The following is a 111,553-nucleotide window of genomic DNA, read 5'->3' as shown; positions in this document are numbered from 1 at the left end:
GCGGCGCCATGCGAGCAGGTAGCGGGTCCACAGCGGTGTGCCGGTCAGCGGTTTGACGATCACGCCCTGGTCCGGCCGGGTCGTAGCCTGCACGATGGAGACGCCGAGTCCCTCGGCGATCATGTCCTGGAGCTGGAGCCGGTCACCGAGGTACTCGTGGACGGCCGCGGGCGTGAACCCGGCTGCCGCGCAGGCCGCGTAGAACACGCCCGGCCAGCCGGCACCGTCGTCGGGGGTCAGGAACCAGGCCTCGTCGGCGAGTTCGGCGAGGGGGACCTCCATGCGGTGCTTGAGCCGGTGACCGGCGGGCAGGGCTACGAAGGCGGGTTCGTTGACGATCTCGCGATGCGCCACGGCCGCGGAGTGCCGCAGCTCCATTCCGGGGTAGTCCGCGGCGATCGCGGCGTCCAGCTCGCCCTTCTCCAAGTGCTCGACTATCTCCGACGACGGGTAGACGCTGCTCACCGTCAGCGTGAGATCGGGCCTCCGGCTGCGTATACGGACGACCATGCCGGACAGGACGGGCGAGTTGGTCGCCGCAAGGCGCAGGACCCGGGGTGCTTTGACGCCGCCCGCCGCCGGACGGCGCCTGATGGCATCCGCACGGGCCAGAATGTCGCGCGCCTGGGTCAGGACCTCAAGGCCGTACTGGGTCGGTTCGACTCCCGACGCGGTACGCACGAACAAGTCCTCGCCGAAGAGGCGCTCGATCCGGCGCAGTTGGGTGCTCATCGCCGGCTGCGAGTACTTCAGGAGTGCCGCGGCGCGCCCCAGACTCCCGGCGTCGGCGATCGCACACAAGGTCCGCAGATGCCGAAGCTCCAGGTCCATCGTCCGGGCTCCTCGTCTCGACGCCCCTGCCGTCCGCGGTCACCGGGCGACTCTAGCGGTGGTTCGTCAGGGGGTCAGCAGGCGGAGGGTGGAGCCGGACACGTCGATGCCGGACGGACACACAGGCACGTGGAGGAGTTCGGCCGGCCGGGGGTGAACTGCGAGGCCGTCGTCGCCTGTCCGGGGACCCGCGTGTGCGGGGACTTCTGGTCCTCCGGTTCTGGCCGGGGCTGCGTCTCCCCCGGTTCACCGGCGTCGCCGCGTGAGGGGCGTGGTGGTGGGGCCGTGCCGTCCGTGGTGCGCGTCGGCGGTGATCGCAGAGGGGGCGGGCGCAGAGGAAGCGGTCGCGTTGCCGTGTTCGTCGCCGTCCGGGGTGCGGGGCCCGGCGGGCTGCGCCGGGACCGTTCTGCGGCCGGGGTGGACGGCCCCGGTGGAGATAGGCAGGCTGCCTGTTAATATTTGTCAGGTGGCCTGCTCATCTCCGCCGGGATCTCCCCAGCAGGCCTGCCCCGTAGCGGAAGGTCCCGGAGGAAGGAGCCGCGCCGTGCCGTCTGCCGGTGACACCCGCACTCCGGAGCGGATATCCGAGGCCGGAGCGCCCCGTGGCAATCCCTTCGGTGCGCGCTTTGTGGCGCCGCTGTACCTGGGGGCCTCGCTCAACCCGGTCAACAGCTCGATCATCGCGACGGCGCTGGTCGCCATCGCCGCGGCCCTGCACATCCCCGTCGGGGACACCGCGATCCTGATCTCCAGCCTCTATCTCACCAGCGCGCTGGCCCAGCCCGCCGCCGGGCGTCTCGCCGAGGAGTTCGGGCCCCGGCGGATCTTCGTGGCCGGTATCACGCTGGTGCTCGCGGCCGGGATCGTCGGCTCGCTGGCCCACTCGCTGACGGCACTGATCGTGGCGCGGGTACTGATCGGCGCGGGCACCTCGGCGGGCTACCCGGCGGCGATGCTGCTGATCCGCCGCCGCGCCGAACAGGCCGGCCACGCGGCCCCGCCGCGCGAGGTGCTCGGCGGTCTGTCGATCACCGGTGCCGCCACCGTCGCCGTCGGCCCCGCCATCGGCGGACTGCTGATCGGCTGGGCGGGCTGGCGCGCCGCCTTCTGGATCAACATCCCGGTCGCCGCCGTCGCCCTGGTCCTGGCGCTGGCCGGGGTCGCCCGGGACCCCGAACCGGTGCGCTTCGGCTCGCCCCGCGCGCTCGCCTCCCGCATCGACCTGCTCGGCATGCTGGGCTTCGGCGGCTCGCTCACCGCGCTGATGGTCTTCCTCGACGCGCTGCCGCGCCTGGAGTGGCCCGCGCTCGCCGCCGCCCTGGTCCTCGCCGCCGCCCTGGTCGGCTGGGAACTGCGCGCCGCCCAGCCCTTCCTCGACGTACGGCTGCTCGTCGCCAACGGCGCCCTGACCCGCACCTACCTGCGCAACGGCCTGACCCTGATGGGCACCTACGTGATCCTGTACGGGCTCACCCAGTGGCTGGAGGTGGCCCGCGGCCTGTCCGCCTACCAGGCCGGGCTGATGCTGATGCCGATGGGTGTGCTGACCGCCCTGGCCGCCCGGGTGGTGTCGCGGCGGGCGGTGGTGCGGTGGCCGCTGATCGCCTGCGCGGTCCTGCTGCTCGTCGGCGCGGTGGCCACGCTGTTCGTGGGCAGCGGCACCCCGATCGCGGCGGTCATCTGTGTCACCGCGGTCTTCGGCCTGACCTCCGGCGCCGGGACGGTCGCCAACCAGACCGTCCTCTACCAGGAGGCCCCCGCCGCCGCGCTGGGCACCGCTTCCGGACTGCTGCGCACCTTCGGCTACATCGGGTCCATCGCCTCGGCGGCGATCACCGGCACCGCCTTCCACCGCGGCGTGAGCGACAGCGGCCTGCACTCCATAGCGTGGGTGCTGGTCGCGATCTCCGCTCTCGTCCTCGTCATGACCGTCCTCGACCGGCAGTTGGCCCGCGCCGACCGGCACCACACGAACCAGCCCCCGGCCGGGGCCCGGAATCCGGGCCCCGCGCCCAGCACAGAACCCACTCACACAGAACCCCCTCGCACAGAAAGCCGATCCGCCGACATGACCACTGGTACGCACACCGCCCCCGCCCTCGACCCGGCCCGCACCGCGCTGCTGCTGATGGACTTCCAGCCCGTCGTGCTCGGCGCCGTGCCCGACCCGCAGGGCGTGCTCGCCCGCGCGGGCGAGGCACTGGCCTGGGCCCGCGCCCACGGGGCGCACGTCGTCTTCGTACGCGTCGCGCTCGCGGAGAAGGACGCCGCCGCCGTGCCCGCCCACAACAAGACGTTCTCCCAGGCCGTCGCGGCCGGGTACCTCACCGACGGCACCGCGGCGACGGCCGTGCACGAGTCCCTGAAGGCCGGGGAGGACGATCTGACCGTGCGCAAGACACGCATCAGCGCCTTCGCCAGCGACACCGACCTGCGCGCCGAACTCCGCGCCCGCGGCGTGGACACCCTGGTCCTCGCCGGGCTGTCCACCAGCGGCGTGGTGCTGACCACCCTGCGGCAGGCGGCCGATGAGGACTACCGCCTGTTCCTCCTGGCCGACGCCACCGCCGACCCCGATCCGGAGGTGCACCGGGTGCTCATGGAGAAGGTCTTCCCCCACCAGGCCGAGATCATCAGCACCGCGGACCTCGCCGCCCTGAGCACGGCAGCGGCGTAACCGGCACGACGCCGGGCGGCCCTCGGTACTGGTGGGGTCTCGTATTCAACTGCCGCCAGATCTCTGCGGGGCTCAGTCTCGGCTGTCACCGTCAGTGATATCGGGCAACAGTGTGGTTCGAGCCGCGCCCGGGTGTCTCAGCAGTTGGCGCTGTAGCGGATACACCCGGGCGAGGGGGCGTGGTCGGTATCCCACTGGTGCTGTGTGGCCCCCAGTATCAGGCCAGCCAGGAGAGCCACCAGCAGGTGTGCGATCGCCGTCCAGGGGGCACGGAACAGTCCCGCGAGTACTGCCACGATGAGTACGGCGACCAACAGCACCCACACCCGATTGATGTGCGCGAGGGTTGCCGCGTCGACCTGCGCCTTGTCGCCTTGCGCCGCCCATACCTCCATGCCGAGGCCGAACATCCAGTCCAGCACCAGCCACGCGGTCTCCAGTAGGGACAGCGGTACCGCGAGGGCAAGGTCCGCGCCCCGGCGTGTTCGGTGCGCCCAGGGGCGCCAGCGATTCGGCGCTGGAAGGGGATTCGTCATGGCTGCAGGGTGCCGAGCCTGGTGTTGACACGCATGAGTACGCGTACCCAATTCCGCGTCGACGGCGGCGAGCGGCAGGAGCGCCGATCACGCGAGGGAAGGGCTGTGCGGATGGCTGCCTTCGCGAAGGCCGCAGCCGGATGGCGACGGCATTTTCTGGCGGCCCTGGTATGACCGCGCATCGCGCGGTCCGACGCTTCACGGGATGAACTTCACCTCTGGGAAGGCCGTACTCGGGCCGTCGAGCAGACGCTCCCTGCGGTGCCGCAGGTGCAGGTCGAAGAACGCGAGCGGGTAGGCCTGTTGGATCCGTACCGCCCGGGCCGGATCGAGGGTGCCGATCATGTCCTGGATCTGCTGGTCGGTCATGCCGAGGATCTTGCCCGCTTGCGGGATCAGCGTCACGTTGTCGCCGTATGAGGGGTGGATGGCCCCGCCGGCCTGGATGTCGAGCCGCCAGCCGCGAAGGTGTGTCCAGAACTCGGCGACGTCCGGCATGGCGTCCCGGGTGAACACGGCGGTCATCATCATGAACGGCCGGTCCAGGTCGGCGGTGATGGTCGGCTGCATCGGGCCGTCGAGGCTGAGCCCGGCACGGACGCGCTGGTCGGCGAGCATGGTGAGCGCGGTGGCGGTGCCGCCCTTCGACCAGCCGAACGCGCCGATGCGCTTCGGGTCGAGGGCGCCGAGAAGGCCCTGGGGCAGCGGCTTGCCGTCGGCGTCGGGGTTGCGCCCGGCGGCGAGCCCCTCCACGCAGTCGAGCAGGAACCGGAGGTCTGCGGCGAAGTCCCTCGGGTACATCGGGACGTCGTCCGGGGTGAGCACCCGGCCGTCGGGGAATTCGGTGAACGTGTCGTGGGTGTGGTCGACGGTGACCACGGCGTAGCCGCGGCTGGCGAGTTCCTGGACCATGATGGTGTGGTCGCCGCGGTGGCTGCCCGAGCCGTGCGAGTACACGATGACGGGCAGGCGGTGGCCGGCATGGTGCACGGGTGCGCCCACGTGTGCGGCGGTGAGCGGGCCGAGGGCGGGGTCGAGGGAGAAGCCGGCGTCCGTGAGGAGCGCCCGCAACGCGCCCTCGGTCATCCAGGGGGCGCGCGGCAGGCCCTCCGCCCTGCGGGCGGGGTACCAGACGCCGGCCATCAACTCGCGGTGATGCCCGGGGCCGGCCACGGGATCGGGACGTGAGGTGTCGACGAGGTGGAGCGGCACCGTGCCCACGGGGTGCGGCCCGGTGGGCCTGGGCAGCGTGAGTCGAGACGAGCCGGGGGCGGTGGGAGCTGCCCACGCCTGGCGCGCTGCGCTGATCGGCACGGCGGCCCCGACCCCCGCCGCCAGCGCGGCTGCGAACATGCGACGGCGCGTCAAGTCCGTCTTGGTGACCGATGTGATGCTCACGTGTCCTCCCCAGGTTTCTTGGACGGTGTTCGGCGTGCTGTCCGGGTCCGCCGGACGTCGGCGGGAGCCGCTCACGGCTCACCACGGCTTGCAGGAGCCCAGATCAGGACTCCGGGGCTGAACTGCCTTGCTCGATCTGATGGATGAGCCGCTTGAGCTGGGTGACCTCGTCCTGCAGGGCGCGGTAGCCGGCCGGGGTGAGGGAGAGCCAGGTGCGGGCACGTTTGCCCTCGTAGCCCTTCTCGATCTCGACCAGTCCGGCCTTCTCCAGGACGGCCAGGTGCTGGCTGAGATTTCCGGCGGTGAGTCCGAGCGCCGTGCGCAGGAAGCCGAACTCGACCCGGCGCGCCTGGTGGGCGACGGTGAGGATGCCGAGGCGGACACGCTGGTGGACCACGTCGTCCAGGCCGGTGACGGGGTGCGGGGCGGGCTGATCGGTCATGAGACGTCGCGCTGACGGGACAGCTCGGCCAGAGCGAACCCGAGCGCGCCGAGCAGGAGCAGCACACCGGGTACGCCGTAGCGGGGCACGGCGGACCAGGGTGAGGTGAACGGGATCCCCGCCCAGCCGGTGGTGAGCGGCACCAGCTCGATGGCCAGGTACACCACTGTGAGTAGCAGTAGGGTGCGGCTGCGTTCCACCCAGGCCAGCACCAGCAGCGGCAGCCCGACGGCTGTGGCGTTCCCGGTGAGTCGGTGGAGGAACGCCGTCACCCCGGAGGCGGGGTCGAGGTGCAGGCCCCAGAAGTCGATCGGGGCGCCGGGCTGCGGCATCCCCTGACGGATGCTCCAGATCTCGGTGGCGGTCACCAGACCGACCAGGGCGGTCCCGGTGAGGATGTACGGCCGGACCGGGGTTCCGACACCGCGGTTGCGGGAGCGGCGGATGTAGAAGAACGCCGTCGCGGCGTAGGCGAGGGCGAGCCCGATGGGCCAGTAGACCGGCGAGCCCTGCGTGACCTGCGTGACCTGGGTGCAGCCGGTGCCTGCCGCGGGTGCGGTCGCCGGGCAGGGCACGGTCTCGACCTTGAAGGTGAAGCGGCTGACCAGGATCCCGCCCAGCGTGAGCACGCCCAGCAGCAGGAGGGGAAACCAGGCGCCGCGCTGCGCGGCACGGACCCGGCGGGTCAAGTCACCAAGGCCGGCGAGGACTTCGTGAGGAGTGCCCGGAGAGGGCATCGATGCATCTGCCATGGCATCAGCTTTGCATCACAAACCCGTTGGGGCAAGAAATCCGTGTGCGCTCCAAGATCAGGCCGGGAGAATCCGGCGGTCCGTGGTCGGCCCCGCCGGCTTGCGGTGATGCCCGGGTGATGCCTGTGGGCTGCCAAGTCCTCGTTCCGGCACCTGCAGACGCACGTCGGCAGAGACATCGGCTTCAACAAGCCATCGTTTCCTGAAGGCCGGCTGCCGACCTGCCTGAGCACCCCTCAGGGCCTTCACCGAGATCCACATCGGCTACGCGCGGGTGAAGCAGCTCACTACCGGCTGACCGCTACCGTCAAAATCCGGTCCGCTCCTCCCCGCGGGCCTAGACGGTCTCGGAGTCCGCCAGGCGATTCATGATCTCGGCGGCCTTGTCGAGCGTCCGACGCTCGGGGGCTCGAAGCGCGGACCCGATCACCTCGGCCAGCCACGCCTCACGGGCCGCCGGGATCCGCTCGGTCAGCGTCCGCCCGGCCGGGGTCGCACTCACCAGGACCTTGCGCCCGTCGTTGGGGTCCTTCGCGGTGGTGATCAGCTCGCCGGCGCGCAGCGCGGCCACGGTCTCCGCCATCGACTGCCGCCGCACGTGCTCGGCCTGCGCGAGCTCGCTCACGGTCATCGGGCCGTCCGTGACGATCCGGTGCAGCGTGGTCAGATGCGACCAGTTCCACGGCAGGTCGTCGATCGGCGCCTCGGTGCGCAGCCGCGCGCGCAGCCGCGTCATCGCCCGCATCAGCTCGACGGCGGTGCCCTCTGGCGGTACCGGTTCGCTACTCACCGAGTCAGCATATTGCAGGGCGAAGACGCCCTGACCAGGGACGGGAACCGGGAGAGGTGGATCCCCGGGCAGGCGGACCCGATGTCCCGTCAGCGGCCCGTCGGACAGGCCCGGTTGCCCGTACGGAGCTCACCTGTTCCGTGGCGGGCCTACCGCGGCCCGCACATCCTCCTCGGGGGCTTTGACCAGCCGGGCCCTGAAGACCGGGTCGGACGTGTAGTCGGCAAGGCAGTGGCCGCGCAGCTGCGGGAAGTTGCCGGTTGCCAGGTCGCGGGGGCGCCATCCGGTGATCCAGGTGTCCAGCGTCACCACGATGCCCTTGAAGCCCGCCGTTTCGGCCCGGCGCACCAGGCTCTGGGCCAGCTCCCGGTCGGTGGGGGTGTACAGCGAGAAGAATCCCGGGGTGTCCCCGAACTCGGCCGCGACCTCCTCCAGCGGATCGACGCTGAGGGTGGAGGCCATCATCGGCACGCCCGTACGGGCGGCTGCGCGGGCCGTGGCCAGGTCGCCGCGGCCGTCCTGCGCGCACAGCCCGATCACCCCGACGGGTGCCATGAACAGCGGGGACGGCAGACGCGTCCCGAACAGGTTCACCGACATGTCGCGCCGGGCCGCACCGGCCATCATCCGCGGCACCAGCCCCCACCGCAGGAACGCCGAGACGTTGGCCCGCTGGGTGGACTCGTCTCCTGCGCCACCGGCGACATACGACAGCAGCGACAGCAGCGACAGCGCCGCCCGCGCTCGCGCCTCCAGCTCCTGGAACTCCATCGGCAGGGCGGGCAGCACGCCGGACAGCCCGCCGGTGTAGATCTCGTTCTGGTAGTCACCGAACTGCCCGTCGAGCTCCCGGTTCACCCGCGGGGTCACCGCCCTCGCCTCACCTGCCCCGGCCATCGGGGGCCAGTGGCTTTTCATCGTGCGGCCGGGACGGGACGGCGGCCAGGCCACAGCGGTACGGACCGCGCTGAAGGGGTTGTGGCCGGCGTACATTGATCCGCCGCGGCCCCCGGTCACGTCCCGCGCGCGCGGTCCGCCGATGAGCAGCCGGTGATCTCGTTTTGTACGATCGGGGCATGGCTGCGGAGTATCCCGAGGCCGCAAAGCAGCTGTCCGTGGTCGCGGAGCGCGTGGGGGCACATCTTTCGGACGTCAGCCGTGACATCGGGGAGCAGCTGCTCGCGGAGATCCCGGAGCTCCGGGGTGACGGGACCGTCATCAAGATCCTCGAGGCGAGCGTCGCGGAGAACGTCGCCACGCTGCTGCACATTTTCGAGAACGACATACCGCTGGACAACGTCGAGGGGCTCCCGGTCGCCTCGGAGTACGCCAGGAGACTGGCCCAGCACCGCTGGGGGCACCCCCTGCTCGAAGAGCTTGGGGGAGGGCGTGCCGGGCCCCCGCGTCTGCGGCATGACCGGCCGGGCAGGCCCTAGAAGCTCCTGCGCACACCCCCGTCGACCGACAGCATCACGCCCGTGAGGTAGGACGCGGCGGGCGACAGCAGGAAGGCGGCGCTGCGGCCGAACTCCTCGGGGGTTCCGTAGCGGCGCAGGGGGACGCCGGCGGTCGCACGGGCGCGGGCGGCGTCGGCGTGGCCGGTGTGCGCGTCGAGTTCGCGGACCCGGTCGGTCTCGATGTGGGCGGGCACGAGACCGACGACGCGGATACCCCGGGGACCCAGCTCGTTCGCCAGGTTCTTCGCGTAACCGGCCAGGCCCGGCCGGAAGGCGTTGGAGAGCGCGAGGCCGGGAATCGGCTCGTACACGGAGCTGGAGAGGACGAAGCCGATGACCCCTCCCCCGTCCAGCTCCGCCGCGACGGCGCGCGACAGCCGCACCGCACCGAGGAAGACCGACTCGAAGGCGGCGCGCCACAGGTCGTCGTCGATGGTGTCCGACGTACCTGGCGGCGGGCCGCCGACGCTGATGAGCACCCCGTCCAGCCGCTTGAAGGCATCGCGTGCCGCGCCGATGAGCCGGTCCGGGGCAGCGGGGTCGGCGTTGTCGGCCACGACACCGACCGCCTGCCCCCGGCCGCCGAGCTCCGCCTCGGCGGCGGCCACCGACTTCTCGCCGCGGCCGCTGACGACCACCCTCGCCCCGTCCGCCACCAGTTCGCGCGCGGCGGCCCTGCCCAGACCGCGGGTGCCGCCGGTGACGATGTACACCCGGTCCTTCAGTCCAAGGTCCATGACCGCTGTCTCCTGTCCCGCCGTGCCGGTCGCACGGCCTACAGCATCGCCTTCTGGGGCTGGGTGGGCACCACGATGACGGTGGCGGTGCCGGCGCTCAGGGCCGCCTTGAACTCCCGCTCCAGGTCCCCCGTGGTCTCCACGTCGACCGCACGGCATCCGAATCCGCGGGCCACCGAGGCGATGTCGAGCCCGGGCAGGTCAAGTCCCGGAACGCCCGGCGTCTCCTCCAGTACCGCGAACGACTTGAGGATGGAGTACTCCTGGTTGCGCATGACCACATACACGATGGGGAGGTTGTGCCGGGCCGCCGTCCAGATGGCCTGCACGGAGTACTGGAAGGAACCGTCGCCGATCAGGCCGACCACCGGCCGGTCGACGCCCCGGTCCCGGTCGCCCAGCGCGACGCCCACCGCGGCCGGGGTGGCCCAGCCGATCCCTCCGCTGGCCGTGGCGAAGAACGATCCGCTCCTGACCGTCGGAAGCCACTCGACCTGCTGCGCCATCGTGGAGGTCGATTCGTTGACGATGACCGCGTCCGGCGGCCGGACCCTGCTCAGGGCGGCGTACACCTCCGGCGGGGTGAGCGGGCTGCCCGGCACCTGCGGCAGCTCACGGGGCCGCGCCATCGGCTCCGGAGCGGTCCGCGCAGACCCCTCGGCGACCATGTCCAGGAGCAGCTCGGTCGCCGTCGCGGGATCGCCCAGGAGGCTGTCGCCCACCCGCGCCGCCGCGGCAACCCCCGGATTGCCGGTGATCTGCAGGAGCTCGGTGCCGTCGGGGAGGTAGTCGCCGGGCACGTAGGGGTAGTAGCGGAACGCCTCCGCGCCGATCACGACCACCAGGTCGTGCCCGGCCAGCCGGTCGCTGATGGTCTTCACCGACATGCCGAGCGGGCCGCGGAAGAGGGGGTGGTCCTCGGGGAAGGAGGCGCGGTCCAGCAGCGGGGCGCCGTAGACGGAAGCGCGCAGCTTCTCCGCCAGGGCCACCGCCGCGTCCCAGCCGCCGGCCCGGTCCACCTCCGGCCCGAAGACCAGCGCGGGACGGCGGCTTGCGGAGATGCGGTCGGCGAACAGCCGCAGGCGCTGCGCATCGGGGACGACCCGGTCGCTGACGGTCCGGACCCGGGTGAATCCGGACAGCGGCCGCTTCCAGTCGTCCATGGGAATCGACAGGTAGACCGGTCCCGCCGGCGGCTGCAGTGCCTCCGCATAGGCCCGCATGAAAGCCTCGGGGACGTCTTCGGCGCGGGCCGGCTCGTAGGACCATTTCACCCACGGCTTCGGCAGCGTGGTGGCCTCGCGGTTGCCGAGATACGGCTCCCCGATCACGAGTTCACGGTGCTGCTGTCCCGAGGTGATGATCAGCGGCGTGTTTCCGTGGTAGGCCGCCACCAGGTTGCCCATCGCGTTTCCCACCCCGGCCGAGGAGTGCACGTTGACCAGTGCCGGGCGGCGCGTGACCTGGGCGAAGGCGTCGGCCATCGCGATGACGGACGCCTCCTGCAGCGCCAGGACGTAGGTGAAGTCCTCGGGGAAATCCTGCAGGAAGGTCTGCTCGGTCGAGCCGGGATTGCCGAAGACCGTGGTGAGTTTCAGGGTCCGCAGCAGGTCGTAGGTCACGCTGTGGACGGTGGATCGCTCGGTCATTGTTGCCACCGACTTTCGTGCTGGAGCCGGGCGCCGGGTCAGCGGCCCTGCCCGTGGGGTGCGCGCTTCTCGGTGAAGGCCCGGGCGCCTTCCCTCGCGTCGTGGGACGCCGGAACCAAGCGCCGATCCGATCCTGCTCGACACCGGCGCCCTCGTCGCGAAATGCGGTCCGTTCGGTGACGGCACGTCCGGCGGCCGCCACGGCCGGCGGGGCGACGCCGCAGCGGACCTCCGTCCGGCCGAAGCCCGGCGCTCCGCGGGGCCACGCTCATGCCGCGGGCGGGCGCCGTCCCGGGGCCCGCGACGGGCCGGCCGCCGTGCCGTCTGCCGCGTTCATGCACCGCTCCTTTGCCGCGCTCATGTACCGGTCCTTCCGGTCCTTCCGGTCCTTCCGGTCCGGGGACCGGAAGGAGCGTTTCCGTGAGGACGACGCTAGAAGCGTGCACGGATGGAGCCATTGGGCGACGAACACCACATTTGCCGGGAAATTGGTTTCTTGGCACCAATATGCGCGGCACTCACCGGTATTTCCTTGCTTGACAAAGCAGATGAATGCCTAAGCATACTCGGTCGGTCGGTCCGGCACACGGGAGCCCGCATGAACCTCGGCATGGCCATCGCTGACTTCACCCAGCCCCAGGGCCCGGCAGGCATCGCACGTCACGTGGGCCGGCTCGCCCGCACCGCGGAGGAGTACGGGTTCACACGCATCGCCGTCATGGACCATCTCTTCCAGATCGGGATCGTGGGGACGTCCGAACAGGAAATGCTGGAGGCGTACACCACGCTGGGCTACCTGGCGGCGAGCACCGAACGCGTGGAGCTTCTCGCCCTGGTGACCTCGGCCGGCTACCGCGAGCCCGGCCTGCTGGCCAAGATGGTCACCACGCTCGACGTGCTGTCCGAGGGCCGGGCGGCCCTGGGCATCGGTGTCGGCGCGGGGTTCAACGTCGCCGAGGCGCGCGGACTGGGCCTGCCCTTCCCGCCCGTCGCCGAGCGGTTCGAACGCCTCGAGGAGACGCTGCGGATCTGCCTGCAGATGTGGAGCGACGACGAAGGGCCCTTCAACGGCCGCCACTACCGGCTCGAGCGCACCCTCAACTCCCCCGCCACGGTACGGCGCCCCCACCCGCCGATCCTGATCGGCGGGTCCGGCGAGCAGAAGACGCTGCGGCTCGTCGCGGAGTACGGCAACGCCTGCAACCTCTTCCACGGACCGGACCTCCGGCACAAACTCGACGTGCTGCGCGGACACTGCGACCGGGCCGGGCGGGACTACGACACGATCGAGAAGACCGTCCTCCTCCCCCTCGACCCCGGGCCGCGGGGCAAGCACGTGCCGGGCCTGCTCGCCGAACTGCGCCGGCTGCACCGGATCGGCATCGACCACGTCATCGGCCCGGTACGGGGAGCCGACCAGCAGGCGGCCCTCCAGCTGCTCGGAGAACGCGTCGTTCCCGAGGCAGCGCATTTCTGAGATACCGCACCTCTGAGGCACCGCATCCCCGACCTCAGTACGTGGCAGGAACCTGACCAACCCCGCAGTATCAATTTGCTTGAAGAAGCATTCAAAGAGCATCCACTGACAAGTCCTCGGAGGAAAGTCCGTGAAGTGACAGCAACGACCGGCCGGGCAAGGACGCCGATGTCATCGTCGTCGGAGGCGGATCCGCGGGCGCCGTGCTCGCTGCCCGGCTCAGCGAGGACCCGCAGCGCGAGGTCCTGCTGATCGAGGCAGGCCCGGACTACCCCGCGGGGCAGTTCCCCCACGGGCTGCGGACCCCGCATCTGCTGGCCGATCCGGACCACGACTGGGGCTACACCGCGCGGGGCACCGACCGGGCCCCGGGCATCCCCGCTCCGCGCGGCCGGACCATGGGGGGCAGTTCCGCCGTCAACGCGGGGGTGGCCATCCGGGCGCGTCCCGGGGACTTCGCCGCCTGGGCGGACCGTTACGGCATCAAGGGCTGGTCCTACGAGGACGTCCTCCCCACGTTCAGGCGCATGGAGAACACACCGGCCGGCGACGACGCCTACCACGGGCGCCTGGGCCCCTTCCCCGTCCGCCAGTGGTCCTACGAGCAACTCACGTCGCCTCTGCGGGCGTTCGTCGACGGCTCGGCGGACCGCGGGTTCCGGCGTGTCGAGGACTTCAACGGGGCCGAGCAGGAGGGCGTCGGCGGCTATCCCGTCAACATCGTCGGCGGGGTGCGGCAGAACACCGCCCTGGCCTATCTGACGCCACCGGTGCGCCAGCGCCCCAATCTCCGGGTGCTGAGCGAGGTCACCGCCGACACCGTACTCATCAAGGACGGCACGGCGCGCGGCGTGGTGAGTGCCTCCGGCACCGTGTACCGGGCCGCCGAGGTGATACTCGCCGCCGGCAGCTACGGCAGTCCGGCCATCCTGCTGCGCTCCGGCGTCGGACCGGCGAAGGACCTGCGGGCACTGGGCATCGGTGTGGTCGCCGACCTGCCGGTCGGCCGGCGGTTGCAGGACCATCCCTTCTTCCACTCGCTGTTCGCCCTGGCGCCCGGGCACCAGACGATGACGGACGCCTTCTCGGCGGGTCTGTGGTGCGCCTCGACCGAGGCTCAGGCCGGCGAACTGGACCTCGGCATCGTGGCCGTGCACCTGCTGGACGGCTCCTTCAGTCCGACCGGCGGAGCCCTGCTCCTGGCGACGGCCGTCACCCGGCCGGAGTCACGAGGCTCCCTCCGCCTGGCCGGCCGGGACCCCTACGCCGCTCCGGTCATCGACGACAACTACCTCGCCACCGCCAGGGACCGCCGCCGCATGCTGGAGGGCGTGAAGCTCGTGCGCGGCCTCGTGGGCACGCCGCGGTTCGCACGGGTACTGGCCGGCGAACTCGTTCCCGGCGACGCGGTCCGGGGCGACGAGGAACTGCTGGACACGATCGAGGCCGGGATCTCCACTTACGGTCACCCCACCTCGACCGTGCCCATGGGAGGGCCCGAGGACGAATGGTCCGTGGTCGACGAGTCGGGCGCGGTCAAGGGGGTCGAGCGGCTGCGCGTCGTGGACGCCTCCATCATGCCGGAGGTCCCGTCCACCGTGACCAACGCGACCACCATCATGATCGCGGAGCACATCGCCCGCCGCGTGTACCGGGCCTGACGGAACGTCGCGTGTACCGGGCCTGACGGGGCGTGGGGAACCCCCGGCGCCGGGGAGCGCGGCGCGGACCGCCCGGCGCTGGTGCGGTCCGCGTCGGCTCCACCGCGCGGGCGGCGACGAAATTTGTCGAACAGGACGGCGGGTGGCTCTTCGCCGAGCGCGGACTGATGGCCGACCGGACCGGGACACGGCCGTCCGTGGCCTGGTTCAGTCCAGCTTTTTCACAACGGCCTCGAACTGCCTCACCAGAGCGGGCAGGGAGCGTCCGTCGAGCTGGTCGACGACCCGCTTACGGGCACTCGCCAGATGAACGGGGTAGGCGGCCTGAAGACGCTTCAGCCCCTCGGGGGTCAAAGAGGCCACATTGCCCCGCCCGTCGCCTTCGTGGCGCCGCTTGGTCACCTGGCCCCGGGCCTGGAGCGTGTCCACGATCCGGGTGATCCGGCTTGCCGACAGGGCGCTGGCCGCGGCGAGATCCGTCATCCGCAGCTCCTGGTTCTCCGCTTCGGAGAGACTCATGAGGACGACGTACTCGGTGAGCGTCAGACCCGTGGCCCGCAGCAGATCGTCGTCCAGCGAGCGCGGGAGCGCGATGATGACGCGCATCAGGGCACGCCAGAATCGCTCTTCCTCGGCGGCCAGCGGATCAACGTCACTCATCCGTGCAGCTTACATGCTCAAGCAAGCAAGCTCAAGCGGTGATCGGATCCCGGGCCCCGCGCAGCCTGCGGCGCCGACAGGGCCGGCCGACGGCCGACCGCACCTGCGCCTGCGCCTGCGCCTGCGCGGCGAACGGGCTGGCGGTCGCGGGATCCAGTCGACCATGGCACGCCTGCGGGCACTGGCCCGACAAGCCTCAATTTACTTGCTCGACAAAGCATCACCACCCTAGAGATGCTTGCTTACGCAAGGAACAATCTGCCGGGGATCGCCGTGTGCGACGACGAGTGAGAGGCCAGAAGGGCATGAGTGTCCAGTTGCCGCCCGCCGGGACCTACCAGGTCGATCCGGCGCGATCGTCCATCACCTTCACCACCCGGCACCTGTTCGGCCTCGGCAGGGTGAACGGCACTTTCACGCTGGAGTCGGCGAGCATCTCCGTCGCCGAGCCGGTGCCCGGGTCGGCCGTGCACGCGGTCGTCGCGGCGGGCAGTTTCCACACCGGTGCGGCTCGCCGACGATCACGTGCGCTCGCCCGCGTTCCTGGACGCGGACCGGCACCCGGCCATCCGCTTCGAGTCGAGCGGGGCGGTCCGCGGCGACGACGGCATCTGGACGGTGGAGGGATCGCTCACGGTCCGTGGGCACCGGGCTCCCCTCCGGCTGACGATCGACTCACTGACCGTCAGGGACGGATCGCTGCGGCTCTCGGCCTCGGCGACCGTCGACCGGCACCGCCACGGCCTGACAGCCGCCCGCGGGATGGCGGCGCGCCGGCTGCGGCTCTCCCTGACCGCCACCGCTCACCCCACCACCAGTCCCACCGCCGGCCCCATCACGAACGCGACCACGCGCCCGGCCCTCAGCACGGCGACTCGCGCCGTCGCGCCGGCAGAAGAAGAAAGGGACCTTCTGATGTCTCCCAAGTCGCAGTGATCTACTACTCCTCCACCGGGACGGTCCACGAGCTGGCGGAGTCGGTGGCCGAGGGCGCCCGCAAGGAAGGCGCGGAGGTACGGCTTCTGCGCGTCGCCGAACTGGCCCCCAAGGAGGCCATCGCCACCAACGAGGCCTGGGCGGCGCACATGGTGGCCACCGAGGACATCCCCATGGCGACCCCGGACGACATCGAGTGGGCGGACGCCGTCATCTTCGGCTCCCCCACCCGGTTCGGCAACATCGCCAGCCAGCTCAAGCAGTTCATCGACACCCTCGGCGGCCTGTGGGCCCAGGGCAAGCTGGCCGACAAGATCTACAGCGGCTTCACCGCCACCGCCACCGCGCACGGCGGGCAGGAGTCCACGCTGCTGGCCCTGTACAACTCCGTCCACCACTTCGGCGGCATCATCGTCACGCCCGGGTACACCGACCCCGTGAAGTTCGCCGACGGCAACCCCTACGGCACCAGCCACGTCAACGGCCAGGGAGCGGTCCCCGTCGACGACACCGCCCGTGCCGCCGCCGTCTACCAGGGCAAGCGCGTGGCCGCCGTCACCGCGCAGTTCAAGAACGCCTGACAGGACGTTCCGGGCCGCGTCACGGCGCGCGGGCCGGGGCCGGGCTCGACCGCTCGGTCGGCGGGGGTCAGTGCTGGGCAAACTGAACGCGCGTCGGCTGCACGGCGTCCGGCCGCAGGGCGATCCCGTTGAGCACCAGCGGTTCTCCGTAGATGTCGGTGATCCTGATCGCGCCCCCGCACCCGCTGCCCTGGTCGGAGAGGAAGTAGTTGTAGTCGGGGGCGATCCGGTCTGTACCCCGCTGCCGGGTCGGGGCTGCGGCGGAGGGGGTGAAGTTCCCTGCGCGGGGCCGAACATCAGGTCAGCGGAGGGCTGAAGGGCCCCGCGGCCCTCTCGAAGACTTCGAGGGTGATCTCCGGGACGAAAACAGCATCGCTCTCCAGGCCCTCGGGAAGGTGTCCCCGCATGTCCTCACGGCACAAGAGCGTGCCGTCGGGAATGAGGATCCCCGCGCCGAGCCGGTCCGCCAGCTCGATGATGATCTTCCACACGTCGCCGGTCTGCGGGCGTTCGACGCCGATGCCGCCGCCAAAGACGAACACCTCGGCCTCGCTGCCGTCGGCGGCACGGATCCAGAACTCCGTATCGCCCTCGGCCGCCTTCTCGGGCGCGGCGTCGCAGGGCGAAAGGACCGCCCGGACCACGTCCATGTCCGGCTCGGCCGGCTCACCGTCCAAGAACCGGTAGAGGCTCAGGTTGTAGCTCATTGCGGCGGCCCCGGTCTGCACACGAGCCCGATTGCCCTGACGTCGTCGCCGAGGGGCCCGATGTCCCCGCTGCCCAAGAGGGGCCTCCTTCGCTGTCGTGTGCGGGGATCATCGCATCGGCGACTGACAGCAGGCGCCAGAACTCCCGAACCAGCCGGACCGCTTCGGCCTTGACCGGCACGGCCGTCGCGGCGAGCGCTTCGCGGCGCCCTGCGACGTCCGGGGAACGGGGAACGGGTGCCGGACGTCCTGGCGGCCCGACGGCATGAGCACTCTCGACAGCCGGGGTCCGGACCGCTCCCCGGTCCGGGGAGGAACGCGCCTCGCACTAGCGTGGCCGCATGCGTTTTGCTTTCAAGACGTCACCGCAGAGTACGACTTGGGACGCCATGCTCCAGGTGTGGCGGGCCGCCAACGACACATGGCGGCAACGCTCGACATCGTGTCCGGCGGCCGGCTGGAGCTCGGCCTCGGGACCGGCTGGAACCAGGAGGAGTCCAGTGCCTACGGCATCGAGCTGGGCACCCCGAAAGAGCGCAGCGACCGGTTCGAGGAGGCGTGCGAGGTCATCACCGGTCTGCTCAGCCGGGAGAGCACGACGTTCAAAGGCAGCTCCTACGAGCTGACCGGCGCCCGCTGCAACCCCAAGCCCGTGCAGCGGCCGTACCCGTCGCTGTGCATCGGCGGCAGCGGCGAGAAGCGCACCCTGCGCACCGCCGCCCGCTTCGCACAGCACTGGAACTTCGACAGCGGCACGGTCGGGCGGTTCATCCGCGCGCGACGTACTCCACCAGTACTGCGCCGACGTCCGCCGGGGCCCGGCGGAGATCCTGCTGTCGAGCCAGGTGCGGTTCAGCGGCGATCCGGCCGCGACGGCGGCCAGCGCCGCCGAGCTCGGCGAGGCCGGTGCGGAGCTTGCCATCGTCTATCTGCCGCCGCCCTGCACCGCCGCCGTGCTGGAACCGCTGGCAACAGCGCTGGGCCGGCCGGCCTGAGCCCAGGACCGGCGCCCTCCGCAGCCCTGCGCCGACCTGGATGACGGGAGCTGTACCAGTCACGGCTGCAGCGCTGTCACAAAACCAACCACTATCCGGTCATTAGGGGAGAAAAGGGGCACATCGCTGGAGCCCCGCACCGCCGGCTTTCCCAGACTCCCGAGGACAGCACTTGACGACTACGACCAGCCTCGACGCAGTGACACTCGGTAAGCAGTTGAACGCGTCCGACATATCCGACACGGCCATCGCGCTGCTCGACGAGCAGGGGATGGTCGCCGCATGGACACACACCGCCGAGCGGCTCGTCGGATTCTGTGCCGGGGACGTCGTGGGCCGGTCCGCCGCACTCGTGCTGCCGTCTTTCAAGGAAGCGACGACGACATCAGCGTTTGTCGAGCGGTGCCGTGCCGAGAACGGGTGGTCAGGGGCGACGGCAGTGCGCCACGGGGACGGCCGCGTACTCGACGCCAGCGTACGGCTCACGATGCTGCACGGTCAGGACGGGACAGCGCGATGGCTCGCGTCCGTGACCGACGCCGTCCCGCAGTCCGGGGACGCGATCGACAGATCGGTGCGGGGACCGCTTCTCGCCCGCGCGCCGATCGGTGTCGGCATTCGCGACCGGCAACTGCGGTCCACCTACGTGAACGACGTTGCCGAGAACCACGACGGCCTTTCCCGTGACCGACGTCTCGGACGTCGATTCACCGAGGTACTGCCCGGTGTCAATGCCGAAACCATCGAGGCGGTGATGCGGCAGGTTCTCCAGAACGGTGCGACCAAGATCCACGAGTACCGGACGTGGCTGCCGACGAGTCAGGGCCCGGAGCACCAGTTCGCGGTTTCGTTCCAGTGCCTCCAGGGCGCCGACGGCCGAGCGCTGGGGGTGTGCATCATCGGCGCTGACGTCACCGCGAGCCGGCGGACGCGTGAGCGCCTCGCCGTCCTCAGCCAGGCCAGTACGCGTCTGGGCAGCACCCTGGATGTGACGCAGGCCAGCCAGGAACTGGCCGACCTGGCCGTGCCGTTGCTCGCCGACCACGTCGCCGTGGACCTGGAGCAGTCGATCTCGTTCGGGGAGGGGCCCCCGGTCCGCATCGGCGCGACGGGCAAGCATCTCCCCGGTCTCCGGCGTGCCGGTCTGGCCTCGATCCACCAGGGGGTCCCGGAATCCCCCTGGGCGTGCGGCGAGCCGGTGTTCGTGCCGCCGGTCTCACCCTTCACCGACGTCCTGCGTGCCGGGAAGTCCTTCCTGGAGCCGGTCCTGGACACCGCCTCGGGCGCATGGATCGACGAGATGCCGGAACTGGCGCGCAGCGTCCGTGAGCACGGCGCGCACTCGATCATGATCGTACCCATCCGTGTACGGCGCTCCCTGCTGGGCGTGGCGCTGTTCGTCCGCACGAAGGATCCCGTGCCGTTCCATGAGGTCGATCTCCTCCTGGCCGAAGAACTCGTCGGCCGCGCCGCGCAGTCGTTGCACAACGCCCGTCAGTACGCCCGCAAACACACCGCCGCCCTCACGCTGCAACGCCATCTGCTGCCCCGCCGGTTGACAGGCGGCACAGCGGTCGAGGCGGCGTCGCGCTACCTGCCCGCGGACCTGGACCACGGTGTCGGCGGCGACTGGTTCGACGTGATCCCGCTGTCCGGCGCACGGGTGGCGCTCGTCGTCGGCGACGTGATCGGACACGGCCTCCACGCCGCCGCGACCATGGGCAGGCTCCGCACCGCCGTCCACACCCTCGCCGCCATGGAGCTGCCTCCCGACGAACTGCTGGCCCAGCTCGACGACACGGTCCAACGGCTGGGCGAGGAAGACGCCGACACCCCGGACCAGCCCCCCGCGGTGGTGGGCGCCACCTGCCTGTACGCCGTCTACGACCCGGCCACCCGCCGGTGCACCATGGCGAGCGCCGGGCATCCCCCGCCCGCGATCATCGACCCGCAGGGGCAGGTCACGTACCTCGGCCTTCCCCCCGGAGCCCCCCTGGGTGTCGGCCTGGGGGACCCTCCCGAATCCGTGGAACTGGAACTGGCCGAGGGAAGCATCCTCGCCCTGTACACCGACGGCCTGATCGAGACCCGCGACCACGACATCGAAGAGGGAATGCGCCGGCTGGGCAGCGTCCTCGCACAACCGGGCCGGTCTCTTGAAGACCTCTGCGACATCGCAACGCAGTCCCTTCCGGACCAGGCACCGTGCGACGACGTCACACTCCTGCTCGTCCGCACCCGCTCCCTCGGCCCGGCCCGGGTCGCCTCCTGGACACTGCCCGGTGACCGGTCCGCCGTCAGCAGCGCCCGCACCCTGGCCGCACGACAGCTGACGGAATGGGGCCTGCAAGGTCTTCAGGACGCCACGAAACTGATCGTCAGCGAACTCGTCACCAACGCCATCCGCCACGGCACCGGACAGATCGAGCTACGGCTCGTCCGGCACCAAGTCCTGACCTGCGAAGTGTCCGACACCGGTCCCTGCACCCCGCGTCCGCGTCGCGCACGCACCATGGACGAGAACGGCCGCGGCCTCTTCCTCGTCACCAACCTGTCCCGCAGGTGGGGCTCCCGCCCGATACCGGGCGGCAAGGTCGTCTGGGCCGAACAGAACCTCCCCCACACATCCGGCCTCCGATCGGCCGCCTGAGGCGAACCCACCCGCCCCCCACACACGATCGATGCGCAGATCAGCGCAGCGAAGGAGTGAACCCGTGATCCGCAGACGAGTACTCGTCACGGGCGCGTCCAAAGGCATCGGCCGCGCCCTCGCCGAGCAGCTGGCAGGAGAAGGCCACACCCTCGTGGGCATCGCCCGCAGCGCACCGCAGTCCTTTCCCGGCGAGTTCCACGAAGCCGACCTTGCCGACCGTGCGGCCACCGATCAGGTCCTGGGCGAAGTGATGGGCGCGGGGCCGGTCGACGCCGTGGTCAACAATGTGGGGATGGTGCGGCCCGCGCCCGTCGGGGAGGTCGCTCTGTCCGACCTCGACGCGGTTCTCGACATGAACGTGCGCACCGCGGTCCAGATCGTCCAGGCCGTCCTGCCCGGCATGCTGGAGCGGTCCTGGGGCCGCGTGGTGAACGTCACCAGCCTGGTCACCCTGGGGCTGCCCGATCGAACGTCCTACGGTGCGGCCAAGGCCGCCCTGGAGTTCTTGACGCGAGGCTGGGCCGGAGAGCTTGCCGCACACGGGATCACCGTCAACGCGGTCGCCCCGGGCCCCACCGAGACCGAGTTGTTCCGGGAGAACAACCCGCCCGGGTCGGCCTCAGCCGCCCGCTACCTGGCGACCGTTCCCATGGGAAGGTTCGGGCGCCCGGACGAGCTCGCAGCCGCCATCGCCTTCCTGCTCTCCGAGAAGGCGGGTTTCATCACCGGCCAGATCCTGCGCGTCGACGGCGGTGCGAGCATCGGCCGCAACAGCGTCTGAAAACGGCACAGCGGTGCGGGGTACGCGGCTCACCGCGCACCCCGCACCGCCCGGACGACGTTCTTCAGCCCGGTCCTAGCGGCTGCTATTCATTATTGTTGTTGCCGTTGTTTCCAGCGATTTTGATGAACTTGACATTCTTGGTCGTCGTGACGACCTTCTTGATCACGACACCCTTGGAATTCTTGGTTATTTTGGTCGTCTTGGTGATCTTGGTGATCTTGAGGCCGTTGGTGGTCAGTTCCTTCTTGACCGTCGTCTTGGTGATGGTGGTCGTACTGTTCTTGACCAGCCCCGTGATCTCGGCGGCCTGGTGGCCCTGGTGGCTTGCCGTGACCGCGGCCACGGGCCCGGTGTGCGGCGTCGCCGGGGCGGCGAAAGCGCTGGAGGGTACCAGCGCGCCTCCCGCCGCCAGGGCGGTCGAGGCGGCAAGCATCACAAGGCGCTGAGTACGGGAAGTGCGGGTCATGGGAATTCTCCTCCGTGAGAAATAATCAGGGTTTCCGAACAGTCCTGGAAATTCGCGGCCATTCGGTGAGGGCCAGCTGCTGTTGAACGGGCCCGCATCTCCATTAGGCACCGGCGGACGAAAGGAGTCATGCCCCTGGAATGCGTGGCAGGAGAACTCGGGACTTGACGGACGACGGCAGCTCTGCTGCGGACGCGCGGCACATCAAGCGGCACATCAAGGGGCCCGGAGCCGGGGCGGGACGGGTGCGGGTTAGCCTGGCAGATCCGGGCTGGATCATCACCGGCACCTGACCGCCCGATGCCGGCGGAGCACCCCGCCGCTGTCCGCCCGGGACGGACGAGAACGGAGCAGCCTGCGTGAGCGACGCCCAAGCCAGCACCCAGGAAAAAGCCGCGGCACCGGCGGCCGCGGCCGATCTGCCCGAGCGGATACGCCGGCACCGGCGCCACACGCTGGAGCTGCTCACCGTCTGCGCCCTCGGCCTTGTCCCCTGGACGGTCCTGCTGGCGATGACGCTGCCGTCCGTGTACGAGGTCCGCCAGTGGCGCGTGACATGGGTCGGGTTCGACGCCCTGCTCATGGTCGCGATGGCGGCCACGGCGCTGCTCGGGTGGCTGCGGCACCGCGCTGTGATCGTGTCGGCGACCACGACGGCGGTGCTGTTGATCTGCGACGCGTGGTTCGACGTGTCGCTCGCTTTCGGCACCTCGGGGGTGTGGCTGTCGGCGGTGCTCGCGGCGTGTGTCGAACTGCCGCTGGCCTTCTACCTCATCCGCCGGGTGATGGGGATGCTCTCGCTGGCGCAGTGGCCCACCGCCAAGGCCGCCGCCGACAACAGCACCCAGCCGGCCCGCCCGGACGCCTGAACCCGCCCTGCCTTCCCGCGGCGGAGACGACCGGCGACGGTTCCTGGCTGCGCTCACCGGGCGCACCCCAGACGCTGCCGACGGAGCCGGCCCCTGGGAACGCAGCGCTTCCCGCCCGCCGGACGCCCAAGCGCGGCGCCACTGGTCGACCGACTTCTCGCCCACCCGCAACTCCCGGGCGACGCACGGGACTTTTACGTCCTCCTCGAAGAGGTCAGCGGCCCGCATACACACCTCTTCGCGGCGCTTGCGCTGCCCGGCGGTCAGGCCGCCCTCCTCCGGATACCGCATACTTCCGGGCTGCCAGCCAAGACGGACCCTGCCACCAGGCCCGACAAAGACCCAGCCGCTATAACGCCAAGGTCAGTAACAGCGCTGCGAGAATGAGCGAGGAGACTTCATGCCAGACACCAGCAGGTTCGCCCCGGGTCTACGAGCACGGCTGGCGGGAGCGGTCCGGCAACACCCCATCCTCTCGATCGCCCTCGCACTCAAACTGACAACAGCCGTGGCGCTGGGCGCTGTGTGGCAAACCAAGATCCGCCACTCCGGAGACCTCAACGACTACCGCGACCTTCTCGTGGACGACCCCGGCGGACCAAGTGGAGCCACGGTCAAGGTGACCTCATTCGGCACCACCATGATGCTCGTCGACGACGGCACCACCCAGATCCTCATCGACGCTTTCATCACCCCGGCCGGCCTTCTCGATGCCGCGCTCGGCCGACCGGTCTCCACCGACCCCGACGCAGTGGACACCGCACTCGACAAGGTGGGCGCGGACCGCGTACGCGCCATCTTCATCTCTCACTCCCACCACGACCACGCGCTGGACGTCGCCTACATCGCCAACCGCACAGAAGCCACCGTCTACGGCTCACCGTCCACGTTGAACATCGCCAGGGGCGGCAACGTCCCCGAGGACCGCTTGGCACTTCTGGACCCGGAGAAATCCGTCACGGTGGGCAGCTTCACGGTGCGCACCATCGCCTCCAAACACTCCCCCAACCCGATGGGCGGTGAGGGCGCGACCATTGACAAGCCCCTCCTGCAGCCCGCGCCCATCAGCGCATACAAGGAGGGCGGCACCTACGACTTCCTCGTGGCGGCACCAGAGACGAGCATGCTGTTCAAAGGTTCAGCCAACTGGATCCCCGGCGCGCTCGCCGGAGTTCACGCTGACGCCCTGTTCCTCGGCATCGGCGGTCTCGGACGCGCCGAACAAAGTTTCAGCAAGAACTTCCTCGACGCGACCATCGGCACCGTTCAGCCTGCCATGGTCATCCCCACCCACTGGAACGACTTCTTCTGCCCGGTTCACGAGGGCCTTTTGCTGCAACGCAAACTAGTCGACAACACTCCCGCCGCGTTCGACACCGTGCTCGCCCGCACCAAAGCCGACGGCGTCGACATAGCCCTGCTAGAAGCATTCGCCAGCATCACGATCCACTGATCGATTCTCATGACGGAGGTCTGAATGAGGTCAGTGCAGTGGGTTGTACTGCGCCGACGGCGGCCGAGCCGAGCAGTAGCTCGGTCAGGCTATGCGGCTGTGCCTGTTCACTGGTCGGAGCCGCTGCTGCGATCCGGTCCAGCCGGAAACCCCGGCCCGCCCGGCGTGTACGGCACCAGGCGATGAGGTACCAGCGGCCGTCGGCGGTGAGCAATCCGGCCGGTTCCACGACGCGGTCGCTTTCGTGTCCGGCCGCGTCGGTATAGGACAGCCGCAACACCAGGTTGTTGGCGAGGGCCTGCTCCACCGCGGTACGGACCGCGCAGTCGCTGCGCGTCGGCAGGGTAACGATCCGTGCGGCGAGTTCCTGCGCCGCCGCCGAGGCGGGGCCGGTCATCGAGGCCGCAATCTTCTGGGCCGCCGTGCGGGCCGCACCGACGTAGGGGGTGGAGGCGTCAACCGCGGCGAGCGCAGTAATCAGTGCCGCGGCTTCGTCGGCGGTGAGGCGGACCGGGGGCAGGGTCATCTCCGGGTCGATCGACCAACCGCCGCCTCGCCCCGGTATGGAGCGCACCGGGACACCGGTCTCCAACAGGGATTGCAGGTCACGCTGCACCGTGCGTGTGCTGATCTCGAACCGCGTGGCGAGCACCGCGACCGTCAGCGGCCGCGGCGCCACCGCGCGCAAGTCCTCCACCAGCGCGTACAGCCGGGCAGTTCGGTTCATGCCGCCGACGCTACCGTCACGCAGCGGCCAGGAAATCCCGCTCGCGCCGCAGTTCCCGCTCGGTGATGGTCAGGGGGAACAGAGTGAAGCCGTGCATCGCGCCGGCGACGACGCCGAGCTGCACAGGCGCGCCCGCCGCCTGCCACCGTTGGGCCAGGAACAGCGAGTCGTCCAGCAGCGGATCCTCGGTGCCGACGACGATCCGGGCAGGCGGCAACCTGGTCAGGTTCGCGAACAGGGGCGACACCTCGGGAGCGCGGCGCTGCTCCTGCCCCATCCCTGGCGTGAACAGCTCATAGCTGCCCCGGATCGCGTCGGTGTTGCTCAGCAGTTGTCGGGAGCCAAACGACCGCTGGCTTGGTGTCATCGACAGGTCATAGGGGCCGAAGAGCAGGTGGGCCGCCCGAAACGCGCCGGTGATGCCGTACCGGTCACGAAGGCGCAGCAGCGTCACGACGCTGAGATGGGCACCGGCCGATTCACCGCCGATCAGCAGCCGTTCGGTACCGAACTCGGCCGCGGCGTGTTTCGCCAGCCATCGGGCAGCCGCTTCGCAGTCGTCGGGCCCGGCGGGGAACGGGTGTTCCGGCGCGAGGCGGTACTCCACGCTCACCACGGCCAGCCGCGCCTGCTCGGCGAGCCGCCAGAGCCGCTCGTCCTGTCCGTCCGCGGACCCGAACGCCCAGCCGCCTCCGTGGATGTGCAGGTACACGCCGTCGGCATGGTCCGGCACGAAGACCCGTACCTTCACTCCGCCCTCAACAACGCGGTCCCGCCCGTGCGGCAGTCTTACCGGTGGCGTGTCACCGCCGAGCCGGTTGCGCCGCAGGAGCGCCAGCACGGCTGGGCTCGGCACCTGCCCTCGAGCCGGACGGCTCACGGCGGCAGCCTCAAAGTGCTCGTTGAACGCCAGGGTCTCGGGGAGACAGTCCTCATCTGTGATCGTCATGCCGCCGACAGTCGCAGCCGCCCGCGACAACACCCTGTCACCCTTTCTTTGTGAACCACGTCACAACCTTGCCGCGCTCCTGGTGTGATCGGGCGCGAACACCGGGTCGTACGTTCAGGCGGCGAGTGGTCGTCCGCCCCAGCGGATGCATTCCTCGCCGCGGACGCGGGCGCTCTCGCATCGCTGGGCGGCCGGGACGTCGGGGTGCCGAGCATTCCGGCTGCGCCGGCGCAGGTAGCGGTGCAACTCCCGCGTCTGGGGGACAGCGACGGGCATCCCTCAGGCACTTCGAGGTGGTCGGCGCGGCGCCCTCGGTCCTGTCCCCTGGACGGTCCTGCTGGCGATGACGCTGCCGTCCGTGTACGTCACGAACCGTCCGGCCGCATACCGAGAGCGCACCCGCCCCCAACACGCCCGCCCCTCTACCGGTACTTTCGCCACCGGTTCGGGTCCTCTTCCAGGGCCGCCCGGTCCCAGCCGCCGTGCTCCGCGGCCGCCTCGTAGGTCGTGTGCAGGAAACCGGCCAGTGCCCGGTCCGGGTCGGCCGCGGTGCGCACCGCCTCGTACGGCAGAAGGAACTGGCTGAAGTCAGAGCTGTAGAACGCGTCGGCCGGGGTGACCGGGTGGCCGGCGAAGCCACCCGGCTCGGGATAGGCGTACGAGTAGAAGGCTCCCTCTTCACCGCCGCCGGGCCAGAAACCACAGCTGCTCAACTCGCGGGAGTAGCCCTCCACCATCACCCAGTCACCGCAGTTCGGGGCGCTGCCGGGATACGGCGGCGCCACCCGTCCGGAGAACCTCGTGCAGGCCATGTCCATGCCGCCCCAGAAGAAGTGCACCGGGCTCACCTTGCCGACGAAGTACGAGCGGAACTCCCCCAGCGCCCGGTTGGCCTGCAGCAACTGCCGCCAGAAGAGCTGCGCGGCCCTCGGGTCGTAGGAAGTGTGCCGCTGGTCCTCGTCGAAGGGGATCGCCGGCTCCACCTCGTTGGGAGACGCCTGGATCTTCGTCTCGATTCCCAGCTCACTCAGGGCCCGCATCGTCTCGCGGTAGAAGTCGGCCACCGGCCTCGGCTCCAGGGCCACGCTGCGGTGGGCGCCGTCGCTGCCACGGATACGCAGCTGATGGTCGAGGAAGTCGAACTCGATGTCGAAGACCCCTGAGCGGTAGGGGATCGCCGACGTGGTGAGGCCGCACGGGCTGACATAGAAGGTGACCTGCCACCAGTGATTGACCAGGGGCGCGTGGGCCAGCCGGATCTTGCCGACGATCTGGGCCCACATGTGCAGTGTGTCCCGGGTCTCGGTCCAGTCGGCGACGCGCAGCCGCGGCCACGTCGCCTGCGACGCCCCATCGGAGATCACGGCCACAGCACACTCCTCCCGGGACAACCGGCCGACACCGACCACGCTGCCCTCAGCCGAGGAATCAGGCAACCCGGCAGGCCCCCGGCGCGCCTCACCGGCCACCGGACCGGGACGCTTGCATGCTCCACGAGCAGCCGTGCGCCCGCATCGCAAGCAGTGATCCAGCGGCTCAGTCCCACCCGCGGCGAGGCCCTCCGGGGCCGACCGAAAGGAGCCTTCCCCATGAATGTCGACCAGTCGGTACTGGTTCTCGGAGCGACCGGAGGACAGGGCGGCGCCGTCGTCAGCGCGTTGCTGTCCCGCGGCGCCGCCGTCCGTGGCCTGGTCCGCAACCCTCGATCCACTGCGGCCCGCGCCCTGGCCGCCCGCGGCGTCGAGGTGGTGGGCGGGGATCTCATGGACCGCGAGTCCCTGGCCTCAGCCATGCGGGGCGTAGCCGGTGTGTTCGCGATGACCACGCCCTTCGAGTCAGGACCGGCCGCCGAGATCGCACAGGGCCGGACCATTCTCGCCGCCGCCCGTCATGCTCGTGTGCCACACCTGGTCTTCAGTTCCGTGGCAGGTGCCGACCAGGACACGGGCGTACCGCACTTCGAGACCAAGGCCGTCATCGAGCGGGAACTGGCCGCAGGCGAGGTGCCCTACACGATCCTGGGGCCCACCTACTTCTTCGACAACGCCCTCGGCGGCGAGGACCGGATCCGCCAGGGGGTGCTCGATCTGCCCCTGCCACCGGACCGTCCGCTGCAGCAACTGGCACGCCCCGATCTGGGCGAGTTCGCTGCCGCCGTCTTCGCCGCGCCCGACGCGTTCGCCGGGCAGCGCATCGAGCTGGCCGGCGACGCCCCCACGCCCGATGACATGGCAGCCGCGTTGAGCACGGCAGTCGGTGCGACCGTCCGCCACCACGAAGTACAGCTCGACGAGATCGGCAACGACGACATGCGGGCGATGTGGACGTTCCTGCGTGGCCCCGGCTACCGCGTCGACCTGCCGGCGCTGCACGCCGCCCCTCCCCGTCTGCGCTGGACGTCGTTCGCCGACTGGGCCGAAAACACCTTCTCAACGACACCATGACAACGGCCCTGCCGGTCCGCTGAAAGGCGGCGCCACCGTGTGCCGAGCTGGCGGCGTCGAGCCCTCAGCGCCTCGAACGCCCCGGCCCGGGGTGATCCACGCTCTGCCCGAGGCATGCGGCCGAGTGTGCCCGGGAAGTCCGCCGTGTTGGAGGTGCGCGGTTCCGGGCGCGCACAGCGGGCCTCCCGGCCACACCGTTCTCCTGCCCCGCTCCCCGCCACCCGCGCACCGGCGCCGGCATTTTTACACAAGAGTCACATGCGGGCGGGGCGGCCCCGGACGTTGACGTCCGGGGCCGCCCCGCACCAGGGGGTGGAATTGCTGTTCGCTACCAGCGGTACCAACGGCCACGGCCGCCGCCGGTTCCGGCGGAACGCATGACGAAACCGAGCAGCCACACGGCCAGCACGATCACGGCCACGATCCACAGAGCCTTCAGCGCGAAACCGGCACCGAAGAGAACCAGCGCAAGCAGAAGAACGAGAAGCAGGGGAACCATAGTTATCAACCTCCGATGCAGCGAGTTCCCCGGCAACACACCGCCATGCACCCGAAATTTATGGGTTTCTTATCCTTCGGTGCGGGAATGCGGTACCGCTCCTGGCACTTCACCCGTCCGGCAGGCAGGCCTGTGGACCTGCGGGTCAGGCTGCGAAGCCGATGGTGTTGACGCCTCCCCCGGCTAAAGCAGGGGGATTCCTAGCTCACGTCGCCTGCCCCCCGGCGGGGGTGCAGGTCTTGCACGATCAGCACTAGCCGGGTTGCAGACCAGCCCGGACCAGCATCACGCGGGCGGAGTTCTTGTCCCGAGGGCTCACGACTCCGCACGCGGTGCAGGTATACGTCCTTTCGGAAAGAGGCAGTGCGTGCTTGGTTCTCGCTCCGCACTGCGCACAGTCCATCGTGGTGCGCGCGGGGTGTACCAGATGCACGGTCCGGCCGTGCTTGCGGGCCATCTCGACCAACGCGGCCTTCGTCGCTCCGATCGCGGCGTCAGCGGCCTTGCGGGCCATGGTCGACTTCGCGAGGAACTTGGGGCGGAAGTCCTCGACCGCCACAGCGTCATGGTCGCGGACGACCTTCTTGGCCCACTTGCGGGCAGCGTCCTGACGCTGCCGTGCCACCTTCTTGTGCAGCTTCGCGGCCTGGGCCTGCGCGGTGCGGTAGCCCTTCGAGGCAGCCCTGCCCTCCGGGGGACGACGGCGGGACATCATCCGCTGGTAGCGGGCGAGGCGCTGGGCGGCGTTCTTCCCGTGCTGGGGGTGGGGAAGGTCGTGCTCGTCGCTGGTGGTGGTCGCGGTCTCCTTGACACCCCAGTCGATACCGATCACTGCGCCGGTCTCCGGCAGGGCCCCGGTCACGGCCGGGACGACAAAGGACGCGTACCACGCTCCGGTGCCCTCGCGGTACACGCGGACGCTGGACGGAGGTTCGGGCAGGTCCCGCGACCACACCACCGTCACCGCGATGCCCCCGGCCAGGTGCAGACGACCGTTTTTGAGACGGAAGCCACGCCGGGTGTAATTCAGGCTGGGGGCGTCCTGGTGCTTTTTCTTGTACCGGGGCATACCGGCCCGCTGCCGCATCGGCAACCGGGCCTTGATGTCCTTGAGTGCTTTGGCCCGGGACTTCGCGAAGTCGCGTATCAACTGCTGCTGAGGAACCGAGGAGCCTTCACGCAGCCACAACATTGCGGTGCGGGCCTGCGTCAGCATCTTGTCCAGCCGTGCCGGACCGCACTTCTCCCCGTCCCGGTGGGCTTTCTTCGACCAGGCGGAGCATTCGTTCCACAACCACCTACAGCGCGACCACTCCGCCTCCAGAGCCGTGCGGGCGCCAGAAGAGACACGCAGGCGATAGGTGGAGCGGGCGTGCCCGTCACCTTCCGATTCCTGCGTAATCGCCGTCATGACGTCAACCTATCCGGGACGACTGACAGTTGAGAGCTCCCGACCGGTGAGGACAGCCTCACCGCCGTTGCGGGTGGGCACCGAATCGCCCTGCCGGCGATTCGGCCACCTCTGCCCTGCCCCGCAGGAGCCCGATTCCTCCCCGCCCTAAAAGACGGAGCACCCTCGGAGCAACTCGGTGAGCCGAGGACAATCGTCGCCATGAGTGACGGTACGGGTGATGCCGAGAGCCGCCTGGCGCGGATCGAGCGGCTGCTGGAGAGCGGTGAGCGTGAGGTGGTGCCCGCGTGGCGGCGGGCGACGCGGGGTGAGCCGCGCTGGGCGGTGACCGCGGTGATCCTGGTGGCGGTCGCTCTGCAGTGGATGCTGCCGCACCGGCTCGCCTTCCATCCGTACTGGGCTTTGCCGGCCCTGGAGTTGGTGCTGCTGGCCGGTCTGATCGCGGCCAATCCCCGGCGGGTCGAACCCCGCACCCGGTGGCTGCGGTGGTGGGGGCTGGCTCTGACCGGTGTGATCAGTCTGGCCAACGGCTGGTCGGCGGTCCGGCTGGTGGCGGGTCTGGTCAACGGCACCGCGGCGACGGAGGCCGGGCCGCTGCTGCTGAGCGGCGGCGGTATCTGGCTGACGAACGTCATCGTGTTCGCCCTGTGGTACTGGGAGTGGGACCGCGGCGGGCCGATGGCGCGGGTCCGCGGCCAGAGTCAGTACGCCGACTTCCTCTTCGTACAGATGCAGAGCCCGCAGACCGCGCCGCCGGACTGGGAGCCGGCGTTTCTGGACTACCTGTATCTGTCGTTCACCAACTCCACCGCCTTCAGCCCGACCGATGTGATGCCGCTGTCGCGGTGGGCCAAGATGCTGATGATGCTGCAGTCCTCGGTCTCCTTGGTGACGGTGGTGCTGGTGGTCGCCCGGGCCGTCAACATTCTCAAATGACCAGGCCGCGTGGCCGCGTGCGGGCGGGTGATGGCGGGTGTGTGTGCCGTGCGGGGGCAGGCGCGCCGTGGTTCGGGTCGATCCGGGCACGCCACGGGTGACCGCTTTAGGCGGATAAGCGGAACAGCCGCCGATTCAGCGTCGGCAACACCGGCCTGGAGCGGTCCCCCGTCACGATCACGTTCGTCCGCATCGGCCAGGGCCTGCCGTCACCTTCCCGCCGTGCGCCCGCACAGGGCGGACGGGGACCGCCCTGTGGCCGCTGACATGAGCTGCCGGCGGACGAGCCGGTCCGCGCCACGCACCGGGGTCAGTTCATCTGTCGGCGGGCCTGCTTCACCTCGCGGTCGACGGCCCAGGCGTCGGCGACCGGCCCGAGGTGGCCGAGCTTGTCGGGATTGATCACCGTGCGGATGGTCTGGATCTGCCCGTCGAGCACGTCGAGGGCCAGGGTGTGGAGCACCTTGCCGTCCCGGTCCCGGAAGATCGCGCCGGGCTGGCCGTTGACCTCGTGCGGCTCGAACGTCACGTCGATCCGGCTCATCAAGGGGAAGACCGTGCCCAGCACCCGGGCCACGTTCTGCGCGCCCATGACGGCCTTGGCCAGCTGCGGGGCCTTGCCGCCACCGTCCCCGACCAGTTGTACGTCGGCGGCCAGCAGATCCCGCAGCCCGTCCACATCGCCGCTCTTCAGCGCGTCGAAGAACCGCGTCGCCAGCTCGTGCCGCTCCTGCCGGTCCGCTTCGAACCGCGGCCGCCCGGCCTCCATGTGTCGCCGCGCCCGCACCAGCAGCTGCCGGCACGCCACCGCCGAACGCCCCACCGCCGCGGCGACCTCGTCGAACTCGAAGGCGAAGACCTCCCGCAGCACGAACACCGCCCGCTCCAGCGGGCTGAGCCGCTCCAGCAGCAACAGCGCCGCCATCGACACCGAGTCGGCCAGCTCCACCGCCCGTGCCGGATCCTGGTACGGATCGCTCAGCAGCGGCTCGGGAAACCACGGGCCCACGTACTCCTCCCGCCGCACCCGTGCGGAACGCAGCACATCGATGGAGATCCGTGTCACCGCGGCCGACAGGAAAGCCTTGGTCGACGTGGGCCGGGTCGACGAGCCGTCAAAACGCAGCCATGTCTCCTGCACCGCGTCCTCGGCCTCGCCCACGCTGCCCAGAATCCGGTAGGCGATCGAAAACAGCAGCGGCCGCAGCTCCTCGAACTCCTCGACCTTGCTCACGCCGAGCCCCCTTCCCTCGAACGCCCGCCCCCGACATCTCCCCTCCACCTCTCAATGGAACTGCCCCGCCTCGTAGTTGCCGGCCGGCTGCCGGGTGATGATGTTCAGCCGGTTCACCGCGTTCATGAAGGAGACCAGGACCACCAGGGCGGTGAGCTGGTCCTCGTCATAGTGCTTGGCAGCATGCGCCCACACCTCGTCGCCGACCCCACGGGCCGCGTCCGCGATGCGGGTCCCCTCCTCCGCCAGCTCCAGCGCGGCACGCTCGGCCTCGGTGAAGACCGTGGCCTCACGCCACACCGCGACCAGGTTGAGGCGCACCGAGGTCTCGCCGGCAGCGGCGGCCTCCTTGGTGTGCATGTCGATGCAGGCGGCGCATCCGTTGATCTGGCTCACGCGCAGTGCCACCAGCTCCTGCGTCGCGGCCGGCAGCGGCGAGTCCTTGAGCGCCTTGCCTGCCGACATGAAGTATTTGAGGGCCTTTCCGGCGGTCGGGTCGGCGAAGTAGTTCAGTCGCGCGTCCATGCTGTGCTCCTCTGGGGCCGTCCGTGGCTACATCCCCTGAGACGAGGTAGCCCGGCCTCCTGTGACGCGGCGCGATGTGACCCGCGTCTCCTCTCCGCCGGCCGCCCGTCAACCGCCGGAACGCTCGCCATCCGCAGGGGTTCCGGGTGGGGGCGCCCGGTCTTTCAGGGCCGGGGTGAATGCCCGCTCCCGCGTATCGGGGCAGAGGCAGTCGCTACGCCCCCTGGGCGGAGGGGCGTTCATCATCCGCGACAGCGCGGCGTACGAGCGATACAAGCCATGAGTTCAGGGAGCGGTCGTCAGCGTCGGCGGCGGCCTTGGCCTGCTCGTGCAGATCGTCAGGGAGTCTCAGGTTCACATGCTTCATGGGACCATTATTGAGCTAAAATGGTCCCATGTCACGTTTCCGTATGTACCCGACGCCGCAGCAGGAGCAGCAGATGCTCCTGCACTGCGCGCATGCCCGGTACGTGTGGAACCTCGCCGTCGAACAGCACTCGCACTGGTACCGGGGCCGCAAGGCCGCGCCGGGCTTCGCCGGGCAGTGCAGGCAACTCACCGAAGCCCGGCGCGACAACGAGTGGCTCGGCAGCGGGAACGCGGACGTTCAGCAGCAAGCGCTGAAAGACTTCGCCCAGGCCAAGAACGCCAGGTTCACCTCCGGGTTCGGTGAGCCGACCTGGCGTAAGAAGTACCGGCACGAGGGATTCCGCGTCATCGGCACCGACCGGGTCCCGGAGTTCGCCACTGACGGTGGCCCGAAGCTGAGCGCGAAGACCGGCAGGCAGGTCATGGGCCGGTCCGTGGTGGTGCACAAGCTCAACCGCCGGTGGGCTCAGGTCAAGGTGCCCGGCTGCGGCTGGGTCCGCTTCCGGCTCACCCGGTCCGAACTGCCCGCGGCGAAGACTTTCCGTGTCACCTTGCGCAACGGCCAGTGGCACGTGGCGTTCGCGGTCATCCCCGCACCGGCCGAGGCACCCGGTACGGACGAGGTCATCGGTATCGACCGGGGCGTGAAGATCACGGCCGCCCTTTCGGACGGGCGGAAGCTGAACTGCCCGCAGCTCACCGTGAAGGAGCGCGCTCAGGTCCGCAAACACCCGCGACGTGCCGCACGCGCCCCGAAGGGAAGCGAGCAGAAGACCGCCGAGTACGCCAAGGTGGCCAGGCTCAAAGCCCGTGAAGCCGGCCGGCGCAAGGACTGGTGCGAGAAGACCAGCACGATGCTGGCCCGCACCTACGGCCTGGTGCGGTTCGAGAAGCTGAACATCAAGAACATGACCCGCTCGGCCAGGGGAACCGCCGGGCAGCCCGGCAGGCAGGTCAAGCAGAAAGCCGGACTGAACCGGGCGATCCTCGCGCAGGGCTGGGGCCTGCTGCGGCAGCGCACCGAACACAAGGCCCCCCGGCCGGGTCGAAGACGTCCCCGCCCCCTACACCTCCCTGCGTTGCTCCGCCTGCGGATGGATCGACAAGAACTCGCGCAAGAGCCAAGCCGAGTTCGTCTGCTCCTTCTGCGGCTTCACCTGCAACGCAGATACCAACGCAGCAACCAACGTCGCGGCAGGACAGGGCGGGATTCCCCGCCCCCGGCGATCAGCCGGTGCCGGAGGGATGACAACGGCCACCAGCCGTTCGAGCATCCGTGAACCTCAACCCACCCGGGTTGGAATCCCCCTCTTTTAATAATAAGAGGGGGAGGATGTCAACACGACCTTGATGTTGCGGGCGGTCCGGTGTTCCCGGGCACGACGGCGACCGGCAGGACGAAGGCGCCGTTCTCGGCCTTCGCGCCCTCGTCGGCGTTGTACATGACGAACGTCCCGGGGGCCTCGAACCGCAGCCCGGTCTCACCGGACCCGGCGGCGACGGCGAACCCGGCGGGTGTGGCGGCCGTGAGGAGAAGTGCGGCGAGGAGTGCGACGAGGGCTCCCCGCCACCTGCCCTTTTGTGGGCGCGCGGTCCGTATCGGCATGCGGGGCACTATGCCATCGGCCTCCGGCGTCCCCTCAACACGGCCCGGGGCGCATGGACTTGGCGAACCTGCTTGGCAAACGGGCCCGGCGGACGGGCCTGGCGGGGGCAAAGGCGCTGGACAGGAGCGGGCGGGGTCTGGTCCCGGCCGCGTGGTTCAGGGGCTTGTCGCTGCCCCTGTCACCTGGTCTTCTGTACGCCGGGTGATCCGTGACGCGTGTTCGCCCGCCGGCTGCAGGCGGAACCGGGCACCGGGCACCGGGCACCGGGCACCGGGACGGGAACGAAAAGTGGGGATGAGGCGGCGTGGAACCAGTGGCGGGACCGGACGTACGGGGTGCGGTGCCCGAGGGGCTCGGTGCGGCGATACGGGATACGGCCGAGGAGATCGCCGCACTGCTGCGGGCGGGCGCCGGCATGGAACGCCGGGTGCCGCAGTCGCAGTGGAGCGTCGGGGAGGCGGCCGCGCATCTGGCACTGGCCAACGAGCTGATGGCGGACATCGCGGCGGGCCGTGCGCGCAGCTACGGGGACGGCACGGCGCAGAGTCTCGCCGCGGCCAACGAGCAGGCGCTCGCCGCGTTCGGTGAGCGCGGGGCCGAGCCGCTGGCCGGGATGATCGTGGAGCAGGCCGGTGCGTGTCTGAAGGCGCTGGAGGAGCGGAGCGCGGAGGGGACGGTGGTCACTCCGCTGGGCCCGATGGGACCGGATGTGCTGGGGTCGTATCTGCTCACGCACATGCTGGGACACGGTTACGATCTCGCCCGTGCGCTGGGGCGTGCGCACATGATCGACCGGGAGCGGGTACGGCTGACGCTGCCGTTCTTGATGACGGTGATGCCACGGGTGACCGACACGGCCCGCACGGCCGGGCTGAGCGCCTGCTATGCGATCCGCCTGTGGGGTGGCGGCCGGTTCGGTGTGCGGGTGGCCGGCGGTGCGGTGTCGGTCGGTGAGCGGCTGCCGGGGCGTACGGACTGCACCATCCTCATCGAGCCGGTCACGTTTCTCCTGATGGCGCTCGGGCGCCAAGGCCAGTGGGGTCCCCTCGCTCAGGGCCGCATCCTGGTCGGGGGGCGCAAGCCCTGGCTCGCTCCGCGTTTCCCGGCTCTGTTCAAGGCGCCCTGAGCGCGACGGGCCGCGGCGGCCGGACGGTGGCCGGCTGCCTGTGGTCGTACGGGCTCGGTGGTCACCTGGGTTCGGGGGCGGTGACGGCCGGGGCGGCGCCGAGGAGGCTGAGGAGGGTCTCGCGGTGGAGGTCCGCGATCGGGCCGAGGAAGTCCGGGTGGCGCAGCAGGGGGGCCGCGCGGTGGTCGCGCGGGCTGGGGATGGTCAGCCGGCGCGCGTCGCCCACGCTGTCGGGGCCGTGGTGGGTGGCGGCCAGGCAGGCGGCGGCCAGGGCGGCGAGGTCGGCGTCGGCCAGCAGGCAGGCCGCCCAGCTGACGACGGTCTCGTCGACCTGGGTGCGCCAGGCGTGGGTGGCGTCCGTCAGCGGGGGTGCGTCGGCGCCGGTGACGAAGTCCAGCCGGCCGGAGCCGCCGGGGCCGAGCAGGTCCAGCAGTTCGGCGTCCAGCGCGGTGGGGTAGCGCAGGGCGGCGGCGATGGTGGCCGCATGGCCTGCCTGGGCCTCGGCCAGGGCCTGGTTCAGCGGGCCGGTGGCCGGGGGGAAGGCCGCCAGCAGCCAGCGTGCGGAGGCGGCGATGACGGGCGAGAGAGCGGTGAGCATGGTGGACCGTCCTGTGCGTGTGCCCGCCTGTCCTGGGTGTTCCGGTGTGGGTGATCCGGTCGCGGGCACGGCGCGCCCGGGCGGAGAGGTGCGGGGCGGACAACGGTACGGCGGCCTCCCGCGGGGGCGACAGGAGCTGCGTCACAGCCGGGGCGGTGGGGCGGCGCGGGCGGGGGCTGCGGCAGGGAGACGCGCGTCACCGATCCCTGATCGCCTACGACCAGTGATCACCATGGCAAGCAGCGCCTCGAGAGCCTTGTACGCGGCGATGGTCTTCTCGAAGCGGTCCGGCGCGGGCCGCAGGATCAGCAGGTCGATCTGCTCGACGCCGAGTTTGCGGAAGACGCCGCGCCCCGGAAGACGCCGCGCCCCGGGAGAGGCGGTGGCTCCGACCGCGGTGGTCAACGCTTTTCGCGTCGGCTGCGGATGCTCAGGGCGATGACGGAGACAAGGAACCACAAGGCACCGAAGGCTGAGTATCCGGCGACGGAGGAGAGGCTGCTCGTCGCCGAGGCGGACATGGCAGCGAAGGAGGCACCGGCGAGGACGGACAGTCCGCCGCTGATGACCATGGGCCACTGGGCGCCGACGGTGCGTCGGCGCCGGATCGCCACGACGAGCTGGATCGCTCCGGAAAGGAGGGCCCAGATGCCGAACACGAGCAGGGCCGTCCCGATGGTGGAGAAGACGGCAACGGTCATCCCGGCGGTGGTGGCGAGGCCGAGAGCCATGTTGGTGGTACCGAGGCGGTCCGTGGAGCCGGTGCCAGCCATGCGGCGCTCGAGGAGTGTGGCGATGACGTCCCACAGGGGGTAGGTGACGAGCAGCACGGCCGCGATCACGGTGGGTTTGTCCGCCGGCACGAGCGAGGTGGAGGTCGCGGCGACGAGTGCCACCCAGATCAGGGAGAAGGCGACTCGGATCAGATAGAGCGATCGGAGCCCGGAGGACGTCGTCGTGGTCGTGTGCGTGCTCGAAGTCATGGTGGTCTGAGTCATCGGGTGTCCCGTTTTGTGATCGTGATGGTGTGAGACGGTCGCCTCGGTGAGGAGTCTCAGCGGCCTCGGGAGGAGCCGTGTACTTCGAACGAAGTAGTTCTGCCATCCACTTCGAATCGAATGAGTTCTGCCGTCCCCATCGCCCGGACCGGGCTCGCCGTCTACTTCATTCGAAGTACACGGCCGCAGCGCACGTGGACGAGAATCGGACCATGGTCGAGGCGCAGAGCAATCAGGACGGGCCCGTGGCACCCCTGTGGGTTCGCCGCCCCAAGTCGCTGCACCTCATCGCCTATTCGGTGGCCGCGCTGGTGTTCACCGGCCAGATCGCGGCAGTGATCCTGCGAGGGTCGGATTGGCCGACGGCCCTCTCCGTGCTCCTCGCCGGTGGCGGTGTCGCCCTCTCGTGGTGGAGGCCGTGGGCAGGACTGGTCGTGACGAGCGCGGCGTCCTTCGCCGTCACAGCGGTGGGCCACGACCCCCTGTCGGTGTGGATGATGGCAGTGCTCGTGCTGTTCTCGGTCACCCTCAGGGGAAAGCAGCCGCTGGCCGGAACCGGCATCGTGGCGGCGTTCTTCCTGGGGGCGTTCATGACGCTGGGAGGATTCCGCGGCGGCGCGATCGTGGGAGCCGCCGCACTCTTCTCGGCCATAGCTGGAGGTGCGACAGGGGCCGCGCTGCGCATCCATCGAGAGCACTGGCGCACCCTGGAGGAACGGGCCGAAAGCGCCATCGCCACCCGCGAGATCGAAGCCACCCGACGGGTGACCGAGGAACGGCTCCGCATCGCCCGGGACCTCCACGACGTCATCGGCCACCAGGTCGCGATGCTGAGCCTGCATCTCGGTGCCGCGGAGATCGGGCTGCCTGCAGACGCCGAGTCCTCCCGGCAGGCCCTGGTCTCAGCCAGGTCCAGCGCCCGCGCCGTCGTCGTCGAAACGCAACGGATTCTCGCGCTCCTCCGCCTCGCAGACGACATCTCCGAGGACGAGGCGCTCCGGCCGACCCCGGCGCTCAGCGGCCTGGAAGGCCTTGTCGCCTCTTTCGAGAGCATCGGCCTCGACGTCCATCCCTCCATCGACATCCCCGCCGGTTTCGTGGAGCCCAGCGTCGGCGTGACGGTCTACCGGGTCGTTCAGGAAGCGCTCACGAATGCTTACCGGCATGGAGAGGGGGCGGCAACGGTGGATGTGGGCCAGCGCGACGGCAGGATCTGCGTCACCGTGGAGAACCGCGTCGGTCACTCACTGCGCGGCTCCGGCTCGGGCAGCGGACTCGGGCTCGTGGGGATGCGCGAACGCGTCGAGTCCTCCAGCGGGCGGCTGACGATCGACAGTGACGACGGGCGATTCCGGGTCCATGCGGAGTTCAGCCCCCTGGGAGCCGTCGTCCGATGACGCGGATTCTGATCGTCGACGACCAGGACGAGATAAGGGCCGGCATCAAAGCGATGCTCCGGCTCGACCCAAGTCTCGTTGTTGCGGGTGATCTCTCCGATGGGCTCCAGGTCGTCCCCTTCCTCCGGGACCACCCCGTCGACCTGGTCCTGATGGACATCCGGATGCCCGGCATCGACGGTGTCGAAGCCACCCGCCGGATCCGCAAAGAGCACCCGCCCGAAAAGATGCGGGTGATCGTGCTGACCACCTTTGACCAGGACGACATCGTTCTCGCCGCCCTTCGCGCGGGCGCCAACGGCTTCCTGAGCAAGACCGTGAGCCCCGCTGAACTCGTCGCCGGAATCACCGAGGTCGTTGGCGGTGGCGGTGCGCTGTCGGCCGCCGCGACGGCCGCGCTCATCGGTCACATGACCGGCAGTCTGCCCCCGGTGATCGACCAGGAACTGCTGCGACGCTTCGACGCTCTGACACCCAAGGAGCGGGACGTGGTCGTTCTCGTCGCGAGCGGTCTCGGCAACGACGAGATCGCGGCCCAGATGTCCGTGTCGCCGTTCACCGTGAAGACGCATGCGGTGCGGGCCATGACGAAGGTCGGCGCACGTGATCGAGCGCAACTCGTCTCGTTCGTCTTCCGGGCCGGCCTCTACTCCTGAACCTGCCGGGCAGAACCCCGAAGCAGGTGGCCGCCGTGGCGATGCCGAGCAGTCCGGCGGGCGGGACGGCGTGGGCACGTACCTGGAAGACCTCGCCGTCGCGCTGCGCGAGCGGCGTGCCCGGACCTGTGCCTGCGGGGCAGGGCTTGCGCCAGGGCAAGGCAGACGGGTTGCGTCACAACATGGTCTTGAGCGTCCTCTCTTACGCTCGCGCACCGGCCCCGGCATCGGCATCGGACTCATTCGTCTAGCCGAGCATGCGGTCGAGGTTGAAGGCGGCGCTGATCAGGGCGAGGTGGGTGAAGGCCTGGGGGAAGTTTCCGCGCTGTTCGCCGGTGTGGCCGATCTCCTCCGCGTAGAGGCCGAGGTGGTTGGCGTAGGTGAGCATCTTCTCGAAGGCGAGGCGGGCCTCGTCCAGGCGGCCGGCGCGGGTGAGTGCCTCGACGTACCAGAAGGAGCAGATCGAGAAGGTGCCTTCCTCGCCCTGGAGGCCGTCGGGGCTGGCCTGGGGGTCGTAGCGGTAGACCAGGGAGTCGGACACCAGGTCCTCGCCGAGGGCGTCGAGGGTGGCGAGCCATTTGGGGTCGGTCGGGGCGATGAACTTCGCCAGCGGCATCATCAGCAGGGAGGCGTCGAGGATGTCGCTGTCCTCGTACTGGGTGAAGGCGTGGCGTTCGGCGGACCAGCCGTGGCTCATGATCCGCCGGTAGATCGTGTCGCGGACGGCGCCCCAGCGGACCATGTCGGCGGGCAGGCCGCGGTGCCGGGCCAGCCGCATGGCGCGTTCGATCGCCACCCAGCACATGAGGCGGGAGTAGAGGAACGTCTTGCGGCCGCCGCGGGTCTCCCAGACTCCCTCGTCGGGCTGGTCCCAGTGGTCGCACACCCAGTCGACGAGCTCGCTGATGCTGTCCCAGTGGGCGCTGGAGATGGGCTTGCCCCACTTGTCGTAGAGGTAGAGGGAGTCGACGAGTGCCCCGTAGATGTCGAGCTGGAGCTGGTCGACGGCGGCGTTGCCGACGCGTACGGGGGCTGAGCCGCGGTAGCCCTCGAGGTGGGGCAGTTCGCGTTCGGGCAGGTCACGGCATCCGTCGATGCCGTACATGATCTGCAGGGGGCCGGTGGGTCCGCACGGGCCGTCGGGGGCGCGCTGGACATGCTCGGTGACGAAGCCCATGAAGGCTTCGGCCTCGGCGGTGAAGCCGAGTCTGAGCATCGCGTACACGCAGAACGCGGCGTCGCGGATCCACACGTAGCGGTAGTCCCAGTTGCGTTCGCCGCCGATCTGTTCGGGCAGGCTGGTGGTCGGCGCGGCGACGATGGCGCCGGTGGGGGCGTAGGTGAGGAGTTTGAGGGTGAGGGCGGAGCGGTGGACCATTTCCCGCCAGCGGCCGCGGTAGCGGGACTGGGACAGCCAGCGGCGCCAGTAGCACACGGTCGCGTTGAATTCTCTTTCCGCCTCGGCGACGGCGCAGAAGCGGGGTGCCACGTCGCCGCCGATCTTGTCGATGGTGAAGACGGCCGCCTCGCCCTCGTGCAGTTTGAACAGGGCCCAGACGTCCGGGCCGTCGACCTCGATGGGCACGGTGGAGGTCAGGGCGAGGCGCAGCGAGGCGGAGGCGAAGACCGCCTGGCCGGCCTCGGCGTGCACGGTGTGGGGTGCGGTGCCGTACTCGAAGCGGGGGGCGACGCGGGCGCGGAAGGGGAGTGCTCCGCGGACGCACACCACGCGGCGGATGAGGCGGTGGCGGTCGGCCTCGCGTGAGTCGTCGACGACGGGCATGAAGTCCTGGATCTCGCCGACTCCGTCGTCCGCGAAGAAGCGGGTGATCAGGACGTTGGTGTCGGGGAAGTAGAACTGTTTGGTGCGGGTGGGGACGTCGGGGGCGAGTTCGAAGGATCCGCCCCGTTCGGCGTCGAGGATCGAGGCGAAGACGCTGGGTGCGTCGAAGCGGGGGCAGCAGTACCAGTCGATGGTGCCGTTCGTGCCGACGAGGGCGGCGCTGCGCAGGTCGCCGATCAGGCCGTGCTCGGCGATGGGCAGGTAGCCGGGGGTGCCGGTGCCGCGGGGGCCGGCGGATATCCGGTCACTGTCCTTCGCTCCGGCCTCAGGAGTCGCTTCAGCCACGTCAGCCTCCTTGGGCTTCGCCCGAGCCGCCCCCTGGTGTCCAGGCTAGGGCCTGTCCGGCGGATCAGGTCGGAGGAAAGTAACGGCGCCTCATAAGTGCAGGTGAGCGGGGTCTGGTGCGTGCAGCTGCAAGGCAGGGAAGGGCGTCGACGCGATGGGGGTCCCCCTGCTCGAGCGAAGCCGAGAGCTCGGGGGAGTCGGCGACCGACGACAACGCCGCTGGGGGTACCCCCTGCTCGAAGAGCTTGGGGGAGGGCGTGCCAGACCCCGCGTCTCCGGCATGATCCGCCGGACAGGCCCTAGCGAGTTGTCGCGCCCGTGGGCCTGCGGAGCGGGGGCTGCGGCGGTACGCGTTCCTCTCCCCCGCGCGCCGGTGCCGCCTCGCGGGGGTGGTCAGCGGGCCGCGGGCTGGGCGGGCAGGTTGAAGACGTGGCCCGGGGAGACGATCTTCGTGATCGCCTCCCCGAAGAGGGTGCTGGGCTCCGCGCCGTTGTGGTCGATGTCGATGTTCAACAGGACGACGAGGGTCGCCTGCGCCGCGGGGAGGTAGACGGTCAGGGATTCGTAGCCGGGCAGGGAGCCGTGGTGCCCGATCCAGCCCTGGACGTCGAAGATGCCCAGGCCGTACCCGGTGCCCGGAATCGTGGTGGGAGGCGTGGTCAGCCGCTGTTTCTGTGTGGCCGGGCTGATCAGGGTGGTGCCGTCGGGCAGGACGCCGGTGGCCACCGTGCGCGTGCGGGCAACCGGCCTGCGGGCACGGCTTTGTGAGGGGCCGTCAGCCATGGCGGGCCGTGTGCCGCGGCCGCCGGCCCGGCGTCGGACGAAAAACGGGCGGGACGGGACCGCGGTCTCCCGCGGCGTGCGGGACGGTGCCGCTTGCCGGCCACCGGATCGGGCCCGTGCAACCGCCCGCCCTCCCTTGATCGTCCCCGCCCCCGGGGAACCGTGACGGGAGGGGATCGTGTGGTGCGGGATCACATACGTCTTGAGGACGAGGGCCGGGGGGAGATGACGTGAGTTTCCTGCTCTGTCTGCTGGTCGTCCTGGTCGCGGTCGTCTCCGGCGTGGTGTTCCTGGGCCGGGGACTGGCCCGCGTCTGGAGAGGCGGGCTCGCGCGCTCGCTGCGCGGTCTCGCGTATGTCGTCGCGGCGGGCGCGGCCGTGATGTACGCCTGGGGAATGCTGTACGTCGCGGGCGCGGCGCTGGAGGCGGACGACGGCGGGGCGGATTCCTCGCCCATCCGGCCGTGCCGCACGGGCGTGCAGGAACGCGACTACTGGATCGACGACTACCACGTCTGGTGGGTACCGGTCCGGTTCGTGTGCCATCGAAGCGACGGGACCACCTACGACCGGGAGGTCCCCGGATACGTGAACCCGGCGCTGGCCGGCCTCACGGTCAGCGCAGTGGCCCTGGCCGTGTCCGCCCGGTCCGTCTCCGCCCGGTCCGCGGACGAGCGCGCGCGGAGGCCGTGAGCATGCTGCTGTTCTACGCCGTGCCGCTGATCAGTCTCTTCCTGTGCGCGGCCGGATCGGTTGCGTACCTTCTGTGGGCGGCCCTGCGCCGTCCGTCCCGGCAGGTCCGCTGGGCCGTCATCGGCGCGGGTGTGGCGGTGCTCGGATACGCGGGTGCCGTGGTGTACGGGCTGGCCTTCACCGACCCCGTGCAGGTGTGCGGCGAGAAGACCCTCGACAACGACTTCCCGCTGGTGCGCGTGCGCGTGGACGCCTTCCCGCCCGACGTCGCGTGCTACTGGAGCGACTCGGGGGCTTATGGGCCGTCGCACCCCACGGTCCTGGGCACGTGGATCATGTGGGCGGGCACGGGGGTTCTGGTCGTGGCCCTCTCCGTCATCCTGATCGGGCGGAGGTCGCGGGCCTCGCGCTGGGTGCGGGCCGGTGCGATCTGGTCGCCGTTGGTGGCCGTCATGATCTGGGTGACCGGTATTGGCCCCTCGATGGAACTCTCACAGACGGAGCTCTACGACGAGTGCCTGCACGCGAAGACAATCCCCCCGGACACCAAGCTGATCCGGATCGACGTACGGGACATCGAAAGAACGGTCTTTCCGCCCTCCCTCACCTGCACCTACTCCGACAGCGAGGCCGACCTCCTCGCACCCGAGCGGACCGGCCTGCTCGGGTGCGGCGTCGCCTTCGTGGCGTTTACGGGGGTCGCCCTGTCCCAGGCCGCACGAGCGGGCCGGGCCAGGCCAAGCATGTGAGACGGGCCGGGCACGGCCTTCTGCCACCGGGGCGGTGCCGGAACGGCGCCGGCGTGCCGCTGCTGACGGGGCCGGGCCGAGGGGAGTTCGGCACGGGCCGGTGAGCAGCGGCGGTGCGGCGCGGCGGTCACATCGCGGCCGCGGGAGCGTGGTGGTCACAGGCCCAGGGAGATGGCCAGCCGGGTGAGTTCGGCGGTGCTGTTGATGTTGAGCTTGGCCCGGATACGGCGGAGGTAGGCGTCGACGGTGTGCTTGGAGAGCCCCATGTGGCGGGCCGTCTGCAGGTAGGTGCGCCCTGCGGCGATATGTCGCAGCGTCTCCTGCTCGCGGGGGGCCAGCGCGGGGACGGGGGCTTCGGCGTGCGGCGTGGCGAGTGTGAGGCTCATGGGATTTCCTCCGACGTGTCGGCTCGGTCGTCGCTGCTCACACCCTTGAAAGCAGGGGACATATGACCGAATAAGGCTTTTTGTCCGCTTTACATAAAGAGTGGCCGGGGGACTTCATGACGGTGTCCGCCGGCTGTCACAGGCCTGTCACAGGCAATCCCCGCGGGTTTGCAGCGGCGCGGTCATGGACGAGGCGGCGGGCCGCGCCCCCGGTGACGGCGCCGGGTTGGTGCTCCGTGCCCCCCGGGATCATGCTTGTCAGGAGAGCCCCCGGCCGTGCAGGTTCCCGAAGGGCGAGATGAGCGGCGATGGAGCGACTTCCCACCCATCCTGGTGAGCGGCCACACGAGTCGGACGCCTCCCCCGGTCCGGCCCGCACGGTCCCTCCCACTCCCCCTCCCACGGCCACCGCCGCCGTCGACGCGCGGGGCATCGTGACGGAGTGGAGCGAAGGGGCCCGGCAGTTGCTCGGCTACCTGCCCTCGGAGGTCGTGGGACAGCCCGCCGCCCGTCTGCTCGCCGACGACGCCGGCACGGCCGACGCGGCGGCGCTGCGGGACGCGGCCGGACGGGAGCGGTGGAGCGGCACCGTGGCACTGCGGCACCGCGACGGCCGCCGGCTGCGGCGGGAACTGCTGGCGCACCGCCGTACGGCGGACGGCCCCGTCACCGAGTGGCTCGTGGTGTCCGCCGTCACCGGCACACCCGAGGGACAAGCGCCCCCCGGCCCGCCCGAAGGAGAAGCAGCCGGGAGCGGGACGTACGGGAGCGAGGCGGCCGGGAGCGGTCGGCTGGGGGAATGGGCGTTTCGCCAGTCGCCCTGCGTCCTGGCCGTCTTCGACGCGGACCTGCGGCTGGTGCGGGCCAACGCCGGTATGGAGCAGGTGCTGTCCCTCACCGAGGACCAGATGCGCGGGCGGCGTCTGCCGGAGATCGTGCCGCATCCGGTGAGCGACGAGACCGAGGCGAAGATGCGCCGGGTGCTGGAGGGCGGCGGCCCGCAGCATCTGCGGGCGGGCACCGGCCCCGCGGGCACCGGGGCGGACGACGGCTGGTCGACCTCCCTCGTCCCGCTGAAGGACCCCGCCGGGCGCGTGCGCGCGGTGTGCCTGGCGGCGCACCAGCGGCTCCAGGAGCATCTCGCCCGGCAGCGGATGCTCCTGCTGAGCGAGGCCTCGGCCCGCATCGGCACCACCGCAGACAGCGGGCGCACCGCGCAGGAACTGGCCGACATCGCCGTCCCGCGGCTCGCGGACTTCGCCGCCGTCGATCTGCTGGACGCCCCCCGGCACGGCGGCGAGCCCTCCCCCGCCGCCCCGGCCAGGGCCCTCGCCACGACCCGTACCGCGGTGCGCTCGGTCCTCGACGACGTGCCCGCCGCCTCCGCGGCGGGCACAAAGACCCTCTACCCGGCCCTGTCACCGGTGGCCCGGTGCCTGGCCCAGGGCCACGGCGCCCTGTACGACGCGGCCGACCCCGACCTCCTGCGGTGGGCGCGGCAGGACCCGGGGGCCGCCCGGCTCCTGGGCAGCGGAACGCACTCGGTGATGGTGGTGCCAATGCGGGCCCACGGCGCCACGCTCGGCGTGGCCCTCTTCGGCCGGCACCGGCGCGCGGAGCCCTTCGAGGCGGACGACCTGTGGCTGGCCGAGGAACTCACCGCCAAGGCGGCCGTCAGTATCCACACCACCCGCCGCGACAGCCGCGAGCACACCAGCACCATGACCCTGCAGCGCAGCCTGCTCCCGCAGACGCTGCCCGACCAGGGAGCCCTGGACATCGCCACCCGCTATCTGCCCGCCGGCACCCGGGCCGGCGTGGGCGGCGACTGGTTCGACGTCATCCCGCTGTCCGGTGCGCGGGTGGCGCTCGTCGTGGGCGACGTGGTCGGCCACGGCATCCGCGCCTCCGCCACCATGGGCCGGCTGCGCACCGCGGTGCGCACCCTGGCGGATGTCGACCTGCCGCCCGACGAACTGCTCACCCACCTCGACGACCTCGTCCTGCACCTGTCCGCCGACGAGGGCGGCACGGACGGCGCCGAAGAGAGTGCCGGGGGCATCGGCACCACCTGTCTGTACGCGGTCTACGACCCGGTCTCGCGCCGCTGCGCCCTCGCCCGGGCCGGCCACCCGCCGCCCGCCGCGGTCACCCCGGACGGCGCCGTCCGCTTCCTCGACGTCCCGGCCGGCCCGCCGCTGGGCCTGGGCGGCCTGCCGTTCGAGACCTTCGAGACCGAACTGCCCGAGGGCAGCCTCCTGGCCCTCTACACCGACGGTCTGCTCGCCGCCCGCGACCACGACATCGACGAGGCGCTGGACAAGATGTTCGCCGCCCTCGCCCGCCCCGCGAAGACCCTCGACACGGTCTGCGACAGAGTCCTCACCGCCATGCTGACCCACCGTCCCGACGACGACATCGCCCTGCTCGTCGCCCGCACCCGGGCCCTGCACGCCGACCGGGTCGCCGCCTGGGACCTGCCCTCCGACCCGGCCGTCGTCGCCCGGGCCCGCAAGCACGCCACCGAGCAGCTGACCGCCTGGGGGCTGGACGACGCCGCCTTCATCACCGAACTGACGGTCAGTGAACTGGTCACCAACGCCATCCGCTACGGCCGGCCGCCCATCCAGCTGCGGCTGATCCACGAGGACTCCACGCTGACCTGCGAGGTCTTCGACTCCAGCAGCACCGCCCCGCACATGCGGCGCGCCCGGACCTTCGACGAGGGCGGGCGGGGCCTGCTGCTGGTCGGCCAGCTCGCCCGGCGCTGGGGCACCCGGCACGCCCTCACCGGCAAGACCGTCTGGGCCGAGCAGTCCCTCTCCCCCGGCTGACCGCCGCCCGCACGGGGCCGCGGCCGCCAGGTCCTGTGGGAACGTGACGACAGGGCCTAGAGGCGCACGACGACCAGGGCGACGTCGTCGCGTCCGCCGCTGCTGACACCGAGGCGGGCAAGCAGCGTGTCGGCCAGGCGTTCGGGAGCAAGACGGGTGTGGCGGGTGAGAGTGTCGGTGAGCCGGCGCAGGCCGACGTCGATGTCCTCTCCCCGGCGTTCGATGAGCCCGTCGGTGTAGAGCACGAGGGTGTCTCCCGGGGTGTAGGGCAGCTCGGCCTGGGGGCGGGGCACGTGGCGGGGGCGGGCGCCCAGCGGGGGGTCGGTGGCCTGGTCGAGCAGGCCGAAGGAGCCGTCGGGATGCACCAGGACGGGCGGGAGATGGCCCGCGCTGCTGTAGCGGATGCGGTGGACCCGGTTGTCGATGACGGCCTCGGCCGCGGTGGTGGCCAGCGCCCCTTCCACCGAGCGGGCATACAGGCCCAGCACCTCCAGCGCTCTGGCCGGCTCGTGCAGGGCGCGGACCGCCGCGGACAGGGCGCTGCGGAGCATGCCCATCGTCGCGGCGGCCTCCAGGCCGTGCCCGACGACGTCGCCGACGGCCACGGCGAAGCCGCCGGGCAGATCGACCACGTCGTACCAGTCGCCGCACACGTTCAGGGACCCGGCGGCGGGCATGTAGCGCACCGCGATGTCCTGGTGGCCCGCCAGGTCGGGCGAGTGCAGCATGGCCTCCTGCAGGGTGACGGCGACCTGGCGTTCCCGGGCGTGTGCCTTGCGCAGTTCGTCGTTCAGCTGCTGCAGTGCGCGCGCCCGCGCATACAGCTCGGCCTCCATCGCCTCCCGCTCGCCCAGCACGCTGATTCTCTGCGCGAGCCGGGGGCGGGACAGGACGAACTCGGTCACGTCCTCCACCCGGTGGATGATCCACTCCACCTGTCCGTCCGGCCCGAGCACCGGGGTGTTGACCGGCGACCACCAGCGCTCCTCGAACTCGCCCGGACGGCCGGTGACGGGGATGTCGTACTTCTGCACCGCCATGGTGTCCGGTTCCTTCGAACGCAGCACCCAGTGCAGGGAGGCGCTCAGATTCCGCACCCCGTCGGCGCCCGGGTCCGCGGGATTGTCGGGGAAGGCGTCGAACAGGTACCGCCCGACCAGTTCCGTCCGGGTGCGGGCGGTCGCCAGGAGGTAGGCCTGGTTGACGTCCACGATCACCAGGTCGCGGCCCAGCACCAGGTACGGGCTGGGGGTGGCGGCGAACAGCGCCCGGTAGTCGATCCGCTCCCTCACCGCACTCGCTCCCTACCGCCCCGACGCCACGGTCCTCACCCCGCCCACGAACCCACTCGACCACGACACGGGGCCGTCCGCGCTGCGGGAACCCCGGCCCGAGTCCGCCGCCGGCTGGACCGCGCCGCTGGGCGGGGCGTTCCATCGAAGGGCGGCTCCTTTGCGTATCGACGTGCACGCCCGCCTGTGGACCGCAGGGCTCGATACGGGTACCCCGCGCGGGACCGGTGCCGACGCGACGCGGCCGATCTGGACCGTCGTTTCGCGCGGCCGTGGACCACATCGCCGACTCGGGGCTCACCCCGGAGGAAGCCACGATGATCCTCGACACCAACGCGGCGAACCTGCTCGGCCTGTCCGCGCCCTGACCCCGCGGGCGCAACCACTCCCGCCGCACCGCGGGCCGGGCCCCCCGGGGGCGGGCGGACGTCAGCCGGCGCCGCCGGTGCCGCCGCGGCCGCCCATGCCGCCGCTCTCACAGCCGAGCCCGAGGCAGATCCCGCCGGTGCCGCCCTTGCCACCGCGGCCGCCGTCGCCGGTGCCCACCGCGGCTCCGCCCGTGCCGCCGGTGCCGCCGTTGGCGCTGCCGCCGCAGATCCCGGCGCAGATCCCGCCCTGGCCACCGATACCGCCCTCGCGGCCCGGCGCGCCGGTCGTGCCGGTGCCGCCGTTGGCGCTGCCGTTGCACAGCCCGGCGCAGATCCCGCCCTGGCCGCCGTTGCTCCCGTTGACGGTCCCGTTGCAGTTGCCCGCACACACCCGGTCGCCGATCCGCACGCTGCCGTCGCCCACCTTGACGGTGCCGAACTGGCCACTGCCGAACTGGCCGTTCACGAACTGACCGCTGGCGAACTGGCCGCCGCCCGGCCAGCTGCCGCCGCCCGGCTGGGCGCCGTCGGCGGGGAGCTGCCGGGCGGCGGCCACCACGGCCGTATGGCCCTGCGGCACCGGCGCGGCCATCGCGGCCGGCGCCAGCGCGCCGGCCGCCACACCGGCGGTCAGAGCGGTCGAGACCGTGAGACCGAGACGGACCTTCCAAGAACGCATACGCATGGCATTCCTCTTCCCAAAGAATTATTTTCCGTACCGCGGTTTCCGCTGTATCGAATAAACCCGGCCAAGGACCTCGCCGTCACGGCCCGTGAATTCGGGGCTTGACAGGAACGCCCCGGCCCGCACCGGGCCGGGGCGTCGGAGGAAGTCCCTCAGGAGCCGAAGAGGGAATTCAAACCCATCAGCGCGGCCCAGTCCCCGTCGCGGAACTGCTTGTCCCAGGTGTCGAACTCCTTCTCGGAGATCTTGTACTTCTTGGCGACGTCGGCCTTCTTCGCCTGCCCGGACTCCACGGTCAGCACGATCCGTATCTTGTCCACGCCCGTGAGCTCCGACTTGGGCTTGTCGGGCAGGTCGTCGAACTTGAAGCAGCCGAGCCGGCCGGGCTCGCCGGGCTCCCCCGGCCGACCGGGCTCACCACCCTTGCCGCCTTCCCCGCCCTTGCCGCCTTCCCCGCCATGGCCGCAGTGGGACGGGTCGGCCGGGACCATCTGGCTGATGCCTGTGGTGACGCCCGGCGCCGCCTGGGCTGCGCACGCGGTGCCGGTGGCGAGGGCCACCGAGGCCACCGCCAGGACGAGCGGACGCTGCCAGCGAGTTCTGGACATGGGGGTTCTCCGTTTTCCTTGAGCAAGGTTGTGGTTCTGCGGGGCGCAGCGCCGGCCGTCCGGCTCCGCGTCCTGGTCAATGGGGGTGCGGGGGAAGGGGTGAGGGGTGAGGGGTCCGGTGGGGCGCAGGCCGTGCGGGCCTTCGCCCCACCGGGGCGGAACGGTCAGAAGATGCTGCCGCCGCCGGCGCCACCGCCGCCGCCCAGGCCGCCGAAGAGGACGCCGAGCCCGCCCGCGCCGCCCTTGCCTCCGTCGCCGCCCTGGAAGACACCGAAGCCGCCGTTGCCGCCCTTGCCTCCGTTGCCGCCGATGAAACCGTCGCCGCCGGAGCCGCCGGAGCCGGCGCTGCCGCCGAACAGGCCGGTGCCGCCGTCGCCGCCCCTGCCTCCGTCGCCGCCGATGACACCGTCGCCGCCGCCACCACCGCCACCGCCACCACCGCCGGACAGGATGCCGTCGCCTCCGTTGCCGCCCTTGCCTCCGTCACCGCCGACGCCCAGGACGCTGCCGCCGCCGGAGCCGCCGGAGCCCCCGCCGCCGCCGATGAAGCCGTCGCCTCCGGCACCGCCGTCACCGCCGGCGCCGCCGCCGTGGACGAAGCTCACGACATGCGCGGCGGGCATCGGGGCGGCCATCGCGGCGGACGCCGGAAGGACGATGCCTCCGGTGATCACCGCGGCCGAGGCGGCGAGTGTCGCGAGGCGGAAGCCCCGGCGCTTGGAGCGGACGTCGCTGTGGGTGTGAAAAATACGGGTCATGGGTTTTCTCCTACCGATTCAGGGGACTCTTCTGCCCGTCCCGAAAATTCGGGACGACAGCCGGCGGACCGTTTTACCGGGACCGCCGCACCGGGACAATTCGCGGTTTCGGTGAAAGAGAAAACCCTCTGCCGAAGATTTCCGTCCTACCGTCCTGCCTCATCTATTTTCCGGATTTCCTTTCCGGTGAGGCCCGCACTTCAAGTAGGCCCCACGGGCACCGCACGGTCACGTTCCGAGGAGTCGTGACTTGACCCAGCGGGACGAGTCGGGTAAAGCGCGCAAAAAGATGCCGCACGGTGGTCCTGGGACACCCTGCGGCGTATGTGCGCCAGCGCTGCTAGGACCCCTCGGGGCCCGGCGGTTGCTGCTGCTCCTGCTCCTGCTGTTGCTGCTGTTCTGTGTCGGCGGGCGGGGGGCCGGAATTCTGGGGCTCCGTGTTCTGGGGCGCGGAGGACAGGGGCTCGGAGGACAGGGGTGCCGAGGACAGGGGCGGAGGCTCGGAGGTCTGGGGCGCGGACGTCTTTGGCTCGGGCTGCGAGGAGGGCGGTTCGGAGGACGGGGCCTGCGGCTTCGAGGACTTCTCGGACGGCGACGGCGGCGATGACGACGGCTGGGAGGAGCCCGGTGAGGACGGCCCGGACGACGGAGAGGACGGCTTGCCCGACTCCGACGAGGACTTGTCCTTCGACGGTGACGACTCCTTGCCGGACTTCGACGACTCGGAGGACTTGGAGGGCTTGCCTGACTCGGACGACTTGGAGGGCTTGCCCGACTCCGACGACTTGCCCGACTCCGAGGACTTCGACGACTTGTCCGACTCGGACGGCTTACCCGACTCGGACGGCTTCGACGGCTTGCCCGACTCCGACGACTTCGACGACTTGTCCGACTCCGACGGCTTCGACGGCTTCGACGGCTTACCCGACTCCGACGACTTCGACGACTTGCCCGACTCCGACGGCTTGGACGGCTTGCCCGGTCCCTGCGAGGTGTCGCCGTTCGAGGGTGTCTGTTCCCTGCCCGTCGTGGACGGCTTCGGTGGCGGCGGAGGCGGTGGCGGTGGCGGTGTCGTCTTCTTGTCGTACTCGCCGCGGTGGTCTCCCTGGTCCCGGGTGAACCATTCGCCCTTCTTCTGGCCCGCCACGACGAACTTCTTCACCGGGCGGGGCGCCGGCGCGACGACGACCACGTGCGAGGGCCGGTAGCCGGACCACGACTGGCCCACCGGCCTGGGGGCGGCACTCTGCTGCGCGGCCGGCGGTGTCAGCGGGTTCCCGCAGGCGCAGCGCACCCGCGGTACCCCGCGCTCGTCGACCAGGACGGCGGTGCCCGCCTGCAGCACGGCCTGATAGGTGGTGGCAGAACCGTTGCGGTAGCCGTGGTTGGTGACCCGGGTGTCCGCCCGGAGCTGTACGGAGGTGAGGGTGCGCAGATAGCCGGGGACGGCGGAGGGCTGGATGCCCAGCACCGAGGCGAAGGCCGCGTTCTTCGACGGTTCCGCCTTGAGGGCGGTGATCTGCTTCTCCACGTCGCAGCTGGCGACGTTGCGTGTCCCGCCGTAGAGGCCGGGGGCGTCACCGCTCACGCTCTGTACCGCGTTGTCCGTGCCCGTGGCCGTGGAGGGCAGCGAGGGTGTCGCCGTCGGCGCGGTGCTCTCCTTCGCGGTCGACTCCGTGAACGGGTCCGCGCCCGTGCTCCCGGCGGACTGCAGGAAGACCTCGCCCCGCTGCTGGTTCGAGGTGTCGTCGGAACGGGTGAACACGAGGATCAGGGCCACCGCCGCCACGATGGCGGTGGCGACCACGGCCACCCGGGGCGCGGACTTCCACCACGGGTGGTGCGGGCCCTCGCCGCCGCCCGGGCCCCCGCCGCCGGATCCGCCGGGCGGTCCGACCGGCGGTCCCGACCGCCCGCCGCCGAGGCGGGTTTCGGCGTCCGGGGGTGTGGGCCGGTCCGGCTGGGAAGGCCCCGCCAGCGGCCCCGACGGAGGACCTTTGGGACGGCCGGACGGCGGTTGGGACGACGACGGTTCGATGCTCACGAGCTCCACTCCCGGCATCGGGGCCTGCGGCACACAGGCCAGCGGCACAGCCTCAGGAAACCCGCAACACAACCTCCTGCCGTCGGCCCCGCGCCCGCCCCCTCGCCCTCCGCCCGCCGGTGCCTCTTCACACCATTGTGTGCGGCCGTGCCGCACACCTCGCAAGCCGACGGCCCACACCCGGCAGGAGCGGGCAGGGCCCGCACCGGGGCGGGCGGCGCACGGCCGGACGGACGTACGGCGTGCGGCTATCCGGGGGTACGGCCGAAGACCGGCCGGGCCCACCCCGGCGGCTCCGGCACCGGCTCGGGTGCCCGCGGGGCTTCGGCGACCGCGGGGACCACCTGGGTCGGCGCGTGCACGTCCTTGCCGACCGCGGCAGCGGCGGCGGCGCCCGCGCCGCTCGCGGCGGCCCGCAGTGCCGCCACGAACTCCAGGCAGGAGTCGTAACGGTCCTCGGGGACCTTCGCCAGGGCCTTGGCCAGCACGCCGTCCAGCGCCGGCGGGATGCCCGGCCGTTGCTCGCTCAGGGGCGGCGGCTGGTCGTACTGGTGCGCCCACAGCAGCGCCATGTCGTCGTCCCGCTGGAAGGGCGGGGCGCCCGCGAGGGTTTCGTAGACGACGCAGGCGAAGCCGTACAGATCGCACCGGCCGTCCACCGGGCGGCCCGAGATCTGCTCCGGGGCCACGTAGTCGAGCGTGCCGACGAACTCGCCGACGGTCGTGAACCCGGTCAGCGACAGCGACTTCTTCGTCAGCCCGAAATCCGTGAGGTAGACGTACTCGGGATGATCACTGTCCGTGCCCCGGGCCACCAGGATGTTGCCGGGCTTGACGTCCCGGTGCACCAGGTCGTGTTCATGGGCCGCGTCCAGCGCCGACGCCACCTGCCCGGCGATCCGCAGCGCGGTCGTCACCGGCAGCGGGCCGTCCCGGTCGAGCAGGGCCCGCAGATCCAGCCCCGAGACGTACCGCATGGCGATGTACAGGACACCGTCCGTCTCACCGGCCTCGAAGACCGGCACGATGTGCGGGTGGTCGATGGCGGCGGCCACCAGCGACTCGTGCGTGAAGCGGCGCCGGAAGGTGTCGTTGCGGGCCAGTTCCGGGGCGAGCAGTTTCAGCGCGACCGTACGGTCCAGACGCAGGTCCTTGGCGCAGTACACGACGGCCATGCCCCCGCGGCCGATCTCGCGCTCCACCCGGTAGCCCGCGATCTGGGCCCCGATCAGGCCCGAGGCCCGGCCGGAGTACAGCTCCATGCCCCCCGACGCCGCGCCCATCACACACCGCCGCCGGCCCACCGTGCGAGCGCCCCGGGACAGCCCCCCGCGCCGCCGGAACCGACTCCCGGAGCGGGTCCCGGCGCAGCCGTGTGAACGGGCCGCTCACCCATGCCCGAATTCTATCCAGCGCTTTCTCCGGGCGCTTGATCACGGCCGGTCCGCAGACGGGCGTCCCGGACGCATCCTTCAGATTCGGGGGCGGGGTCAGGGCGTGGGGCACAGGGTCAGGTGGCGGCGGGCGGACGGCCGGGGCCGGGGCCCCGCGGGCGGGACCGGGGCCGGGGCAGAGGCGAGGGCGGGAGTGGGGGTCGGGGTGGGGGTGGGAGGGAGGGTGCGGGCGGGGCGGGGGCGTTGCGCACCGGCGGTCTCCTCGCGGACGACTTCCCGCAGGGCGCGGCCGAAGCGGGCGATGTCCTGGGGGGTGGTGTCGGGGCCGAGGGAGGCGCGCAGGGCCGTGGTGGCGCCGGAACGGGGCAGGTGGAGCGGGGTTTCCTGCGCGACCGTCTTCCACAGGACGACACCGCGGGCCGCCAGCCGGCGGCGGACGAGCGCGGCGGGCAGGTCGCGGTGGCGGAAGGCGAGGATGGCGGACTGGACCCGGCCCGGGGCGATCAGTTCGGTGCCGGGGCACTCCTCGACGGCGGCGCGCAGGGCGGGCAGGAGCCCCTGCCCGGCCAGGCCGGCGGGTCCGTCGGTGGTGGCCGTGGCGGTGGTGGCGGTGGTGGCGGTGTGGTGGGCCAGGGCGGCGTTCAGGCCCGCGACGGCCGCGTTCGGCGGCAGGGGGCGGTGGGCGGCGGCGTCCTCGAACGCGGCACGCAGCCGGGGCGCCAGGAAGGCGAACCCGACGGCGTACGGGCCGCGCAGGAAGCGCCAGCCGTCCCCCGTCAGCAGCTGGCAGCCGATGCGGCCGGCATCCACGGGGAGCTGGCCGGCGGAGTAGGAGGCGTCGACGGCGTACACGCACCGGTACGGGGCGAGGATCTGCCCGATCTCCTCGACCGGGTTGACGATTCCGCAGCCGGAGGGGACGTGGACGACCGAGACGAGGGCGACGTCGTCGTCGATGTGCCGGGCCATCCACTCCAGGTCCAGGTCCCCGTCCTCGCGCAGCGGAACGACCTCCACCGTGCAGCGGGTGCGGTCGCGCAGGGCGTAGAGGGCGGTCAGGCGGGCGGCGCTCTCGTAGGGGGTCGTCCAGACGCGCTCGCCGCGGCCGGGGGTGAGGCGGGAGACCAGCGCGTCGAAGGCGCCGGCGGCGTCCGTGACGACGGCGGTGTCGGCGGCCGGGACGCCGAGCAGAGCGCCGAGGCGCTCGTGGACCTCGGTGCGCAGGACGTCCTCGAGGTCCTCCTCGAGCTCGTGCGGGCCGTAGCGGTCCTCGCGGCTCGCGCAGTCGGCGACGAGTGCGCGGACGGCGGCGGGCATGGTGCCCCAGCCCGCCGTGTCCAGGTGGACCGTCCGGCCCTCCCGGTCCGCGGGCTCCGTGCGGTCCGTGCCGTCCGTGCCGTCCGTGCCGTACGCGTGGTCCGTGCCGTACGTGTGGTCCCTGTGGTCCGTGGATGACGGCGTCGCGTTCATTTCCGGGGCCTCCCCCCGCTGTCGCCAAATATTGCCAACTTGCTTGGCAATACATTGCCAAGCGCGAGGCCGTGATGGCAACGGGGGCTCCGGCGGCGCTCTAGCGGAGGGGCCGCGAAAGTGCAGTTCAACCCCCTCGGGTTCGGCTCCGCGCGACCCGCGGAGCGGGGTGTTTGACAAACTTTGCCAGGCATCCGCGCAGGCGGTACGGCGACTCTCGCCGGCCTCCAGCCCATCTCCAGCGAATACCGAGCAGATCCCGAGGAGGCATTGCCAAGCTTCTTGGCAAGAAGTTACCAACGCAGATTCGCTTCATTGCCACGGAGGAGCTGTCATGAAGAACCTCGTCGCCCGCCTCGCCGTCACCGCCGCCGTCGCCTCCGCCGTACTCACCGCCGGCGGCATCAGCACCGCCGCGGACGGCATCGGCTGGCCCAAGGCGGCGAGCACCACGACCGCCTCCTCCTCCATCGGCTGGCCGAGGACGGCCGGCACCGTCTCCGCCGCCTCCGCGGAGGGCGACATCGGCTGGCCCAAGACCACCGCCACCACCGCCGCGGCCACGGACGACATCGGCTGGCCGAAGGGCACCGTCACCACCGTCTCCGCCACCGACGACATCGGCTGGCCCAAGGTCACCGTCGTCTCGGCGAACGGCGACATCGGCTGGCCCAAGACCACCGCCACCACCGCCTCCGCCACCGACGACATCGGCTGGCCGGTCGCGGGCGGCAGCGCGGCCGTCTGAGGGTGCCGCCCGCCCTCGCACGGCCGCCCCGTCCCCGCGCGTGCGCGGAACGCTTCCCCGCCGCCGCCCCCGTACGACGTCCACCGGACCACCCGCCGAACCCGTGAGGCCCCCGCCGGCAGCAGCACCGTGGCGGGGGCTTCGGTCATGTCACGGGGCGGGCCCGCGGCCTGAGCGGGCGTCCACGGCGACTCGAGCGGGACGCGGCACGGTGCTGCCCGGAGCACCGCTTCGCCTCTCCCGTGTCCCGGAAGGAAGTCGCCCAATGGCCCACGCACCGTGGAACGCGAAGTTCGAGGACGTCCTGCGCCAGGGCCTGCCGGGGCTCGGCAAGGACAAGGAGCCCGCCGCCGACGTCCCGATGGAGGCCTACGGGCTGGACTCCATGGCGCTCATCGGCATCGTCAGCGCGCTGGAGTCCGCGTTCCGCGTCAGCCTCGCCGGCCAGATCGTCGTCCCGGTGCACGCCCTGAGCGCCGGCCAGCTCTGGGGCATCCTCTCCGCCGCGCTGGCCCCGGCATGGGACGAGAGCCGGCCCGCCGCGGCCGCACGCCGCACGCGCGACCTGGGCCCCTGGGCCGTGGCCTGAGCGCCGACGGCATGCCGGCCCCTTGATGCATATGGACCACTTATGTGCGCGTGGCGGGAAACGGCGCCTTGACCGGCCGAGGACGGGCGGTGTCAGTAGTCACCGACGAACGTGACCGTCTCGTCGAGCGGCGCCCGGCCCGTACGGGTGTATCCCACCGTGACGTCCTCGAACCCGATCGACATGCCGCAGAAGAGGACGAGCTCGTCCGGGGGTGACAGGACCTCCGCGACGGTCTTGCGGTACTTCGCCCATGCCATCTGCGCGCAGCTGTGCAGCCCTTCGGCGCGCAGCAGCAGCATGACGGTCTGCAGATACATGCCGACGTCGGACCATTGGGCCGGGCCCAGGTCGCGGTCGATGTAGCAGAACAGGGCGGCGGGGGCGCCGAAACAGTCCCAGTTCGCGGAAGCGGCCCTCTGGCGCGCCTCCATGTCCTCGCGCGCAATGCCGAGTGCGCCGTAGCGCTGCTCGCCGAAGGCGGATCGGCGTTCGCGGTACGGGGACTTCAGTGCGGGCGGGTACTGCTCGTACTCCGGCTCGTCCCAGGGGTCGCCCACGGCCAGGCGCTCGCCGGCGCGCTTCTTGAGTTCGGCCAGCGGTCCGCCGGTCAGCACGTAGGTGTGCCACGGCTGGAGGTTCGATCCGGACGGTGTCCAGGCCGCGCCGGACAGCACCCGCTCCAGCACCTCCCTCGGGACGGGCCGGTCGGTGAATCCGCGTACCGCCCGCCGGCTCGTGACCGCCTCGTAGACGTTCACGGTCGCCCACCTCCCTCCGCGCGACGAGGCACTTTCGTTTCATTCAATATAGTACCATCCGATACCATCTCGTGTTTAACGATTGTCCCGTACAAACCCTCTGCCCCTGGTCCCCCGCTCCGGACACCGCTCCTGGAGAGAGCCCATGGCCACGCTGCTGCACATCGACTCGTCCGTGTTCCCCGGCGAGGCGTCCTCGCCCCAAGGCCGGACAACTCGCTGAGCGCCTCGCCGCATAACCCCCGGGCCATGGACGCCGCCTGACGCCTCACCCCGGTACGTCACGCGGCGTTCCCGTCGCCTGCGCCCTGCCCGGCGGTGACGACGGCTGCCGCCCTCAAGGCCGGGTTCGCCGCGACAGCCGCATGAGACGACACGCGCCCACGCGGCCGGTGCGCGGGCGCGCTTACGCCTCGCCGCCTGCGGGATGGGCAAACCGGGTCAGCAGATCCGTCAGCTGCTCGGGCTCGCCGGGCCCCAGTTCGGCGACCAGATGTTCGGCCAGCGGCGCCGCCGCCACATGAGCTGCGTCGAAGAGCTCCACGCCCTCGGGCGTGATCTCCACCGCCCGCACCCGCCGGTCCCCCGGAACGTTCTTGCGCACGGCCAGTCCCCTGCGCTCCAGGTCGTCCACGACCCGCATGATTCCCGCCTTGTCCGACCCCGTCGCCGCCGCCAGGTCCCGCTGCACCGTGGGTCCGCGGTCGACCAGCACGATCAGCACGGCGAAATGCCGCAGCTCGATGCCGAGCGGCCGAAGCGCCTCCTCCATCACCGCGGCCGCGCGCCAGTGCGCCCGGCGCAGCAGCAGGCCGAGAGCGAAGGGCGAGGCGTCCCCGGGACGGTCGGTCACACGTGAGGGGGTGGTCCGGTGGGGAACGTCGGCGTTCATGGGGCCACATTAACGCCATCGATTCGTTCGATACGGTCTCATTTGAAACTAAATGCGGCTCCGTCCGCTGCGGCCCTGTCGCCTCACGCCAATACGGCTCCACCGGGCCCGGTATCGACCCATCGCCCATGGGGAACAACGGCCTCGTCGCGTCGTCGGGGCGCCGGGGCAGGAGCTCGAGTGGTGCTCCAGTGGTTCGAGACGGCCCCTCAGGATCCCGTTGCCAGGATCTTGGCAAGGTTTTGCCAAGCCTTCCTTCTGTAGCCGCTGTCGAAGGAGCAAGCCGCGATGTCACTCTCCGGTCAGAAGCCGCCCGGCCGCCTGGTCCCCTCCGCACCGACGGCGCTGCCGCGGGGCGCGGGCGGCAGCGGCGACGGCGGCGCCGAGCGCGCCGTGCCGCCCGCGTCCGGCGCCGAACCGCCCGGCACTCCCCTGCAGGAGATCGTCCGCGACCTGTTCGCCGAGGCGATCGGCGTGCCGCGGCGCACCGTCCACGCCGACTCCGACTTCTTCCGCCTCGGCGGGCACCCCGCGGCCGCGGCCCGGCTGCTGGCCCGGGCCCGCCGGGTGCTGGGCGCCGGCCTGGACGACCGCACCCTGCACGAGGCGCCCACCCCGGCCCGGTTCGCCGCGGCGGCCGGCGAACGGCCGGCCGCCGCCACCGGGCCCGCCGGGGCGCCCGCCGGGGCATTCGACGGGGAGGGCAGCGCGGTCCTGCCGCTGCGGCTGCGCGGGGCACTGAACGCAGGGGCGCTGCAGGAGGCGCTGGGAGATGTGGGGCACCGTCACGGGGCGCTGCGCAACAGCCGGCTGGGCTCGGCCGGCACCCGGCTGCGCGCCCTGGCCGCCGGGGACCACCTGCTGGAGCTCACCCTCCCGGCCGACCTGGTCGACCTGTGGTCGCACACCCCGCTGGCCGCCGAACTCGCCCTGGCCTACCGGGCACGGGCCGCGGGCCGGGCGCCGCGCTGGGAGGGCCCGGTGCCCGAGGCGGCGCCCCGGGCGCGGGCCGGCGACCTGGCGCCCACCGTGCCGCCGGGCAGCCGGCCCGCCCCGGCCGACGCCCGCGTCGGCCGCCTCGCCCTCGACTGGGATGCCGGCCTGCACCAGCGGCTGGCCCGGCTGGCCGCCGCGCAGGGCGCCACCCTGTTCATGGTGGTGCACGCCGCGCTCGCGGCCCTGCTCACCCGGCTCGGCGCGGGCCCCGCCATCACCGTGGCCGCGCCGGTGCCGGCCCGTGACAGTGCCGCCCTGCGCCGGGCCGTGGGCCCCTACGGGCGGGTACTGGCCCTGTCCGTGGACACCTCCGGCGACCCGGCCTTCACCGCGCTGCTGCGCCGGGTACGCGCCGCGGACCTCGCCGCCTACCGCGCCGGCACCGCGGCGCTGGCCCGGCCCGGCGGCATCGCGCTGAGCGTCCTGGCGGACAGCGGCGAGGCGTACGAGGCGGCCGGGCTCACCGTGCGGGCGGCCCCGCCCCTGCTCCCGCTGCGGGCCGCGGCCCTCGGCCTGATCCTGACCGAACGGCACACGCCGGCCGGCGCGCCCGCGGGCATCGCCGTCACCGCCGCCTACCAGTACGACGCCGTCGGCGAGACGGCCGCCGCCCACCTGACCGGGCAGCTGGCCGCCCTGCTCGAGGCCGCCCTCGACGCCCCCGCCGCCGCGCTGAGCCGGCTGAACGGCGGGGCCAGGCCGCCGCTCGCCCCGGCCGGGACCGGGGAACACGCCGCCCGCTCCCCCGCCCGCCGGCCCGCACCCGCGGCGGTGCCGGTGCCGGTGGCCGGGTGAGCCCGGGTGGCTCTCCGGCCCCGGTCCTCCGGGGGGGCGGGCTCGAGAAGCCTTGCCGGGCATCCCCTGCGCCGGGGCAGCGCCGGCGTCACCGGGCTCCTAGTCGGGTGCGGTGGCTGCGGTGCGGTAGAACTCGGCCGCGGTGATGGTGGCGGGGACGCCGAGTTCGGTGGCGACCGCGGTGATCGCGCCGGCCCCGACGGCGAGGTCGGCCTCGCCGCCGGCGGTGAAATACGGCGCGACGAACGTCTCGTAGTGGGCCCGGACCTCGTCCGCGGTGTGCCGGCCGAGGAATGTCTGCATGTGCCGCACCGTGGTGTCGGGTTCGCCGTGGATCACCCGCAGGGCGCGCCGGTGGGCTCGTACGACGGCCCGGACCGCGGGGTCGTCCGGGTGGATGTAGGTGGGGTCGACGGCCACGCCCACGGTGGGGATCTGGAAGTGGTCGCCGACCCAGGCCAGTACCTGCCAGCCGTGCTCGGCGGCTATCGCCTCCGGTGCCATGGTGCTGCCCACCAGAGCGGCGTCGATGCTGCCGTCGTGCAGCCGGCGCAGGTCCATGCCGTAGTCGCCGGGCGGGCGGACGACGGTGTGGATGTCGCGGTCCGGGTCGAGGCCGGCCCGGCGCAGCACGATCCGGGTGAAGCACCCGGGTGCGGTGCGGGGGGCGTGTACCGCCAGCCGCCGGCCGGCCAGGTCGGCCAGCGAGGCCGGGCCGGGGCGGGCTAGGAACCAGAACAGCGGGCGGGTGGTGTTGACGTGGAGTGCGACCCAGGGGATGCCGTCGGTCAGCCGGGACAGCAGTGCCCGGCCGAGCCCGATGGTGGCGCCGTGGCGCAGCCGCTCCTCGTCCCAGGAGCAGCCGTCGCGCAGTGCGACGTGGACGCCCTCGTCGGCGTAGTAGCCCTGCTGGTCGGCGATGTGGGCGACCAGTTCCTCGTGCAGGCCCCGCCCGACGTAGGCGAGATCGACCGTGTACATGAACGTGTCCCTTGGTCGTGTCACAGGACAGGGGGCGTCAGTACATGGACATGCCGCCGTTGACCGCGGCCGTGGTGCCGGTCATGAAGGCGTTGTCCTCGCCGGCGTAGAAGGCGACCGCCTGGGCGACGTCGTCCGGGTGTGCCAGGCGGCCCAGGGGGGTGGCGGCGACCTGCCGCTGCTTGTGCTCGTTGTCGAACACGTCCGTCATGTGGGCCATGCGGGTGTCCTCCACCGGGCCGGGCGCGACGATGTTGACCGTGATGCCCTGCGGGCCCAGTTCCTGGGCGAGGTAGCGGGCGAACTGCTCCAGTGCGGCCTTGGAGGTGCCCAGCGCGATCATGTGCTCCCGGGGCCGGCGGCTGAGGCCGGTGCCGATGTAGATGATGCGTCCCCAGCCCTGTTCGGTCATGGCGGGCAGGACGGCTTTGGTGACCGCGAACGCCGCATGCATCTCGGCGTCGAGCTTGCCGCCCAGTTCTTCCCACGTCATGTCCTGGAACGACTTGACCGCATACGGGATGAGCGCGTTGTGCACGAGCACGTGGACGCCGCCCCATGCCGCCTGGACCTGCCCGACCATGTTCTCGACGGCCGCCTCCTCGCGCACGTCGGCCTGTACGGCCATGGCCTGGCCGCCCGCGGCCTCGATGCCGGCCACGATCTCCCCGGCCGCCGTGCCGCTGCGGAGGTAGTTGACCACCACGCGCATCCCCCGGGCGGCCAGAAGGCGTGCGGTGGCCGCGCCGATTCCGCTGCTGGCCCCTGTCACCAAGGCCACCCTGCCGTTTGTCCCGGTCACGGGCCCACCTCCTGCTCCTCGTCGCGGGCTCTCGGCATGACCGCGCGCAGTTGTTCCTCGCCGATGCCGGAGTGTCCGGGGTGTGCCGGGCGGATCGCCCCGTAGAGCACGGTGTCGACGCCCGCCCGCAGCAGATCGGCCGCGGTCCGGTCGAGTTCGCGCGGCAGCTGCGAGGTGAGCAGCCGCTCCAGCGCGCCGCGGGTGATCTCACTCAGCAGCTCCGGCGGTGCCGACAGCAGTCCCTGCCGGTGCCCGTCCCGCAGCAGTTCGTCCAGCCGCCGGTAGACCACCGCGTCCACGCGCTGCTCCACGTACTGGCGCAGCACCGCATCGCCTCGTCCCGTCGCAAGCTGGACCGCGCCGATCCGCCCGAGCTCGCTGCCCGCCGCGATCAGGAACCGCTGGACCCGCACGCCGAACGGCTGCCCTTGCGCGTCCTGGGCCGCCGCCAGCGTGCGTTCCACCGCCGTGAACTGCCGGTCCAGCACCGCGGCCAGCAGGCTGCGCTTGTCCGGGAAATGGCGGTAGATCGTCTTCTTGCTCATCCCGAGCTCACGGGCGAGATCGTCCATGCTCGCCCGCGCGGAGCCCGGCGCGAGGAACAGCCGGCCGGCCGCCTCCACGATCACGTCGGCACGCTGCCCGCCCGTCCCGGAAACTCGGGAAACTGATTCGGTTTCCATAGTTTCCAGGGTGACTCCCCGCCTTTGCGCGCGCCTCTCGGGCACGCAGGGAGCCGGCTCGCAGGGCGGCGCGCACCCCGGCGGCCGCTCGTCCCGGCCCAGACGGCGGCCGGCCTCACCGGCCGCCGTTCCGGCACGTCCCCAGGCGGAGTGTTCGACGACCGTCTGCGTCTCGTGCCGCCCGTCAGCGCGTGGGGAGCTGGTCGTAGGTCCTGAAGGTGTAGGTCGCGTCGTAAGTCATCAGGTTCCCGCTCGGCGCCGGGAGCCCGAGCCGCCGGTTGAGCGGTCCGGTCATCGGCCCGCAGTTTTCAGCGGCAGGAGCGGCGAAGGTGTCGTCGTACGCCGAGAACCTGATCAGCGGCGGGTTCGTGGAGATCCACTGCGAAGGGCCCGACCGCTTCAGCTGGAAGTCGACCGGTGCACCGGCGCCGATGGTGCAGCCCTGCGGCAGCCGTGGGCTCATCAGCCTGAATCGCAGGCTGAACTGCCCGGTGTAGAAGTCGGATCGGCCGCCGTACTCCGGCTGAATCGTCAGCCTCGGCCGCCGCGCGCGCTCACCTTGCGCCGTACCGGGCACCTCGCCCGAAACGGCGGTCGGCGCGCTGTGCATCGCACCCCACACCTGCCCTCTGGCGCCGTCCGGGAGCGGACCCTCGGCGTGCGTCATGTTGACTGCTCCCCTCCCTGAAGGGAGGGGATTCCTTCCTCCAGGGCTGAGCGGGGATTCCTGGCTCAGGCTGCCTCTGGGAGCAGCGCTCCCGGTGGTCTTACGCCCTCGGCACCAGCCGGGTCCAGACCTGCCCGGACGAGCATCACGCGGGCGGAGTTCTTGTCTCTGGGGGAGACGGCTCCGCATGCGGTGCAGGTGTAGGTGCGCTCGGACAACGGCAGTGCGTGCTTGGTTCTCGCTCCGCACGATGCGCAGTCCATGGTGGTGTGCGCGGGATGCACGAGACGGATGTCCCGTCCGTGCTTGCGGCCCATCTCGATCAGGGCCTTCTTCGTGGCGCCGATCGCGGCGTCCGCCGCCTTGCGCGCCATCGAGGACCTGGCGAGGAACTTCGACCTGAAGTCCTCGACGGCGATGGCGTCGTGGTCGGTCACGACCTTCTTCGCCCACTTGCGGCCGGTGTCCTGCCGCTGCCGGGCGATCTTCGCGTAGGTCTTCGCCCGCCACTTCTTCGCCTCGCGGTAGCCCTTCGAGGCGGCCTGCCCCTTCTTCGGCCGGCGGCGGGCCATCATCCGGTCGTAACGCGTCAGCCGGGCCTGCGCCTTGCGGCCGTGCTGGGCGTGCGGCAGGTCGTGGGCGTTGGAGGTGGTGGTCGCGGTCTCCTTCACGCCCCAGTCCACGCCGAGCACCCGGCCGGTCTCCGGCAGCGGCTGCACTTCGGCTCGGACGACGAACGATGCGTACCAGTGCCCGACGCTGTCTTGGTACACGCGCACCGAGGAGGGTTCGCCCGGCAGGCTGCGCGACCACACCACCCTCAGCACGATCCCACCCGCCACATGCAGGCGGTCGTCCTTCAGCCGGAACCCGCGCCGGGTGTAGTTCAGCGTCGGCAACGCCTCGCGCTTCTTCTTCCACCCCGGCATACCGGCCCGCTGCCGCTGAGGCAGGCGTTCCCGGATGTCCTTGTGCGCCTTCGCGCGGGACCTGCCGAAGTCCCGGATCAGCTGCTGCTGAGGAACCGAGCTGCCCTCACGCAGCCACGACGTACGCTCCCGCGCCCCGGTCAGCATCTTGTCGAGCTGCGCCGGGCCACAGGTCCGCTTCTCTCCCGTGGTCCTGTTGTGCAGGTGGACCGCCTTGGACTTGGCGACGCACTCGTTCCAGATCCACCGGCACCGTGCCCACTCCGCCTCCAGCGCGGTACGGGCACTCGACGACACGCGAAGCCGGTAGGTGTACCGGGCGCGCCCGGCCCCGTCGGCTTCCCTTGGCGTCGTCATAATGCCACCGTAGCGTCATGATTCGTTTCTCACTCCGGATCCCGGCAGACCTGCACGAACAGGTGACCGCCCGCGCCGCTGCGGACCGGCGGTCCCTCAACTCCGAGATCCTGCACCTCCTGGAGGCCGCCCTCACCGCTCCCCGGCCGGACGCCGGATCGCCCAGCGGCGATCCGGCTTCCCCTGCCCCGCTCCGCGGGAAACCGGATTCCTCCCCGGCCTGAAGACCAGGGCATCCTCCGGAAATCCCGGTGACCTTCCCTCAGCACGACGGCAGGGAGGGAAGGACGACGATCAGGCCCCGGGCCGCCGGCGGCAGCGGGACGCCGGCCCGCCGCAGGCGCTTGCGGAGGTGTCATACGGCCTCTTCCGGGTCCTTGGGGGACGGCGGGGTGACGGGTCCGGGTGTGACCTGTGCGCTCGCCGCGCCCGCGGCGGCCAGGAAGAGTCCGGTGACCGCGGCGACGGCCGCGACCGTACGGGAGTGCCTCATGGGGTGCCTTTCGTCTGCGTGGGCCTTGCGTGGACGAACCTCGACGCCCCAGCCTGGCCCGGGGCGTCGCAGGGGTCCTCGAGACCTGCTCGAGAGGGGCTCGAACGATCTCCCGAATCGGGCGAAGCGTTCGTTCCGGAGTGCTTCAATGGCCCCCGGCAGAGCCTGAATTGACCAGCACTGACCGGCAGGGAGCGAGCACGGGGATGCGGAAGTCGTACTACGCGGCACACGTCTACATGATCCTGGGAGTGGTCTCCGGGCTGTATTACCGGGAGTTCACCAAAGCCAACGATTTCACCGGCGACACCCAGCTGGCGCTCATGCACACCCATCTGCTCGCGCTGGGCATGATGGGTTTCCTCATCGTCCTCGCCCTGGACAAGCAGTTCGCCCTGTCCGGGACGAAACTGTTCACGTACTTCTTCTGGTTCTACAACGCGGGCATCGCGATCACCGTCGCCATGATGTTCGTCCACGGCACCGAGACCGTGCTCGGCGACCATGTCCCCGAGGCGGTACCGCTGACCGCGGGCCTCGGGCACATCCTGCTCACGGTGGGACTCATCCTGCTGTTCGTACTGCTCGGCAAGCGGCTGAACGAGTCCGCCGGGGCGGGCCCTGCCGAGCCGGAGCAGGAGAAGGAGACGGCCAAGAGCCCCGTCTGAGAGCCCGGCCTGAGAGCCTCGTCCGAGGGTTCCGTCCGAGGGCCCATCCGACAGCCAGGCCCGAGAGTTCCGAGAGCCCATATGACAGCCCGGTCCGGGTCCGGGAGTCCGGTCCGAAACCGGCTGCGGCCCCAGCCCGTCCGGCCCGTCCCGACGGGCCGGACGGGCTGGGCCCTCCGGGTCAGACGGGCTGGGCCGCCGTGCCCAGCAGCGCGTCGGTCAGGGCGGCCAGCCGCTGCCGCGCCGGATCCGGGCGCAGGCGGCCCGCCCGGGTGAGGGCGGCCTGGCCGTGCCAGGCGCTCCACAGGACCTCCGCGAGCAGCCCGCTGTCGCGGCCGGCCGCGACGGGCTCGACGGCCTGCTGGATCTCGGCGAGGACCTCCGCGAGCGGCGCCGGCGTGCCGGCCGCCCCGGTGGTGTCCTCGCCGGTGTCCTCGCCCGGGTCGAGGGTGAGCATGGCCTCGTAGAGGACCGGTCCGCGCTCGGCGAAGTCGGCGTAGGCGCGGGCGACCGCGCCCAGTGCCTCCTGCGGGTCACCGGCTTCCTCGCGGGCGGTGCGCAGTGCGGCGGCGAGTTCGGCGAAGCCTTCCAGGGCGACCGCGTGGACGATGGCGTCCTTGTTCTTGAAGTGCTGGTAGAGCACCGGCTGGCTGTATTCGATGCGGTCCGCCAGGCGCCGCGTGGTGACGTAGTCCCAGCCTTCGGACTCGGCCATCTCGCGGGCTGTGGTGAGGATCAGCCGGTGGCGCTGGGCCTGCTCGCGAAGGCGTCGCTCTCGGGGCGTCATGGACTGAACTTTAGCACTTTCGGCGAAAATCCAGCTGTCAGTGATAGAGTCCCTGCCTTTGAAATCGGTTGCTGTCGTACGGGAACGGCGGCTCGGTGCGGGGCGGGTTCGAGCGGTCTTCGAGGCACGGGCGCCAGCATCGGGGCACGACTGCCCACAGAGAGGGCCACCCCATGCTGAGCCCGACTCCCCTGGAGGAGCTGCTCGACCTGGCCGCGGACGTCATCGGCCGCGACCGGCGCACCCTGCCGGCCGGGGCCGCGGGTTCTCCCTTCATCACGCTGGGCGGCGGCCTCGCGCAGGCCGTGCGGCTGCAGGCGCGTGCCGGCCGGCAGCTGGGCCTGGCCGTGGACCTGGCGCAGCTGCTGGGTCCCGCCCCGCTGGCGGACGTACTGGCGCGGGCCGTGCCCGTCCCGGCCGCGGTGCCCGGACCGCCCTCAGGCGCGGGCGCGGTGCGGGCGTTGCTGCCCGGGCAGCGGGCGGCGCTGGCCGCCGAGCGGGCGGCGGGGGCCGGTGCGGTGTGCCGGGTACTCAGTGCCGAGCTGGCCGGGCCGCTCGACGCGGGCGCGCTGCGCCGTGTGCTCGCCGCTCTCGGTGCGCGGCACGAGGGCCTGCGGACCGTGTTCGCGGATGCGCCGCACGGCCCGGTGCGGCGGGTTCTCGCCGCCTGCACCCCGCCGCTGGTCACTCTGGAGGCGGCGGGAGCGGGCGGGGGCGGGGACCCGGTGGCGGCGGTGCACGAGTATCTGGCCGCGCGGGCACGGCAGTTGGTCGGCCGGCCGGGCCGGCCGCCGCTCGTCTTCGCCCTGAGCCGTCTGGCCGGGGGTGCGCATCTGCTGTCGTTCGTGTACCACGACGCGGTGGCCGACAGCTGGTCGGCGGCGCTGCTGTGGCAGGAACTGCTCGCCGACTACGACCGTGCCGTGCACCGGCGCCCGCTGGTGCGGGGGTTGCGTCCCGGGCCGGATACGGCGGGGCGCGCCACGGTGGCCGCCCGGCCGGGCGGGCTGCGGGCGGCGGCCGAGCGGGCCGAGCGGCTGCGCGGCTTTCCCGCCGCCGTGGACCTGGCGGAGGGTGCGCCGCGGCCCGCCGTGTTCGATGTCCGCGGCGAGCGGCTGCACGTCGGCCTCGACGTGCGGCTGCGGGACGCGGCCGATGCGACGGCCCGGCGGGCCGGGGTGCCGCACGGCACGGTGCTGCTGGCGGCGTGGGCGCTGGCCGTGGGCCGGCGTGCGGGCCTGGAGCGGCTGCTGGTGGGCTGCGAGGTGCCGCGCCGTGCCACGGCGGCGCTGCTGGGCACCCTCGCGCCGTGCTCGGCGACGGTGCCGGTGGGCTGTGAACTGGAGGGCGGCGTCGACTACTTCCTGCGCGGGGTCGCCTGCGCGTTCAGCGAGGCCCTCGGCTGCGCGGACCTCGACAGCGCCGAGCTGGCGCGCGAGCTCGGGGTGCGCCCGGACCGTTCCCGGCCCGTCCTGACACCGGTGACGTTCGCGGCCCGCGACGAGCTGCTGCCCGCCCGCGCGTGGGCGGGCGACTTGAGCGCGCGTTTCCACCACGGGCACGCGGGCGCCGTCACCGCAGACGCCGCCCTGACCGTGCTGCGCTGGCGCGAAGACCCGCTGCTGCGCCTGGAGTTCGCCCCCGCGGTGCTCTCCCGCACGCGGGCCGTGCGGCTGGCCGGCGAGCTGCGCACCACGCTGGCCGCGCTGACGGCGGCGTCCCCGCACACCCCGGTCGAGGACCTGCTGCCCGCCCCGGCCGGCGCGCGCGGCCTTGCCCTGCCGCTGCCCTAGCCCCCCGTACCCGCCGCCGTCGTGCCGTACGGCGGCGGGGGCGTCCGGTGCGCGCGTGCCGGGGGAATGCACGCGCGCACCGGAGCCGGTGCCCGGGCGGCCGGCGGGCCGGCGCCCGGGGGGCGGGGTGCGTATCCCTCCGGGGGTTGGGCGGGATACGCATCCGAGGCGGACTCGGCCGGGCGGACCAGGGTCCCGGGGCGGGGATGGCTCCCGGGAGCGGGAGCCGTCCCTCCCGGTGTGCGGGAGTCGGTCCTGCGGCGGAGCGGGAGTCACTCCTTTTACGGACGGGACACCCCCCGGGGGGTGTCGGTGGGCGCCCCGGAGGCGGGGCCAGGAGCCCCGGGCACCTTGCCCCTCCCACTCCCGGGAGCCCGGTCTGCAGGCCCCGGCCGGGGGCGAGTCCCGCCCTGGGGACGGGAACCAGGCACCCAACCGGGCCGGGGATCCGGCACCCGGGACCGGGGCCGGACGCCCGCAGGCCGGAGCCAGGCACACCGGGCCGGGGATCGGCGCCCGGGGCCGTGGCCGGTGTCAGGGTGTGAACTGTGGGAGGCGGGTGGCGGTTTCGGTGGGAGCGGGCATGGAGGCGATCTCGGTGGCGACCTTGCGGGCCGCGTCGCGGTAGGTCTCGTCGCCCAGGATGCGGCGGGCCTGTGCGGTGACCGCGCCGGCCGTCAGGTCGGCGGCGTGGACCAGCTCGCCCGCGCCCGCGTCGCGTACGGCGGCGGCGTTGGCGGGTCCGTCGGCGCCCTGCGGGAGGATCAGCTGGGGCAGTCCGGCCGCGAGTGCAGCCAGGGTGGTGCCGGCGCCGCCGTGCTGGACGACCAGTGCCGCCCGCTTCAGTGCCTCGGGCTGGGCCACCCACGCGGCCGCCACCACCCGCTCGGGCAGTTCGCCCAGGTCGGCGACGTCCACCACCGGGCCGGTGGCCACCAGGACCGGCATCTCGAGCGGCAGCAGCCCCTCGATGACCGTGCGCAGGACGTCCACCGAGCCCAGTGCGGTGCCCAGGGTCAGGTAGACGAAGGGGCCGTCCGCGTCCCGGATGGCCGCGGGCAGTTCGCCCGGCTCGCCGTAGGCGACGGGGCGCTGCTCGATACGGGGCAGCGGGGCGGCCAGGAAGCCGCGGTCCTGCAGGGAGGGCGGGCAGATGTCGATGTAGGTGCGGGCCAGGGCCAGCAGCTGGCCGCCGGGCACGTGCACGCCCAGGTCGGCGGCGGTGGCCAGCAGTTCCTCCTGGATGCGGGCCTCCTCGGGGCCCATCGCCATCACGCCCACGCCGTGCGCGACGGCGGGCACGCCCGCCAGGTGCGCGGCGAAGGCGGCGCCGGGGTTGAGCGCCTCGTAGACGACGAGGTCGAAGCTCCCGCCGGCCAGGACGGGGGCGAGGTCGGCGGCCACCCAGCGGGGCAGCACCGAGCCGAACACCTTCACATGCAGGTCGGCCAGTACCTCGGGCGGCACGTCCTGGGCGCCCAGGTCGCCGTCGCCCTCGCCGTGTTCGAGGCCGGCACTGGTGCGTACTGCTTCCATGAACGCCTCGGGAACCGAGCGGCCCGCCGCCACCGGCTCAAGGCCGGCCGCCCGCAGGGCCGGGTGCAGCTGCTCGCCGGTGGCGAAAGCGACCTCGTGGCCCGCGGCGCGCGCGGCCTTCGCCAAGGGAAGCAGGGGATACACGTGCCCGAAGTTGCCCGCGCTGGCAAAGAGGATTCTCATACCGCTCCACGGTAGGGACGCCCCCACCCTTTGTCTAGCAGTGACAGGAGACATAGCACCGGCAGGCACGGGGGTTCGAGCGGGCGTACGGGGCGTTTCGAGGCGCTCTCCAGTCACGGCCGATCGCCCTGGCGGATCGTCGTGGCGGCGGGCCGAACCCGCCGTGCGGCCCGCGGTGCGTGCCGTCGCGGCGGACGGCGCCTGGCCCCGGGCGCGCAGCACACGGCGAAGGAGTCACGACTGTTGACATCTCCCCCAGCTGAAGCAGGGGGATTCTTCCCTCGCGGGTTGAGCTTTCTGCTTCTCAGACAGCAGCTGCCCCCCAATCAACGGCGGGGGACGCTGGTACGCCCAGCAGTCTTACGCCAGCTCCACAGACCTGACATCCCGCCAGCCCGGCGGTAGGCCCGGCCGGCTTGGCTGTCACCGGCCGGGCGCGGCAACGCCACTGCATCCGCGGGCAGTTGCCGGTGAACGACGATCCGCCCTGACGGCGAATCGTCTTCCCCTGCCCTGCTCCGCAGGAGTCCGTTTCCTCCCCAGCCCGAAGGCTGGGGTATCCACGGAGGAATCCAGATGACCATCACCCAGGCGGTGCCCCCGGGCGCCCTCACCCCTCCGGGGCGGCGCTTCACGCTGTCGGCCCAGACCCTGGACAGCCCGGTGACGCCCAATCCGGTCTTCCGCGAATGGTTCGCCGAACAGCGCCGCACCAACCGCTACGAGGTGCGGCGCATCCCCTTCCGCGACCTGGTCGGCTGGCGCTTCTCGGACTCCACCGGCAACCTCGTGCACGACAGCGGCCGGTTCTTCTCCGTGGAGGGCCTGCAGGTGCGCGCCGAGTGGGAGGGGCACGCCGCGTCCTGGTCGCAGCCGATCATCAACCAGCCCGAGATCGGCATCCTGGGCATCGTCGTCAAGGAGTTCGACGGCGTCCTGCACTGCCTGATGCAGGCCAAGATGGAACCCGGCAACCTCGAGACCGTCCAGCTGTCCCCCACCGTGCAGGCCACCCGCAGCAACTACACCGGCGTGCACCAGGGCGCCCGGGTGAACTACATCGAGTACTTCGCCCCGCCGCGGACCGGCTCCCGGGTGCTGTTCGACTCCCTGCAGTCCGAACAGGGCTCCTGGTTCCTGCGCAAACGCAACCGGAACATGGTGGTCGAGGCCCTCGGCCCCGTCCCCGCGCACGAGGACTTCGTCTGGCTGACCCTCGGCCAGATCCACCAGCTGCTGCGCGAGTCGAACGTGGTCAACATGGACGCCCGCACCGTGCTGTCGCTGATCCCCTCGTACGCCGACGAAGGACCCCCGCTGCACAGCATGGAGCACCTCCTCAACCGGCTCACCGAGATCAAGGCCCACCGCGAGCTCGTGCAGACCAGCATGCCGCTGGCCGCCGTGCAGAACTGGCGGCGCACCGAGGACGCCATCGCCCACGACAGCGGCCACCACTTCACCGTCATCGCCGCGTCCGTGGCCGCCGCCAACCGCGAGGTCACCCGCTGGACCCAGCCCCTGCTCGCGCCAGCCGAACAGGGCCTGTCGGCGTTCCTGGTGCGCCGCATCGGCGGCGTGCCGCACCTGCTCGCCCACGCCCGCTCCGAGGCCGGCGTCCTGGACGTGGCCGAACTCGGCCCCACCGTGCAGTGCCAGCCCGGCCGCGCCCTGACCCTGCCGCTCCCCCGCCGGCCCCGCTACCTCGACCTCGTCCTGCGCGCCGACCCCGGCACGCTGCTGTACGACACCGTGCAGTCCGAGGAGGGCGGCCGCTTCCACCACGCCGGCAACCGCTACGTCCTGATGGAAGTGGGCGGCGAGTTCCCCGTCGACGTACCCGGAGACTTCCTGTGGGTGACCGCCGGCCAGCTGTCCGACCTGCTGCGGCACAGCAACTACCTCAACATCGAGGCCCGGACCCTGCTGAGCGCACTGCGCGCAGCCTGGGCCCGCGGCGGGGCGTACGCCAGGTGAACGGGCCCGAGCGCACAGGAGGAGCGGGCGGGCCGGTACTGCGGATCGGGGTGCTGGGCTGCGCGGACATCGCCGAGCGGCGCATGCTGCCCTCGATGGCCCGCCAGCCGCTCGTCAAGGTGACCGCGATCGCCAGCCGCAGCCTCGCAAAAGCGCGGGCGTTCACCGGCCGGTTCGGCGGCACCCCGGTGGCCGGCTACGCCGGGCTGCTGGAGCGCGACGACGTGGACGCCGTCTACCTGCCGCTGCCGCCCGAACTGCACGTGGAGTGGACCCTGCGGGCGCTTCAGGCCGGCAAGCACGTGCTGTGCGAGAAGCCGTTCGCCGCCCGCCTCACGGACGCGGACAAGGCGGTGTCCCTCGCCCGCGAGCGCAGCCTGCTGCTGATGGAGAGCTTCATGTTCCTCCACCACTCCCAGCACGCCCGCATCCAGCAGCTGCTCGACGACGGGCTGATCGGCGAACTGCGCCTGTTCGGCTCCGAGTTCGGCATCCCGCTGCGCCGCGACGCCGACGGCACCCCGCGGCGGGCCAGCACCCTGCCCGAGGTCGCCGCCTACCCGCTGCGCGCCGCCCAGCTCTTCCTCGGCCCGCACCTGCGGGTAGCCGGCGCCCACGTGAGCCCCGCCACCGCACACGGGCCGGCGCCCGCCGGCGGCGCCCTGCTGACCGCCGCCGGCGGGGCCACCGCCCAGCTCGCCTACGGCGTCGAACACGCCTACCGCAGCGGCTACGACCTGTGGGGCAGCCAGGGACGGCTGCGCCTGGAACGCGCCTTCAGCACCCCCGACGAGCACGTCCCCGTCCTGCACGTCGAGCGCGGCGGCGCCGTCCGCGAGATCCGCCTCGCCCCGGACGCCCACTTCACCAACATCGCCGGCGTCTTCGCCCGGGCCGTCCTGGACCGCGAGGACTTCACCCCGCACACCGAGGCCCTCCTCGCCCACGCCCGGCTCACCGACGCCGTCGAACAGGCCGCGGCCCGCCCCGGCCCCGTATAGACAACACACGCACGCCCCGGCCCGTACCAGCTCACGGACGGGCACACGCACGGGCGGCCCGGCGCGCACACGGTGCGCGCCGGGCCGCCCGCCCGCGCCCGAGGACGGCTACCGGCCGTCCTGGCCGGCGTGGATGTCGACGCCGAGCTGGCGGAACAGCCCCGCCATGTCCAGCTGGTCCCAGTGCTCGGCCAGCAGCCCGTCCTCGACCCGCCAGAAGTCGATCGACTGGAAGTTCAGCGGCCGCCCGGTGGCCTCGACGCCGAAGAACGTGCCCTGGTGGGTGCCCGAGTACTCGAAACGCCCGGCGATGCGGTCCCCCTCCACGACCAGGTCGTGGGTGACGACCTTGACATCGGGGAACGCGGCGAAGATCTGCTCCCAGAACGCCGTGTTCGCCTCGATGCCGTCCTCCACGACCGGGTTGTGGTCGATGTGCCCGGGTGCGGTGTGCTCGCTCATGGTGCTCACGTCATGAGCGTTGATCATGTCGACGAAGCGCTGGACGAGTTCACGGTGGTTGTCTGCCATCCTGTCTCCTTCGTGGGTACCCCCGGCTTCAGCCGGGGGGTGAAACGAAGCTCCCGCGGAGCGGGGCAAGGGGCGGCGATTCGCCGCTAGGCGGACCGCCGTTGTCAGTGGCGTGCACTACGTTGATCACACGAGTTGGAGGGGGTGACTCCATTGATCCGCGCGTACAAGTTCCTTCTGTATCCGACCATGCGTCAGACCCAGGCGTTGGGCGAGATGCTGCGGGATCACTGCTCCCTCTACAACGGGGCGCTTGAAGAGAGGCGGTCCGCGTACCGGCACGCGTCGAGGACGACCGTGCGCTACGGCCAGCAGTCCGGACAGCTCAAGGACATTCGGGCGTTCGATCCGGAGCGTCAGGGCCGGTGGTCTTTCTCCTCGCAGCAGACGACGTTGCGCCGCCTGGACAAGGCGTTCACCGCGTTCTTCCGCCGCATCAAGTCCGGTGAGGCTCCCGGCTACCCCAGGTTCCGGGGTGTGCGCCGGTTCGACACGGTGGACTTCCCCAAGGACGGGGACGGCTGCCGGTGGGACTCCACGCCGCACGATCCGCAGACCCGTGTCCGCTTCCAGGGCGTCGGGCACGTCAAGGTCAAGCAGCACCGGCCGGTGGCCGGGAAGGTCAAGACCGTTTCCGTCAAGCGTGAAGGGCGCCGCTGGTACGTGATCCTCACGGCCGACCAGGCACCGCCCGAACCGCTCCCCGCGACCGGAGCCGTGGTCGGTATCGATCTGGGGATCGCCTCGTTTCTGACCACCTCCGACGGCCGGCACGTCGACAACCCGCGCCACAGCCGCAACGCCGCGAAAAAGCTGGAGGCAGCGCAACAGGCCCTCGCCCGCAGCAAGCGCGGGTCGAAGCGACGACGCAAGGCCGTGGAACGCGTCGCCACCCTGCACCGCAAGGTGCGCCGCCAACGCCTCGACCACGCACACAAGACCGCGCTCGGTCTCGTCCGCGACAACGATCTGATCGCGCACGAAGACCTCAAGATCCGCAACATGAGCAAGGCCCCCGAGCCGCGCCCGAACGGGGACGGAACCTACGCCCCGAACGGAGCCGCGGCGAAGGCCGGACTCAACCGAAGCATCGCCGACGCCGGGTGGGGGGTGTTCCTCGCGATCCTGGCCGCCAAGGCGGAAGGTGCCGGACGGGAAGTGATCGCCGTGGATCCCCGCAACACCTCCCGCACCTGCCCCGACTGCGGGCACGTCGCCAAGGAGAACCGGCCTACCCAGGAAAAGTTCCACTGCCAGGCCTGCGGCCACACCGCACACGCCGACGTCGTAGGGGCTTCCAACGTACTGCGGGCCGGGCTGGCCCGTCGTCAAGCCCAACCAGCTTGACGAGAAGCCCCCTCGATCACGAGGGGGAGTAGTCACGCCTCAAGCCTTCCTGGGCTCGCGTCACCGAAGCGGGCAGGCGCAGCCGCCCGCCCCGCCGTGTCACCCGAGGATCCCCACCGCCTCTCGAGCCGCCCTGGAGGGGGCCTGTGGGCGCGGCTCATCCCCCATCCCGGCTCAAGTGCCCGCTCCTAGCCTGACCTTCATGAAGGCTCTCGTACTCTCCGGCGGGGCCGGAACCCGCCTGCGCCCCCTTACCCACACATCCGCCAAGCAGCTGGTGCCCGTGGCCAACAAGCCGGTGCTCTTCTACGGCCTGGAAGCGATCGCGGACGCGGGCATCACCGAGGTCGGGATCGTCGTCGGGGACACCGCCGACGAGATCATGCAAGCCGTCGGCGACGGCTCCAAGTTCGGCCTCACCGTCACCTACATCCCCCAGGACGCGCCGCTGGGCCTGGCCCACGCCGTCCTCATCGCCCGGGACTTCCTCGCCGACGACGACTTCGTCATGTACCTGGGCGACAACTTCATCGTGGGCGGCATCTCCTCCCTCGTCGACGCCTTCCGCGCGCAGCGGCCCGCCGCCCAGATCCTGCTCACCCAGGTCCCCGACCCGCGCCAGTTCGGGGTCGCCGAATTCGGCGCGGACGGACGGGTCATAGGACTGGAGGAGAAGCCCGAGGCCCCCAAGAGCGACCTCGCGCTGGTCGGCGTCTACCTGTTCACCCCGGCCGTGCACGAGGCCGTCCGCGCCATCACGCCCTCCTGGCGCGGCGAACTGGAGATCACCCACGCCCTGCAGTGGCTCATCGACCAGCGGTGCGACGTGCGCTCCACGACGATCTCCGGCTACTGGAAGGACACCGGGAACGTCGGCGACATGCTGGAGGTCAACCGCTCCGTCCTGGAGCAGACCGAGCCGCGCATCGAGGGCGACGTCGACGACACCAGTGAGATCATCGGGCGGGTGCAGATCGACGAGGGCGCCCGGGTGAGCGGCTCGCGCATCGTGGGGCCGGCCGTCATCGGCACCGGCAGCGTGATCGCCGGCTCCTACGTCGGCCCGTTCACCTCCATCTCCCACGACTGCCGCATCACCGACAGCGAGATCGAGTTCTCCATCGTCCTGGACGGCTCCTCGGTGCGCGGCGCCCGCCGCGTGGAGGCCTCGATCATCGGACGCAATGTGGAGGTGACCCCCGCACCCCGGGTCCCCGCCGCCCACCGGCTCATCCTCGGCGACCACAGCAAGGTGCAGATCTCATCTTGACCTCTCCCCCTCGTGAACGAGGGGGATCCCAACGGCTCACGCCGTGAGGGTTCGTGCTTCGCCGCCGACTGCCCGCCCGGAGTTCTCCGTTGAGGTCCTGCACCAGCTCCGCACCCGGACACTGCCGGCCCGGCAGCCAGAAGGTTCTTTGCCGCGTTCACGTCGCTCCTCGCCCGGCTCCGCAGGAGTCCGTTTCCTCTCCGCCCTGAAGAGCGGAGTATCCACGGAGGGATCAGATGACCACCACACGCATCCTCGTCACCGGCGGAGCGGGGTTCATCGGCTCGCACTACGTACGCACCCTGCTCGGCCCGGCAGGCCCCGGCGGCGTCGAAATCACCGTCCTGGACAAACTCACCTACGCCGGCAACCCCGCCAACCTCGACCCGGTCCGCTCCCACCCCGGCTTCCGCTTCGTCCACGGCGACATCTGCGACACCCGCCTCGTGGCCGGTCTCGTCGCCGGCCACGAGCAGATCGTGCACTTCGCCGCGGAGTCCCACGTCGACCGTTCCATCCTCGGCGCCGCCGAGTTCATCACCACCAACGTGCTGGGCACCCAGACCCTGCTGGACGCCGCGCTGCGCCGGCCCGGCGGCCCGGCCCGCTTCCTGCACGTCTCCACCGACGAGGTCTACGGCTCTCTGGCCGAGGGCTCCTGGCCCGAGAGCGACCCGCTGCGCCCCAACTCCCCCTATGCCGCCTCCAAGGCCTCCTCCGACCTCGTCGCCCTCTCCTACCACCGCACCCACGGCCTAGACGTCCGGGTGACCCGCTGCTCCAACAACTACGGCCACCACCACTTCCCCGAGAAGGTCATCCCCCTGTTCGTCACCAACCTCCTCGACGGACACCGCGTCCCGCTGTACGGGCAGGGGCTCAACGTCCGGGACTGGCTGCACATCGACGACCACGTGCAGGGCCTGGAACTGGTGCGCACCGGCGGCCGGCCGGGCGAGGTGTACAACATCGGCGGCGGCACCGAGCTGAGCAACAAGGAACTGACCACCCTGCTGCTCGACCTCGCCGGGGCGACCTGGGACAGCGTCGAGCACGTGCCCGACCGGCTCGGCCACGACCTGCGCTACTCGGTGGACTGCACGAAGATCTCCCGCGAGCTCGGCTACCGCCCCCGCAAGGACTTCGCCCAGGGCCTGGCCGAGACCTTCGCCTGGTACCGCGACCACCGCGCCTGGTGGGAGCCCCTGAAGCACAAGGCCGCGCTGTGAGCCGGTGAGCGCGCTCCCGGGGGCGCGACCGGGCGTGGAGATGACGCGCTTTTTTTCCGGTGCTGTCACATCCTGCCGGGCTGATCCGTCAGGAAGGTGTAACCATCGGCAACGGCACAGGAGCTCACCATGGACGCCCGCTTGAACCTCTTCGGCAACCCGGTCGCAGGCAAGGTCCTCAGGCACATCAACTCGGCAGGCAAGGCGGTCTCGGACTCGGCGCTGCCGGCCGCGACGGAGGAACTGGTGAAGATCCGCGCCAGCCAGATCAACGGCTGCGGTTTCTGCACCGACATGCACACCAAGGACGCCGCGCACGCCGGGGAGACCGCGGTACGCCTCCACCTGGTCGCGGCCTGGCGGGAGGCCACGGTCTTCACCGACGCCGAGCGCGCCGCCCTGGAGCTGACCGAGCAGGGCACCCGCATCGCCGACGCGGCCGGCGGGGTCACGGACGAGGCCTGGGCGAACGCCGCCAAGCACTACGACGAGGACCAGCTCGCCGCGCTGGTCTCCCTCATCGCCCTCATCAACGCCTACAACCGCGTGAACGTCCTCGTCCGGCAGCCCGCCGGCGACTACCAGCCCGGCCAGTTCGGCTGACCGGGCGCCCGTTGCGGCACGGGACGGTCACGGGACGTACTCCACGGTCACCGGGGCTGTGTTGTTGTCCTGGTCCGGGTCGGCGGCGGGACCGGGCGGGACCGTGACGCTGCCGCGGGCCCCTTCGACGCGCTTGTCGATACGCACCAGCAGGACGACGGCGTAGGGCTCGGCCCCCGGCCCGCAGGCGACGGGACCGCCCTTCGCCGAGCCCTTTCGGCAGTAGGAGTCCTCGCTCTGCAGGTCTTGCGGTGGCCGGGTGACGAGGCTGACGCCGTCGGGGAGCGTCACCCACATCGTGTCGCCCCGGTAGCCCCTCGGATACGGCACCTCGGTCCGGACCTCCTCGCCCACCCTGCCCCGGATGGAGAAACCGACGGCCTCCACGTCGTCGACCCGCGTGGTCTCGAAGTCCAGTGCCCCGGCGGCTCCCCGGCTCCTGTACGACTCGCTCCCGGTGAACGCGCCGCCGTTCACCGGGCGAAGCCGCAGCACTTCACCGGTGCCGCGCACAGCCCGCCCGGGAAGTTGTGACGGACCGTCGAGATCGGCGGTGGGCCACACGCTGTAGTGCAGGCTGCCGCTCCTCGTGTCCTGGCCGGTCACGGCGATGACCGGATGGTCCGTCTCGTACGCCGTCCCCGCGGGCAGCGGGCCGGGAAAGTCGCACTGTGCCTCGGTGGCCGCTGCCGCCTTGTTGTAGCGGCAGTTGCCGTACCGGGGCACCAGGGTGCTGCCGTCCGCCGCCACCATGACGGTGATGCCGCCGTCGACACCGGTGTCCCCCCGGTTGCCGAAGGCGGGTGTCAGCCGCACCTCGCCCCCGGGGCGCACCCCCGTCAGTTTCCTGTTCCGGGTGGTCAGATACGGCGAGCCGACCATCACGCGGGTGGTGTGCCGGATGGTGGGCGCGTCGGCGCTGTGCACGGTCACCACGATGGACCCGGCCGGGCCCAAGGCCGTACCGGGCTTCGGCTTCACCTGGAAGGGAAGGAAATCAGCTCCCTCCCCGTACTTGATGTCCGGCAGCGCGCAGGTCACGCGAAAGCCCGACCGGGCGCAGCCGTAGCCCTTGTTCTCCCCCCAGATGTCGGCCTTCCCCTTGAAGACGGACAGGTCGAAATCCGCCTCGACCTGCCTGGCGGACCCCTGGCTCCCGCCGGACGGGGCCGCGGCCGCGGCCAGGCGGATCCGGTATTCGGGGGCCCAGGGGGCATGGCCGGGCGCGGTGTAGCGCGGCAGGTAGAACGTGTTCAGCACGGACCGGAACGTCAGCACGGCCCCGGGCGCCTGCGCCGGGTGACGGGTTTTCAGGGCGACGGCGCCTGCCCCGGCCGCCGCCAGTACCACTGCACACACCACGGCCGCATACCGCCGCTTCCTGTCCGCCCACCACGCCCTCATACCGCATCAGACGTACCGGACGCCGGATGGTTGTGCGAGGAGGGGAGGGCGAAGTCTCCGACGGACACGCCCGCGCCTCAGGGGCGCGGGCGTGTCACGTGCCCCGGCGGTCAGGGCTAGGAGGTCTTGGTCGGCTTGGCGGTCATGGTCGGGTGCGCCGTCTTCGTCGGCTTCGGCGTGTACTTGTGGGTCTTCGTCGGCGACGGTTTCGGCTTCGGCGTGTACTTGTGCGTCTTCGTCGGCGACGGTTTCGGCTTCGGCGTGTACTTGTGCGTCTTCGACGGAGTCGGCTTCGGCTTCGGCGTGTACTTGTGCGTCTTCGACGGAGTCGGCTTCGGCTTCGGCGTGTACTTGTGCGTCTTCGACGGCGACGGTTTCGGCGAATGCTTGGTGGTCGTCGTGGGCGACGGCTTGGCGGTCGTCGTCGGCGACGGCGCGGTGGTCGTCGTCTTCGACGTCTCCGGCGCCGATGTCGAAGGTGTCGCCGCGGGTGCGGCCGGATGCTGGGATCCGGTGGCCGCTATCGCGATACCGCCCGCTGCTCCCCCGGACAGCAGGGCCGCTGTCAGGGTTCCTACGGCGAAGGTGCGCCCCCAGTGGCTGCGGAATGTGTCATTCACGATGTTCTCCCATCTTGAACAACTGCCCCATTGGTCACTGTCGGCCTCAACCGAGGTTAGGTCGGTGCCCCCAGATCGGCGACCGGAGCAAACCGGTTCGCACTTTCAACAGAAGTGGCGGGTGCCCGTGCACGGCCGCACTCCCCGGGCGGGCAGGAGTTGACGCCCCCCTCGCCTCCCGCCCGCGGAACGATGGCCTCCGCCACAGCGTGCGGGGTCCGCGCCTGATCGACTGGCCGGATGCTGATCAACCTGATTCTCCGCGCCCCCCGGTTCCGGGGTGAGTAAAGATCCGCCAGGCCTCGAGAGAAAGCACGTGAAGTCCTGCGCCGGGCTCGCTCCAACCTGCGGACAGGGCAGGCCGGTTCACCCCCGGCGGCCGTCGGCGGCCAGGCTCCTGGCGGCGGGGTTCCTGGTGCCGGCCGCCGGATTCACCGTGCCGGATCCGCCAGGGCGGCCAGATCGGTCCCGGCCGTCACCGCGGCGCGCAGCAGTGCGGCGATCTCCTCCGGCTCCAGGCTGAGGGCGTCGAGCGCCCGGACGCTCAGCGGGACTTCCTCGAGCCGGTACTCGCCGCGGTCCGGGTCGGCGAACTCCGGACCGGTGCGGTCCGCCTCGGACCAGGACCCGATGCGGGCCAGGTAGAAATACTGCCGCTGGTGTGCGTCGGCCAGTACGTGCAGCAGGCCCGTGATCTGCGGCTCGGCGCCGGTCTCTTCGCGTATCTCACGGACCAGGGCCGCGCGCAGGCCCTGATCGTCCGGTTCGACGTGCCCGCCGGGAAACACCCGGTAGGGCGTGGCGCCCGGCCAGGTGCGGCGGATCAGCAGCAGCCGGCCGGCGGGCGTGAGCAGTACCGCCCGGACACACTCGATCACCGCACCTCCCGCAGCCGGCGTCACCCGTCAGGTTACGGGCGGGGGCCGGCGGGGGCCGCGGGCTGGTAGGAGGCGAGGGCCTGTTCGTAGGTGGGCAGCAGGCCGCGGGCGGCGGCCTCGGAGAGGCTGGGGGCGTGGGTGTCCTTGTCGGAGCGGATGAGTTGTCCGGTGGTGTTCCAGGGGATGCCGATGTCGGGGTCGAGGGCCTGGATGTCGACCATGGTGCCGGGCACGTACTCCTCGGAGCACAGGTAGTTCATGCAGGTGTCGTCGCTCAGGGCGAGGAAGGCGTGGCCGAGGCCGTCGGCGAGGTAGACGCCGATGCCGGAGCGAGCTTCCTGCAGGGTGGTGTCGAACATGCCGAACGTCGGGGAGCCGACGCGCAGGTCGACGACCACGTCCAGGGCGGCGCCGCGCACGCAGGTCACCAGCTTCGCCTGGCCCGGCGGCAGCGTGGTGCCGTGGATGCCGCGCAGTGTGTTGCGCCGGGAGACGGAGAAGTTGACCTGCCGGACGGTGAACGGCTGGCCGCCGGCCGCGGTCAGGCCGCCCAGCCGCCAGGCCTCGAAGAACAGGCCCCGGTTGTCCGGCAGTTGCGACGGTGTGATCCGGAAGGCGTCGCGGACCTTCATCTCCTCAATGGCCATCCTGTCTCCTTCGTGGGTACCCCCGGCTTCAGCCGGGGGGTGAAACGAAGCTCCCGCGGAGCGGGGCAAGGGGCGGCGATTCGCCGCTAGGCGGACCGCCGTTGTCAGTGGCGTGCACTACGTTGATCACACGAGTTGGAGGGGGTGACTCCATTGATCCGCGCGTACAAGTTCCTTCTGTATCCGACCATGCGTCAGACCCAGGCGTTGGGCGAGATGCTGCGGGATCACTGCTCCCTCTACAACGGGGCGCTTGAAGAGAGGCGGTCCGCGTACCGGCACGCGTCGAGGACGACCGTGCGCTACGGCCAGCAGTCCGGACAGCTCAAGGACATTCGGGCGTTCGATCCGGAGCGTCAGGGCCGGTGGTCTTTCTCCTCGCAGCAGACGACGTTGCGCCGCCTGGACAAGGCGTTCACCGCGTTCTTCCGCCGCATCAAGTCCGGTGAGGCTCCCGGCTACCCCAGGTTCCGGGGTGTGCGCCGGTTCGACACGGTGGACTTCCCCAAGGACGGGGACGGCTGCCGGTGGGACTCCACGCCGCACGATCCGCAGACCCGTGTCCGCTTCCAGGGCGTCGGGCACGTCAAGGTCAAGCAGCACCGGCCGGTGGCCGGGAAGGTCAAGACCGTTTCCGTCAAGCGTGAAGGGCGCCGCTGGTACGTGATCCTCACGGCCGACCAGGCACCGCCCGAACCGCTCCCCGCGACCGGAGCCGTGGTCGGTATCGATCTGGGGATCGCCTCGTTTCTGACCACCTCCGACGGCCGGCACGTCGACAACCCGCGCCACAGCCGCAACGCCGCGAAAAAGCTGGAGGCAGCGCAACAGGCCCTCGCCCGCAGCAAGCGCGGGTCGAAGCGACGACGCAAGGCCGTGGAACGCGTCGCCACCCTGCACCGCAAGGTGCGCCGCCAACGCCTCGACCACGCACACAAGACCGCGCTCGGTCTCGTCCGCGACAACGATCTGATCGCGCACGAAGACCTCAAGATCCGCAACATGAGCAAGGCCCCCGAGCCGCGCCCGAACGGGGACGGAACCTACGCCCCGAACGGAGCCGCGGCGAAGGCCGGACTCAACCGAAGCATCGCCGACGCCGGGTGGGGGGTGTTCCTCGCGATCCTGGCCGCCAAGGCGGAAGGTGCCGGACGGGAAGTGATCGCCGTGGATCCCCGCAACACCTCCCGCACCTGCCCCGACTGCGGGCACGTCGCCAAGGAGAACCGGCCTACCCAGGAAAAGTTCCACTGCCAGGCCTGCGGCCACACCGCACACGCCGACGTCGTAGGGGCTTCCAACGTACTGCGGGCCGGGCTGGCCCGTCGTCAAGCCCAACCAGCTTGATGAGAAGCCCCCTCGTTCACGAGGGGGAGTAGTCACGCGTCCTCGGTTCGTCGGGGCGTTGGCGCGCCGGTTCACGGGATAGCGCCGGGCCGGCGCCACCCGTGGGGTGGCGCCGGCCCGGCGCCAGGTCAGTGCAGGGGGGCCGGTGCGCTCTCCTGCGCGGGGGCGGCCTGCGCGACGGGGGCGCTCACGGCGGCCCGCCGGCGGGAGGGCGCCCCCAGCATGGCGAAGGTGGCGAGGGCCACCGCGGCGGCGCCCACCCACATCGCGGGCACCAGGCCGTCGACGAAGTTGCGCGGTGAGGCGTAGCCGCCGTTGGCACTGAAGATGGAGGCGAGCAGGGCCACGCCGAGGGCGGCGCCGACCTCGCGGGTGGCGGCGGTGACGCCGGAGGCGATGCCCTGTTCGTGTTCGGCGACCGAGCCCATGGTGAGGTTCATCAGCGGGGCGTAGAACAGGGCCATGCCGGCGCCGCAGATCATCAGGGAGGGCAGCTGGGCGGCGTAGGAGACGTCCGGCTTGAGGACGAACGCCCAATAGACCATGCCGGCGGTCATCATGGCGAGGCCGAGGGTGACCACGGGTTTGCCGCCGATGCGGTCGGAGACCATGCCGCCGATGGGGGCGACCACCATCGGCATGGCGGTCCAGGCCAGCAGCCGTACGCCGGCCTGCATGGCGGTGTAGCCCTGGATGTTCTGCAGGAACTGGGTCATCAGGAAGATCGCGCCGAACATGCCGACCGACATGAGGGCGCCGGCCAGGTTGATCGCGGTGAAGGCGCGGTTGCGGAACATCCGCATCGGCACCATCGGGTGTTCGGTGCGGTTCTCCCACACCACGAACAGGGCCATCACGGCGGTGCCGCCGATCAGTGCGCCCAGGACCTGGGGGGATGTCCAGCCGTCTCCGTGGCCCTTGATGAGGCCCAGCACGATGCCGAACAGGCCCAGGCTGGCCAGGGCGGTGCCGACGGCGTCCAGGCGGGAGTGGGCGATGCGGCTCTCGGCGAGCTTGCGGAAGGACAGCGGGGCAAGCGCCAGGCCGATCGGCACGTTCAGCCAGAAGATCCACTGCCAGGACAGGTGCTCGACGATGGCGCCGCCCACCAACGGGCCGGCCGCGATGGACAGTCCGTTGACGGCGCCCCAGATGCCCAGGGCCGCGCCGCGTTTCTCGGCGGGCACGGCGGCGGTCAGCAGGGTCACCGACAGCGGCATGATGATGGCCGCGCCGACGCCCTGGACGGCGCGGGCGGCGACGAGTTCGTTGATGCCGGGGGCGAGGGCGGCGGCCGCGGAGGCGGCGGTGAACAGCAGCAGGCCCAGGCTGAAGACCTTGCGGCGGCCGAAACGGTCGCCGAGGGCGGCGCCGAACATCATCAGGACCGCGAAGGACAGGGTGTAGGCGTTGACCGTCCATTCCAGGTCGGTGAGGCTGCCGCCGAGTTTCTCCCGGATGGTGGGCAGCGCCGTGATGATGACGAGGTTGTCCAGTCCCGCCATGAACGAGGCGAGGCTGGTGGTGAGGATGGCCCAGAAGACCACCCTCCTGGTGTCACCGCCCGGGGATGGGGGGTTGACGGTGCTCATCCGAGCATCCTTTCTGGAGGCGGGTCGTGCGAGATGCTCATCGCCGTGACCGGTCCGGCCCGCGGCGCCCTGGTGCCCGCGCCCGCGCGCGGGCCGGTAGGGCGCCGTCGACGCTACGGACGCCTGCTCAAGTCCTCCTCGAGCCCCGCTCGGCACCCGGGCGCGGGCATGGCGGGGCCCGGGTACCGGCCGCACCGGTATCCGGGCCCCGCCGTGCCCGCGCCCGCGCCCGTGAAAAGGGGGGAGGGTCAGGCGAGCTGGCGCTGGAAGGTGGCGATGTCGAAGTAGAGGGTCTCGTCGATGAGGACGTCGCCGTCGAAGTGGAAGAAGACGGCGACGGGGGCGTCGATGGACTTGCCGCGGTTGGGGATGCCGCGCCAGTCGGCCTGCTGCCTGCCGCGGGCCTGTGCCTCGAGGATCACGGCGGTGGGTGTGTGGTGCACGTGGTGCAGTTCGTGCTCGAGGCCGGGGAAGGCGGCCTTGAGGTCGGCGAAGTAGCCCTTCTTGATGGCTTCTTCGCCGATCAGCGGGCCCTCTTCGAAGGCCTGGATGCGGTAGACACCGCCGCGCGGGAAGGTGGCCAGCACGCCGTCGATGTCCCAGGCGATCTCGGCGACCGTGTGCTGCAGGACGACCGCCTCGCGCTTCTTGCGCAGTTCGGCGTCGGGCTGCGGGAGATCCGCGCCGGGCAGGGTGAATTCGTGTGCTTCGGTGGCCATGACCATTCCTCCACGCATCGGCCGACTGTCGGTTGGGGCCGACGCTAGGGCGCACGGCTCGCTGCGCCCTGGTGTCTGGCTCGAACTCCGGGCCTGCGGCGTTGTGTTCAGGCGGTGGGCTGGAGGGTCGCGGTGTTCTGGGGCGGGCGGTAGGTGGGGCGGTAGCCGCAGGCCAGGGAGAGCGGGGAGAGCAGCAGGCACAGGGCCGTGTCGAGGGGGTAGGGGCGGCCGGTGACGACGCGGTACTCGTCGCGGAAGGCGAGGGCGAGCAGCGGCATCTGCAGGCGGGGGGTGCCATCGGGGCGCAGCCGGCCTTCGTTGGTCAGGCCCCAGAGGGTCTCGAAGACGGTTTCGGTCCGGTAGGCGGGGGTGGTGCGCCAGATGACGCGGGTGGGTTCGGGGCCGGGGTTCCACATGGAGTGGACGGCGCCCGGCGGGATGTAGAAGTCGGCGCCTTGTTCGTACTCGTGCAGGACGCCGTCGAGCTGGAGGCTCAGGCGGCCGCTTTGGAGGCGCATGTGTTCGGTCTGGCGGGGGTGGTAGTGCTGGGGCGGTTTGATGACGGCGGGGGCGTATTCGACTTCGACTTCGACGAAGGCGCCGTCGGTTTCGGCGGCGGTGGTCAGGAAGGTGAGCTTGTCCTTGCCGAGGTGGAGGGTGTCTCCGGGGCGTGCCATGGGCCTCTCCGTGTGGGTTGGGGGGTTGGGGGGTGGTCAGGCGGTGCGGGGGCCGGCCGGGGCGGGGGCGCGCTGGTGGCGGGGCAGTCCGAAGTAGGCGGTGAGCAGGTTGAGGACGCCGATGCCGGTGGCGATCCAGAAGCCGAGGTGGAGGCCGTCCAGCCAGGCCAGGGCGGGGGTGGTGTGGTGGGTGAGTTCGTGGGTGGTGCGGGTCAGGGCGCTGGTGGCGACGGTGGCCACGCCGAGGGAGGCGCCGACCTGGAAGGCGGCGACCAGGACGCCGGAGGCGATGCCCTGCTGGCGGGCGGGGATGTCGGAGACGCCGTGCACGTTGACGGGGATGCCGCAGCACTGCATGGACGCGCCGAGGATGAGCAGGGCGGGCAGCAGGTGCAGCAGGTAGGTGCCGTTCTGCGGGACCTGGGTGAGCAGGATCAGGCCGAGGACGGAGCCGGCGGCGCCGGCGAGGTAGACGGGGCGGGGGCCGGCCTTGTGCATGATGCGGGTGGCGGGGGCGGTGACGAGGATGGCGACGACGCCCAGCGGCAGGAACGCGAATCCGGACCTGAGGGTGGAGTAGCCCAGGGTGCGCTGCAGGTAGTAGCTGCACAGGAAGAGCACGGACGCCTGCACGCCGCTGGTCAGGACGCGGCCCAGGCCGGCGGTGGCCAGGGAGCGGGTGGCGAACAGGTGCAGCGGCATCAGCGGGTCGGGGGTGCGGCGTTCGACCAGGACGAACGCGGCCAGCAGGGCGAGGGAGGCGGCGGCCGGGGCCAGCACGTAGGGCGTGGAGGCGGCGCCGTGGTCCTGGATGTTGACGATGGCGTAGACGAGGGCGGCCAGGCCCGCGGTGACGGTGACGGCGCCGGCGATGTCGGGGCGCGAGCCGCGGATACGGGTCTCGGGGCGGCCCCGGGACAGCAGCAGGACGCCGGCGACGGCGACGATCCCGAAGGGCAGGTTGATGTAGAAGATCCAGCGCCAGCTGAGGCTGTCGGTGATCAGGCCGCCGGCGATGACGCCGAGGGTGCCGCCGAGGCCGGCCAGTGCGGCCCACACGGCGAGCGCGGTGGTGCGTTCGCGGCCCTTGGGGAAGGTGGTGGTGACCAGGGACATCGCGGCCGGTGAGAGGAAGGCGGCGCCGCAGCCCTGCAGGGCGCGGGCGGCGATCAGCAGGCCGGCGCCCTGGGCGAGTCCGCACAGCAGGGAGGCGGCGGTGAACAGCAGGGCGCCGAGCAGGAAGGTGCGCCGCCTGCCCCAGCGGTCGGCGGTGCGGCCGCCGAGCAGCATGAGGCCGCCGAAGCACAGGATGTAGGCGGTCAGCACCCATTCGACGGCGGTGGCGCCGGCCTTGAGGTCGGTCTGGATGGCGGGCAGGGCGAGGTTCACCACGGTGGTGTCGAGGAGCACCATGAACTGGGCGAGGGCGACGAAGACGAGCAGGCGCCAGCGGCGGGGATCCGCTGCGGCGCCGGCGGGTGTGGTGTCCGTCGCGCGGGGGGCGGCGGTGTGGTCGGTGGTCATGGCTCCCTCTCGGATGGATCTGCCTCCCGCCCCCCTCTTGCCCCTCCTCCTGCTGCTGCTTCTTGCGCCGGGGGGCAAGGGGGGCGGCCCGGTCAGGCGGCGGGTGCCTCGATGTAGCTGAGGGCGTTGTAGATGGTGCGGTGGGGGTCGGTGATGGCGCGCCGGCCGTGCATGACGCGGGTGTTGTCGATGACGGCGGCGTCGCCGTCCTGCCAGTCCAGGTTCTCGGTGAGGCGGGCGGTCACCTCTTCGACCTCGGCCAGCAGCTGCGGGGACAGGGCGGTGCCGTCGGCGAAGGTGATGGTGGGCTTCTCGTAGTTGAAGGAGGGGCCCAGGATGCTGTTGGCGAAGGAGGGGCGCGGCCCGAACACGGTGGTGCCGGCCGCGGGGGTGGTGAAGGAGTAGCGCACCCCGCCGTCGTCCTGCGGCACGATCTCGGTGCCCGGCAACTGGCTGGCCAGCGCGAGGAGTTCTTCGACGCCGATCTCGTGGGCGGGCTTGGTGCGGCCCAGCAGGTGGTGGGCCATCGCCCGCCACTGCGGCTCGGCGACGTAGCGGCTGTAGACGATGTCCTGGGCCGCGAACGCGGTGCGGGCCTGGGGGCTGAGGGCGTCCCAGACGCGGTAGCCGTCGCAGACGGTGGTCTGGGAGCCGGAGGAGGCGGCCTTCTCGCAGAAGAACCAGGCGAGGTGGGAGCGGAAGGGGCTGTTGCCGTTCTCGGTGTGCAGGCCCACCTCGTCGAAGCCGGCGTCGACCTTCTGGGCGACCTCGGAGTAGAAGTCGCGGGCGGGGTCGAGGGTGGTGGAGGTGGAGGTGTGCTGCACCAGGGCGGTGAAGGCGTCCATGTCCGCGCCGAAGCCGCGCAGCAGCAGGAAGCCGGCCTGGGAGAGCAGGTCGCGCAGTTCCTTGGGGTCGATGCCGTCGAGGCCGCCGGGGCCTGCGGGTTCGACCAGCAGGCCGCTGCCGGTGCCGTAGGGGGTGGTCTTCACAGCCGTGCTCATGCTTTCTCCTTGGTCTCAGGGGCCGCGGCGGGGGTGGGGGTGGGGGGCTGGTCGAGGACGTGCGCGCGCACGACGTCGCGGCGGGGGCGTCCGGTGACGGTGAAGCAGGTGGCGTAGGCGGGGTCGTCCTCGGACATGAGGTGGACGACGGCGGCGCGTTCGATGCCGGAGAGTTTGTGCCGGCCGAAGTCGGTGATCTCGCGGCGGGCCGTGGCGGGGTCGAGGCCGGCGTCGATGACGAACAGGCCGTGGACCTGGTCGAGGCCGTCGGCGACGACGGCGGCCTCGCGGACGAAGCCGAGTTCGCGGTAGCGGGCCTCGACCCATTCGGGGGCCACGTTGCGGCCGCCCGCGGTGATGACGAGGCTCTTCTTGCGTCCGGTGATCCGCAGATAGCCGTCGGCGTCGATCTCGGCGAGGTCGCCGGTGTGCAGGCGGCCCTGGTCGTCGACGACGACGCTGGAGGGGTCCTCGCGGGTGTAGCCGGCGAACAGGGAGGTGCTGCGGATGAGGAGTTCGCCGTCCTCGGCGAGTTCGGCGTGCACGTGGTCCAGGGGGCGGCCGACGGTGCCGAAGCGGACGGCGCCGGGGAAGTTCCAGGACACCACGGAGGAGTTCTCGCTCAGCCCGTAGCCCTCGTGGACGGTCAGCCCGTGGGCGTCGAGGCGCTGGAGGATCTCCGGGGGGACGGGGGCGCCGCCGCAGGCGATGAAGACCGGCCCGTCGTGTCCGAAGATCCGCCGGTGGCGCTCGGCGACGCTCTCGGCGGGCTGCTGGTCGCACAGGGTAAGGAAGAGGCCGGCGACGGTGGGCGGCACGACCAGGGCGGTGGGGCGGGCCTGCCGCAGCAGGGTGAGCATGCGGGGGGCGGCGTCGGCGGCGGTGCCGACCAGGGCGGTGCCCGGCGGCAGGAAGGACACCGAACCGCCTGCCAGGAAGGGCATGTAGAGGCCGGCGACCTGCTCGATGAGGAGGCTGAGCGGAACGATGGACAGATAGCGCTCGAAGATCTCCGGGCGGGTGCGGGCGCGCAGTGAGGTGAGGAGTTCGTCCAGGCCGTGCCGGCGGATCTGGACGCCTTTGGGGGCGGAGGTGGTGCCGGAGGTGTGGATGACCTTGACGATCTGGTCGTGTGCGGGGATCTGCGGGGGCGCGGCGGGGCGGGGTGCACGGGCCAGGGCGGGCAGGTCGAGGGCCAGGGCGGGGCAGCCGTCGGGCAGGACGGGCTGGGGGGTGTCGGCGTGCCAGCGGGCCAGGGCGGCTTCGCCCGCGGCGTCGGTGAGGCACAGGTCGGCGCTGTGCAGGAGGGAGGCGGCCTGCTGGGCGGTGAAGGCGGTCGGGACGGGGATCTCGACGGCGCCGGCGAACAGGGCGGCCAGGTCGGCCACGACCCATTCGGGCGAGTTCTCCGCGAGCAGTCCCACCCGGGCCGGCCGGCCCAGCGCCTGGGCCTGTTCCTGAAGCCTGGCGGCCAGGGCGAGGGCGGCGCCGGTCAGGTCGCGGTAGCTCCAGGCGGCGGGCGCCGAGCCGTCGGCGGCCAGCACGCGGACCATGACGGCGTCGCTGCCGGCCCGCTCCAGGAGCCCCTGGGCAAGAGAAAGACGGGTGGGGGTGTCAGGCGGCACGGGTGAGCACCCCCTGCTGCGGGCGGTTGCTCAGCAGCCGCATGTCGACCGAGGTGAAGCAGTAGCGGCCGATGGCGGCCAGCAGCAGGGTGGACTGCTCGGCGGCCTCGGCGTAGCCGACGACGGGCCGGGTGTCGTAGTAGGAGCCCCAGGCGGCCCGTTCGCCTTCGGGCAGGCGTTCCGCGCTGGCGTCGGCGAGGGGGTGGAAGACGCAGCCCAGGCGCTGCATGAGGGCGGCGAGCCGGCCGGTCATGGTCATCACCGCGTACGGGCGGCCCAGGCAGGCCATGATCAGCGGGATCGCCTTGATGATCTCGGCGCCGGCGGCGGGCCGTACCGAGGCGATGGAGCCGATCTGCAGGACCTGGGAGCGTTTGACGGGGGCGCCCACGGCCCGGGTGATGACGTCTTCGACGGGGGCGTCGAGGTAGCGCTCGAGCAGGATGCTCTCTTCCTCGGGGAAGGACAGGCCCGCGCAGGCGAGGACTTCCTCCTGGCCGTCGGCGGCGGTCTCGAAGAAGGCGAGGAAGCCGTCCGGGTCGGGCGAGATGCTCGCCTGGTACTGCTTGGCGAACACCAGCCGGGCCAGGTCCGCGGCGGTCTGCCAGTCCGGGGTGCCGCGCTCGGACAGGGTGATTCTCATGTGTGCTGCGCTCCCTAACAGGGACAGGGTGGGGTGGGACGCGAAGGGGGGCTCAACGCCCGAGCGCCGCGGAGCGGTGTGCCGCCGGGCGGGCGTTGACGGCGAGCCGGGCGGCCCGCAGGGCGCTGTTGATGGAGGTCTCGGCGAGGATGCCGGGGGCGGCGACGCTGTCGCCGGCCAGGAACACGCCGTCCCCGCGGTCGACGGCGGGCCGGTCCCGCCAGCTGAGGCCGGGCAGGTCCAGGGCGCCGGTGCGGCCGCGGGAGACGCCTTCGCGGCGCCACAGCAGGCGGGTGCGCCAGCCGGGGGTGGTCAGGTCGAAGAGTTTCTCCAGCCGGGCCAGGGCGTCGGCCTTCGACTCGCCGGGCCGCAGCGGCATCTGTCCCTGGAACAGGGCCTGGCCCTGCGGGGCGAGGGAGGGGTCGTGGTCGGAGTACTGGGAGGTGAAGCCGCCCTCGTCCATGTCGAAGGAGACGTTGCCGTCCTTCTTGGAGTGGGTGACGGCCATGTCCAGCAGGGCGGCGGTGCCGCTGGGCCACTCGAGGCCGGGGTCGCCGAGCAGGCTGCGCGCGGAGGCCAGCGAGGTCGCCACGATCACCGGTCCGCCGGCGGGCAGTTCGCTCAGCCGTGAGCCGGTCTCGATGACCACGCCGCGGGCGCGGGCGACGCGTTCCATGCGGGCGATCAGCGCGCCCCAGCCGCCGATGAAGTAGCGGCTGGGCAGCGGGAAGCGGGGGGTGCCCACGCGCAGCAGCCGCTCCCACACGAAGGCCGCCGACAGCCGTCCGGGGTCGCCGTCGAAGAGGATCGGGCCGAGGAAGCCGAGGGCCTCGTTCACGGTCTGCTGGGCGAAGCGTTCGCTGGCCCAGTCCTGGAAGGAGCGGTCGACGGGGACCTCGATGCCGCGGTGGCGCCAGGTCATCTTCATGTAGCCGGACGGCAGGGTCATCCGCAGCCGGCCCTGGTGGCGGAAGCGCATCCGGGTCCACTCGTGGAAGGACAGCCGCACGTAGCGGCCGGCCAGTCCGCGCTGCAGCAGCCAGTGCCAGGCGTCGCCGTTGTCGAAGAAGGTGTGCGGCCCGTCGTTGGTGACGTAGGGGCCGGCGGCCGAGCGGGCGCGGCCGCCGGTGTGGGAGTGGGCCTCGTGGACGGTGACGCGGGCGCCCTGTTCGGCGGCGGAGATCGCCGCGGTCAGGCCGGCCAGTCCGCCGCCGATGATCGTGATGTTCGCCATGGTTATCGCACTCACTTCGCCTTCGAAGGCCCGCGGGCCGGGGTCGGGGGTCAGCCGTCGAGGGTGGCCATGGCACCGACGGGGTAGCGGTCGCCCGCCGTGGAGCCGTGGGGGGCGATCTCGTCGAGGGCGGCGAGGTCGGCCGCGCTCAGCTCGACGGCACAGGCGGCGAGGTTCTCCTCCAGGTAGGTGACGCGTTTGGTGCCGGGGATGGCGACGACGTCGTCGCCCTGGGCGAGCACCCAGGCCAGCGCGAGCTGTCCGGCGGTGATGTTCTTGGCGGCGGCCAGCGCCTGCAGCCGCTCCACGACGTGCAGGTTCGTCTCGAGGTTGCCCTGCTGGAAGCGGGGCACGACACGGCGGAAGTCGTGTGCGGCGAGGGCGTCGAGGCTGCGGATGGCTCCGGTGAGCAGGCCGCGGCCCAGCGGGCTGTAGCCGACGAAGCCGATGCCCAGCTCGCGGACGGCCGCAAGGACGCCGTTGGCCTCGACGTCGCGGGTGGACAGGGAGTACTCGGTCTGTACGGCGGTGAGCGGGTGCACGGCGTGGGCGCGGCGGATGGTGGCGGCGGACGCCTCGCAGATGCCGAGGTGGCGGACCTTGCCGGCGGTGACGAGGTCGGCGAGTGCGCCGGTGGATTCCTCGACGGGGACGGCGGGGTCGACGCGGTGCAGGTAGTACAGGTCGAGGCGGTCGGTGCCCAGCCGGCGCAGGGTGGCGTCGATGGAGGTGCGGATGTAGTCGGGGCGGCCGTTGAGGCGGCCGGTGATGGTGCCGTCGGCGGTGACCTCGTTGCCGACCTTGGAGGAGACGGTGATGCTGTCGCGGCGGCCGGCGATGACGCGGGCGACGAACTCCTCGTTGCTGTGCGGGCCGTAGAAGTCCGCGGTGTCCAGGAGGTTCACGCCCAGTTCCAGGGCGCGGTGCGCGGTGCGCAGGGCTTCCTGGTCGTCGGCGGGCCCGTAGGCGAAGGTCATGCCCATGCAGCCGAGTCCCTGCTCGGAGACCTCCAGCCCCTGGCTGCCGAGTTTTCGTTGCCGCATCATCGGTTCCTTCCTGAGCCGTGCACGGGGCGGTTGTCGTCTAGCGGTGGCTGTCCAGCAGTGGCCGTCTAGCAGTGACAGTGTCGGTGTCTTTGCTAGAGAAGTGGTGGGGTGCCGGTCCCCCGGTGCTCGGACGGCGGTCCCCCGGTGCTCGGACGGCGGTCCCCCGGTGCTCGGACGGTGATCAGTCGGTGGTCAGCCGGCGGTGGTCAGTTCGCTGGTGACGGAGATCCAGGTGTGGCCCGCCGGGGCGGCGCTGGCGGCCAGGTGGGTCCACGGGTCGGTGCCCAGCACCGCGGCCGCTTCCTGGCGCAGCCAGGCGTCGAAGGGGTCGGCGGAGGCCGCGAGGCGGCGGGCGGCGCCCTGCGGGTCGCGGGCCTCGATCCGGTGGACCAGCACGTCCTGGCCGCCCAGCATCTGGAGGGCGAAGGACTCCTGGAGGATGCCCGCGCGGCGCCGGGAGGCCTCGTAGGCGCGCAGCCGCGCTCCGGCGAGCTCGGTCTGGAGGGCGTGCCAGGCGCCGGCGGCGCCGGGCGGCAGCGGCAGCAGGGCGCCGGCGCTCGTGACGGTGCGGCGGGCCGCGGTGCGGGCGCCGTTGCGGGCGGCGGGGGCGAGCCGGCGCAGGCCGAGGACGGCCAGCATGTTGGACTCCACGCCGATGCCCCAGCGTTCGGCGATCAGGCCGTCGGCCAGCAGCCGCCACACCACGACGCCGGTGAACTCGATGGCCTGTCCGGTGGGCGGCGCGCCGAGGAAGTCGCCGAGGTGGGTGCCGCGCCAGGTGTTGTGGATGACGACGTGGTCGCCGTGGGCGCTCATGTCCTCGATGGTCACGTGCAGGTCGGGGAAGCCCTCGCGCAGGCCGGCGATGGTGTAGCGGACGCCTTCGAGGCCTTCGGGGGCGCCGGGCAGCGGCTGGTGGTCGATCATGTGGGGGCTGTAGATCTCGTCGACGACGGAGAAGTCGCCCTGGTTGACGAAGGCGTCGAAGACCCGGCGGATGGTCTGCTTGTTGCGTTCCTCCACGCTGCGGGCGGTGCGCTCCGTCTCGTGTATCGACACGTTCTCTCGTCCTCTCGTCCTTCGGTGTCGGCGTCCCCGCGGGTGCGGGGGCGCAGGGTCACAGGGGCGGCGGGCGGGTGCCCGGGGCGGTCAGTGGCCGGGCGGGGGGCGCGGGGCGGTCAGTGGCCGGGGAAGGGGGCGTCCCAGGTGAGGGTGAGGCCCGCGTACAGGTAGCGGCTGGCCTCGATGGCCAGCAGCAGGACCGTGTCGCCGGGGCGGATGCGGCCCTCGCGCCAGCCGGCGTCGAGGGCGAGGGGGACGGCGGCGGAGCCGGTGGCGCCGACGTCGGTGAGGTTCTCCACGATGGTCTTGCTCAGGGTGGCCTGGTCGGCGGGCGAGAGCCCGGCGGCGGCGTACTCGCTCGCGAAGTACTCGGCGTTGCCCTCGGGCAGCACGCACGCGTCGAGGTCGGCCAGGGCCAGGCGGGAGCGGGTGAGCAGGTCGTGGATGCCCTCGACGAAGACGCGGGGGCCGAACTGGGCGGTGCCGGGGATGTCGAGGCGGATGTCCATCAGGCGGGGGCGGCGCTGCTGTTCGGCGAGGGGGGCGTCGGTGCCGCCGCCGACGATGAGCATGCCGGGTTTGCGGGCGCCGCCCAGGGAGCGGGTGGCGAAGACGGGGCGCGGGCGGCCGTGGGCGGAGCCCTCCTCGCCGGCGCGCAGCACCAGGGCGCCGGCGCCGTCGCCGAAGGTGTAGACGGTCAGCCGGTCGCGCATCCGTACGCGTTCGGGGTCGCGGCCCAAAAAGACGGGGGCCAGCAGCGGGGAGACGGCCTCGGCGCCGATGACCAGGGCGGTGGTGTAGGTGCCGTCGGCGAGCAGGCGGCGGGCGATGTCGTGGGCCTGGACGGCGCCCACGCAGCCGGCGCGGACCTCGATGACCGCGCAGTTCTCCAGGCCGAGCTGCTGCTGGACGTAGGTGGCGGCGACGGGCAGGAGGTAGTCGGGGCTGGCGGTGGACAGGACGATCAGGTCGATCTCGCCCGCCTCCACGCCGGCCCGCTCCAGGGCCTGGCGGGCGGCGGCGGTGGCCATCTGCGAGGTGCTGGTGGTGTGGGCGCCGGTGGCCGGGTCGACCATCCAGTGCCGGCGCTGGACCTGGATGCCGTCCAGGACGTCGGCGGGCAGCGGGCCGCAGAAGCGGGCCAGGGTGTCGTTGTCGAGGGCCTCGCCCGGCAGGTGGGCGCCGGTGGCCAGGACCGAGACATGGCGTGCGGGGGGTCCGGCGGGCGGGGCGGTGGTGTGGGGCATGGTCAGTTCTCCGTTGCGGGACGCAGGACGAGGCTGATGTGGGTGCCGCCGAGCGAGGAGCTGTTGATGAGCACCGGCCCCGCCGCCGCCCCGCTTTCCGGGGTGGTCCAGGCGGTGAGGGCGAGGAGGGCGGCCATTTGGGCGCCCGCGCCGACCGGTTCGCCCAGGGTCTGTTTGGGGGTGTGCACCGGGCAGCGGGCCTCGGCGGCCAGCCGGCCGGTGGCAAGGGCCTCGGGGGCATCGGCGCGGGTGAGGCCGGCGGCGTTGGCCCAGATGCCGGTCAGCTCGCCGGGGGTGAGGCCGGCGTGGGTGAGGGCGGCGCGCATGGCGCGCTCGACGCCCTCGCCCTGGGCATTCCAGCGGCCGATGCCGGCCGCGTCGCCGGCGGCGCCATGGCCGGCGAACTCGGCCAGGATGCGGGCGCCGCGGGCGCGGGCGCTGGATTCGCGTTCCAGGACGAGGGCGATGCCGGCCTCGGCCAGGGTGTAGCCGGCGTCGCCGAACAGCGGCAGTTGGCGGTAGGCGGCCAGCACGCCCGGGGAGAGGTCCTCGACCGCCGGGCACAGCACCGCCTCGGCGCGGTGCTGCAGCAGCAGGTCGTGGGCGACGGTCAGGGCGGAGGCGCCGGCGGCGTGTCCGGTGGTGACGGTGGAGGTGGGGCCCTTGGCGCCGACGTGCATGGCGACCTGGCCGGCGGCGGCGTTGAAGACGGTGTTGGGGAAGACGGCGGGGCTGCCGTGGGCGGGGCAGCCGCCCAGCACCGGCAGCAGGAAGTCCTCGATGCTGCGCATCGGGCCCAGTCCGGTGCCCAGGACGACCCCGGTGTGCTCGTCGGCCTTCAGCCCGGCGTGGGCGAGGGCGGCGCGGCAGGCGGCGACGGCGAGCTGGGAGAGGCGGTCCATGCGGCGCCGGTCGCGGGCGCCGATGTGGGCGGCGGGGTCGAAGACGGCGCGGGCCACGCGCAGGCCGTCCTCGTCGGTGCCCAGCCGCCGCCCCTGCCGCCAGGCCTCCCACAGCGCCTTCAGGCCGTCGCCGGCGGGGGTCAGGGCGGCGCCCCCGGTGATGACGACCTTCTCGGCGGCGGGCGGGGCGGGGACGGTGAAGCGCCGTCCCGAGGGCCAGCCGAAGGCGACGCAGGCATTCGCGCCGGCGAAGGCGAAGTTGTTGGACAGGGCGGCGTTCATGGCCAGTTCGCGGCCGGTGTCGGGGACCGCGTCCAGGCCGCACTTGGGGTCGGTGCCGGTGAAGTTGGCGGTCGGCGGGGCGATCTGTTCGACCAGGGCCTTGACGGTGACGATGGCCTCGACCGCGCCGGCCGCGCCCAGCAGGTGGCCGATCATCGACTTGGAGCTGCTCAGGGCGGTCTTCTGGGCGGCCTCGCCGAACGCGGCGCGCACCGCGTTGGACTCGGCGGAGTCGTTCTTGGGGGTGCCGGTGCCGTGGCCGTTGATGTAGCCGACGTCCCCCGGGGTGATGCCGGCGGCCTTCAGGGCGCCGCGGATGGCGCGGGCGGCGCCCTCGCCCTCGGGGTGCGGGGCGGTGGCGTGGTAGCCGTCGGCGGACAGGCCGTAGCCGAGGACCTCCGCCAGGACGGGGGCGCCCGCGGCGCGGGCCACCGACTCCTCGGCCAGCACCAGCATGCCCGCGCCCTCGCCCAGGGACAGCCCGTCGCGGTCCTTGGAGTAGGGGGCGGCGGGTTTGGCGGACAGTGACTGGAGGCTGGTGAAGCCGGCGAACGCGGTCTCGGTGAAGGCGTCGCTGCCGCCGGCGAGCATCGCGTCCGCGCGGCCCGCGGCGATCGCCTCGGCGGCGTGCGCGATGGCGTGCGCGCCCGAGGCGCAGGCGGTGTTGACGGACAGGGCGGGCCCCTTGAGGGCGAAGGCGGCGCTGAGTGCCTCGGCGATGGCCTGCGGCGGGACCAGCAGGTAGTGCAGGGCGTCATCGGGCAGGGTGGTGCCCTCGCGGCTGCGGCGGGCGAGTTTCTCGGCGCTGCGCAGGCCGCCGTTGCAGGAGCCGAACGCCACCCCCCAGCGTTCGGCGGGCAGGCCCGCGAGGCCCGCCTGATGGAGGGCTTCGGCGGCGGCGGTCAGCGCGAAGTCGGCGGCCGGTTCCCGCTCGCTGCCGCCGAAGGCGGCCAGGTAGTCGTAGGCGGGCCGGGGCAGGGGGGGCACTTCGCCGCCGATGGCCGTGCCGTAGCCGTCCATCGGCATGCCGGTGACCGGGCCGATGGCCGAATGCCCGGCCCGGATGCCCTCCCACAGCGCGGCGGCGCCCTCGCCCTGGGCGGTCACGGCGCCGACACCGCAGACCACCACGGTCCGGGGCCGGGCCGCGGTGTCCGGCCGTACGGCGCGGTCGTGGACGTCGGTCATGGCCGCACTCCTTTCGGATAGGGCGGGTGTTGCGGGTATGCCGGTCATGAGGTCCGTCCCAGGGCGAGGGCGACGGCCTGGCCCTCCAGGCCGCGGGCCAGGGCCAGGGCGCTGTCGGGCCGGGTGTGGCGGGGGGTGAGGGGGACGTAGTCGAGGTCGCACTCGGCGGCGGGGTGGTGCAGGTTGAGGGTGGCGGGCACGGTGCCGCTGTCCAGGGCGAGGGCGGCGACGGCCGCGTTCAGTGCGCCGGCGCCGCCGACGAGGTGTCCGGTCTGCGGTTTGACGCTGCTGATCTGGGCGGACTTGGCGGCCGTGCCGAGGGCGTCGTGCAGGGCGACGGTCTCGCTGGCGTCGCCCTGCAGGGTGGCGCAGCCGTGCGCGGCGATGTAGCTGCCGTCGGGGAAGGGCCGTGCGGCATCGGTGAGGGCGCGGCCGATGGCACGGGCCAGGCCGCGGGCGCGGGGCTGGGGGCTGGGCGGGCGGACGCAGTCGTTGCCGGCGCCGAAGCCGGTGATCTCGGCGTAGCAGCGGGCGCCGCGGGCCAGGGCGTGTTCGCGTTCCTCCAGGACCAGGAGGGCGGCGCCCTCGCCGAAGACCGAGCCGGAGCGGTCGCGGTCGAAGGGCCTGAAGGCCTCGGCGCCCAGGTCGGTGCGGGTGCTCAGGACGCCCAGGCCGTCCATCTTGGACATCGCCCACCAGCCGGTGGCGTCGTCGTAGCCGCCCGCGAGCACGAGGTCGGCCTCGCCGCGGCGTACGGTGCGCATGCCCCGGCCGATCGCCATCGCGCCGGAGTCGGCGGTGCCGGCGAAGTAGGCGTTGGCGCCGCGGATGCCGTACTTCTCGGAGATGTGGAAGGCGGCGGCGGGCTGCAGTCCCTCGACGAAGAACAGCGGGGCGATCACCGAGGAGGCGCTCTGCCCCAGCCGGTGCAGGTCGGGGGTGCCGTCGTCGGCGCGGACGGCCTGCAGCTGGGCGATGAGCTCGTCCATGCGGGGCATTTCCTTGTTGCTGCCCAGGAACAGGCCCGTGCGGTGGCCCAGGTCGCTCCCGTCGTCCAGGCCCGCGTCTTGCAGGGCGAGGGTGGCGCCGGCCAGGGCGAGCTGGTCGCCGCGGCACAGCATGCGCAGGGTGCGGCGGGAGGCCCACTGGGCGGGGGTGAAGGAGGGGATCTCGGCGCCGATGCCGGTGCGCAGCGGGGCGGGGTCGTAGGCGCGCAGCGGTCCGATGCCGCAGCGGCCCTCCAGCAGGCTGTGCCAGGTCTCGGCGGCGCTCTGGCCGATCGCGGTCATCAGGCCGATGCCGGTGACCATCACGCGGCGGCGCTGCTCGCTCATGCTGTGCCCTCCCGGGTCGTCTCGTCGCTGACCAGGGCCAGGACGCGGGCGGTGGCGACCACCCGGCCGCCGGCCCGGGCGGTGGCCCGGCACTCGGTGCGGTGCGGGCCGTGAGCGGTCACCTCGACGCTGAGGTGGACCTGGTCGCCGGGGCCGACGAAGTGCGTGAAGCGCACGCCGCGCACGGCGGCCAGGCGCCAGGTGCCGGGGCCCGCGGCCCTACGGGCGAGCGCGGCCATGCTCTCCAGCAGCAGCACGCCGGGCAGCACGGGGTGGCGCGGGAAGTGGTCGGTGAAGCAGGTCAGGGTGGCGGGCACGTTGCGCACGGCCGCCGCCCGCTCGCCGACGACGGCCTCCAGCAGCCGGTCGAACCCGCCCAGCCCGCCGCCGGGCACCGCGGCGGCCGTGACGGTCGTGGAGCCCACGCCGGAGACAGGGGTGGGGGTGGGTCCCGCGGCGGGGACGGTGGTGGTCATGTGTCCTCCCGCGGGGCGCCGACGACGAGGCTGGTGTTGCTGCCGCCGAACGCGAACGCGTTGATCAGGGCCGCCGCCACCGGCATCGGGCGGGCGGTGTGCGGTACGTAGTCGAGGTCCAGGCCGCGGTCGGGCCGCTCGAGGTTGACGGTGGGCGGGACCAGGGAGTGGCGGATCGCGCCGAGCGCGGCCAGCACGCCCAGGCCCAGGCTGGCGGAGGTGAGGTGGCCGGCCATCGACTTGGGGGCGCTGACCACCAGACGGCGGGCGTCGTCGGCGAAGACCTTCTTGATGGCGACCGTCTCGGACTGGTCGTTGCCGTGGGTGCTGGTGCCGTGCGCGACGACGTAGTCGATGCCGGCGGTGCCCAGCCCGGATTCGCCGATCGCCGCCTCCATGGCCTGGACGGCGCCGGAGCCGTCCGGCGGGGAGTCGGTGATGCGCCAGGCGTTGAGGGTGGAGCCGTAGCCGAGGACCTCGCCCAGGACGGGCGCGCCGCGCTCGCGGGCGGCGTCGAGGTCTTCCAGGACGACGGCGACGGCGCCCTCGCCGATCACGAAGCCGGAGCGGTCGGCGTCGAAGGGCCGCGAGGCGTGCTCGGGATCGTCGTTGTGACGGTCGGTCAGCGCGCCCAGCAGGCTGAAGCCGAGCAGGTCGAGCCAAGTGGTCAGGGAGTCGTAGCCGCCGGCGACCATCAGGCGGGCGTCGCCCTCCTGGATGGCGCGGTAGGCCTCCCCAATGGCGTGCCCGGAGCCGGAGCAGGCGGTGGAGATCCCGATCATCGGCCCGGTCGCGGACATCATCCGGGCCATCGCGCTGAGCGGCACGTTCTGGTCGTCGGTGAGGGTGACGGCCGGCGGGTGGCACAAGAACGCGTCCGCGCGGCCGGTGGTGGCACGCAGGTGGCCGACGTCCAGGAGGGCCTGCAGCTCGGGGCGGCCGACGCTCGCGCCCATCGCCACCCCGCGCTCGCCGAAGTCGTACACCTCCTCCCCCAGGTCCTCGGCCCGCGCGGAGCGCAGCGCCTCCCAGGCGGCCGCGACACCGAACAGGCCCACCCGGGAGAGGTGTTTGCGCCCGATGCGGGCCGGGATCGCCGCGGCCGGGTCGAAGTCCTTGACCTGGGCGGCGATCCGCACCGGGAAGCCGGCCGCGTCGAAGGTGGTCAGCGGCCCGACGCCGCTGCGGCCGGCGGCCAGGCCCTGCCAGGTGGCGGCGGCGTCGTTGCCCAGCGGGGTGACGGCGCCGACGCCGGTGATGGCTACTCGGGTCATCTGATCCCTCCGTGGATGCTCCGCCCTTCAGAGCGGAGACGGACTCCTGCGGAGCAGGGCAGGGAAGGACGATTCGCCGTCAGGGCGGATCGTCCTTCGCGGCCAACTTCCCGCGGATAGTCACGAGTTGATGCGATAGTTTGTGAGTTGTGAGCACTCACGTGAAGCGGGCGTTCAAGTACCGCTTCTGTCCGACGGATGCGCAGGCAGCGGAGCTGTCGCGCACGTTCGGGTGTGTGCGGAAGGTCTACAACATGGCGCTCGCCGCCCGTACCGAGGCGTGGGCGCGGCAGGAGCGGGTCAACTACAACGCCACCTCCGCGATGCTGACGGCGTGGAAGAAGACCGAGGATCTGGCTTACCTGAACGAGGTGTCCTCGGTCCCCCTCCAGCAGGCGCTGCGGCACCTGCAGACGGCGTTCACCCATTTCTTCGGCAAGCGGGCGAAGTACCCGCGTTTCAAGTCGCGCAAGACGTCGCGCAGGAGTGCGGAGTACACCTCCAGCGCATTCCGCTTCCGCGACGGGAAACTGACACTGGCGAAGATGACCGAACCGCTGGACATCGTGTGGTCGAGGCCACTGCCCGAGGACATGGCCCCGTCCACCGTGACGGTCTCGCAGGACAGCGCGGGCCGCTGGTTCGTCTCCCTGCTGTGCGACGACCCGTCCGTCAAGCCGCTCCCGGCCACCGGTCAGGCTGTCGGTGTCGATGTCGGACTGGACCACCTGCTGACCCTCTCCACCGGAGAGAAGATCGCCAACCCCCGGCACGAGCGCCGTGACCGCACCCGCCTCGCCAAGGCCCAGCGCAAACTTGCCCGCAAGGCCGGGGGCGACGGCGCCAACCGCAGGAAGGCCCGGCTGAAGGTCGCGAAGATCCATGCCCGGATCGCTGACCGGCGCCGCGACACGCTGCACAAGCTGACCACTCGGCTCGTTCGTGAAAACCAAACGATCGTGATCGAGGACCTGACCGTGCGCAACATGGTCAGAAACCACCGGCTCGCCCGCTCCATCAGCGACGCGGCGTGGAGCGAGTTCCGGAGCATGCTGGAGTACAAGACCGCCTGGTACGGGCGCGAAGTGATCGCCGTGGACCGGTGGTTCCCCTCCTCCAGGCTGTGCTCCTCCTGCAACACCCTGCAGGACAAGATGCCGCTGCACGTCCGCACCTGGACGTGCGACTGCGGCGTGACCCACGACCGCGACGTGAACGCGGCGCACAACCTTCTGGCCGCCGGGCTGGCGGTGACAGTCTGTGGAGCTGGCGTAAGACCTCAACGGAGTACTCCGGACGGGCAGTCGGCAACGAAGCAGAAACCCTCACGGCGCGAGCCGTAAGAATCCCCTCCCTTCAGGAAGGGGCGAAGTCAACCCACCGGCCCCCCGCCCTGCAGCTGGTGCGCCATGCGCCGGGTGGCGGCCGGGTCGTCGAGGCGTTCGGCGTCGATGAGCGCGCACAGGATGCCGCTCGCCTCCAGGACGTTCTCGCCGTCCACGGTGACGGTGCCGTCCAGCAGGGCGGCCTCCTCGGTCATCGACTCGACGGTGGCGTGCATGCGCAGCACCTCGCCGGGGCGCACCGGGCGGTGCGCGGTGGCCTCGCCGACCGCCAGCAGCGCGGCGCGCCGCTGGTGGTCGGTGGAGAGCATGATCAGCCAGGTGGCGGACTGGCACAGGGCCTCCAGGGCCAGCCCGAAGGGCAGCGCGGGTCCGGCGCCGGTGTCCTGCCAGTAGGTCTCCCCGGCGGAGGTGACCTTGCGCGCGGTGATGTGCTCACGGGGCGCGCAGGTCTCGATCCGGTCGATCAGATGGAATCGCATCGTCGTCTCTTCTCCCGTTCCCTCACGCGTCCGTTACGGGCGGCCGATGCCCAGTTGGGCGGAGAACCCGCCGTCCACGCAGAGCAGTTCGCCGGTGGTGTAGCCGGAGTCGGGGCCGGCCAGGAACACCGCGGCCGCGGCGACCTGGCCGGTGGTGGCGAACCGGCGCAGCGGGATCTGCCGCTTGATGCTCTTGCCGCCGTCGCGCTGCAGCACGCCGTCCACGAGTTCGGTCGGGGTGAACCCGGCCAGGACCGCGTTGACCCGTATGCCGAAGCGGGCGAGTTCGACGGCGGCGCAGCGGGTGAAGGAGTTCAGCGCGCCCTTGGAGGCCGAGTAGTTGGCCTGGCCGATCCAGCCGCGTTCGCCCATCGCGGAGGAGATGTTGACGATGGTGGCGTCGCCGCGGGCCATGAACTGTTCCAGGACGGCGTGGGTGCAGTGCCAGGCGCCGCCGAAGTTGGTCTTCATGACGTTCAGCCAGGCGTCCGGCGGCGCGTCGTAGATGAGGCCGTCGTCGCTGGTGCCCGCGTTGTTGACGAGGATGTCGAGGGGGCCCAGGAGGCGGGTGGCCTCCTGGACCAGGCGGGCGGCCTGCTGCGGGTCGGCGACGTCGGCGGCGACGGCCGCGGCCCGGCCGCCCGCCGTCTCGATCTCCTTGACGACCGCGGCGGCGTCCTCCTGGCGGGAGCGGTAGTTGACGGCGACGGCCGCCCCCTGCTCGGCCAGGGCCAGGGCGATGGCCCGGCCGATGCCGCGTGAGGCACCGGTGACCAGGGCGGTGCGGTCCTTCAGCTTCATCTGTCTCTTCCCGTTTCTGCTACGAGGGGGCGGTGGCCGGCCGGGGCCCGCGCGGGCGGGGGCGGGAGGGGTGGCGGGGGTGCGGGACGCCGTTGGCCCGCACCGCCACCGACCCCGGGGGGAGGGGGTGCGGGTTCAGGCGGTGTGCTGGGCCTCGGCCCGCTCGGTCAGCAGGTCGGTGAGGTTCTGCACGGTGAACAGGCCCAGCACGCCCTCGGCGGTCAGCGGCTCGCTGAGCTGGCTGCGGTCGAACTGCGGCAGGACCTTCTCCAGGTGGGTGAGGCCGGTGTCGTTGACGACCTCGTTCTCGTCGCCGAACTCCTCGTCGGGGATGCCGCCCTGCAGCAGGGCGGCGATGTCGGCCACGGTGATCTTCACCTTGGTGGCGCGCTCGATACGGAAGAGGATGTCGAGCAGGTCGATCGACTCGGCACCCAGCTGCCCGAGCAGGGTCGCCTCGGGCACGGCCTCGGCCTCGTCGATGCCCAGGGCGTCGGCGATGGCGGCCTGGACCGCGGAGAAGTAGTCGGTCGAGGTGGGGGTCAGGGTTTCGGACACCGTTGGCTGCCTTTCGATGGGTCGTTCCGCCGGTACCGGCCCGGGGGCCCGCACCGGACGGACGGGAGAGGAAAAAGAAAAGGAAGAGAAGGGAGAGGAGGGAGAGAAGGGAAGGGGAGAGAGGGGGCGGGCGGTGGGTGCGGGCCGGGGCGGGTCCGCGCGCCGGGTCAGGCGGCGGCGCCAGGGGCGGGCTCCTGCCCGAGCTCGCGCAGCAGTGCAAAGATCCGGCGCGCGTCGTGGGTGCTGCGCACCACGGAGTGGACGCCGGTGCGGTTGGCGAAGCCGCTGAGCACCCGGCCGGGGCCGACCTCCAGGCAGCCGTCCACGGCGTGCGCGGCCGCGGCGCCCAGCACGTCCACCCACCGCACCGGCCCGGCCAGCTGACGGCGCAGCAGATCGCGGGCGTGGCTGCCGTCGCGCACCAGGGTGCCGGTCACCGAGCTGATCACGGGCAGCCGGGGCGCGCTGAAGCACACGCGCTCCAGTTCGGCGGCGAACTCGTCCTCGATCGCCCGCATCAGCGAGCAGTGGAAGGGCGCGGAGACCTTCAGTGCCACCGCCCGCTCGGCGCCCGCGGCCAGTGCCCGGCGGGCGGCCTCCTCGACCGCGGGGCGCTGTCCGGAGATCACGGTCTGGCCCGGCTCGTTGTAGTTGGCGATCTCCACCACGCCCAGGGGGGCGCAGTCCGCGCAGATCTCCTCGATCCGGGCGGCGGCAAGGCCCAGTACGGCCGTCATCGCGCCGCCGACCCGGCGGGAGACCCCCGCCATCAGCTCGCCCCGGCGGCGTACCAGCCGCAGCGCCGCCTCGGCCTCCAGCACCCCGGCGGCCACCAGCGCGGGGTACTCCCCCAGGCTGTGCCCGGCCACCACGGCGGGCACGAAACCCGCCTGGTCGCGCAGTACCTCAAGGACCGCGAGGCTGGTGGCGACGATGGCGGGCTGGGCGATCTCGGTCGGGGCCAGCTCCTCCTCCGGCGCGGTGCTGCACAGCGCGGTCAGCGGCAGGCCGGTCGCCTCCTCGGCGCGGGCCAGGACGCGTCCGGCGGTGCGGGGGTGGTCACGCAGCAGATGCCCGGCCATGCCCGCGCGCTGCGAGCCCTGCCCGGGAAACATCGTGAAGAGATTGTCGATCATCCCCGTTCCTGCCTCACTGAGTTGTCGGAAGAACCGTCGGAAAAACTGCCGGAAGAGCTGTCCGAAGAGCTGTTTTCAGAGCCGGAGAAAGGTCATCGAGCGGTCGGCTGGCGGTGCTCGATTCTGTGAATCTGCCACGGGGCTCTGGCGCATTCCTTGAATGCGTCTGGACCGGCACTACGGCGCCCGGCAATCAGCAACTAACGTGCTGGCATGGTGAGGATGAGTGCAGACGAGCGGCGCCGCAGCGTCATCCGCGCGGCCGTGAGCGAATTCGCCCGGGGCGGGTACGACGGCACGTCCACCGAGGCCATCGCCCGGCGTGCGGGGGTGTCGCAGCCGTACCTCTTCCGGCTCTTCGCGGGCAAGCGGGCGCTCTTCCTCGCGGCGGCGCGGTGCTGCCTGGCCGACACCGCCCGGCTGTTCACCGAGGCCACCGAGGGCCTGGCGGGCGAGGAGGCGCTGCGCGCCATGGCCAACGCGTACACCCGCGTCATCGTCAAGGAGCCGGAGCGGCTGCTGATGCAGATGCAGGTGTATGTCGCGGTGGCGGCGGGCGAGGCGGACGGTGACGCGGCGTTCGGGGAGGCGGTGCGGGCCGAGTGGCGGCGGCTGTGGGACACCGTCCACCGGCCGCTCGGCGCGGACACCGGCCAGACCACCACGTTCATGGCGTACGGGATGCTGGTCAACGTCCTGGTCTGCCTGGGGTTTCCGCCCGGGGACCCGCTCTGGGACGGGCTGTATCCGGCGGCGCGGGCCGGGGCACGGCAGCCGGGCGCCCTCCAGCGACGGCCGGCACCCGGCTGACGCCCGCCGGGCGGGCGGGACCGGTGGGACGGTACGCGCCGGACTGGGCTGGGCCGGCCCCGAAGACCGAGGGGCCGGATCCGGGCCGGGGCCGCGGGGTGCGGGGTGCGGCCGGGACGCCAAGCCCAGGGCCGGTCCGCCGGACCCGGGGTCCCGGGACCCGGGACCCGGTCCCCAGACCGCCTGCGGGCCCGTGAGCCGGGGGGCAGGACAGCCGGAGACGGGGCCCGCAACCGGTCCTGGAACGGCGGGGGTTCTGGAGCGGGGCCGGGGCCGCGAGGGCGGGCGTCAGTCCACGGTGGCGGCCGGGCGGCGGGCCGGGGCCCAGCGGGTGCCGTAGGCGACCTGGCCCTTCTCCGCGGCGGCGAAGGCCTTCGTGTTCCAGTTCTTGCGCATGAACGCCTCCCGCGCCCGGATCAGCAGCGGATTGCGCACCGCGCCCATCCGCCCGATCCGCCAGGCGATGCGCTGCAGCGGCGCGGTACGGGCGCGGCGTTCACGCTCGTAGCGGCGCAGCGCGGCGATGGGGTCGTCGGCGTGCTCCAGGTGCTCGGCGAGGACCAGGGCGTCCTCCAGGGCCTGGCAGGCGCCCTGCCCGATGTTGAAGGTGATGGGGTGCGCGGCGTCGCCGAGCAGGGTGACGCGGCCCTGGCCCCACCGGCGTTCGGGGCTGCGGCCCTCGACGTCGCCGCGGATGATGTCCTCCTGCGGGGTGGCGGCGAGGATGTCGGCCACCGGGCCGCCCCAGCCGCGGTGGCGGCGCAGCAGCATCTCCCGCACGCCGGGCGCGTCCCGGCCGCCCGCGGGCCCGTTGGCCACGCTCATCCAGTGGACCAGGCCGGGTGCGACGTCGTAGTAGGTGAAGCGGGTGCCGGGCCCGAACATTGCGTTGAAGGTGCCCGGCGGGATGTCCGGGTGCTGCAGGGGGGAGCGGCCGCGCCAGGCGATGTAGCCGCTGTAGCGGTTGCGGGCGGGGCCGAAGAGGGCGTCGCGGACCGTGCCGTGGATGCCGTCGGCGCCGATCAGCAGGTCGCCCCGTTCGCTGCCGCCGTCCGCGAACCGTACGGTGACCCCGTCCTGGTCCTGCTCGAAGCCGGTCACGTGGGCCCCGGTGCGCACCGGGGAGCCGTGCAGGGCCTCGCGCAGCACGCCGTGCAGGACGGAGCGCTCGACGGCGATGGTGGGCGCGCCGTAGCGCTCGACGAAGTCGCCGACCGGCCAGGCGCCCAGCACCTCGCCGCGGTGGGTGCTGAAGTGCGCGACCTGCTGGGCCGGGGCCGTCTCGAGGACCTGTCCGGCCACGCCCAGGCAGTCCAGCGCGAGCACGCCGTTGGTCCAGATGTGCAGGCCCGCGCCGCCGTCGCGCAGTGCCTCGGCCCGTTCGAAGACGACGGGCTCAAGACCGGCGCGCTGGAGCGCGAGGGCCGCGGCCAGGCCGCCGATCCCTCCGCCGGCGATGAGTACGCGACGGGCACGTCCAAGGGCCATGGGTCTGTCTCCTCGTGGCTGTCCGGGCGGATGTCCCCGCGGGGAGGGGACGGCACTCCGCTGCGGCCCGGGGTGCTCCCTCGTCCTTGCGGAATCCCCTGCGGACCACTGGAGTTGTCAACGCTAGCATTCGAAGCACTGAACTTGATAGTGTCGGCAGTACATCTAGCGTTGATAAATCCACGTGGCGGCAGGCCATGTGGCAACCGGCAGACGGACAAGGGTGGTTGTGATGGAAACCCTCGTACAGACCCTGGCCGTGGTGGCCACGATGGCCAACGCGGTGGTCTACGGCACCGACGTCTTCTCCGCGATCGTCCAGCGGCCGGCCCTCGCGCACGTCGACGACGCGGTGCTGACCAGCACCATGGGGCAGATCCACCGTTTCGGGGACCGCCGGATGCCCGTCCCGGGCGTCTTCGGCCTGCTCGCCACGGTGGCCACGGCCGTCGCGGCCGGGTTCGGCGGCCGCGTGACGGCGGCCGCGGCGGCCGCCGTCGCGGCGGCGGCCCTGGTGGTGTGGCTGGCCGTCTACAACAAGGTGAGCGCGCCGGTGAACAAGGAGCTGACCGACGCGGCCCTCGACTGCCGCACCGCGCCGAACGCGCGGGGCCTGCAGCGCACCTGGGACAGCGTCATCAACGCCCGGGTCGTGCTGCAGGCGGTGGCGCTGGGCGCGATGTGCGTGGCACTCGTGGCGTCCTGACACCGCGGAAGGCGGCTGCCGCGGATACGGGCGGGGGGTGAGGAAGGGAAACCCGCGGGTCTCCCGCCCCACCCCCTTCCCGCCTCCCGCCTCCCGCCTCCCGCACCCGCTTGCCGTCCGCGGCGGCCCCTACTGCAGGGCGATGCTGCCCAGGACGGACATCTCGGTGTCCTCGTCCGGGCCGTCGGTGATCTCACTGCCGAATGCGGGGCTGAGCTCCGGCTCGTTTCCTGCGGGATTCTTCTTCTTGCTGTTCCTGCTGACCACGGTGGTGTCCCTTCGGGCGTGAGCGGCCAATACCGTACTGAGATTCACGAAGGTCCGCACCGCGCGTCAAGGCGCATTGCGCCGCGTCCACCGGAATGCGAGGCGCCCTCGAGAAATCCGGCAAAGGAAATACGCATTCCGCACCGCACTCCCCCGCGGTCGGCGGGAATCAGCGCGCCGCCCGCCCCGCCCGAATTCCCCCACTCCCCCGCCTTCCCCTGCCCCTTCTCTGCGCTGCCCTTCCCTGCCCCTTTTCCTCCCGCAGTGGTCCGGCCGGGCGCGGGCGGGTCACGCCGGTTCGGCCGGGGCGGGCCGGGACTGGGCGAGGGCGTCCGCGAGGGTCCGCCAGATCTCCGCCGCGAGGTCGATGTTGGCGTCCGCCTGGGCCTGCTGCGCCAGGGTGCGCAGCCCCTCCACGCCGGAGGCGTCGCCGCCCAGGATCAGCAGCTGCTGGCGCAGGATCTCCAGCCGCACCCGGTCGCGGTAGGTCATCCTCGGCTCGTCCCCGGCCAGGTCGCCCAGCAGGGCGCGGGCATCGTCGTAGCGGCCGGTGGCGAACGCCAGATCGGCCTTCAGCGCGGTCAGGTCCTGGCGCAGGGCGGGCGTGCCGACGAAGGCGAGGGCGGCCTCGGCCTGGGCGGCGCAGGCCTCGGCCCGCGCGGGGTCGGGGGGCAGGGTCTGCAGGTGCAGCCGGCCCGCGGCCAGCCGCAGCCTGAGCCACAGCACCAGGTCCTCCTGGCTGCTGAAACGCTCCAGGGCCGCATCCAAAAAGGCCTGCGCCCCGGTGTGGTCGCCCTGGCGCACCCGGACGGCGGCGGCCGTCCACATGGCCTCGGCCCACAGCGCGTCGGTGCGGCCGGCGACCAGCGCGGCCAGTTCGTCGGCGTGCACCCGCGCCTCCGGCACCTGCCCGGCCTCCGCCTGCACCGACACCAGCGCCAGCAGCGCGGCGGCCCGGTCCTCCACGCCCAGGTCCTCGCCCAGGGCGAGGCGGTGGGCGGCGACGGCCGCGTCCAGGGCCGGGGTGATCTCACCGAGCGAGCGCAGGCAGCGGGCCAGCCGGGTCAGGCCGCGCACCCGCAGCTCGGCCGATCCCACCTCGTCGCCGAGCGCCACCAGCCGGCCGAGGTCCGCGCGTTCGGCGGCGTGATCGCCCTGCAGCCGGGCGGCCCGGGCCAGCAGCCACAGCGCCTGCCAGCGCAGCACCGCGCTCTCGTGGCCCTCGGCGGCCAGCGCCGCGCGCAGCGCCCCGATGGCGTCCGCGGAACCGGTGGAGGACGCCAGCGTCAGCGCGTGCGCCAGGGAACCGGTGACCGGCTCCTCGAAGTCGGCGACGTCCAGGCCCAGCCGGCCCGCCAGATAGCCCACGGCCCGGTCGGTGGGCTGGCGCGCCCCCGATTCCAGGCGGGAGAGATAGCCGGTGGACATGCCCTCGCCGGCCAGCGCCGTCTGCGACAGCCCCTGGGCCGTCCGGAGCTTTTTCAGGCGGTGTCCGAACGCGGGCTGTCGCAGCATGACCGAATCCCCTGGGGTGAGCGGGCAAGAAAGTTTCACCGGGAGCCGCCCCGAGCGTAGGGCGCCGGGCAACACGCGGGCAAACCTTTGCCAGGCCCCCGCCGGGAATCTCGTGCCGCTCTCACGCGCCTCTCACGCGCCTCTCGTGGACTCCTCCAGCGTTCCTCCAGCGCGGCGGAGCACGCTCGGCAGGACCCGGCCGGCGCACCCGGCCGGGCGCGGAGTCCTTGTGCAGGTCAACGCCCGGGAGTCGACGATGAGGCCATCGGTGTGCGCACCACCCCGGGCGGCGTGGACGGCCACCGCGGGACACGGCAGCGGCCCCTCCCCGGCCGCGGACACCGGCCACCCCGCCCCGCCCGCGCCGGACGCACCGTCCGACGAGGACATCGGCTGGCCCAAACGGTGCGCCCCGCCCGGCCCGTAACTCCCGTAACCCTCGTTAACCGTTAACCCCGTGCCCCTTTGCACCCGTTGCTTCGAGTCTTAGCGACTCTCAGTATTCCGGGTGTTTCCGCCCGGAAGGTTCGTGACGGTGTCACCAGAGCGCGAGTTGCTCGCGCCTGGTGTCCTGTCGACGATCTCTCGTTTCCGTCCCCTGGCGGGGTGTTGCGCCAGCTGCCCGCGTGCCCGTCCCCTTGCGGGTTCGGGCGGTGCGGGTCTTCTGCTTGGCTCCACGAGGCTTCGGCACCACCACCAGGGGGCCCGGGTCTCCGGCCACTCCGGTACCCGTTCTACCGTTGGCCGCCGCGAGGGCGGCCAGATTGTGGCCTGCGTTCGCATCCCGGTCCAGGACGAGTCCGCAGACGTCGCACTCGAAGACACGCACGCCGAGGGGCAGTTTGGCTTTCACCACACCGCAGCGGGAGCAGGTCTTCGAAGAGGGCATCCAGCGGTCGGCGACGATCAGACGTCCACCGTGGCGCTGG

At 71.9% G+C, this 111,553-nt stretch carries 104 protein-coding genes and 7 pseudogenes (2 of these 111 running past the window's edge); 39 read left to right on the top strand and 72 right to left on the bottom strand.

The window, feature by feature from the left end; all coding sequences use genetic code 11:
* Window positions 1-831, bottom strand: partial view of a LysR family transcriptional regulator gene (locus OG798_RS53815; protein ID WP_328755884.1) — the 5' portion only. It extends 129 nt beyond the left edge of the window; only the first 831 of its 960 coding nucleotides appear in the window; its start codon is at window positions 829-831; the stop codon falls past the left edge of the window.
* Between the two features lie 544 nt (window positions 832-1,375).
* Here OG798_RS53815 and OG798_RS53810 point away from each other — a divergent pair.
* Entirely contained in the window at window positions 1,376-3,508 is a 2,133-nt protein-coding gene (locus OG798_RS53810) for an MFS transporter (protein WP_328755886.1), read from the top strand.
* A 137-nt stretch (window positions 3,509-3,645) separates the two neighbouring features.
* Here OG798_RS53810 and OG798_RS53805 read toward each other — a convergent pair whose 3' ends face one another.
* From OG798_RS53805 to OG798_RS53780, 6 genes and pseudogenes are all read right to left on the bottom strand, one after another.
* Window positions 3,646-4,044, bottom strand: a complete 399-nt coding sequence (locus OG798_RS53805; RefSeq protein ID WP_220788774.1) for a DUF6234 family protein — start codon at window positions 4,042-4,044, stop codon at window positions 3,646-3,648.
* Window positions 4,045-4,242: 198 nt separating this feature from the next.
* Window positions 4,243-5,442, bottom strand: a complete 1,200-nt coding sequence (locus OG798_RS53800; protein ID WP_257039828.1) for an alpha/beta hydrolase family protein — start codon at window positions 5,440-5,442, stop codon at window positions 4,243-4,245.
* A 103-nt stretch (window positions 5,443-5,545) separates the two neighbouring features.
* Entirely contained in the window at window positions 5,546-5,884 is a 339-nt protein-coding gene (locus OG798_RS53795; protein WP_097228266.1) for a winged helix-turn-helix domain-containing protein, read from the bottom strand.
* Window positions 5,881-6,636 carry a hypothetical protein gene (locus tag OG798_RS53790; protein WP_143670898.1) on the bottom strand — a complete coding sequence of 252 codons (756 nt, stop codon included), beginning with the start codon at window positions 6,634-6,636 and terminating at the stop codon, window positions 5,881-5,883. The genes OG798_RS53795 and OG798_RS53790 overlap by 4 nt, the downstream gene beginning before the upstream one ends.
* A gap of 337 nt (window positions 6,637-6,973) precedes the next feature.
* The gene (locus tag OG798_RS53785; RefSeq protein ID WP_121413793.1) at window positions 6,974-7,426 is read right to left on the bottom strand and encodes a MarR family winged helix-turn-helix transcriptional regulator; all 453 of its coding nucleotides are present in this window, start codon (window positions 7,424-7,426) and stop codon (window positions 6,974-6,976) included.
* A 150-nt stretch (window positions 7,427-7,576) separates the two neighbouring features.
* A pseudogene (locus OG798_RS53780) lies at window positions 7,577-8,323 on the bottom strand (alpha-hydroxy-acid oxidizing protein); the annotation flags it as partial.
* A 179-nt stretch (window positions 8,324-8,502) separates the two neighbouring features.
* Here OG798_RS53780 and OG798_RS53775 point away from each other — a divergent pair.
* Window positions 8,503-8,862: a hypothetical protein gene (locus OG798_RS53775; RefSeq protein ID WP_328755889.1), complete on the top strand. Its 360-nt coding sequence runs from the start codon at window positions 8,503-8,505 to the stop codon at window positions 8,860-8,862.
* Here OG798_RS53775 and OG798_RS53770 read toward each other — a convergent pair.
* Together OG798_RS53770 and mdlC are read right to left on the bottom strand one after the other, a co-directional pair.
* Complete coding sequence (locus OG798_RS53770; protein WP_328755890.1) at window positions 8,859-9,620, bottom strand: SDR family oxidoreductase; 762 nt, start codon at window positions 9,618-9,620, stop codon at window positions 8,859-8,861. The genes OG798_RS53775 and OG798_RS53770 overlap by 4 nt on opposite strands.
* 38 nt (window positions 9,621-9,658) lie before the next feature.
* Window positions 9,659-11,269, bottom strand: coding sequence for a benzoylformate decarboxylase (gene mdlC, locus OG798_RS53765; protein WP_328755891.1), 1,611 nt, complete (start codon window positions 11,267-11,269; stop codon window positions 9,659-9,661).
* A gap of 598 nt (window positions 11,270-11,867) precedes the next feature.
* Between mdlC and OG798_RS53760 the strand changes: the two genes are divergently transcribed.
* Together OG798_RS53760 and OG798_RS53755 are read left to right on the top strand one after the other, a co-directional pair.
* Entirely contained in the window at window positions 11,868-12,746 is an 879-nt protein-coding gene (locus OG798_RS53760) for an LLM class F420-dependent oxidoreductase (RefSeq protein ID WP_328755892.1), read from the top strand.
* Between the two features lie 173 nt (window positions 12,747-12,919).
* Window positions 12,920-14,407, top strand: coding sequence for a GMC family oxidoreductase (locus tag OG798_RS53755; RefSeq protein ID WP_328759960.1), 1,488 nt, complete (start codon window positions 12,920-12,922; stop codon window positions 14,405-14,407).
* 207 nt (window positions 14,408-14,614) lie between these two features.
* Here the strand turns inward: OG798_RS53755 and OG798_RS53750 are convergent, their stop codons facing one another.
* Entirely contained in the window at window positions 14,615-15,067 is a 453-nt protein-coding gene (locus OG798_RS53750) for a MarR family winged helix-turn-helix transcriptional regulator (protein ID WP_097228467.1), read from the bottom strand.
* A gap of 305 nt (window positions 15,068-15,372) precedes the next feature.
* Between OG798_RS53750 and OG798_RS53745 the strand changes: the two are divergent.
* Together OG798_RS53745 and wrbA are read left to right on the top strand one after the other, a co-directional pair.
* Window positions 15,373-16,003, top strand: a pseudogene (locus tag OG798_RS53745) (YceI family protein).
* Complete coding sequence (gene wrbA / locus OG798_RS53740) at window positions 16,000-16,584, top strand: NAD(P)H:quinone oxidoreductase (RefSeq protein ID WP_120984875.1); 585 nt, start codon at window positions 16,000-16,002, stop codon at window positions 16,582-16,584. Before OG798_RS53745 ends, wrbA begins: the two are co-directional and overlap by 4 nt.
* Window positions 16,585-16,880: 296 nt before the next feature.
* Here the strand turns inward: wrbA and OG798_RS53735 are convergent, their stop codons facing one another.
* Window positions 16,881-17,291, bottom strand: coding sequence for a hypothetical protein (locus tag OG798_RS53735; protein WP_095857395.1), 411 nt, complete (start codon window positions 17,289-17,291; stop codon window positions 16,881-16,883).
* A gap of 421 nt (window positions 17,292-17,712) precedes the next feature.
* Between OG798_RS53735 and OG798_RS53730 the strand changes: the two genes are divergently transcribed.
* The 3 genes from OG798_RS53730 (at window position 17,713) to OG798_RS53720 (ending at window position 21,720) form a co-directional block, all read left to right on the top strand.
* Window positions 17,713-18,330 (top strand): LLM class flavin-dependent oxidoreductase, encoded by a 618-nt coding sequence (locus tag OG798_RS53730; RefSeq protein WP_328755893.1) that lies wholly within the window; start codon window positions 17,713-17,715, stop codon window positions 18,328-18,330.
* Between the two features lie 128 nt (window positions 18,331-18,458).
* Complete coding sequence (locus OG798_RS53725; protein ID WP_328755894.1) at window positions 18,459-20,936, top strand: SpoIIE family protein phosphatase; 2,478 nt, start codon at window positions 18,459-18,461, stop codon at window positions 20,934-20,936.
* Window positions 20,937-21,000: 64 nt separating this feature from the next.
* The gene (locus tag OG798_RS53720) at window positions 21,001-21,720 is read left to right on the top strand and encodes an SDR family oxidoreductase (protein ID WP_328755895.1); all 720 of its coding nucleotides are present in this window, start codon (window positions 21,001-21,003) and stop codon (window positions 21,718-21,720) included.
* A gap of 85 nt (window positions 21,721-21,805) precedes the next feature.
* Here the strand turns inward: OG798_RS53720 and OG798_RS53715 are convergent, their stop codons facing one another.
* The gene (locus OG798_RS53715) at window positions 21,806-22,189 is read right to left on the bottom strand and encodes a hypothetical protein (RefSeq protein ID WP_097228284.1); all 384 of its coding nucleotides are present in this window, start codon (window positions 22,187-22,189) and stop codon (window positions 21,806-21,808) included.
* 359 nt (window positions 22,190-22,548) lie between these two features.
* Between OG798_RS53715 and OG798_RS53710 the strand changes: the two genes are divergently transcribed.
* On the top strand, window positions 22,549-23,058 hold the full coding sequence (locus tag OG798_RS53710; protein WP_267059887.1) for a hypothetical protein: 510 nt from the start codon (window positions 22,549-22,551) through the stop codon (window positions 23,056-23,058).
* 87 nt (window positions 23,059-23,145) lie between these two features.
* Here OG798_RS53710 and OG798_RS56975 read toward each other — a convergent pair.
* Window positions 23,146-23,349, bottom strand: a pseudogene (locus OG798_RS56975) (helix-turn-helix domain-containing protein); the annotation flags it as partial.
* 109 nt (window positions 23,350-23,458) lie between these two features.
* On the opposite strand from OG798_RS56975, the gene OG798_RS53705 reads away from it, so the two are divergent.
* Window positions 23,459-24,511 carry an MBL fold metallo-hydrolase gene (locus tag OG798_RS53705; protein ID WP_328755896.1) on the top strand — a complete coding sequence of 351 codons (1,053 nt, stop codon included), beginning with the start codon at window positions 23,459-23,461 and terminating at the stop codon, window positions 24,509-24,511.
* Window positions 24,512-24,518: 7 nt separating this feature from the next.
* Here the strand turns inward: OG798_RS53705 and OG798_RS53700 are convergent, their stop codons facing one another.
* From OG798_RS53700 to OG798_RS53685, 3 genes are all read right to left on the bottom strand, one after another.
* Window positions 24,519-25,238, bottom strand: a complete 720-nt coding sequence (locus OG798_RS53700) for a helix-turn-helix transcriptional regulator (protein ID WP_328755897.1) — start codon at window positions 25,236-25,238, stop codon at window positions 24,519-24,521.
* Between the two features lie 16 nt (window positions 25,239-25,254).
* Window positions 25,255-26,220: an alpha/beta hydrolase gene (locus OG798_RS53695; protein ID WP_328755899.1), complete on the bottom strand. Its 966-nt coding sequence runs from the start codon at window positions 26,218-26,220 to the stop codon at window positions 25,255-25,257.
* 389 nt (window positions 26,221-26,609) lie between these two features.
* Window positions 26,610-27,551, bottom strand: coding sequence for a DUF5996 family protein (locus OG798_RS53685; RefSeq protein ID WP_220788987.1), 942 nt, complete (start codon window positions 27,549-27,551; stop codon window positions 26,610-26,612).
* A gap of 225 nt (window positions 27,552-27,776) precedes the next feature.
* On the opposite strand from OG798_RS53685, the gene OG798_RS53680 reads away from it, so the two are divergent.
* Window positions 27,777-28,631: an NmrA/HSCARG family protein gene (locus OG798_RS53680; protein ID WP_328755901.1), complete on the top strand. Its 855-nt coding sequence runs from the start codon at window positions 27,777-27,779 to the stop codon at window positions 28,629-28,631.
* Between the two features lie 328 nt (window positions 28,632-28,959).
* On the opposite strand, the gene OG798_RS53675 is transcribed toward OG798_RS53680, so the two are convergent.
* Window positions 28,960-29,130, bottom strand: a complete 171-nt coding sequence (locus OG798_RS53675; RefSeq protein ID WP_037652668.1) for a hypothetical protein — start codon at window positions 29,128-29,130, stop codon at window positions 28,960-28,962.
* A 183-nt stretch (window positions 29,131-29,313) separates the two neighbouring features.
* A pseudogene (locus OG798_RS53670) lies at window positions 29,314-30,541 on the bottom strand (RNA-guided endonuclease InsQ/TnpB family protein).
* Window positions 30,542-30,742: 201 nt separating this feature from the next.
* On the opposite strand from OG798_RS53670, the gene OG798_RS53665 reads away from it, so the two are divergent.
* The gene (locus OG798_RS53665) at window positions 30,743-31,477 is read left to right on the top strand and encodes a hypothetical protein (protein WP_328755902.1); all 735 of its coding nucleotides are present in this window, start codon (window positions 30,743-30,745) and stop codon (window positions 31,475-31,477) included.
* 310 nt (window positions 31,478-31,787) lie between these two features.
* Here OG798_RS53665 and OG798_RS53660 read toward each other — a convergent pair whose 3' ends face one another.
* From OG798_RS53660 to OG798_RS53650, 3 genes are all read right to left on the bottom strand, one after another.
* Window positions 31,788-32,711, bottom strand: coding sequence for an RNA polymerase sigma-70 factor (locus tag OG798_RS53660; protein WP_121413804.1), 924 nt, complete (start codon window positions 32,709-32,711; stop codon window positions 31,788-31,790).
* 51 nt (window positions 32,712-32,762) lie between these two features.
* Entirely contained in the window at window positions 32,763-33,236 is a 474-nt protein-coding gene (locus OG798_RS53655) for a carboxymuconolactone decarboxylase family protein (protein ID WP_121413805.1), read from the bottom strand.
* Window positions 33,237-33,450: 214 nt separating this feature from the next.
* Complete coding sequence (locus OG798_RS53650; protein WP_121413806.1) at window positions 33,451-33,603, bottom strand: YlcI/YnfO family protein; 153 nt, start codon at window positions 33,601-33,603, stop codon at window positions 33,451-33,453.
* Window positions 33,604-33,631: 28 nt separating this feature from the next.
* On the opposite strand from OG798_RS53650, the pseudogene OG798_RS53645 reads away from it, so the two are divergent.
* Both OG798_RS53645 and OG798_RS53640 read left to right on the top strand, forming a co-directional pair.
* A pseudogene (locus OG798_RS53645) lies at window positions 33,632-34,591 on the top strand (RNA-guided endonuclease InsQ/TnpB family protein); the annotation flags it as partial.
* An 88-nt stretch (window positions 34,592-34,679) separates the two neighbouring features.
* The gene (locus OG798_RS53640) at window positions 34,680-34,922 is read left to right on the top strand and encodes a zinc ribbon domain-containing protein (RefSeq protein ID WP_328760218.1); all 243 of its coding nucleotides are present in this window, start codon (window positions 34,680-34,682) and stop codon (window positions 34,920-34,922) included.
* A gap of 19 nt (window positions 34,923-34,941) precedes the next feature.
* On the opposite strand, the gene OG798_RS53635 is transcribed toward OG798_RS53640, so the two are convergent.
* Window positions 34,942-35,211 carry a hypothetical protein gene (locus OG798_RS53635; protein ID WP_328755906.1) on the bottom strand — a complete coding sequence of 90 codons (270 nt, stop codon included), beginning with the start codon at window positions 35,209-35,211 and terminating at the stop codon, window positions 34,942-34,944.
* Between the two features lie 305 nt (window positions 35,212-35,516).
* Here OG798_RS53635 and OG798_RS53630 point away from each other — a divergent pair, with 305 nt between their 5' ends.
* Entirely contained in the window at window positions 35,517-36,338 is an 822-nt protein-coding gene (locus OG798_RS53630; RefSeq protein ID WP_443053687.1) for a maleylpyruvate isomerase family mycothiol-dependent enzyme, read from the top strand.
* A gap of 61 nt (window positions 36,339-36,399) precedes the next feature.
* On the opposite strand, the gene OG798_RS53625 is transcribed toward OG798_RS53630, so the two are convergent.
* From OG798_RS53625 to OG798_RS53615, 3 genes are all read right to left on the bottom strand, one after another.
* A complete protein-coding gene (locus tag OG798_RS53625) occupies window positions 36,400-36,936 on the bottom strand; it encodes a hypothetical protein (protein ID WP_121413810.1) in 537 nt (178 codons plus the stop codon).
* A gap of 141 nt (window positions 36,937-37,077) precedes the next feature.
* Complete coding sequence (locus tag OG798_RS53620; RefSeq protein WP_328755908.1) at window positions 37,078-37,341, bottom strand: hypothetical protein; 264 nt, start codon at window positions 37,339-37,341, stop codon at window positions 37,078-37,080.
* Entirely contained in the window at window positions 37,338-37,934 is a 597-nt protein-coding gene (locus tag OG798_RS53615; RefSeq protein WP_328755909.1) for a DUF308 domain-containing protein, read from the bottom strand. The genes OG798_RS53620 and OG798_RS53615 overlap by 4 nt, the downstream gene beginning before the upstream one ends.
* A 212-nt stretch (window positions 37,935-38,146) precedes the next feature.
* Here OG798_RS53615 and OG798_RS53610 point away from each other — a divergent pair, with 212 nt between their 5' ends.
* On the top strand, window positions 38,147-39,331 hold the full coding sequence (locus OG798_RS53610) for a sensor histidine kinase (protein ID WP_328755910.1): 1,185 nt from the start codon (window positions 38,147-38,149) through the stop codon (window positions 39,329-39,331).
* Window positions 39,328-39,987 (top strand): response regulator transcription factor, encoded by a 660-nt coding sequence (locus OG798_RS53605; protein WP_328755912.1) that lies wholly within the window; start codon window positions 39,328-39,330, stop codon window positions 39,985-39,987. The genes OG798_RS53610 and OG798_RS53605 overlap by 4 nt, the downstream gene beginning before the upstream one ends.
* Before the next feature lie 247 nt (window positions 39,988-40,234).
* Here OG798_RS53605 and OG798_RS53600 read toward each other — a convergent pair whose 3' ends face one another.
* Complete coding sequence (locus OG798_RS53600) at window positions 40,235-42,070, bottom strand: glycoside hydrolase family 15 protein (protein WP_328759963.1); 1,836 nt, start codon at window positions 42,068-42,070, stop codon at window positions 40,235-40,237.
* 438 nt (window positions 42,071-42,508) lie between these two features.
* Window positions 42,509-42,847: pseudogene (locus tag OG798_RS53595) on the bottom strand (serine hydrolase); the annotation flags it as partial.
* Between the two features lie 281 nt (window positions 42,848-43,128).
* Between OG798_RS53595 and OG798_RS53590 the strand changes: the two are divergent.
* Together OG798_RS53590 and OG798_RS53585 are read left to right on the top strand one after the other, a co-directional pair.
* Window positions 43,129-43,590: a hypothetical protein gene (locus OG798_RS53590; RefSeq protein WP_328755914.1), complete on the top strand. Its 462-nt coding sequence runs from the start codon at window positions 43,129-43,131 to the stop codon at window positions 43,588-43,590.
* Window positions 43,591-43,592: 2 nt separating this feature from the next.
* Window positions 43,593-44,339, top strand: a complete 747-nt coding sequence (locus OG798_RS53585; protein ID WP_328759964.1) for a hypothetical protein — start codon at window positions 43,593-43,595, stop codon at window positions 44,337-44,339.
* A 155-nt stretch (window positions 44,340-44,494) separates the two neighbouring features.
* Here the strand turns inward: OG798_RS53585 and OG798_RS53580 are convergent, their stop codons facing one another.
* Entirely contained in the window at window positions 44,495-44,725 is a 231-nt protein-coding gene (locus tag OG798_RS53580; protein WP_060900198.1) for a response regulator transcription factor, read from the bottom strand.
* A gap of 308 nt (window positions 44,726-45,033) precedes the next feature.
* On the opposite strand from OG798_RS53580, the gene OG798_RS53575 reads away from it, so the two are divergent.
* Entirely contained in the window at window positions 45,034-47,559 is a 2,526-nt protein-coding gene (locus OG798_RS53575) for a SpoIIE family protein phosphatase (protein ID WP_328755917.1), read from the top strand.
* Window positions 47,560-47,615: 56 nt separating this feature from the next.
* Here OG798_RS53575 and OG798_RS53570 read toward each other — a convergent pair whose 3' ends face one another.
* From OG798_RS53570 to OG798_RS53540, 7 genes and pseudogenes are all read right to left on the bottom strand, one after another.
* Window positions 47,616-48,851, bottom strand: a complete 1,236-nt coding sequence (locus tag OG798_RS53570) for a PP2C family protein-serine/threonine phosphatase (protein ID WP_121413223.1) — start codon at window positions 48,849-48,851, stop codon at window positions 47,616-47,618.
* 429 nt (window positions 48,852-49,280) lie between these two features.
* A complete protein-coding gene (locus tag OG798_RS53565) occupies window positions 49,281-49,904 on the bottom strand; it encodes a hypothetical protein (RefSeq protein ID WP_328755918.1) in 624 nt (207 codons plus the stop codon).
* Window positions 49,905-50,056: 152 nt separating this feature from the next.
* Window positions 50,057-50,512, bottom strand: a complete 456-nt coding sequence (locus tag OG798_RS53560) for a DUF1153 domain-containing protein (protein ID WP_328755919.1) — start codon at window positions 50,510-50,512, stop codon at window positions 50,057-50,059.
* 164 nt (window positions 50,513-50,676) lie between these two features.
* Window positions 50,677-51,270 carry a hypothetical protein gene (locus tag OG798_RS53555; protein ID WP_328755920.1) on the bottom strand — a complete coding sequence of 198 codons (594 nt, stop codon included), beginning with the start codon at window positions 51,268-51,270 and terminating at the stop codon, window positions 50,677-50,679.
* Between the two features lie 772 nt (window positions 51,271-52,042).
* Window positions 52,043-53,314 (bottom strand): annotated as a pseudogene (locus tag OG798_RS53550) (DUF6777 domain-containing protein); the annotation flags it as partial.
* 248 nt (window positions 53,315-53,562) lie between these two features.
* Window positions 53,563-54,576, bottom strand: coding sequence for a serine/threonine-protein kinase (locus OG798_RS53545; RefSeq protein WP_328755921.1), 1,014 nt, complete (start codon window positions 54,574-54,576; stop codon window positions 53,563-53,565).
* A 228-nt stretch (window positions 54,577-54,804) separates the two neighbouring features.
* On the bottom strand, window positions 54,805-56,178 hold the full coding sequence (locus OG798_RS53540; protein ID WP_328755922.1) for an aminotransferase class V-fold PLP-dependent enzyme: 1,374 nt from the start codon (window positions 56,176-56,178) through the stop codon (window positions 54,805-54,807).
* A gap of 334 nt (window positions 56,179-56,512) precedes the next feature.
* Here OG798_RS53540 and OG798_RS53535 point away from each other — a divergent pair, with 334 nt between their 5' ends.
* Together OG798_RS53535 and OG798_RS53530 are read left to right on the top strand one after the other, a co-directional pair.
* Window positions 56,513-56,926: a hypothetical protein gene (locus OG798_RS53535; RefSeq protein WP_328755923.1), complete on the top strand. Its 414-nt coding sequence runs from the start codon at window positions 56,513-56,515 to the stop codon at window positions 56,924-56,926.
* Between the two features lie 265 nt (window positions 56,927-57,191).
* The gene (locus tag OG798_RS53530) at window positions 57,192-57,515 is read left to right on the top strand and encodes an acyl carrier protein (protein ID WP_267059947.1); all 324 of its coding nucleotides are present in this window, start codon (window positions 57,192-57,194) and stop codon (window positions 57,513-57,515) included.
* Window positions 57,516-57,607: 92 nt separating this feature from the next.
* On the opposite strand, the gene OG798_RS53525 is transcribed toward OG798_RS53530, so the two are convergent.
* Together OG798_RS53525 and OG798_RS53520 are read right to left on the bottom strand one after the other, a co-directional pair.
* Entirely contained in the window at window positions 57,608-58,276 is a 669-nt protein-coding gene (locus tag OG798_RS53525; RefSeq protein WP_121413229.1) for a nitroreductase, read from the bottom strand.
* Window positions 58,277-58,682: 406 nt separating this feature from the next.
* A complete protein-coding gene (locus OG798_RS53520) occupies window positions 58,683-59,168 on the bottom strand; it encodes a MarR family winged helix-turn-helix transcriptional regulator (protein ID WP_121413230.1) in 486 nt (161 codons plus the stop codon).
* Window positions 59,169-59,456: 288 nt separating this feature from the next.
* Here OG798_RS53520 and OG798_RS53515 point away from each other — a divergent pair, with 288 nt between their 5' ends.
* A complete protein-coding gene (locus OG798_RS53515; protein ID WP_121413231.1) occupies window positions 59,457-60,959 on the top strand; it encodes a condensation domain-containing protein in 1,503 nt (500 codons plus the stop codon).
* Window positions 60,960-61,058: 99 nt separating this feature from the next.
* Here the strand turns inward: OG798_RS53515 and OG798_RS53510 are convergent, their stop codons facing one another.
* The 5 genes from OG798_RS53510 to OG798_RS53490 form a co-directional block, all read right to left on the bottom strand.
* Window positions 61,059-61,940, bottom strand: a complete 882-nt coding sequence (locus tag OG798_RS53510) for an ABC transporter substrate-binding protein (protein WP_328755925.1) — start codon at window positions 61,938-61,940, stop codon at window positions 61,059-61,061.
* Window positions 61,941-61,977: 37 nt separating this feature from the next.
* Window positions 61,978-62,742 carry an SDR family NAD(P)-dependent oxidoreductase gene (locus OG798_RS53505; RefSeq protein WP_328755926.1) on the bottom strand — a complete coding sequence of 255 codons (765 nt, stop codon included), beginning with the start codon at window positions 62,740-62,742 and terminating at the stop codon, window positions 61,978-61,980.
* Window positions 62,739-63,425 carry a TetR/AcrR family transcriptional regulator gene (locus tag OG798_RS53500; protein ID WP_328755927.1) on the bottom strand — a complete coding sequence of 229 codons (687 nt, stop codon included), beginning with the start codon at window positions 63,423-63,425 and terminating at the stop codon, window positions 62,739-62,741. Before OG798_RS53500 ends, OG798_RS53505 begins: the two co-directional genes overlap by 4 nt.
* Window positions 63,426-63,609: 184 nt before the next feature.
* The gene (locus OG798_RS53495) at window positions 63,610-64,092 is read right to left on the bottom strand and encodes a hypothetical protein (RefSeq protein ID WP_328755928.1); all 483 of its coding nucleotides are present in this window, start codon (window positions 64,090-64,092) and stop codon (window positions 63,610-63,612) included.
* A gap of 65 nt (window positions 64,093-64,157) precedes the next feature.
* Complete coding sequence (locus OG798_RS53490; RefSeq protein WP_328755930.1) at window positions 64,158-65,378, bottom strand: RNA-guided endonuclease InsQ/TnpB family protein; 1,221 nt, start codon at window positions 65,376-65,378, stop codon at window positions 64,158-64,160.
* Window positions 65,379-65,395: 17 nt separating this feature from the next.
* Here OG798_RS53490 and OG798_RS53485 point away from each other — a divergent pair, with 17 nt between their 5' ends.
* Entirely contained in the window at window positions 65,396-65,602 is a 207-nt protein-coding gene (locus OG798_RS53485) for an Arc family DNA-binding protein (protein ID WP_328755932.1), read from the top strand.
* Between the two features lie 131 nt (window positions 65,603-65,733).
* Here the strand turns inward: OG798_RS53485 and OG798_RS53480 are convergent, their stop codons facing one another.
* Complete coding sequence (locus OG798_RS53480) at window positions 65,734-65,871, bottom strand: hypothetical protein (protein ID WP_159055364.1); 138 nt, start codon at window positions 65,869-65,871, stop codon at window positions 65,734-65,736.
* Window positions 65,872-66,077: 206 nt separating this feature from the next.
* Between OG798_RS53480 and OG798_RS53475 the strand changes: the two genes are divergently transcribed.
* The gene (locus OG798_RS53475; RefSeq protein WP_097228313.1) at window positions 66,078-66,539 is read left to right on the top strand and encodes a DUF2871 domain-containing protein; all 462 of its coding nucleotides are present in this window, start codon (window positions 66,078-66,080) and stop codon (window positions 66,537-66,539) included.
* Between the two features lie 181 nt (window positions 66,540-66,720).
* Here OG798_RS53475 and OG798_RS53470 read toward each other — a convergent pair whose 3' ends face one another.
* Window positions 66,721-67,326 (bottom strand): TetR/AcrR family transcriptional regulator, encoded by a 606-nt coding sequence (locus OG798_RS53470; RefSeq protein ID WP_328755938.1) that lies wholly within the window; start codon window positions 67,324-67,326, stop codon window positions 66,721-66,723.
* Between the two features lie 173 nt (window positions 67,327-67,499).
* Between OG798_RS53470 and OG798_RS53465 the strand changes: the two genes are divergently transcribed.
* Window positions 67,500-69,119 carry a condensation domain-containing protein gene (locus OG798_RS53465; protein ID WP_328755940.1) on the top strand — a complete coding sequence of 540 codons (1,620 nt, stop codon included), beginning with the start codon at window positions 67,500-67,502 and terminating at the stop codon, window positions 69,117-69,119.
* Window positions 69,120-69,653: 534 nt separating this feature from the next.
* On the opposite strand, the gene OG798_RS53460 is transcribed toward OG798_RS53465, so the two are convergent.
* A complete protein-coding gene (locus OG798_RS53460; protein WP_267059972.1) occupies window positions 69,654-70,838 on the bottom strand; it encodes a glycosyltransferase in 1,185 nt (394 codons plus the stop codon).
* Between the two features lie 576 nt (window positions 70,839-71,414).
* Between OG798_RS53460 and OG798_RS53455 the strand changes: the two genes are divergently transcribed.
* Together OG798_RS53455 and OG798_RS53450 are read left to right on the top strand one after the other, a co-directional pair.
* Window positions 71,415-72,815, top strand: a complete 1,401-nt coding sequence (locus OG798_RS53455) for an NDP-hexose 2,3-dehydratase family protein (RefSeq protein ID WP_267059974.1) — start codon at window positions 71,415-71,417, stop codon at window positions 72,813-72,815.
* Complete coding sequence (locus tag OG798_RS53450; protein ID WP_267059976.1) at window positions 72,812-73,816, top strand: Gfo/Idh/MocA family protein; 1,005 nt, start codon at window positions 72,812-72,814, stop codon at window positions 73,814-73,816. Before OG798_RS53455 ends, OG798_RS53450 begins: the two co-directional genes overlap by 4 nt.
* Before the next feature lie 108 nt (window positions 73,817-73,924).
* Here OG798_RS53450 and OG798_RS53445 read toward each other — a convergent pair whose 3' ends face one another.
* A complete protein-coding gene (locus OG798_RS53445) occupies window positions 73,925-74,347 on the bottom strand; it encodes an ester cyclase (protein ID WP_067383410.1) in 423 nt (140 codons plus the stop codon).
* Between the two features lie 153 nt (window positions 74,348-74,500).
* Here OG798_RS53445 and OG798_RS53440 point away from each other — a divergent pair, with 153 nt between their 5' ends.
* The 4 genes from OG798_RS53440 (at window position 74,501) to OG798_RS53420 (ending at window position 78,796) form a co-directional block, all read left to right on the top strand.
* On the top strand, window positions 74,501-75,694 hold the full coding sequence (locus OG798_RS53440; protein ID WP_267063700.1) for an RNA-guided endonuclease InsQ/TnpB family protein: 1,194 nt from the start codon (window positions 74,501-74,503) through the stop codon (window positions 75,692-75,694).
* A gap of 202 nt (window positions 75,695-75,896) precedes the next feature.
* On the top strand, window positions 75,897-76,964 hold the full coding sequence (locus OG798_RS53435; protein WP_121413240.1) for a glucose-1-phosphate thymidylyltransferase: 1,068 nt from the start codon (window positions 75,897-75,899) through the stop codon (window positions 76,962-76,964).
* Window positions 76,965-77,200: 236 nt separating this feature from the next.
* Complete coding sequence (gene rfbB, locus OG798_RS53425) at window positions 77,201-78,193, top strand: dTDP-glucose 4,6-dehydratase (protein ID WP_328755947.1); 993 nt, start codon at window positions 77,201-77,203, stop codon at window positions 78,191-78,193.
* Window positions 78,194-78,322: 129 nt separating this feature from the next.
* Window positions 78,323-78,796: a carboxymuconolactone decarboxylase family protein gene (locus OG798_RS53420; protein WP_121413242.1), complete on the top strand. Its 474-nt coding sequence runs from the start codon at window positions 78,323-78,325 to the stop codon at window positions 78,794-78,796.
* A 27-nt stretch (window positions 78,797-78,823) separates the two neighbouring features.
* On the opposite strand, the gene OG798_RS53415 is transcribed toward OG798_RS53420, so the two are convergent.
* Window positions 78,824-80,158 carry a hypothetical protein gene (locus tag OG798_RS53415; protein WP_328755950.1) on the bottom strand — a complete coding sequence of 445 codons (1,335 nt, stop codon included), beginning with the start codon at window positions 80,156-80,158 and terminating at the stop codon, window positions 78,824-78,826.
* 177 nt (window positions 80,159-80,335) lie between these two features.
* On the opposite strand from OG798_RS53415, the gene OG798_RS53410 reads away from it, so the two are divergent.
* A complete protein-coding gene (locus tag OG798_RS53410; protein WP_328755951.1) occupies window positions 80,336-80,983 on the top strand; it encodes a hypothetical protein in 648 nt (215 codons plus the stop codon).
* Window positions 80,984-81,251: 268 nt separating this feature from the next.
* Here OG798_RS53410 and OG798_RS53405 read toward each other — a convergent pair whose 3' ends face one another.
* Both OG798_RS53405 and OG798_RS53400 read right to left on the bottom strand, forming a co-directional pair.
* On the bottom strand, window positions 81,252-81,698 hold the full coding sequence (locus OG798_RS53405; protein ID WP_267059984.1) for an NUDIX domain-containing protein: 447 nt from the start codon (window positions 81,696-81,698) through the stop codon (window positions 81,252-81,254).
* 32 nt (window positions 81,699-81,730) lie between these two features.
* On the bottom strand, window positions 81,731-82,345 hold the full coding sequence (locus OG798_RS53400) for a dTDP-4-dehydrorhamnose 3,5-epimerase family protein (protein WP_097228325.1): 615 nt from the start codon (window positions 82,343-82,345) through the stop codon (window positions 81,731-81,733).
* A gap of 153 nt (window positions 82,346-82,498) precedes the next feature.
* On the opposite strand from OG798_RS53400, the gene OG798_RS53395 reads away from it, so the two are divergent.
* Complete coding sequence (locus tag OG798_RS53395) at window positions 82,499-83,692, top strand: RNA-guided endonuclease InsQ/TnpB family protein (RefSeq protein ID WP_267063700.1); 1,194 nt, start codon at window positions 82,499-82,501, stop codon at window positions 83,690-83,692.
* A 128-nt stretch (window positions 83,693-83,820) separates the two neighbouring features.
* Here the strand turns inward: OG798_RS53395 and OG798_RS53390 are convergent, their stop codons facing one another.
* The 15 genes from OG798_RS53390 to OG798_RS53320 form a co-directional block, all read right to left on the bottom strand.
* The gene (locus OG798_RS53390) at window positions 83,821-85,284 is read right to left on the bottom strand and encodes a DHA2 family efflux MFS transporter permease subunit (protein WP_328755953.1); all 1,464 of its coding nucleotides are present in this window, start codon (window positions 85,282-85,284) and stop codon (window positions 83,821-83,823) included.
* Between the two features lie 248 nt (window positions 85,285-85,532).
* A complete protein-coding gene (locus OG798_RS53385) occupies window positions 85,533-86,003 on the bottom strand; it encodes a nuclear transport factor 2 family protein (RefSeq protein WP_267059989.1) in 471 nt (156 codons plus the stop codon).
* 107 nt (window positions 86,004-86,110) lie between these two features.
* Window positions 86,111-86,680 carry a cupin domain-containing protein gene (locus OG798_RS53380; RefSeq protein WP_054231421.1) on the bottom strand — a complete coding sequence of 190 codons (570 nt, stop codon included), beginning with the start codon at window positions 86,678-86,680 and terminating at the stop codon, window positions 86,111-86,113.
* A 36-nt stretch (window positions 86,681-86,716) separates the two neighbouring features.
* A complete protein-coding gene (locus tag OG798_RS53375; protein WP_121413247.1) occupies window positions 86,717-88,204 on the bottom strand; it encodes an MFS transporter in 1,488 nt (495 codons plus the stop codon).
* Window positions 88,205-88,296: 92 nt separating this feature from the next.
* Window positions 88,297-89,205, bottom strand: a complete 909-nt coding sequence (locus OG798_RS53370) for a TauD/TfdA family dioxygenase (protein WP_328759951.1) — start codon at window positions 89,203-89,205, stop codon at window positions 88,297-88,299.
* Entirely contained in the window at window positions 89,202-90,830 is a 1,629-nt protein-coding gene (locus OG798_RS53365) for an AMP-binding protein (RefSeq protein ID WP_328759950.1), read from the bottom strand. The genes OG798_RS53370 and OG798_RS53365 overlap by 4 nt, the downstream gene beginning before the upstream one ends.
* On the bottom strand, window positions 90,820-91,473 hold the full coding sequence (locus tag OG798_RS53360; RefSeq protein WP_054229514.1) for a thermostable hemolysin: 654 nt from the start codon (window positions 91,471-91,473) through the stop codon (window positions 90,820-90,822). The genes OG798_RS53365 and OG798_RS53360 overlap by 11 nt, the downstream gene beginning before the upstream one ends.
* A gap of 52 nt (window positions 91,474-91,525) precedes the next feature.
* Window positions 91,526-92,722 carry an FAD-dependent oxidoreductase gene (locus OG798_RS53355; RefSeq protein ID WP_443053688.1) on the bottom strand — a complete coding sequence of 399 codons (1,197 nt, stop codon included), beginning with the start codon at window positions 92,720-92,722 and terminating at the stop codon, window positions 91,526-91,528.
* A 35-nt stretch (window positions 92,723-92,757) separates the two neighbouring features.
* The gene (locus OG798_RS53350; RefSeq protein ID WP_267063701.1) at window positions 92,758-93,750 is read right to left on the bottom strand and encodes an aldo/keto reductase; all 993 of its coding nucleotides are present in this window, start codon (window positions 93,748-93,750) and stop codon (window positions 92,758-92,760) included.
* A gap of 195 nt (window positions 93,751-93,945) precedes the next feature.
* Window positions 93,946-94,812: an ester cyclase gene (locus tag OG798_RS53345; RefSeq protein WP_328755954.1), complete on the bottom strand. Its 867-nt coding sequence runs from the start codon at window positions 94,810-94,812 to the stop codon at window positions 93,946-93,948.
* 119 nt (window positions 94,813-94,931) lie between these two features.
* Entirely contained in the window at window positions 94,932-96,062 is a 1,131-nt protein-coding gene (locus OG798_RS53340; protein ID WP_095849919.1) for a 3-oxoacyl-ACP synthase III family protein, read from the bottom strand.
* 2 nt (window positions 96,063-96,064) lie between these two features.
* Window positions 96,065-98,434, bottom strand: a complete 2,370-nt coding sequence (locus OG798_RS53335) for a beta-ketoacyl-[acyl-carrier-protein] synthase family protein (protein ID WP_097228329.1) — start codon at window positions 98,432-98,434, stop codon at window positions 96,065-96,067.
* Window positions 98,435-98,478: 44 nt separating this feature from the next.
* Window positions 98,479-99,768 (bottom strand): beta-ketoacyl-[acyl-carrier-protein] synthase family protein, encoded by a 1,290-nt coding sequence (locus OG798_RS53330; protein WP_267059998.1) that lies wholly within the window; start codon window positions 99,766-99,768, stop codon window positions 98,479-98,481.
* A complete protein-coding gene (locus OG798_RS53325) occupies window positions 99,765-100,244 on the bottom strand; it encodes a 3-hydroxyacyl-ACP dehydratase FabZ family protein (protein ID WP_328755956.1) in 480 nt (159 codons plus the stop codon). The genes OG798_RS53330 and OG798_RS53325 overlap by 4 nt, the downstream gene beginning before the upstream one ends.
* On the bottom strand, window positions 100,241-101,518 hold the full coding sequence (locus tag OG798_RS53320) for a beta-ketoacyl-[acyl-carrier-protein] synthase family protein (RefSeq protein ID WP_121413253.1): 1,278 nt from the start codon (window positions 101,516-101,518) through the stop codon (window positions 100,241-100,243). Before OG798_RS53320 ends, OG798_RS53325 begins: the two co-directional genes overlap by 4 nt.
* A 149-nt stretch (window positions 101,519-101,667) precedes the next feature.
* Between OG798_RS53320 and OG798_RS53315 the strand changes: the two genes are divergently transcribed.
* Complete coding sequence (locus tag OG798_RS53315; protein ID WP_328755958.1) at window positions 101,668-102,861, top strand: RNA-guided endonuclease InsQ/TnpB family protein; 1,194 nt, start codon at window positions 101,668-101,670, stop codon at window positions 102,859-102,861.
* 29 nt (window positions 102,862-102,890) lie between these two features.
* Here OG798_RS53315 and OG798_RS53310 read toward each other — a convergent pair whose 3' ends face one another.
* The 4 genes from OG798_RS53310 to fabD all read right to left on the bottom strand — a co-directional run bounded on the left by OG798_RS53310 (window position 102,891) and on the right by fabD (window position 105,838).
* Window positions 102,891-103,343 carry a 3-hydroxylacyl-ACP dehydratase gene (locus OG798_RS53310; RefSeq protein WP_328755960.1) on the bottom strand — a complete coding sequence of 151 codons (453 nt, stop codon included), beginning with the start codon at window positions 103,341-103,343 and terminating at the stop codon, window positions 102,891-102,893.
* A gap of 33 nt (window positions 103,344-103,376) precedes the next feature.
* Window positions 103,377-104,144, bottom strand: coding sequence for an SDR family NAD(P)-dependent oxidoreductase (locus tag OG798_RS53305; protein WP_097228332.1), 768 nt, complete (start codon window positions 104,142-104,144; stop codon window positions 103,377-103,379).
* 135 nt (window positions 104,145-104,279) lie between these two features.
* Window positions 104,280-104,702, bottom strand: coding sequence for an acyl carrier protein (locus OG798_RS53300; protein WP_328755962.1), 423 nt, complete (start codon window positions 104,700-104,702; stop codon window positions 104,280-104,282).
* A 167-nt stretch (window positions 104,703-104,869) separates the two neighbouring features.
* Entirely contained in the window at window positions 104,870-105,838 is a 969-nt protein-coding gene (gene fabD, locus OG798_RS53295; protein ID WP_328755963.1) for an ACP S-malonyltransferase, read from the bottom strand.
* Between the two features lie 213 nt (window positions 105,839-106,051).
* Here fabD and OG798_RS53290 point away from each other — a divergent pair, with 213 nt between their 5' ends.
* On the top strand, window positions 106,052-106,648 hold the full coding sequence (locus OG798_RS53290; protein WP_179436231.1) for a TetR/AcrR family transcriptional regulator: 597 nt from the start codon (window positions 106,052-106,054) through the stop codon (window positions 106,646-106,648).
* A gap of 288 nt (window positions 106,649-106,936) precedes the next feature.
* Here OG798_RS53290 and OG798_RS53285 read toward each other — a convergent pair whose 3' ends face one another.
* Window positions 106,937-108,136, bottom strand: coding sequence for an FAD-dependent monooxygenase (locus OG798_RS53285; protein WP_328755964.1), 1,200 nt, complete (start codon window positions 108,134-108,136; stop codon window positions 106,937-106,939).
* A 232-nt stretch (window positions 108,137-108,368) separates the two neighbouring features.
* On the opposite strand from OG798_RS53285, the gene OG798_RS53280 reads away from it, so the two are divergent.
* Window positions 108,369-108,842: a DUF1772 domain-containing protein gene (locus tag OG798_RS53280; RefSeq protein WP_054229246.1), complete on the top strand. Its 474-nt coding sequence runs from the start codon at window positions 108,369-108,371 to the stop codon at window positions 108,840-108,842.
* A 129-nt stretch (window positions 108,843-108,971) separates the two neighbouring features.
* On the opposite strand, the gene OG798_RS53275 is transcribed toward OG798_RS53280, so the two are convergent.
* Together OG798_RS53275 and OG798_RS53270 are read right to left on the bottom strand one after the other, a co-directional pair.
* The gene (locus OG798_RS53275; RefSeq protein WP_328755966.1) at window positions 108,972-109,109 is read right to left on the bottom strand and encodes a hypothetical protein; all 138 of its coding nucleotides are present in this window, start codon (window positions 109,107-109,109) and stop codon (window positions 108,972-108,974) included.
* A 288-nt stretch (window positions 109,110-109,397) separates the two neighbouring features.
* Window positions 109,398-110,624, bottom strand: a complete 1,227-nt coding sequence (locus OG798_RS53270) for a helix-turn-helix domain-containing protein (RefSeq protein WP_075032279.1) — start codon at window positions 110,622-110,624, stop codon at window positions 109,398-109,400.
* 256 nt (window positions 110,625-110,880) lie between these two features.
* Here OG798_RS53270 and OG798_RS53265 point away from each other — a divergent pair, with 256 nt between their 5' ends.
* Window positions 110,881-111,051 (top strand): hypothetical protein, encoded by a 171-nt coding sequence (locus OG798_RS53265; RefSeq protein WP_164331916.1) that lies wholly within the window; start codon window positions 110,881-110,883, stop codon window positions 111,049-111,051.
* 111 nt (window positions 111,052-111,162) lie between these two features.
* On the opposite strand, the gene tnpB is transcribed toward OG798_RS53265, so the two are convergent.
* Window positions 111,163-111,553, bottom strand: partial view of an IS607 family element RNA-guided endonuclease TnpB gene (gene tnpB / locus OG798_RS53260; protein ID WP_328755968.1) — the end only. Its footprint extends 1,103 nt past the window's final position; only the last 391 of its 1,494 coding nucleotides appear in the window; the start codon falls outside the window, past its right edge; its stop codon occupies window positions 111,163-111,165.

This window comes from Streptomyces sp. NBC_00271, assembly GCF_036178845.1.
Classification (GTDB): Bacteria; Actinomycetota; Actinomycetes; order Streptomycetales; family Streptomycetaceae; genus Streptomyces.
The sequence above is the reverse complement of the archived record's forward strand: the minus strand, read 5'-3'. Positions and strand labels throughout refer to the sequence as shown.

What these genes read in the sequence shown, in the direction of transcription:
- OG798_RS53495 (WP_328755928.1), bottom strand. Translation starts at nt 64,092, where the DNA reads ATGACGCACGCCGAGGGTCCGCTCCCGGACGGCGCCAGAGGGCAGGTG.
- OG798_RS53460 (WP_267059972.1), bottom strand. Translation starts at nt 70,838, where the DNA reads ATGAGAATCCTCTTTGCCAGCGCGGGCAACTTCGGGCACGTGTATCCC.
- OG798_RS53310 (WP_328755960.1), bottom strand. Translation starts at nt 103,343, where the DNA reads ATGCGATTCCATCTGATCGACCGGATCGAGACCTGCGCGCCCCGTGAG.
- OG798_RS53650 (WP_121413806.1), bottom strand. Translation starts at nt 33,603, where the DNA reads ATGAAGCATGTGAACCTGAGACTCCCTGACGATCTGCACGAGCAGGCC.
- OG798_RS53455 (WP_267059974.1), top strand. Translation starts at nt 71,415, where the DNA reads ATGACCATCACCCAGGCGGTGCCCCCGGGCGCCCTCACCCCTCCGGGG.
- OG798_RS53435 (WP_121413240.1), top strand. Translation starts at nt 75,897, where the DNA reads ATGAAGGCTCTCGTACTCTCCGGCGGGGCCGGAACCCGCCTGCGCCCC.
- OG798_RS53750 (WP_097228467.1), bottom strand. Translation starts at nt 15,067, where the DNA reads ATGAGTGACGTTGATCCGCTGGCCGCCGAGGAAGAGCGATTCTGGCGT.
- OG798_RS53380 (WP_054231421.1), bottom strand. Translation starts at nt 86,680, where the DNA reads ATGGCACGCCCCGGAGACACCCTCCACCTCGGCAAGGACAAGCTCACC.
- OG798_RS53480 (WP_159055364.1), bottom strand. Translation starts at nt 65,871, where the DNA reads ATGAGGCACTCCCGTACGGTCGCGGCCGTCGCCGCGGTCACCGGACTC.
- OG798_RS53400 (WP_097228325.1), bottom strand. Translation starts at nt 82,345, where the DNA reads ATGGCCATTGAGGAGATGAAGGTCCGCGACGCCTTCCGGATCACACCG.
- OG798_RS53735 (WP_095857395.1), bottom strand. Translation starts at nt 17,291, where the DNA reads ATGAGCTACAACCTGAGCCTCTACCGGTTCTTGGACGGTGAGCCGGCC.
- OG798_RS53330 (WP_267059998.1), bottom strand. Translation starts at nt 99,768, where the DNA reads ATGAGCGAGCAGCGCCGCCGCGTGATGGTCACCGGCATCGGCCTGATG.
- OG798_RS53445 (WP_067383410.1), bottom strand. Translation starts at nt 74,347, where the DNA reads ATGGCAGACAACCACCGTGAACTCGTCCAGCGCTTCGTCGACATGATC.
- OG798_RS53385 (WP_267059989.1), bottom strand. Translation starts at nt 86,003, where the DNA reads ATGGCCACCGAAGCACACGAATTCACCCTGCCCGGCGCGGATCTCCCG.
- OG798_RS53580 (WP_060900198.1), bottom strand. Translation starts at nt 44,725, where the DNA reads ATGAGCCTCACACTCGCCACGCCGCACGCCGAAGCCCCCGTCCCCGCG.
- OG798_RS53490 (WP_328755930.1), bottom strand. Translation starts at nt 65,378, where the DNA reads ATGACGACGCCAAGGGAAGCCGACGGGGCCGGGCGCGCCCGGTACACC.
- OG798_RS53470 (WP_328755938.1), bottom strand. Translation starts at nt 67,326, where the DNA reads ATGACGCCCCGAGAGCGACGCCTTCGCGAGCAGGCCCAGCGCCACCGG.
- OG798_RS53605 (WP_328755912.1), top strand. Translation starts at nt 39,328, where the DNA reads ATGACGCGGATTCTGATCGTCGACGACCAGGACGAGATAAGGGCCGGC.
- OG798_RS53285 (WP_328755964.1), bottom strand. Translation starts at nt 108,136, where the DNA reads ATGGCCCTTGGACGTGCCCGTCGCGTACTCATCGCCGGCGGAGGGATC.
- OG798_RS53335 (WP_097228329.1), bottom strand. Translation starts at nt 98,434, where the DNA reads ATGACCGACGTCCACGACCGCGCCGTACGGCCGGACACCGCGGCCCGG.
- OG798_RS53610 (WP_328755910.1), top strand. Translation starts at nt 38,147, where the DNA reads ATGGTCGAGGCGCAGAGCAATCAGGACGGGCCCGTGGCACCCCTGTGG.
- OG798_RS53770 (WP_328755890.1), bottom strand. Translation starts at nt 9,620, where the DNA reads ATGGACCTTGGACTGAAGGACCGGGTGTACATCGTCACCGGCGGCACC.
- OG798_RS53500 (WP_328755927.1), bottom strand. Translation starts at nt 63,425, where the DNA reads ATGGAAACCGAATCAGTTTCCCGAGTTTCCGGGACGGGCGGGCAGCGT.
- OG798_RS53795 (WP_097228266.1), bottom strand. Translation starts at nt 5,884, where the DNA reads ATGACCGATCAGCCCGCCCCGCACCCCGTCACCGGCCTGGACGACGTG.
- OG798_RS53655 (WP_121413805.1), bottom strand. Translation starts at nt 33,236, where the DNA reads ATGGACGCGCGACTGAACTACTTCGCCGACCCGACCGCCGGAAAGGCC.
- OG798_RS53370 (WP_328759951.1), bottom strand. Translation starts at nt 89,205, where the DNA reads ATGAGCACGGCTGTGAAGACCACCCCCTACGGCACCGGCAGCGGCCTG.
- OG798_RS53775 (WP_328755889.1), top strand. Translation starts at nt 8,503, where the DNA reads ATGGCTGCGGAGTATCCCGAGGCCGCAAAGCAGCTGTCCGTGGTCGCG.
- OG798_RS53340 (WP_095849919.1), bottom strand. Translation starts at nt 96,062, where the DNA reads ATGCCCCACACCACCGCCCCGCCCGCCGGACCCCCCGCACGCCATGTC.
- mdlC (WP_328755891.1), bottom strand. Translation starts at nt 11,269, where the DNA reads ATGACCGAGCGATCCACCGTCCACAGCGTGACCTACGACCTGCTGCGG.
- rfbB (WP_328755947.1), top strand. Translation starts at nt 77,201, where the DNA reads ATGACCACCACACGCATCCTCGTCACCGGCGGAGCGGGGTTCATCGGC.
- OG798_RS53575 (WP_328755917.1), top strand. Translation starts at nt 45,034, where the DNA reads ATGGAGCGACTTCCCACCCATCCTGGTGAGCGGCCACACGAGTCGGAC.
- OG798_RS53280 (WP_054229246.1), top strand. Translation starts at nt 108,369, where the DNA reads ATGGAAACCCTCGTACAGACCCTGGCCGTGGTGGCCACGATGGCCAAC.
- OG798_RS53565 (WP_328755918.1), bottom strand. Translation starts at nt 49,904, where the DNA reads ATGCGTATGCGTTCTTGGAAGGTCCGTCTCGGTCTCACGGTCTCGACC.
- OG798_RS53790 (WP_143670898.1), bottom strand. Translation starts at nt 6,636, where the DNA reads ATGGCAGATGCATCGATGCCCTCTCCGGGCACTCCTCACGAAGTCCTC.
- OG798_RS53680 (WP_328755901.1), top strand. Translation starts at nt 27,777, where the DNA reads ATGAATGTCGACCAGTCGGTACTGGTTCTCGGAGCGACCGGAGGACAG.
- OG798_RS53325 (WP_328755956.1), bottom strand. Translation starts at nt 100,244, where the DNA reads ATGACCACCACCGTCCCCGCCGCGGGACCCACCCCCACCCCTGTCTCC.
- OG798_RS53510 (WP_328755925.1), bottom strand. Translation starts at nt 61,940, where the DNA reads ATGTACACGGTCGATCTCGCCTACGTCGGGCGGGGCCTGCACGAGGAA.
- OG798_RS53390 (WP_328755953.1), bottom strand. Translation starts at nt 85,284, where the DNA reads ATGAGCACCGTCAACCCCCCATCCCCGGGCGGTGACACCAGGAGGGTG.
- OG798_RS53675 (WP_037652668.1), bottom strand. Translation starts at nt 29,130, where the DNA reads ATGGTTCCCCTGCTTCTCGTTCTTCTGCTTGCGCTGGTTCTCTTCGGT.
- OG798_RS53545 (WP_328755921.1), bottom strand. Translation starts at nt 54,576, where the DNA reads ATGGAGCTGTACTCCGGCCGGGCCTCGGGCCTGATCGGGGCCCAGATC.
- OG798_RS53265 (WP_164331916.1), top strand. Translation starts at nt 110,881, where the DNA reads ATGAGGCCATCGGTGTGCGCACCACCCCGGGCGGCGTGGACGGCCACC.
- OG798_RS53585 (WP_328759964.1), top strand. Translation starts at nt 43,593, where the DNA reads ATGCTGCTGTTCTACGCCGTGCCGCTGATCAGTCTCTTCCTGTGCGCG.
- OG798_RS53375 (WP_121413247.1), bottom strand. Translation starts at nt 88,204, where the DNA reads ATGACCACCGACCACACCGCCGCCCCCCGCGCGACGGACACCACACCC.
- OG798_RS53560 (WP_328755919.1), bottom strand. Translation starts at nt 50,512, where the DNA reads ATGTCCAGAACTCGCTGGCAGCGTCCGCTCGTCCTGGCGGTGGCCTCG.
- OG798_RS53715 (WP_097228284.1), bottom strand. Translation starts at nt 22,189, where the DNA reads ATGACCCGCACTTCCCGTACTCAGCGCCTTGTGATGCTTGCCGCCTCG.
- OG798_RS53320 (WP_121413253.1), bottom strand. Translation starts at nt 101,518, where the DNA reads ATGACCCGAGTAGCCATCACCGGCGTCGGCGCCGTCACCCCGCTGGGC.
- OG798_RS53635 (WP_328755906.1), bottom strand. Translation starts at nt 35,211, where the DNA reads ATGCCGATACGGACCGCGCGCCCACAAAAGGGCAGGTGGCGGGGAGCC.
- OG798_RS53475 (WP_097228313.1), top strand. Translation starts at nt 66,078, where the DNA reads ATGCGGAAGTCGTACTACGCGGCACACGTCTACATGATCCTGGGAGTG.
- fabD (WP_328755963.1), bottom strand. Translation starts at nt 105,838, where the DNA reads ATGATCGACAATCTCTTCACGATGTTTCCCGGGCAGGGCTCGCAGCGC.
- OG798_RS53705 (WP_328755896.1), top strand. Translation starts at nt 23,459, where the DNA reads ATGCCAGACACCAGCAGGTTCGCCCCGGGTCTACGAGCACGGCTGGCG.
- OG798_RS53360 (WP_054229514.1), bottom strand. Translation starts at nt 91,473, where the DNA reads ATGAGAATCACCCTGTCCGAGCGCGGCACCCCGGACTGGCAGACCGCC.
- OG798_RS53625 (WP_121413810.1), bottom strand. Translation starts at nt 36,936, where the DNA reads ATGCTCACCGCTCTCTCGCCCGTCATCGCCGCCTCCGCACGCTGGCTG.
- OG798_RS53305 (WP_097228332.1), bottom strand. Translation starts at nt 104,144, where the DNA reads ATGAAGCTGAAGGACCGCACCGCCCTGGTCACCGGTGCCTCACGCGGC.
- OG798_RS53530 (WP_267059947.1), top strand. Translation starts at nt 57,192, where the DNA reads ATGGCCCACGCACCGTGGAACGCGAAGTTCGAGGACGTCCTGCGCCAG.
- OG798_RS53350 (WP_267063701.1), bottom strand. Translation starts at nt 93,750, where the DNA reads ATGCGGCAACGAAAACTCGGCAGCCAGGGGCTGGAGGTCTCCGAGCAG.
- OG798_RS53520 (WP_121413230.1), bottom strand. Translation starts at nt 59,168, where the DNA reads ATGAACGCCGACGTTCCCCACCGGACCACCCCCTCACGTGTGACCGAC.
- OG798_RS53485 (WP_328755932.1), top strand. Translation starts at nt 65,396, where the DNA reads ATGATTCGTTTCTCACTCCGGATCCCGGCAGACCTGCACGAACAGGTG.
- OG798_RS53730 (WP_328755893.1), top strand. Translation starts at nt 17,713, where the DNA reads ATGGCGGCAACGCTCGACATCGTGTCCGGCGGCCGGCTGGAGCTCGGC.
- OG798_RS53540 (WP_328755922.1), bottom strand. Translation starts at nt 56,178, where the DNA reads ATGAACGCGACGCCGTCATCCACGGACCACAGGGACCACACGTACGGC.
- OG798_RS53420 (WP_121413242.1), top strand. Translation starts at nt 78,323, where the DNA reads ATGGACGCCCGCTTGAACCTCTTCGGCAACCCGGTCGCAGGCAAGGTC.
- OG798_RS53465 (WP_328755940.1), top strand. Translation starts at nt 67,500, where the DNA reads ATGCTGAGCCCGACTCCCCTGGAGGAGCTGCTCGACCTGGCCGCGGAC.
- OG798_RS53805 (WP_220788774.1), bottom strand. Translation starts at nt 4,044, where the DNA reads ATGACGAATCCCCTTCCAGCGCCGAATCGCTGGCGCCCCTGGGCGCAC.
- OG798_RS53760 (WP_328755892.1), top strand. Translation starts at nt 11,868, where the DNA reads ATGAACCTCGGCATGGCCATCGCTGACTTCACCCAGCCCCAGGGCCCG.
- OG798_RS53270 (WP_075032279.1), bottom strand. Translation starts at nt 110,624, where the DNA reads ATGCTGCGACAGCCCGCGTTCGGACACCGCCTGAAAAAGCTCCGGACG.
- OG798_RS53700 (WP_328755897.1), bottom strand. Translation starts at nt 25,238, where the DNA reads ATGAACCGAACTGCCCGGCTGTACGCGCTGGTGGAGGACTTGCGCGCG.
- OG798_RS53615 (WP_328755909.1), bottom strand. Translation starts at nt 37,934, where the DNA reads ATGACTCAGACCACCATGACTTCGAGCACGCACACGACCACGACGACG.
- OG798_RS53290 (WP_179436231.1), top strand. Translation starts at nt 106,052, where the DNA reads ATGGTGAGGATGAGTGCAGACGAGCGGCGCCGCAGCGTCATCCGCGCG.
- OG798_RS53555 (WP_328755920.1), bottom strand. Translation starts at nt 51,270, where the DNA reads ATGACCCGTATTTTTCACACCCACAGCGACGTCCGCTCCAAGCGCCGG.
- OG798_RS53535 (WP_328755923.1), top strand. Translation starts at nt 56,513, where the DNA reads ATGAAGAACCTCGTCGCCCGCCTCGCCGTCACCGCCGCCGTCGCCTCC.
- OG798_RS53515 (WP_121413231.1), top strand. Translation starts at nt 59,457, where the DNA reads ATGTCACTCTCCGGTCAGAAGCCGCCCGGCCGCCTGGTCCCCTCCGCA.
- OG798_RS53665 (WP_328755902.1), top strand. Translation starts at nt 30,743, where the DNA reads ATGAGTGACGGTACGGGTGATGCCGAGAGCCGCCTGGCGCGGATCGAG.